The sequence below is a fragment of the Granulicella aggregans genome (assembly GCF_025685565.1).
Taxonomy (GTDB): Bacteria; Acidobacteriota; Terriglobia; order Terriglobales; family Acidobacteriaceae; genus Edaphobacter; species Edaphobacter aggregans_B.
Map to the genome: position 1 here is coordinate 576716 of NZ_JAGSYE010000003.1, position 115343 is coordinate 692058.

At 61.0% G+C, this 115343-nt stretch carries 105 protein-coding genes (2 of these 105 running past the window's edge); 54 read left to right on the forward strand and 51 right to left on the reverse strand.

The annotated features are described in order from the left end of the window. Nucleotides 1-50, forward strand: the final stretch of a protein-coding gene (locus OHL18_RS17635; RefSeq protein WP_263376188.1) for a hypothetical protein. Its footprint begins 460 nt before the window's first position; only the last 50 of its 510 coding nucleotides appear in the window; its start codon lies beyond the left edge, outside the window; it ends in the stop codon at nt 48-50. A gap of 206 nt (nt 51-256) precedes the next feature. On the opposite strand, the gene galE is transcribed toward OHL18_RS17635, so the two are convergent. From galE to galK, 3 genes are all read right to left on the reverse strand, one after another. After that, nucleotides 257-1234: a UDP-glucose 4-epimerase GalE gene (gene galE / locus OHL18_RS17640; protein ID WP_263376189.1), complete on the reverse strand. Its 978-nt coding sequence runs from the start codon at nt 1232-1234 to the stop codon at nt 257-259. A gap of 144 nt (nt 1235-1378) precedes the next feature. After that, nucleotides 1379-2437 (reverse strand): UDP-glucose--hexose-1-phosphate uridylyltransferase, encoded by a 1059-nt coding sequence (locus OHL18_RS17645; RefSeq protein WP_317890509.1) that lies wholly within the window; start codon nt 2435-2437, stop codon nt 1379-1381. Nucleotides 2438-2504: 67 nt separating this feature from the next. Next, nucleotides 2505-3659: a galactokinase gene (gene galK, locus OHL18_RS17650; protein WP_263376190.1), complete on the reverse strand. Its 1155-nt coding sequence runs from the start codon at nt 3657-3659 to the stop codon at nt 2505-2507. Nucleotides 3660-3737: 78 nt separating this feature from the next. Between galK and OHL18_RS17655 the strand changes: the two genes are divergently transcribed. Continuing rightward, nucleotides 3738-4901: a lactonase family protein gene (locus OHL18_RS17655; protein WP_263376191.1), complete on the forward strand. Its 1164-nt coding sequence runs from the start codon at nt 3738-3740 to the stop codon at nt 4899-4901. A gap of 83 nt (nt 4902-4984) precedes the next feature. Here the strand turns inward: OHL18_RS17655 and OHL18_RS17660 are convergent, their stop codons facing one another. From OHL18_RS17660 to OHL18_RS17670, 3 genes are read right to left on the reverse strand one after another with little or no spacing between them, the layout of a single operon-like run. Then, the gene (locus OHL18_RS17660) at nt 4985-6070 is read right to left on the reverse strand and encodes a radical SAM protein (RefSeq protein WP_263376192.1); all 1086 of its coding nucleotides are present in this window, start codon (nt 6068-6070) and stop codon (nt 4985-4987) included. 48 nt (nt 6071-6118) lie between these two features. Then, on the reverse strand, nt 6119-7090 hold the full coding sequence (locus OHL18_RS17665) for a 6-bladed beta-propeller (protein ID WP_263376193.1): 972 nt from the start codon (nt 7088-7090) through the stop codon (nt 6119-6121). 18 nt (nt 7091-7108) lie between these two features. Next, nucleotides 7109-8809: a uroporphyrinogen-III synthase gene (locus OHL18_RS17670; protein ID WP_263376194.1), complete on the reverse strand. Its 1701-nt coding sequence runs from the start codon at nt 8807-8809 to the stop codon at nt 7109-7111. A 532-nt stretch (nt 8810-9341) separates the two neighbouring features. Here OHL18_RS17670 and OHL18_RS17675 point away from each other — a divergent pair. The 5 genes from OHL18_RS17675 (at nt 9342) to OHL18_RS17695 (ending at nt 18339) form a co-directional block, all read left to right on the forward strand. Continuing rightward, nucleotides 9342-11126: a NirA family protein gene (locus OHL18_RS17675; RefSeq protein ID WP_263376195.1), complete on the forward strand. Its 1785-nt coding sequence runs from the start codon at nt 9342-9344 to the stop codon at nt 11124-11126. Nucleotides 11127-11129: 3 nt separating this feature from the next. After that, nucleotides 11130-12902, forward strand: coding sequence for a sulfite reductase subunit alpha (locus tag OHL18_RS17680; protein ID WP_263376196.1), 1773 nt, complete (start codon nt 11130-11132; stop codon nt 12900-12902). A 114-nt stretch (nt 12903-13016) separates the two neighbouring features. Beyond that, nucleotides 13017-14648, forward strand: a complete 1632-nt coding sequence (locus OHL18_RS17685; protein WP_263376197.1) for a DmsC/YnfH family molybdoenzyme membrane anchor subunit — start codon at nt 13017-13019, stop codon at nt 14646-14648. Next, the gene (locus tag OHL18_RS17690; RefSeq protein ID WP_263376198.1) at nt 14645-16822 is read left to right on the forward strand and encodes a molybdopterin oxidoreductase family protein; all 2178 of its coding nucleotides are present in this window, start codon (nt 14645-14647) and stop codon (nt 16820-16822) included. Before OHL18_RS17685 ends, OHL18_RS17690 begins: the two co-directional genes overlap by 4 nt. A gap of 281 nt (nt 16823-17103) precedes the next feature. Further along, entirely contained in the window at nt 17104-18339 is a 1236-nt protein-coding gene (locus OHL18_RS17695) for a nitrate/nitrite transporter (protein WP_263376199.1), read from the forward strand. Nucleotides 18340-18445: 106 nt separating this feature from the next. Here OHL18_RS17695 and OHL18_RS17700 read toward each other — a convergent pair whose 3' ends face one another. The 6 genes from OHL18_RS17700 to OHL18_RS17725 form a co-directional block, all read right to left on the reverse strand. After that, complete coding sequence (locus OHL18_RS17700) at nt 18446-18967, reverse strand: DinB family protein (RefSeq protein WP_263376200.1); 522 nt, start codon at nt 18965-18967, stop codon at nt 18446-18448. Continuing rightward, nucleotides 18967-19446, reverse strand: coding sequence for a DUF1203 domain-containing protein (locus OHL18_RS17705; protein WP_263376201.1), 480 nt, complete (start codon nt 19444-19446; stop codon nt 18967-18969). The genes OHL18_RS17700 and OHL18_RS17705 overlap by 1 nt, the downstream gene beginning before the upstream one ends. Before the next feature lie 87 nt (nt 19447-19533). Beyond that, nucleotides 19534-20493 (reverse strand): glycine betaine ABC transporter substrate-binding protein, encoded by a 960-nt coding sequence (locus OHL18_RS17710; RefSeq protein WP_263376202.1) that lies wholly within the window; start codon nt 20491-20493, stop codon nt 19534-19536. A 42-nt stretch (nt 20494-20535) separates the two neighbouring features. Beyond that, nucleotides 20536-21180: an ABC transporter permease gene (locus OHL18_RS17715; protein ID WP_396274894.1), complete on the reverse strand. Its 645-nt coding sequence runs from the start codon at nt 21178-21180 to the stop codon at nt 20536-20538. Continuing rightward, entirely contained in the window at nt 21180-21944 is a 765-nt protein-coding gene (locus OHL18_RS17720; protein ID WP_263376204.1) for an ATP-binding cassette domain-containing protein, read from the reverse strand. Before OHL18_RS17720 ends, OHL18_RS17715 begins: the two co-directional genes overlap by 1 nt. 76 nt (nt 21945-22020) lie before the next feature. Continuing rightward, nucleotides 22021-22869: an ATP-binding protein gene (locus OHL18_RS17725; RefSeq protein WP_263376205.1), complete on the reverse strand. Its 849-nt coding sequence runs from the start codon at nt 22867-22869 to the stop codon at nt 22021-22023. A gap of 199 nt (nt 22870-23068) precedes the next feature. On the opposite strand from OHL18_RS17725, the gene OHL18_RS17730 reads away from it, so the two are divergent. From OHL18_RS17730 to OHL18_RS17755, 6 genes are all read left to right on the forward strand, one after another. After that, complete coding sequence (locus tag OHL18_RS17730) at nt 23069-23305, forward strand: hypothetical protein (protein WP_263376206.1); 237 nt, start codon at nt 23069-23071, stop codon at nt 23303-23305. A gap of 162 nt (nt 23306-23467) precedes the next feature. After that, the gene (gene gap / locus OHL18_RS17735; protein WP_263376207.1) at nt 23468-24475 is read left to right on the forward strand and encodes a type I glyceraldehyde-3-phosphate dehydrogenase; all 1008 of its coding nucleotides are present in this window, start codon (nt 23468-23470) and stop codon (nt 24473-24475) included. A gap of 26 nt (nt 24476-24501) precedes the next feature. Continuing rightward, entirely contained in the window at nt 24502-24954 is a 453-nt protein-coding gene (locus tag OHL18_RS17740; RefSeq protein ID WP_263376208.1) for a hypothetical protein, read from the forward strand. 53 nt (nt 24955-25007) lie between these two features. Then, nucleotides 25008-25256: a UPF0175 family protein gene (locus tag OHL18_RS17745; RefSeq protein ID WP_263376209.1), complete on the forward strand. Its 249-nt coding sequence runs from the start codon at nt 25008-25010 to the stop codon at nt 25254-25256. Nucleotides 25257-25258: 2 nt separating this feature from the next. Further along, a complete protein-coding gene (locus OHL18_RS17750) occupies nt 25259-25732 on the forward strand; it encodes a DUF3368 domain-containing protein (protein WP_263376210.1) in 474 nt (157 codons plus the stop codon). Nucleotides 25733-25979: 247 nt separating this feature from the next. Then, entirely contained in the window at nt 25980-26603 is a 624-nt protein-coding gene (locus OHL18_RS17755; RefSeq protein WP_263376211.1) for a pyridoxamine 5'-phosphate oxidase family protein, read from the forward strand. 48 nt (nt 26604-26651) lie between these two features. Here the strand turns inward: OHL18_RS17755 and OHL18_RS17760 are convergent, their stop codons facing one another. Further along, a complete protein-coding gene (locus tag OHL18_RS17760; protein ID WP_263376212.1) occupies nt 26652-27314 on the reverse strand; it encodes a DUF6629 family protein in 663 nt (220 codons plus the stop codon). Between the two features lie 133 nt (nt 27315-27447). Between OHL18_RS17760 and OHL18_RS17765 the strand changes: the two genes are divergently transcribed. The 3 genes from OHL18_RS17765 (at nt 27448) to OHL18_RS17775 (ending at nt 30555) form a co-directional block, all read left to right on the forward strand. Continuing rightward, nucleotides 27448-28683, forward strand: a complete 1236-nt coding sequence (locus OHL18_RS17765; RefSeq protein WP_263376213.1) for a phosphoglycerate kinase — start codon at nt 27448-27450, stop codon at nt 28681-28683. A 125-nt stretch (nt 28684-28808) separates the two neighbouring features. Further along, the gene (locus OHL18_RS17770) at nt 28809-29141 is read left to right on the forward strand and encodes a hypothetical protein (RefSeq protein WP_263376214.1); all 333 of its coding nucleotides are present in this window, start codon (nt 28809-28811) and stop codon (nt 29139-29141) included. A gap of 175 nt (nt 29142-29316) precedes the next feature. Further along, nucleotides 29317-30555 (forward strand): NupC/NupG family nucleoside CNT transporter, encoded by a 1239-nt coding sequence (locus tag OHL18_RS17775; RefSeq protein WP_263376215.1) that lies wholly within the window; start codon nt 29317-29319, stop codon nt 30553-30555. A 9-nt stretch (nt 30556-30564) separates the two neighbouring features. Here the strand turns inward: OHL18_RS17775 and OHL18_RS17780 are convergent, their stop codons facing one another. Then, nucleotides 30565-31113, reverse strand: a complete 549-nt coding sequence (locus OHL18_RS17780) for a thioredoxin domain-containing protein (RefSeq protein ID WP_263376216.1) — start codon at nt 31111-31113, stop codon at nt 30565-30567. Between the two features lie 146 nt (nt 31114-31259). Here OHL18_RS17780 and OHL18_RS17785 point away from each other — a divergent pair, with 146 nt between their 5' ends. From OHL18_RS17785 to OHL18_RS17795, 3 genes are read left to right on the forward strand one after another with little or no spacing between them, the layout of a single operon-like run. Next, nucleotides 31260-32108 carry a purine-nucleoside phosphorylase gene (locus OHL18_RS17785; RefSeq protein ID WP_263376217.1) on the forward strand — a complete coding sequence of 283 codons (849 nt, stop codon included), beginning with the start codon at nt 31260-31262 and terminating at the stop codon, nt 32106-32108. A 9-nt stretch (nt 32109-32117) separates the two neighbouring features. Beyond that, nucleotides 32118-33293, forward strand: coding sequence for an FAD-dependent oxidoreductase (locus OHL18_RS17790; protein ID WP_263376218.1), 1176 nt, complete (start codon nt 32118-32120; stop codon nt 33291-33293). 5 nt (nt 33294-33298) lie between these two features. Then, complete coding sequence (locus OHL18_RS17795; RefSeq protein WP_263376219.1) at nt 33299-33946, forward strand: trimeric intracellular cation channel family protein; 648 nt, start codon at nt 33299-33301, stop codon at nt 33944-33946. 49 nt (nt 33947-33995) lie between these two features. Here the strand turns inward: OHL18_RS17795 and OHL18_RS17800 are convergent, their stop codons facing one another. The 3 genes from OHL18_RS17800 to OHL18_RS17810 all read right to left on the reverse strand — a co-directional run bounded on the left by OHL18_RS17800 (nt 33996) and on the right by OHL18_RS17810 (nt 36643). Next, nucleotides 33996-34805 (reverse strand): lysophospholipid acyltransferase family protein, encoded by an 810-nt coding sequence (locus tag OHL18_RS17800; RefSeq protein ID WP_263376220.1) that lies wholly within the window; start codon nt 34803-34805, stop codon nt 33996-33998. Between the two features lie 6 nt (nt 34806-34811). Further along, complete coding sequence (locus OHL18_RS17805) at nt 34812-35690, reverse strand: GNAT family N-acetyltransferase (RefSeq protein ID WP_263376221.1); 879 nt, start codon at nt 35688-35690, stop codon at nt 34812-34814. A gap of 152 nt (nt 35691-35842) precedes the next feature. After that, nucleotides 35843-36643, reverse strand: a complete 801-nt coding sequence (locus OHL18_RS17810; RefSeq protein WP_263376222.1) for a lysophospholipid acyltransferase family protein — start codon at nt 36641-36643, stop codon at nt 35843-35845. 117 nt (nt 36644-36760) lie between these two features. Here OHL18_RS17810 and OHL18_RS17815 point away from each other — a divergent pair, with 117 nt between their 5' ends. Then, nucleotides 36761-37291, forward strand: coding sequence for a DUF2062 domain-containing protein (locus OHL18_RS17815; protein WP_263376223.1), 531 nt, complete (start codon nt 36761-36763; stop codon nt 37289-37291). 244 nt (nt 37292-37535) lie between these two features. Next, nucleotides 37536-38381 (forward strand): hypothetical protein, encoded by an 846-nt coding sequence (locus OHL18_RS17820; protein ID WP_263376224.1) that lies wholly within the window; start codon nt 37536-37538, stop codon nt 38379-38381. 195 nt (nt 38382-38576) lie between these two features. Here OHL18_RS17820 and OHL18_RS17825 read toward each other — a convergent pair whose 3' ends face one another. Then, a complete protein-coding gene (locus OHL18_RS17825) occupies nt 38577-39494 on the reverse strand; it encodes an IS1595 family transposase (protein WP_263376225.1) in 918 nt (305 codons plus the stop codon). Further along, complete coding sequence (locus OHL18_RS17830) at nt 39491-39718, reverse strand: hypothetical protein (protein ID WP_263376226.1); 228 nt, start codon at nt 39716-39718, stop codon at nt 39491-39493. The genes OHL18_RS17825 and OHL18_RS17830 overlap by 4 nt, the downstream gene beginning before the upstream one ends. A gap of 91 nt (nt 39719-39809) precedes the next feature. Between OHL18_RS17830 and OHL18_RS17835 the strand changes: the two genes are divergently transcribed. Continuing rightward, nucleotides 39810-40235 (forward strand): hypothetical protein, encoded by a 426-nt coding sequence (locus OHL18_RS17835; protein WP_263376227.1) that lies wholly within the window; start codon nt 39810-39812, stop codon nt 40233-40235. A 2-nt stretch (nt 40236-40237) separates the two neighbouring features. Then, a complete protein-coding gene (locus OHL18_RS17840) occupies nt 40238-40438 on the forward strand; it encodes a helix-turn-helix transcriptional regulator (RefSeq protein WP_263376228.1) in 201 nt (66 codons plus the stop codon). Between the two features lie 20 nt (nt 40439-40458). Here OHL18_RS17840 and OHL18_RS17845 read toward each other — a convergent pair whose 3' ends face one another. From OHL18_RS17845 to OHL18_RS17855, 3 genes are all read right to left on the reverse strand, one after another. Beyond that, nucleotides 40459-40830: a TadE family protein gene (locus OHL18_RS17845; protein WP_263376229.1), complete on the reverse strand. Its 372-nt coding sequence runs from the start codon at nt 40828-40830 to the stop codon at nt 40459-40461. Between the two features lie 116 nt (nt 40831-40946). Beyond that, nucleotides 40947-41390: a TadE/TadG family type IV pilus assembly protein gene (locus OHL18_RS17850; protein WP_263376230.1), complete on the reverse strand. Its 444-nt coding sequence runs from the start codon at nt 41388-41390 to the stop codon at nt 40947-40949. After that, a complete protein-coding gene (locus OHL18_RS17855; RefSeq protein WP_263376231.1) occupies nt 41387-42619 on the reverse strand; it encodes a Tad domain-containing protein in 1233 nt (410 codons plus the stop codon). The genes OHL18_RS17850 and OHL18_RS17855 overlap by 4 nt, the downstream gene beginning before the upstream one ends. A 285-nt stretch (nt 42620-42904) precedes the next feature. On the opposite strand from OHL18_RS17855, the gene OHL18_RS17860 reads away from it, so the two are divergent. The 5 genes from OHL18_RS17860 (at nt 42905) to pgm (ending at nt 48559) form a co-directional block, all read left to right on the forward strand. Next, nucleotides 42905-43978 (forward strand): 1,9-bis(guanidino)-5-aza-nonane synthase, encoded by a 1074-nt coding sequence (locus OHL18_RS17860; protein WP_263376232.1) that lies wholly within the window; start codon nt 42905-42907, stop codon nt 43976-43978. Between the two features lie 157 nt (nt 43979-44135). Then, entirely contained in the window at nt 44136-45920 is a 1785-nt protein-coding gene (locus OHL18_RS17865; protein WP_263376233.1) for an ATP-binding protein, read from the forward strand. Nucleotides 45921-46027: 107 nt separating this feature from the next. Beyond that, nucleotides 46028-46402 carry a response regulator gene (locus tag OHL18_RS17870; RefSeq protein WP_263376575.1) on the forward strand — a complete coding sequence of 125 codons (375 nt, stop codon included), beginning with the start codon at nt 46028-46030 and terminating at the stop codon, nt 46400-46402. Between the two features lie 36 nt (nt 46403-46438). Further along, on the forward strand, nt 46439-46780 hold the full coding sequence (locus tag OHL18_RS17875) for an Hpt domain-containing protein (protein WP_263376234.1): 342 nt from the start codon (nt 46439-46441) through the stop codon (nt 46778-46780). A 102-nt stretch (nt 46781-46882) separates the two neighbouring features. Beyond that, entirely contained in the window at nt 46883-48559 is a 1677-nt protein-coding gene (gene pgm / locus OHL18_RS17880) for a phosphoglucomutase (alpha-D-glucose-1,6-bisphosphate-dependent) (protein ID WP_263376235.1), read from the forward strand. A 440-nt stretch (nt 48560-48999) separates the two neighbouring features. Here the strand turns inward: pgm and OHL18_RS17885 are convergent, their stop codons facing one another. Continuing rightward, nucleotides 49000-49845 (reverse strand): hypothetical protein, encoded by an 846-nt coding sequence (locus OHL18_RS17885; protein ID WP_263376236.1) that lies wholly within the window; start codon nt 49843-49845, stop codon nt 49000-49002. Between the two features lie 127 nt (nt 49846-49972). On the opposite strand from OHL18_RS17885, the gene OHL18_RS17890 reads away from it, so the two are divergent. From OHL18_RS17890 to rseP, 3 genes are all read left to right on the forward strand, one after another. Continuing rightward, complete coding sequence (locus OHL18_RS17890) at nt 49973-50815, forward strand: phosphatidate cytidylyltransferase (RefSeq protein WP_263376237.1); 843 nt, start codon at nt 49973-49975, stop codon at nt 50813-50815. Between the two features lie 283 nt (nt 50816-51098). After that, the gene (locus OHL18_RS17895; RefSeq protein ID WP_263376238.1) at nt 51099-52280 is read left to right on the forward strand and encodes a 1-deoxy-D-xylulose-5-phosphate reductoisomerase; all 1182 of its coding nucleotides are present in this window, start codon (nt 51099-51101) and stop codon (nt 52278-52280) included. A 58-nt stretch (nt 52281-52338) separates the two neighbouring features. Beyond that, a complete protein-coding gene (gene rseP / locus OHL18_RS17900) occupies nt 52339-53700 on the forward strand; it encodes an RIP metalloprotease RseP (protein WP_263376239.1) in 1362 nt (453 codons plus the stop codon). A 183-nt stretch (nt 53701-53883) separates the two neighbouring features. Here the strand turns inward: rseP and OHL18_RS17905 are convergent, their stop codons facing one another. Beyond that, nucleotides 53884-54870, reverse strand: coding sequence for a phosphoesterase (locus OHL18_RS17905; RefSeq protein ID WP_263376240.1), 987 nt, complete (start codon nt 54868-54870; stop codon nt 53884-53886). A gap of 97 nt (nt 54871-54967) precedes the next feature. On the opposite strand from OHL18_RS17905, the gene OHL18_RS17910 reads away from it, so the two are divergent. The 7 genes from OHL18_RS17910 to OHL18_RS17940 all read left to right on the forward strand — a co-directional run bounded on the left by OHL18_RS17910 (nt 54968) and on the right by OHL18_RS17940 (nt 63505). Further along, on the forward strand, nt 54968-55990 hold the full coding sequence (locus OHL18_RS17910) for a CPBP family intramembrane glutamic endopeptidase (protein ID WP_263376241.1): 1023 nt from the start codon (nt 54968-54970) through the stop codon (nt 55988-55990). Nucleotides 55991-56121: 131 nt separating this feature from the next. Continuing rightward, the gene (locus OHL18_RS17915) at nt 56122-58719 is read left to right on the forward strand and encodes a penicillin acylase family protein (protein WP_263376242.1); all 2598 of its coding nucleotides are present in this window, start codon (nt 56122-56124) and stop codon (nt 58717-58719) included. 62 nt (nt 58720-58781) lie between these two features. Next, the gene (locus tag OHL18_RS17920) at nt 58782-59321 is read left to right on the forward strand and encodes an MOSC domain-containing protein (RefSeq protein ID WP_263376243.1); all 540 of its coding nucleotides are present in this window, start codon (nt 58782-58784) and stop codon (nt 59319-59321) included. Nucleotides 59322-59694: 373 nt separating this feature from the next. Beyond that, a complete protein-coding gene (locus OHL18_RS17925; protein WP_263376244.1) occupies nt 59695-61383 on the forward strand; it encodes a hypothetical protein in 1689 nt (562 codons plus the stop codon). A gap of 24 nt (nt 61384-61407) precedes the next feature. Then, nucleotides 61408-62382: a polyprenyl synthetase family protein gene (locus OHL18_RS17930; protein WP_263376245.1), complete on the forward strand. Its 975-nt coding sequence runs from the start codon at nt 61408-61410 to the stop codon at nt 62380-62382. A gap of 6 nt (nt 62383-62388) precedes the next feature. Beyond that, on the forward strand, nt 62389-62745 hold the full coding sequence (locus tag OHL18_RS17935; RefSeq protein WP_263376246.1) for a metal-sulfur cluster assembly factor: 357 nt from the start codon (nt 62389-62391) through the stop codon (nt 62743-62745). Between the two features lie 10 nt (nt 62746-62755). After that, nucleotides 62756-63505 carry a class I SAM-dependent methyltransferase gene (locus OHL18_RS17940; RefSeq protein ID WP_263376247.1) on the forward strand — a complete coding sequence of 250 codons (750 nt, stop codon included), beginning with the start codon at nt 62756-62758 and terminating at the stop codon, nt 63503-63505. 159 nt (nt 63506-63664) lie between these two features. On the opposite strand, the gene tsaE is transcribed toward OHL18_RS17940, so the two are convergent. Then, nucleotides 63665-64114, reverse strand: a complete 450-nt coding sequence (gene tsaE, locus OHL18_RS17945; protein ID WP_263376248.1) for a tRNA (adenosine(37)-N6)-threonylcarbamoyltransferase complex ATPase subunit type 1 TsaE — start codon at nt 64112-64114, stop codon at nt 63665-63667. Next, complete coding sequence (locus OHL18_RS17950; protein ID WP_263376249.1) at nt 64111-65709, reverse strand: NAD(P)H-hydrate dehydratase; 1599 nt, start codon at nt 65707-65709, stop codon at nt 64111-64113. Before OHL18_RS17950 ends, tsaE begins: the two co-directional genes overlap by 4 nt. A 157-nt stretch (nt 65710-65866) precedes the next feature. On the opposite strand from OHL18_RS17950, the gene OHL18_RS17955 reads away from it, so the two are divergent. Beyond that, complete coding sequence (locus tag OHL18_RS17955; RefSeq protein WP_263376250.1) at nt 65867-66412, forward strand: hypothetical protein; 546 nt, start codon at nt 65867-65869, stop codon at nt 66410-66412. 62 nt (nt 66413-66474) lie between these two features. Here OHL18_RS17955 and OHL18_RS17960 read toward each other — a convergent pair whose 3' ends face one another. The 4 genes from OHL18_RS17960 to OHL18_RS17975 form a co-directional block, all read right to left on the reverse strand. Next, on the reverse strand, nt 66475-67725 hold the full coding sequence (locus OHL18_RS17960) for a penicillin-binding transpeptidase domain-containing protein (protein ID WP_263376251.1): 1251 nt from the start codon (nt 67723-67725) through the stop codon (nt 66475-66477). A 196-nt stretch (nt 67726-67921) separates the two neighbouring features. Next, nucleotides 67922-70213, reverse strand: a complete 2292-nt coding sequence (ftsZ, locus tag OHL18_RS23345) for a cell division protein FtsZ (protein WP_396274790.1) — start codon at nt 70211-70213, stop codon at nt 67922-67924. Nucleotides 70214-70386: 173 nt separating this feature from the next. Continuing rightward, nucleotides 70387-71616 carry a cell division protein FtsA gene (ftsA, locus tag OHL18_RS17970; protein ID WP_263376252.1) on the reverse strand — a complete coding sequence of 410 codons (1230 nt, stop codon included), beginning with the start codon at nt 71614-71616 and terminating at the stop codon, nt 70387-70389. After that, nucleotides 71613-72911, reverse strand: a complete 1299-nt coding sequence (locus tag OHL18_RS17975; protein ID WP_263376253.1) for a cell division protein FtsQ/DivIB — start codon at nt 72909-72911, stop codon at nt 71613-71615. Before OHL18_RS17975 ends, ftsA begins: the two co-directional genes overlap by 4 nt. A 320-nt stretch (nt 72912-73231) precedes the next feature. Between OHL18_RS17975 and OHL18_RS17980 the strand changes: the two genes are divergently transcribed. Continuing rightward, on the forward strand, nt 73232-74083 hold the full coding sequence (locus tag OHL18_RS17980; protein ID WP_263376254.1) for a hypothetical protein: 852 nt from the start codon (nt 73232-73234) through the stop codon (nt 74081-74083). 296 nt (nt 74084-74379) lie between these two features. Here OHL18_RS17980 and murC read toward each other — a convergent pair whose 3' ends face one another. Next, entirely contained in the window at nt 74380-75774 is a 1395-nt protein-coding gene (gene murC / locus OHL18_RS17985; protein ID WP_263376255.1) for a UDP-N-acetylmuramate--L-alanine ligase, read from the reverse strand. Nucleotides 75775-76085: 311 nt separating this feature from the next. On the opposite strand from murC, the gene OHL18_RS17990 reads away from it, so the two are divergent. The 3 genes from OHL18_RS17990 to OHL18_RS18000 all read left to right on the forward strand — a co-directional run bounded on the left by OHL18_RS17990 (nt 76086) and on the right by OHL18_RS18000 (nt 83603). Beyond that, the gene (locus tag OHL18_RS17990; protein ID WP_263376256.1) at nt 76086-81341 is read left to right on the forward strand and encodes an Ig-like domain repeat protein; all 5256 of its coding nucleotides are present in this window, start codon (nt 76086-76088) and stop codon (nt 81339-81341) included. A gap of 34 nt (nt 81342-81375) precedes the next feature. Beyond that, nucleotides 81376-81954, forward strand: coding sequence for a porin family protein (locus OHL18_RS17995; RefSeq protein ID WP_263376257.1), 579 nt, complete (start codon nt 81376-81378; stop codon nt 81952-81954). Nucleotides 81955-82229: 275 nt separating this feature from the next. Then, nucleotides 82230-83603, forward strand: coding sequence for an ethanolamine ammonia-lyase subunit EutB (locus tag OHL18_RS18000; protein WP_263376258.1), 1374 nt, complete (start codon nt 82230-82232; stop codon nt 83601-83603). Between the two features lie 36 nt (nt 83604-83639). Here OHL18_RS18000 and OHL18_RS18005 read toward each other — a convergent pair whose 3' ends face one another. The 3 genes from OHL18_RS18005 to OHL18_RS18015 form a co-directional block, all read right to left on the reverse strand. Further along, nucleotides 83640-85061 carry a methyl-accepting chemotaxis protein gene (locus tag OHL18_RS18005; protein WP_263376259.1) on the reverse strand — a complete coding sequence of 474 codons (1422 nt, stop codon included), beginning with the start codon at nt 85059-85061 and terminating at the stop codon, nt 83640-83642. 219 nt (nt 85062-85280) lie between these two features. Further along, entirely contained in the window at nt 85281-86117 is an 837-nt protein-coding gene (locus OHL18_RS18010; protein ID WP_317890510.1) for a proline dehydrogenase family protein, read from the reverse strand. A gap of 230 nt (nt 86118-86347) precedes the next feature. Beyond that, nucleotides 86348-87190, reverse strand: a complete 843-nt coding sequence (locus tag OHL18_RS18015) for a dolichyl-phosphate beta-glucosyltransferase (RefSeq protein WP_263376261.1) — start codon at nt 87188-87190, stop codon at nt 86348-86350. 222 nt (nt 87191-87412) lie between these two features. On the opposite strand from OHL18_RS18015, the gene sppA reads away from it, so the two are divergent. Next, nucleotides 87413-88444 carry a signal peptide peptidase SppA gene (sppA, locus tag OHL18_RS18020; RefSeq protein ID WP_263376262.1) on the forward strand — a complete coding sequence of 344 codons (1032 nt, stop codon included), beginning with the start codon at nt 87413-87415 and terminating at the stop codon, nt 88442-88444. A gap of 152 nt (nt 88445-88596) precedes the next feature. After that, nucleotides 88597-88941, forward strand: coding sequence for an HU family DNA-binding protein (locus OHL18_RS18025; RefSeq protein WP_184213499.1), 345 nt, complete (start codon nt 88597-88599; stop codon nt 88939-88941). 179 nt (nt 88942-89120) lie between these two features. Here the strand turns inward: OHL18_RS18025 and pgeF are convergent, their stop codons facing one another. Then, nucleotides 89121-89969, reverse strand: coding sequence for a peptidoglycan editing factor PgeF (pgeF, locus tag OHL18_RS18030; protein WP_263376263.1), 849 nt, complete (start codon nt 89967-89969; stop codon nt 89121-89123). A gap of 199 nt (nt 89970-90168) precedes the next feature. On the opposite strand from pgeF, the gene aroE reads away from it, so the two are divergent. Continuing rightward, on the forward strand, nt 90169-91767 hold the full coding sequence (aroE, locus tag OHL18_RS18035; RefSeq protein ID WP_263376264.1) for a shikimate dehydrogenase: 1599 nt from the start codon (nt 90169-90171) through the stop codon (nt 91765-91767). 217 nt (nt 91768-91984) lie between these two features. On the opposite strand, the gene atpC is transcribed toward aroE, so the two are convergent. From atpC to hfq, 10 genes are all read right to left on the reverse strand, one after another. After that, the gene (gene atpC, locus OHL18_RS18040) at nt 91985-92419 is read right to left on the reverse strand and encodes an ATP synthase F1 subunit epsilon (RefSeq protein ID WP_263376265.1); all 435 of its coding nucleotides are present in this window, start codon (nt 92417-92419) and stop codon (nt 91985-91987) included. 72 nt (nt 92420-92491) lie between these two features. After that, nucleotides 92492-93934, reverse strand: a complete 1443-nt coding sequence (gene atpD / locus OHL18_RS18045; RefSeq protein WP_263376266.1) for a F0F1 ATP synthase subunit beta — start codon at nt 93932-93934, stop codon at nt 92492-92494. Nucleotides 93935-93981: 47 nt separating this feature from the next. Further along, complete coding sequence (locus tag OHL18_RS18050; protein ID WP_263376267.1) at nt 93982-94218, reverse strand: type II toxin-antitoxin system HicB family antitoxin; 237 nt, start codon at nt 94216-94218, stop codon at nt 93982-93984. Then, nucleotides 94215-94400, reverse strand: a complete 186-nt coding sequence (locus OHL18_RS18055; RefSeq protein ID WP_263376268.1) for a type II toxin-antitoxin system HicA family toxin — start codon at nt 94398-94400, stop codon at nt 94215-94217. Before OHL18_RS18055 ends, OHL18_RS18050 begins: the two co-directional genes overlap by 4 nt. A gap of 12 nt (nt 94401-94412) precedes the next feature. Next, on the reverse strand, nt 94413-95504 hold the full coding sequence (locus OHL18_RS18060) for a F0F1 ATP synthase subunit gamma (protein WP_263376269.1): 1092 nt from the start codon (nt 95502-95504) through the stop codon (nt 94413-94415). A gap of 3 nt (nt 95505-95507) precedes the next feature. Continuing rightward, nucleotides 95508-97058, reverse strand: a complete 1551-nt coding sequence (atpA, locus tag OHL18_RS18065; protein WP_263376270.1) for a F0F1 ATP synthase subunit alpha — start codon at nt 97056-97058, stop codon at nt 95508-95510. Nucleotides 97059-97111: 53 nt separating this feature from the next. Then, complete coding sequence (atpH, locus tag OHL18_RS18070; RefSeq protein ID WP_263376271.1) at nt 97112-97651, reverse strand: ATP synthase F1 subunit delta; 540 nt, start codon at nt 97649-97651, stop codon at nt 97112-97114. Next, nucleotides 97651-98358 carry an ATP synthase F0 subunit B gene (locus OHL18_RS18075; protein WP_263376272.1) on the reverse strand — a complete coding sequence of 236 codons (708 nt, stop codon included), beginning with the start codon at nt 98356-98358 and terminating at the stop codon, nt 97651-97653. The genes atpH and OHL18_RS18075 overlap by 1 nt, the downstream gene beginning before the upstream one ends. Nucleotides 98359-98369: 11 nt before the next feature. Then, on the reverse strand, nt 98370-98834 hold the full coding sequence (locus OHL18_RS18080) for an ATP synthase F0 subunit B (protein WP_263376273.1): 465 nt from the start codon (nt 98832-98834) through the stop codon (nt 98370-98372). Nucleotides 98835-99478: 644 nt separating this feature from the next. Next, a complete protein-coding gene (gene hfq / locus OHL18_RS18085) occupies nt 99479-99805 on the reverse strand; it encodes an RNA chaperone Hfq (protein WP_263376274.1) in 327 nt (108 codons plus the stop codon). A 224-nt stretch (nt 99806-100029) separates the two neighbouring features. On the opposite strand from hfq, the gene OHL18_RS18090 reads away from it, so the two are divergent. After that, complete coding sequence (locus tag OHL18_RS18090; protein ID WP_317890511.1) at nt 100030-101199, forward strand: DegT/DnrJ/EryC1/StrS family aminotransferase; 1170 nt, start codon at nt 100030-100032, stop codon at nt 101197-101199. A 136-nt stretch (nt 101200-101335) separates the two neighbouring features. On the opposite strand, the gene OHL18_RS18095 is transcribed toward OHL18_RS18090, so the two are convergent. The 5 genes from OHL18_RS18095 to nadA form a co-directional block, all read right to left on the reverse strand. Next, on the reverse strand, nt 101336-102622 hold the full coding sequence (locus OHL18_RS18095) for an SH3 domain-containing protein (protein ID WP_263376275.1): 1287 nt from the start codon (nt 102620-102622) through the stop codon (nt 101336-101338). A 123-nt stretch (nt 102623-102745) separates the two neighbouring features. After that, complete coding sequence (locus OHL18_RS18100) at nt 102746-104020, reverse strand: lactonase family protein (RefSeq protein ID WP_263376276.1); 1275 nt, start codon at nt 104018-104020, stop codon at nt 102746-102748. A gap of 280 nt (nt 104021-104300) precedes the next feature. After that, nucleotides 104301-106292 carry a hypothetical protein gene (locus OHL18_RS18105; protein ID WP_263376277.1) on the reverse strand — a complete coding sequence of 664 codons (1992 nt, stop codon included), beginning with the start codon at nt 106290-106292 and terminating at the stop codon, nt 104301-104303. A gap of 163 nt (nt 106293-106455) precedes the next feature. After that, complete coding sequence (locus tag OHL18_RS18110) at nt 106456-106893, reverse strand: DUF2203 domain-containing protein (protein WP_263376278.1); 438 nt, start codon at nt 106891-106893, stop codon at nt 106456-106458. Further along, a complete protein-coding gene (nadA, locus tag OHL18_RS18115) occupies nt 106890-108035 on the reverse strand; it encodes a quinolinate synthase NadA (protein WP_263376279.1) in 1146 nt (381 codons plus the stop codon). Before nadA ends, OHL18_RS18110 begins: the two co-directional genes overlap by 4 nt. 337 nt (nt 108036-108372) lie before the next feature. Here nadA and OHL18_RS18120 point away from each other — a divergent pair, with 337 nt between their 5' ends. The 7 genes from OHL18_RS18120 (at nt 108373) to OHL18_RS18150 (ending at nt 114847) form a co-directional block, all read left to right on the forward strand. Next, nucleotides 108373-109020 carry a twin-arginine translocase TatA/TatE family subunit gene (locus tag OHL18_RS18120; protein ID WP_263376280.1) on the forward strand — a complete coding sequence of 216 codons (648 nt, stop codon included), beginning with the start codon at nt 108373-108375 and terminating at the stop codon, nt 109018-109020. Beyond that, complete coding sequence (gene tatC / locus OHL18_RS18125) at nt 109013-109795, forward strand: twin-arginine translocase subunit TatC (RefSeq protein ID WP_263376281.1); 783 nt, start codon at nt 109013-109015, stop codon at nt 109793-109795. Before OHL18_RS18120 ends, tatC begins: the two co-directional genes overlap by 8 nt. Beyond that, nucleotides 109792-110868 carry a M28 family peptidase gene (locus OHL18_RS18130; RefSeq protein WP_263376282.1) on the forward strand — a complete coding sequence of 359 codons (1077 nt, stop codon included), beginning with the start codon at nt 109792-109794 and terminating at the stop codon, nt 110866-110868. The genes tatC and OHL18_RS18130 overlap by 4 nt, the downstream gene beginning before the upstream one ends. Nucleotides 110869-110942: 74 nt before the next feature. Further along, the gene (locus tag OHL18_RS18135; protein ID WP_263376283.1) at nt 110943-111677 is read left to right on the forward strand and encodes a hypothetical protein; all 735 of its coding nucleotides are present in this window, start codon (nt 110943-110945) and stop codon (nt 111675-111677) included. 41 nt (nt 111678-111718) lie between these two features. Continuing rightward, a complete protein-coding gene (locus OHL18_RS18140) occupies nt 111719-112642 on the forward strand; it encodes a TerC/Alx family metal homeostasis membrane protein (protein ID WP_263376284.1) in 924 nt (307 codons plus the stop codon). Between the two features lie 6 nt (nt 112643-112648). After that, nucleotides 112649-113137 carry a PepSY domain-containing protein gene (locus tag OHL18_RS18145; protein WP_263376285.1) on the forward strand — a complete coding sequence of 163 codons (489 nt, stop codon included), beginning with the start codon at nt 112649-112651 and terminating at the stop codon, nt 113135-113137. A gap of 27 nt (nt 113138-113164) precedes the next feature. Continuing rightward, nucleotides 113165-114847, forward strand: coding sequence for an alpha-amylase family protein (locus OHL18_RS18150; RefSeq protein ID WP_263376286.1), 1683 nt, complete (start codon nt 113165-113167; stop codon nt 114845-114847). 255 nt (nt 114848-115102) lie between these two features. Here the strand turns inward: OHL18_RS18150 and nadB are convergent, their stop codons facing one another. Further along, a protein-coding gene (gene nadB, locus OHL18_RS18155) for an L-aspartate oxidase (RefSeq protein WP_263376287.1) crosses the window boundary here: on the reverse strand, nt 115103-115343 show its end. Its footprint extends 1316 nt past the window's final position; 241 of the gene's 1557 nt are visible here — the last part of the coding sequence; its start codon lies off the right edge, out of view; the stop codon is at nt 115103-115105.

Here is a 115343-nt window from a genome sequence, read left to right on the forward strand (position 1 = left end):
GCGGTGGGTTCCACGGCGGCGGCGGACACGGTGGGGGCGGACATCGCTAATACCTGACATACCTCCCCAGATCGAAAGAAGAAGGGCTGCCGATTCGTCGGCAGCCCTTTTGATTTGCGCGTCTCTTTGAGCTATTACCGCGCTATTACCGATTCTTCATCTCGACCGAAGCCACGCTGTATCACCGCGTGGCGCAGTGGAGAGACCCCCGCATTGCTCTTTGCTCAACCCTTTTCGGCCTACCTGCGCCGGAGCTCTAAGCCGGCTCTCCATAAAGATGCTTGTGCCACGCCCACGCGCTCTCAATGATCTGGTCCAGTTCCAAATACTTCGGGCACCATCCTAGTTCGCGCACAATCTTGGCCGAAGCCGCCACCAGCACTCCCGGATCCCCCGGCCGCCGGTCGTGCTCCTCAACCGTGATCTCCCGCCCGGTCACACGCCGTACCGAATCGATCACCTGGCGCACCGAGAACCCCTGACCGTTCCCGATGTTGTAGATCATCTTCGATTCCTTCTCGAGCGCAGCCAGCGCCAACAGGTGCGCATCGGCAAGGTCGGCCACATGGATGTAGTCGCGAATGCAGGTCCCGTCCGGAGTAGGGTAGTCGCTGCCATAGACGCGAATGCTCTTCCGTCGCCCCATCGCCACATCGAGAATCAACGGGATCAGATGCGACTCTGGCTCATGATTTTCTCCGTATCCCTCGATCGCGCCCGCCACGTTGAAGTACCGCAGGCTGGCGTAGCGAAAGCCATGAATCTGGTTAAACCAACGCAGCATGTGCTCGACCATCAGCTTTGATTCGCCGTAAACGTTGGTTGGGTTCAGCTTCGCATCTTCATAGATCGGCGATGATTCCGGCTCGCCATAGCACGCTGCCGTCGAGCTGAAGACCAGCTTGTTGTGCCCGGTCTTCAACATCGTCTCCAGCAGGTTCAATGTCGAAGCGGTGTTGTTGCGGAAGAAGATCTCCGGCTTCACCATCGACTCACCCGCCTCGATCAGCGCCGCGAAGTGCATTACGCCGTCGTACTTCTTCTCGGTAAGCACCTTGGTCAGCAACTCCGCGTCACCGATGTCGCCCTTGACCAGCGTCGCGCCTTCGGCCACAACCGAGTCCTGCTTATGCTTCATGTAGTCGTACACCGTGACCTTGTGACCGGCCTTCAACAGCAGCCGCGTTACCGTCCCACCGATGTATCCCGCCCCACCCGTCACCAGAATCTCCATGTCTCTCCTTCAGCCTCAATTTCGCCCTGCTGAGTTTTTCGTCTTGCTTAAGGGCACGGCTTCAGCCATGCCACAAACACTGGTCTAGACTTGCGGCTTTAGCCGCTGAGGTACGCTTCTTGCGACCTCATCGCTCAGCCATGGTTATGGGTGAACCTCAGGCAAAGCCCGCAACCGCTCCGCCGCACTCTCCGGCGTAATATCCCGCTGTGGCATCCCCAACAACTCAAACCCGACCATAAACTTCTTGATCTGCGCCGATCGCAGCAGCGGCGGATAGAAGTGCGCATGAAAATGCCACTCCGGGTGCTCCTTACCGTCGGTTGGAGCCTGGTGAAATCCCATCGTGTACGGAAAGCTGGTGTTGAAGAGATTGTCGTACCGCGTCGTGAGCCGGATAAGCAGATCCGCAAGGTCCGTCCGCTGCTTGTCTGACAACCCAGGCATCGCGCCAACGTGGGTCTTGCTCAGGATCAGCGTCTCGAACGGCCACACCGCCCAGAACGGCACGACCGCAGCGAAGCTGTCGTTCTGGCAGACTACGCGCTCATTCAGCTTCAACTCCTCCGCAAGGTAGTCGCACAGCAGGCAGCTCCCATGCTCCTGCAAATACTCAAGCTGCGCCTCGCCTTCGAGCGCCGGCTCATCCGGAACATGCTCGGTCGCCCAGATCTGGCAGTGCGGATGCGGCAGGCTCGATCCCATCATCGCGCCGCGGTTCTCGAAGATCTGCACGTAGTTGATCTCCGGCATCGCGCCCAGCTCCGTCGTCTCGACCGCCCACTCGTCGACAACGAGCTTCAGGTCCGGCACCGTCATGTACGAGAGCGACAGGCTATGGTTCGGATGGAAGCAGAGCACCTTCGCCGTTCCCGCCTCGGGCTCGACCTTCATCAGCCGCGACACGACCGAGTCCGTCACCGGCTCGGCAGGAATCGGGTCACCGTCAAGCCTGAGCGCAGGAAAATCGTTCGTAAATGAATAGACATTCTTGTACTCCGGATTGACCACGCCGCTGGTCCGCGTGTTTCCCGGGCAAAGATAGCAGGTCGGATCATGCACCGCTCCGGCAACTGGCTTGCTCGTATCCGTCTCGCCCTGCCACGGCCTCTGCGTCCTCTGCGGCGATACCAGCAGCCATGACTTGCGCAGCGGGTTATAACGGCGATGCGGTCTCTTGTTCAGAAGCTCATTGATTGCCACGTGCGTTCCCTTCCATCGTCATCCTTCGCGAAGCGGAGGATCTGCTTTTCTTCAGCACACAAGAGCGCTACCCAAGCTCCCCAGCGCCATCGGCGGTGGCGCAAACATACACCTCCGGGTTGATGCTGGTCTGCGCCATGTACTCCGCCTTGATCGTCGCCACAAAGGCATCGCTCGCCTCGGCTTCGACCACACTCACCACGCATCCGCCAAAGCCGCCGCCGGTCAGCCGCGAGCCGTAACAGCCCGGCTGCGTCTGCCCAATCACCTGCAGGATGTCGCACTCCGGACAGCTCGCCTCGAAGTCATCGCGATAGCTCCGGTGCGCCTCGTTCAGCATCTCTCCGAAGCCTTCGATGTCGCCCTTGCGCAGCATCTCCGCCCCGTCGAGCACGCGCTGGCTATCGGAGATCACGTGACGGCTCCGCTTATACGCTTCGAGCGACATATACGGCTTGCAGACCTCGAGATCGGCAAGCGTTGCATCGCGCAACTGCGTCGCGCCGGGCTTGTATGCGGCAATCGCCGCTGCGCCTTCCTCCACCTCGCGACGGCGCGAAGCGTAGGCTCCGCCGTCGGCGAGCGAATGCTTAACCATGGAGTTCGCGATAATCAGCCGCAGGTGCGACGGAATCGGTGCAAGATCGAACGTCAATGCGCGGGTATCGAGAATCAGCGCATTCCCCGCCTTGCCGTTGGCTGAGACGAACTGGTCCATGATGCCGACGGGAGCGCCCATGTAATCGTTTTCAGCGATCTGACAGATTCGCGCTAATTGGGCCCCAGGCATGGATTTGCCACCCAGCGCCAGCAGCGCTGTCCCCGTCGCAATCTCAAGCGAAGCCGACGAACTGAGCCCAGCGCCCAAGGGAACGTTTCCCGTAATGGTCAAAGCAGCCGCCGGCACTTCTATACCCGCCTGCCGCAAGCTCCAGACGACCCCGATCACGTATCCGCTCCAATGCTTCTGCCGATCCATCGGCAGCGTGTCCAGGTCGATCTCCACGCTGTCGCCGAAATCGACCGATTTCAGCTTGAGCATGCGGTCGGTACGTGGAGATCCAGCAATCAAAGTCTCAAAATTGATAGCAGCAGGCATGCAGAAGCCACCGCTGTAATCCGTGTGCTCCCCGACCAGGTTTACCCGGCCCGGCGCTCGAAAGACCCGCGCGGAAGTCCCCTCGGCGGATTCATGGAATGTCTTTAGCTCTGTAGCGTTCAAGGCGATCTTTCTCCCCGCTTATCCTACGGCACGAAGTGCGGACGGGCAAAACCTGTTGATTTGAGAGACAATGGCGTGATGAATTCGATTACACGGCGCGCCTTCCTCGCCACCTCCGCTGCATCGACGATCGCCTTGCGTTCAACCTTCGCCTCCGCCCAGAGCACCATCCCCGGAAAGCTGCTGTTGGTGGGCACCCAGACCGCCGCGACCAGCAAGGGCGTCTACGCCTACAGCTTCGATTCTGTCTCTGGTGAGTTGAAGAAGGTTGGTCTCGCTGCCGCCGCCGCGAACCCAACGTTCCTCTGTATGACCCCCGACCGCAAGACCGTCATTGTGGCCAACGAGACAGAAGACTTCGGCGGCCAGAAGAGCGGCGCGGTCTCAACTTTTTCACTGGATACTGCTGCCGGAACCATGACCCAGCTCAGCCAGCAAGCTTCAAGAGGCGGCAGCCCCTGCCACGTCACCACCGACCACACGGGCACCTCCGTCTTTGCGGCAAACTACAGCGGCGGCAGCGCCATCTCCTTCAAGCTCTTGGGAGGCAAGCTCAGTGACGCAGTCTCGTTCGAACAGTACACCGGCCACGGCCCCAACGCCGAGCGCCAGGAAGGCCCGCACGCCCACCGCGTCACCGTCTCGCCAGATAACAAGTATTTGCTAGTCAACGATCTCGGCCTCGACCTGATCCATGTCTACGCGCTCGATGCTGCCACCGGCAAGCTCACCCCCGCCGACACGCCCGCATGGAAGGCCCCAGCCGGAGTTGGCCCCCGCACCCTGCACTTCCATCCCAACGGCAAATACGCCTACTGCGTGTGCGAGATGAGCTGCCAGATCATCGTGCTCAAGTGGGACGCCGACGCCGGCACCCTGACCACCGGCCAGATTGCCCAGCTTCCGCTCCAACCCCACCCCGGCGAGGTCACCGGCTGTGACATCGTCCTCGACAAAACCGCCCGCTTCGGCTACTACATCAATCGCGGCGACGACTTCGTCGCTACCATCGCGATCTCCGCCGACGGCAGCCGCCTCACCTTCCAGCGGCGCAGCTCCTGCGGCGGCAAGATCCCCCGTCACCTCACGCTCGACCCCACGGAGCGCTTCCTCCTGGTCGCAAACCAGGAGTCCGACAACATCGCCGTCTTCCCCCGCGACGTCAACTCCGGCCAGCTATCGGAGATCGGCAAGAGCTACCCGCTCTCGAAGCCGCAGTGCCTGGTCTTCCCTCGCGGCTAGACCGTGCGATACATTGGGTGCCCCATCCATCGCGCCTTTGTCTTACGCGATGGGCGGGACATTTGTGCAAAGCACGAACCGACTTACGCTTTTGCGCCTGCTAAGGCAACGTGCCGATAAGTCGGCTCAAATCCTAACTCCCGCGCATAGCTAAGAATCCGCTCAAAGTCCAAACTGATCGTCGCCCCGGCCTTCTGCGTCACTTCATCCTCGATCGGCAGATCGAAGTCATCCGCCCCGTACTTCAACCCCTCCAACGCCTGCTGATTCTGGGTCAGCACCGAAGTGCGAATCCGCGGGATGTTGTCGAAGAAGATCCGGCACAGCGCGAGGTGTTTCAAGTACTCAGCCGTCGTAATCTCGATGCCACCGATCTGCGTGAAGTAAGGCTTGAAAGTCCAGCAGAGAAAGCTCGCCAGCCCGCCCGTCTCGTCCTGAAACTTACGAGTCCGTTCCAGGTGTTCAAGCCGCTCATCGAGCGTCTCGTCAAAACCGATGACCATCGTCGCAGTCGTCTTCAGCTCCGCCTCAACAATCGCCCGTTGCGCTTCAAAGTATTCCGCGACCGTGTACTTGAACTTCGAGTGCCGCGCCCGAAAGTCCTCAGTCAGAATCTCCGATCCGCCACCGGTAATCCAGCGAACGCCCGCCGCCTTCAGCCTCTGTGCAGCTTCCGCATTCGAGATCTTCGCGTGGTCCGCGAGATACATGAACTCCGCGATGGTGAGCGCATAAAACTCCACGGCATTACCGTAGCGCGCCCGTATCGCGGCAAACAAATCGCAGTAATAACTCAGCGGTAGCGCCGGGTTGAAGCCGCCATTGAACGCCGCCAGATCACCGCCCAGTGCAATCAGCTCATCGATCTTCGCGAAGACATCCTCATGGGACATCACGTATCCGCCAGCCTGCCCCGGCAGCTTGTAGAACGCGCAGTAATCGCACTGGGCCACGCATACGTTGGTGTAATTGATGATGCGCATCACCATGTACGTACACTCACCCGGGGCATGAAACCGCGCCCGCACGAGCGAAGCCAGTCGCTGCATCTCCTCAGTCGAAGCGTTCAGCCAGAGATACCGGGCCTCATCCACATCGATGCGAGTTCCGTGTTCTATCTTTGCGGATATCTCCGCCAACGTAGTTGAGGTTTGAACAGCGAGCGTCATGCTTCCAGTTTAGTCCTGAGTAAATCCGAACTTCCGTTCGATCAACACTCACTTTGTCTTGAACCACAGCAGACCGTGTCCCATCGTGGTGACCGGCTCTCCCGATGGCGTCACATCGAGAGCATGTCCGCCCAGTTCACCCACCTCAAGATGTCCCAGCATCCTGCCAGTCTTTGGATCGAGCTCAACAATCCATCCACCCGAAGTCAATGGCTGATTCGCCGCTTGTATTGCTGCCCAAAGAACGCCGTGCACCAGCTTCACCGAAAAAACTCTTCCCAACCCCGCTATCTCGCCAAGGTACTTCCCGTCGAGATCAAATCTCTCAATACGCCCATTCTCCCGATCAGCCACGTAGACCGTTCCGAATCCGTCGATCTGAATACTGTGAGGCACATGGAACTCGCCAGGCCCCATACCGGCGTTGCCCCATTCCCTCAGCTTCTCGCCAGTAGCCGAGTATTCCAGCACCCTCGCATTGGCGTAGCCATCGGTTATATACACATGCCCGTTTGGCCCGAAGGCGATATCTGTAGTCCCATCGAACACTGGAGGGCTTGATGCCTGTCCACCCACGTGAAGGCTCATCAGCTTTTCGCCCTTCGACGAGTACTTGATGACAACAGAAGACCCGGCATCTACGGTCCACACATTGCCCGCTGCATCTACGCGAATACTATGCGGAATCGCGAAATCGCCCTTGCCCCATGACCGCAGCAGCCTTCCGTCCGGGCTTAAGACAAGGACGGGATCGGCCTTGTCTCCTCGCTGTATCTCGTAGATATCTCCGGTATCGTCAACCGCGACCCCGGAGACTGTGCCCGATTCCCAGATCGCTCCTGGCGACCGCGCGACAAAGGTGGTCCCGGCAAAGGGCAGCTTCGGCGAAGCCTCGACCCTCGCTCGAAGAACGGCCGCAACTCGCGCCCCTGCATCGGTGTCTGGATCGGCAGCACGACCGATGGCCTGCGCCAGCAAAGAGTTAGCCATGCAAAAGAGAGCGATTGCCGGAATTGGCATACGAATTCGCATCATGAACTACTTCGCCAACACCTCAGGTCGCATCTTCCGCAGATCCTCACTCAGCAGGATCGCTTCCGCGATCTCGCGCATCGACTTCCGCCTCTGACGGCTCTCGCGCTGCATCATGCGGTAAGCGTCGTCCTCGCTGATCGTCATATCGCGTTGCAAAATTCCCTTCGCGCGATCGACCGCCTTGCGGGTCTCCAGCCTGCTGGCCAGCTGCAGGTTCTCGCTCTCCAGCCGCGCCCGCTCAATCTCCGCACCCACAAGAAAGCCAAGCATCGAAAGCAGACGTATCTCGTGGGTCTTATGCTGATAGGGCAACCGATGCTGAAGGTTGATGACCCCGACAACCTTGCTAGCGCTCATAATCGGTGTCGAAAGCATCGCCTCGAAGTGGTCCTCCGGCAGATTCTTGAACGCCTTGAACCGTGGGTCGATCGAGGCGTTCGCAGCAATTGCTACCGGCTCGCGATGCTCCGCCACCCATCCCGTAATTCCCTGCCCGATCGGCATACCGACACGGTCCACCTCGGAGTGCGGATTTTTCGAAGCCCGCAGCACCAGATTCTGCTCCTCAAGCACATAGATAAAGCAGGAGTCGCAGGGAATCGCCGTGCTCACAAACTCGACAATTCGCTCCAGGACGATGTGGAACGAGTCCGCCGCCGCGATCCGGCTGCTGATCTCGTGCAGAAAGTCCATCGGCCCCAGCCCGTCACGAAATCCCGCCATGGTCGGCGTCGACGGCGATACCTTCTTCACCGGCCGCGCGATCGACACTGGCTCTGTCTCGCCCGCCTCGTCGCTCTTTGACCCGTTTGAAGAAAACGTTAGCCCGGCAAGCCGCGTCGCCAGCGCCACGTCAACCCCGCTCTTCTTCTGCCGCAGCACCTTGCCCGCATACTGGGCTGCTTCATTAATCATGAAGCCCATCTTCGGTCTGGAAGGCTCAAAGTCCGGCTTGATGTCGTAGTGCAACAACTCCTCGGTCGTCGTCGGCCCAATCGAGATCACCACGATCGACTCCATCCCGCTGCGAAGCTCCTCGACGCAGCCCATCTGCTCCGCTATCTGGAAGAGGTGGATCACCTGGACCGCAGTCATAAACAGCACAACGTCGACACCGGCGTTTGCGATCGCCAGCACAGACTCGCGCAACGGTTGCAGGTCCTCAGGCAAAGCCCACTGGTAGACCGGGACCTTGGTGACCTGCCCGCTCAACTCCGAAAGCGCCGAGAGGAACTCCGGGTTCGAAGCTCCATACTCCTGCACCGCCACCCGAAACTCTCCGAGACTATCGCCAAACTCTGTCTTCATCGCGTCCAGCATCTCGCGCCAGGTCGCGGGCTCGGGCGCAATCACAGAGATGGGAACATTCAGCTCGCGCAGCGCGCCTTGAGGCTTAGGACCTCGCGCCACGACGCGCGTCTTGCGCAACGCCGTCAGAAACTCCGCGGAAGAGTACCTGGTCTCGATGATCTGCATCATCGCTCGCACCCCAACGCCAGTGAAAAAGACCACCACATCGAACTCGCCGGCGATCAGGGCTGCCGCAAACTCCAACGCTGGCTGATGGGTGTCGAGCGGCACTTCTCGCATGGCCGGGACGACGAAGGCCTCGCCCCCGTACGTCTTGATCAGCTTGGCGACCTCTTTGGATCGACGCGACTCCAGCGACAGGACGCGCAATCCGTCGAACGAGGCATGTGCCATGTGTTTCCCTCCCAAGCTCTGCCGCGACGTGGCGGACAGGCTCCTAAACGCCCGAAGAAACTGCGCTGAACTGGCTAGACCTTGCCCACGGTTGGACTAGCGTCTTTTCACAGAATTTTATTTGGTCTGACGATCACAATGTTACTCGTTTCGGATAGAGACGACTACCTCTCAGAGCCAACTCTTTCGCCCGGCGAACTCCGCCGAACCAAAAGTGCCCGGCCCGCGCAGGTTTTCTTCGGGAAACAATAATTTTCAGTTGCGGCCTGCCGCAACTGACGCTACTATCAGGTTCACCGATACAAAGTTCAGCAGCACCACGGCGTGCTGTAGTCCTCTACCAGACTTTGAATCGGCCCAGAACCCAATTTCATCTTTAGCGCGCTCCACGTAGAGCCTTGAGTCCGTCGCATGCTGCGATGTCGATTCGTCTCGTCGTTGGGCGCTTCGCCGTTTTGAGGTGAAGTCTGGCCCGGCAGTGGCGTACTCAAGGCGTGACCTTGTTGCAACAGCACTCCAGGGGAATTTCACGATGGCGACCGAAATCTCGAACCCCGCCTTTACGACGGAACAGAAGGAGTACCTGCAAGGCTTCTTCGCGGGCGTAGCCCAGCGCGGCTTCAAGCCCTTCGTCGGCGAGACCGCCAACGGACTCATCACCGCCGACCCCGCCTCCGGCGTCGCCAATCAAGCGGCAACCCCAGAAGCCTACTTCGGGACGCCGGTCGAAGACCTCTGCCGCGAAGAGCGCTGGAAGTTCGAAGAGAACGCGCTCGACATCTGGGACAAGCTGGTTGCCCACGCCAATGAGGACAAGGCCCCCGCGCCCGACGACCTCTTCCGCTTCAAGTTCCACGGCCTCTTCTACGTCGCCCCGGCGCAGGACTCCTTCATGCTCCGCCTCCGCGTCCCCGGCGCGGTGCTGAACTCCTACCAGATGCGCGGCCTCGCCCGCATCGCGCAGGAGATGGGCTCCGGCCGCACCGACATCACCACCCGCTCCAACCTGCAGATCCGCGAGTTCCAGCCGAAGGACATCGTCCGCGTGCTGAACAGCGTCCGCAACCTCGGCATGACGTCGCGCGGCTCCGGCGCGGACAACATCCGCAACATCACCGCATCACCCATCACCGGCATCGACCCGCATGAATTGATCGACGTCGCCCCGCTCGCCGACGCGATGAGCAACTACATCCTCAACTCGCGCGATATGTATGGCCTGCCGCGCAAGTTCAACATCGCCTTCGACAACGGCGGCTCCATTAGCGTCGTCGCCGACACCAACGACATCGGCTTCATCGCCGTCCGCGTGCCTGAAGGAGCAGACGTTCCCACCGGCGTCTACTTCCGCGTCCTGCTCTGCGGCATCACCGGCCACCAGCAGTTCGCCACCGACTGCGGCATCCTCCTACGCCCCGACCAGACCGTCGCCGTCGCCGCCGCGATGGTCCGCGTCTTCACCCACAACGGCGACCGCACCGACCGCAAGAAGGCACGCCTGAAGTACCTCGTCGATAAGTGGGGCGTCGCGAAGTTCCTCTCCGAGACCGAAAAACTGCTTGCCTTCCCTTTGATCCACTTCCCTGCGGATGCCTGCGAGCCTCGCCGCGAGATCAACCGCACCGCGCACATCGGCGTCCATCCGCAGACCGCTCCGGGCATGAACTACATCGGTGTGCATGTTCCGGTCGGCCGCCTGCCTGTCGCGCAGATGACCGCGGTCGCAGACATCGCCGACCTCTACGGAAATGGCGAGCTCCGCCTCACGGTCTGGCAGAATCTCATCATTCCAAACGTCCGCTCCGAGCAGATCGACGCTGCGGTCGAAGCGATCCTCGCGGCAGGCCTGAAGATCTCGGTCGGCGCGGTACTCGGAGGCACAGTCGCCTGTACCGGAAACAAAGGCTGCAAGTTCGCCGCGACCGACACCAAATCGCACGCCGTCGCACTCGCGACCTTTCTGGATGAACGCTTCCCAATACAGCAGCCCGTGAACCTGCACGTCACCGGCTGCCCGCACTCCTGTGCGCAACACTACATCGGCGACATCGGACTACTCGGAGCAAAGATCGACGGGGAAGAGGGCTACCAGGTAAGCATCGGCGGCGGCTCGGACTCCGACCAGGGCCTCGCCCGCGAACTCATCCCAGCCATCAAGTTCGAAGACCTGCCGCCGGTCATGGAACGCCTCTTCGCGGCCTACACCACGCAGCGGGAGCCCGACGAGAACTTCCTCAGCTTCAGCCGCCGCCACTCTATCGACGAGCTGAAGACCTTCTGCTCCACCGAAAACTCCGCATCTCTGGTCGAGGCATAATCAATGTCCGCAATCGTTCCCTTCATCCCCGATACCGCGCCCTTCTCGCCCGAACAGCGCGCCTGGCTCAACGGCTATCTCGCCGGTCTCTTCTCCGGCGCAGCAGCAACAGCGCCCTCGCCACAGAAGGCGTCGCTGAAGATCCCCGTCCTCTACGCGACACAGTCCGGCACCGGCGAAGGCCTCGCCCGTAAGGTCGCGAAGGAGCTCAAGGCGAAAGGCCACACCGCGGAGCTCGCCGCGCTTGAGACCTTCGAACCCGCCAAGCTCGCGCAGCAGGAGCATGTCATCCTCATCGCCAGCACCTACGGCGAGGGCGATCCGCCGGACGCCGTGCAATCGTGGGCCGCGCAGCTTCAAGCCGAAGGTGCGCCGCGCATGGACAAGCTCTCCTACACGGTCCTCGCGCTGGGCGACAGACACTACGAGCACTTCTGCAAGTTCGGCATCGACCTCGACTTCCGCCTCGAATCCCTCGGTGCCAAGCGCCTCCATGACCGCGTCGACTGCGACGTCGAGTTCGAGGCAGAGTTCCAGGCATGGAAGATGGGCGTCCTCGACAAAATCGAAGCCATCGCCACCGGAGCTACAGCCGAGCCTGCAACAGCCTCGACTCCCGCCGCGATTGAACTTCCTGCCGAACGCCCGCAGATTCATACCCGCGAAAATCCGCTCTTCGCGCCTCTAGTCGAACGGCGTCCGCTGACCACTGACATCTCCAGCAAGCAGACGCTGCACCTCGCCTTCTCCGTTGCCGACTCGCAGCTTCACTACGAGGCGGGCGATGCCTGCGGCGTAATCGCGCAGAACGATCCCGTGCTCGTCGACGAAGTCCTTGCAACCGCGAAGTTCACCGGCGACGAGCACGTCACTCTCGATAAGACCGGTACAGTCACCCTTCGCGAAGCGTTGCTCCATCACCTGCAGTTCACGCGCCTCAATCGTAAGATGGTGCAGGGCTACGCGACCAAGGGCGATTGCAAGCCGCTCGCCGGCCTTCTCATTCCTGAGCAACAGACCCACCTCGACAAGTACATGTACGACCGCGACTTCATCGACCTGCTCGAAGAATATCCTGGCGTCATCACGTCGGCCGGCGAGATCATCGAGCTGCTGCCGAAGCTCGCTCCACGTCTCTACTCCATATCATCGAGTCCCGCCGCACACGCTGGCGAGGTACACGCGACGGTCGCCGTCGTGCGCTATCGGGCTATCAACCGGCAGCGTGGCGGCGTCTGCTCGACCATGTTCGCGGATCGCATCGCGCATGGCGGGACTGTCCCCATCTACATCCAACCCAACAAGAAGTTCCGCCTGCCCCTCGACTCGAACGCGCCCATCATCATGATCGGCCCGGGCACCGGCATCGCTCCCTTCCGTGGATTCCTGCACGAGCGCCAGGCCACCGGCGCGAAGGGAAAGAACTGGCTCTTCTTCGGCGAACGCAGCGCGGCAACCGACTTCCTCTACCGCGACGAGTTAGAAAAGATGCAGGCTAACGGCCACCTAACGCAACTCCACACTGCGTTCTCCCGCGACCAGGAGAAGAAGATTTACGTGCAGGACCGCATGCTCGAGCAGGCCGCACAGGTGTGGAGCTGGCTACAGGATGGAGCCAGCGTCTACGTCTGCGGCGACGCAACTCACATGGCCCGCGATGTAGATGCGGCACTCCATACGATCATCGGCCAACAAGGCACTCTCGACGCCGAAGCCGCCAAAGATTACGTGCAGCAGATGAAGGATGATCGCCGCTATCAACGCGACGTCTACTAACCACCTTGTCCCGTTGCCGCATTTTTTTGTCATTCCCAAAGGGAATCTGCTTCTTCAACCCTTCGCCACATAGCCAAGTTCTCTAGCGTTTCATAGTTGATCCGAGGCACCGATTTGGCATTGCCGCTCCACGAACGCGCACACTCCGGCACCGACGACGCTCTCGTGCGCCTGACGCCCGAAGGCGCGCCGTTGACCTTCAACTTCGAAGATCTCGGCAAGCCCTTCGCACCCGCACAGGTCGTGAACTCGCTCATCCCGTCGCGCCCGCTCGAAGCCAGCGAGAACTATCGCTTCCACTTCAACATGACGAAGTGCGTTGGCTGCCGCTCCTGCGAGATCGCCTGCAACGAGCAGAACGGCAACCCCGCCGACATCCGCTGGCGGCGCATCGGCGAGATCGAAGGCGGCGAGTACCCCGACACCCTCCGCTACTACCTCTCGATGGGCTGCAACCACTGCCTCGACGCCGATTGCGTCCGCGGCTGCCCGGTCGAGGCCTACACGAAAGATCCCGTCACCGGCATCGTCCTCCACTCCGCCGACGCCTGCATCGGCTGCCAGTACTGCGTCTGGAACTGCCCCTACTCCGTGCCGCAGTTCAACGCTGCGCGCGGCGTCGTAGGCAAGTGCGATATGTGCCATGGCCGACTCACCGACGGCCTCGAACCAGCGTGCGTCAACGCCTGCCCCGAAGCCGCCATCGAGATCGAGATCGTCAACATCGCCGACTGGCGCGAGAACTATATTGCCGCCGAATCCCCTGGCATGCCTGACGCCAACATCACCATCTCCACCACGCGCATTACGCTGCCGAAGTCCTCGCCCACCGTGCTCGAAAAGGTCGACAACTACCATATCCGCCCGGAGCACGCCCACTTCTCGCTGGTCTTCATGACCACGCTGATACAAGCCGTTGCCGGCGCGGTCACCTACATGACTGCGATGCACCAGCTCTCGCCTGTCTCACTGATCGCGCTGGTGCTCATCACAGTCCTTGCACTCAATATCTCGGTCACCCATCTCGGCCGCCCCGCCTTCGCCTATCGCGCGGTCAAGATGTGGCGGCGTTCGTGGCTCAGCCGCGAGGTCCTCTTCTTCGGACTCTTCTTCGGTGCCTTGGCGGCTCTTACGGGAGCATCCGTCGCCGCGACGCTGCACTTGTATCCAGTCCCGCAGATCGCCTTCCAACTCTTCGAAGCAGGCACCCTCTTCTTCGGCGGCGCAGGCCTTGTCGCCAGCGCCTGCATCTATCTCGTCCCTGCGCGCCCCGCGTGGAACATGGTCCACACTCCCGTCGACTTCCTCCTGAGCGCCGCTCTGCTTGGCGTGCCGCTGCCTTTCGTTCTCGACAAGTTTTCGAACCAGCTTGCTCCACTCCTGAACCACTTCCCTGCCTTGCATCTCTCCGCACCACGCTTCCTCGCGGCGGACGCTAGTCTCCTCGGTGCGTCCGTCGCCGTCGCATGGCTGCTCAATCTCGCCATCAAAGTTGTCCGCCTCAAGCGCTCAAGCATCTTCGAAGAACAGGCCTCCTACAACCTCCTCCGAACTCGCGAGATGCTCCCGCTCTTGATCGCCACCTTTACGTCGGTCAACCTCGCCGCCGGACTCATGCTTACCAGCCACTTTGCCCTGGCACTCGCAAGCGCTACTGTGGGAGTTCTCCTGTCCCGCTATCTGTTCTTCGTCTCTGTCGTGCCATTGAACATGGCCCTCACTTATGTGCGGAGGCAGGCAGCATGAGCGCCATCGCCCAGATCCGTCGACTGCTCGGCATCGACACGCGCCAAAAGGACTACGCCTACAGCCGCGACCCCAACTTCGGCCACATCTCTACCTCCCGCGTCGCCGACAAGTGGACGAAGACCACCTGCGGCTACTGCTCAGTCGGCTGCGGCATGCTAGTCGGGACGAAGGACGGCAAAGCCGTCGCCGTGCGCGGCAATCCCGATCACCCCGTCAACCTCGGCAAGCTCTGTCCCAAGGGCCTAAGCGAGCACCACATCCTCGACTCCCCCGGCCGCGCGAGGCTCCCCATGCTGCGCAAGGATGGCGTTCTCACGCCCGTCTCGTGGGATGAAGCTCTCGACACGCTCGTCGAAAAGTTTACCGGCATCCAGAAGAAGTACGGCCACGGCTCGCTCGGCGTCGTCGGCACCGGTCAGCTCCTCACCGAGGAGTACTACACCCTCGGCAAGCTCGTTCAACTCGGCTTCCGCACACCGAACAACGACGGCAACACCACGCTCTGCATGGCCTCCGCCGTCTCCGGTTATAAGCTCTCCTTCGGCAGCGACGGCCCGCCCGGAAGCTACGAAGACATGGAGCACGCCGACGTGATCCTGCTCGTCGGCTCAAACATCGCCGACAACCATCCCATCCTCTGCCAGCGTCTCGAACGCAACCGCCAGCGAAATCCCAACCGCTCGCTCATCGTCGTCGACCCGCGCGTCACCAAGACTGCGATGATGGCCGACCTGCACCTTCCAGTCAAGCCGCGCAGCGACATCGCTCTGCTTAACGGCATCGCGCATATCCTCATCCGCGACGGCCTTGTCGACGCAACCTACATCGCGGAGCACACCACGGGCTTCGAGGAGTTCCGCAACTTCGTCGCGGAGTTCACGCCCGAACATGTCGCGAAGATCACTGGCCTGAGTGTCGACGTCATCACCGGCACCGCCATTCAATATGGTCGCGCCAAGGCAGCCTTCATCGGATGGACCATGGGCGTCAACCACTCCTCGCAGGGAGCAGTCACCGTCGCAGCCATCAACAACCTCGCTCTGCTCACCGGCAACATCGGACGCATCGGCGCTGCACCGTTCTCCATCACCGGCCAGTGCAACGCCATGGGTACGCGCGAGTTCGGGTTTTGCTCAAGCCTGCCGGGCTATCGCAAGTACGAAGACGCGGAGCACCGCGAGGAGCTTGCCGCCATCTGGGGTGTGGATGTCGACCGCATCCCCACCAAGCGCGGCATGGCCTATCCCGACATCATCGAAGCCGCCGTCGCCGGCAAGATCAAGGCGCTCTGGTTCATCGCCACCAACCCGGTCGTCTCCTTCCCCAACTACAAGCTTCTCGAACAGGCCCTGCGCAACGTCGAGTTCCTCGTTGTGCAGGACGGCTTCTTCCCCACGCCCACCAGCGACTTCGCCCATCTCGTACTTCCCGCAGCAATCTGGGGCGAGAAAGAAGGCACCTATACCAACTCCGAACGCCGCGCGAGCAAGGTCAACCGCATCGTCACGCCACCCGGCAAAGCAAGGCCCGACTTCGAAATCTTCCTGGACATCGCTTCACGACTGGGAGTGAAGGACGAGCTCTACCCCGGCTGGACCTCGACCCGCGATGCCTACCTCGAGATGCAAACCGTCTCCAAAGGCCGCATGTGCGACTACAGCCTCTTCACCTGGGAGGAGATCGAAGCCAACGGCGGCATTCAGTGGGGCGGCGACCGCCTCTACAAAGACGGCGTCTTCCCCACCAAGGACGGCAGAGCAATTCTGCACTGCGTCCCATGCGAGCCCTTCAGCGAGCAGCCGAACGCGGAGTACGACCTCGTCCTCAACACCGGCCGAACCGTCGAGCACTGGCACACCCGCACCAAGACGCAACAAGTCGCGATGCTCGACAGCATGGTGCCGAGCGCGTGGCTCGAGATGAACCCGCAGGACGCCGCCCGCATGAAACTGAAACCACACGACAAGGTCACCGTAGTCTCACGCCGTAGCCGGGTCAGTGGGCTCGAGTTGCGCATCACCGGAATCATCGCTCCGGGCCAGGTCTTCATGCCCTTCCACTTCGCCGAGACCAACTCGAACCTGGTCACACTGGGTGCCTTCGACCCCATCTCGCGCGAACCAAACTTCAAACAATGCGCCGTCCGCGTCGAGCGCTCGGCCCCAAACTGACCCCGCCCGAAGATGCCCGGGTGCCCCATCCATGCAGCTTCATCGCATGGGTGGGAAAACGAAATCTTCACCGGCCCACAGTCGGATCACCACCACCTCCGAACCGACGGCCGGTCCGAATACCAGAACCTCCACCTCCAGAGGTTCCATGTGACTTTGTAGCCTGCCCCACCCCCGGCGCCGCAGCCGGGAGCAATCGCCGTACCAAGGATGAACCCAGACGTTCCTCCTGAAGAACACCGCCGGGCCCTGCCTCACCAAAAATCTCAGGAGACTTCTCAATGGCAAGCTACAAGCTCTTTCTCAAGTCGGGCCATCCCCCGACCCTCTTCGCGGCTTTCCTCTACTTCGACTTCAGCTTCGCCGTCTGGGTGCTGAACGGCGCCATGGGCCCGTTCATCTCAGAGGCCTTCCACCTCACCCCGCAGCAGATCGGTCTGATGGTCTCGGTGCCAACCCTCGCCGGAGCCTTCATGCGCTTCCCGCTCGGCGTGCTCTCGCAATACATCGGTCGCAAAAACGCCGCGATCGTCGAGATGTCGGCCATCGTCATCGCCCTGCTCTACGGCTTCTTCTTCGTTCATACCTTCTCGAACGTACTCGCCATGGGTGTCCTTCTCGGCATCGCCGGAGCGAGCTTCGGCGTCGCGCTCTCGCTTGGCTCCGGGTGGTTCCCGCAGCAATATAAAGGCCTGGCCATGGGCATCGCAGGAGCCGGCAACTCCGGCACCGCGCTTGCCTCGCTCTTCGCTCCGCGGCTTGCCACCCACTTCGGCTGGCAGCACGTCTACGGCTTCGCCGCCGCGATGATGCTGCTTCCGCTGCTGGTCATGATCTTCTTCGCGAAAGAGCCGCCTGACCACGAACACCTGACCCTGCGTGAGCACCTCTCCTGCCTCTTCGAAAAGGACGGCTGGTACTTCAACCTCGTCTACATCATCACCTTTGGCGGTTTCATCGGCCTTGCGACCTTCCTGCCTTCGTTCTTCTACGCACAGTTCCACGTCTCGAAGATCCAGGCGGGCGAGCTGACCGTCCTGGCGACGCTGACCGGCAGCGCCACCCGCGTCGTCGGCGGCTGGTTCGCGGATCGCGTCGGCGGTGTCACCACGCTCTCCGTCGTCTTCCTCATCGCCATAGCCGGTCTCTTCGGCCTGATGACCACGCCTCCGCTCCTTGCCACCACTTTGCTCTTCATGCTCTGCTTTGCAGCGTTGGGAGCGGGCAATGGCGCAACCTTCCAGCTCGTCCCTCTGCGCTGGCCTCTGACGACGGCCGTAGCCGGAGGCATGATCGGCGAGATCGGAGCGCTCGGCGGCTCGATCCTTCCCAACCTGCTCGGCTACTCGAAGCAGCACACCGGATCGTTCAAGGGGGGATTCATCGTCTACGCCGCACTCGCCTTCTGCGTGCTCGGTCTGCTCCGCGTCGTCTCGCGCACCTGGACCAAGACCTGGGTCGGCCCCGGCGGCAGGGCCCTCATCACTGCGGATATGGAATCGATGGCTGCAGACTGACGCCTCAACGAAGCCTTGTCATCCTCCACGATCTGCCCAGCGCTACCCAAAACCCTGTGCCCCACTCATCGCAGCTTCATCGCGATGAGTGGGACAGCAACGATCGTTACTGAATAGCTACCGCGTCATTAGGACCTCGCATCCCCGCAACCACCTTCGCCGTAGTCACCGCCTGCCCGCAGTGCCGCTGCGTATGCTCCGCACAGTGCACTAGCAGTCCGCCCACGGTACTCGGCAACATCGCCCGCCCCACGCCCCGCGGTTCTTCATACGTAGCCGGAGAGATCGCCCGCACCCGCTCCGCCGCGGCCTTCAACCCGGCACGAAACTCCGCAAGCACCTCCGATGCCACCGCCCCTGGCTCCAGTTCGCTGCGCAGCTCACTTAACTGCGCCTCAGAAAGCTGCCGCCCTTCCGTGTACATCAGCAGCCGATCAAGACTCCTTGCAATATGCCGCAGATGATACGCAACCGGCGCTATCCCGAAGGGCCTCGCATTGATCTCCCCATCGGACAGCCCTTCGCACCACCGATCCGCATCCTCCCCCGCAAGGTAAAGCGCGTGCAATATCTGCCTCCGCACCGCGTCCACCTCAGTCAGAGTTCCCCGCAACCACGGCTCAACCATCAACTTTCCTCTCCCTTCCGTACCAAGCGGAGATCGAAACACCCCGCCTTCAAATCCCGCACCATTACATAGCGAACAGAGGTATTCTCGAACATCTCGACGATCACCGCCTCCTGCGTGCCATCGGACACTCTTCGCCGCTCCAGTACATCCTGCTCCGTGCCGTATCCTTCGATCACAGCGCCGTACGGTAGCAGTTCCGCAGGATATCCACTCTCCAGCCCGAACCGCTCACACCGATCGGTATGGATGAACACCGGTCCCGGAACAGGGATCATATCCTGCTCACGAAACGGGTTATAGGTGAAGAGCGTCCTCTCTTCTTCGCCGATTCGGAATGGCTTCAGGCAATGTCTGCAGGGGCCATGTCCCTTGGCAATTGCCGTAAACGCCGGATGTCCGTATCCCGGCGACTTCATCGTCTCCCACACCTGTTCCGCAACCTCTGTTGGCAAGGCAATAGCTCGAACTTCGATCATCTTCTTCTCCTGTGGCCATAACCTTCAGCCTCAGAGAGAGAATCGCCGATCCCATGCAATCCGACACTCCGCTCTGTTCACCCGAACTCACAGCCCATTCTTCCCCCGGAACTCCCTCACCACGTCGCCCACATCCCGGTGCTGCGAGTCCACCGCATCGTTCATCGCCTGCACCTCGTCCGCGCTGACCCTCCCCGCCAGCCGTGTCATCGCCGTCTGAATCTCGGGATGCTTCGCCACCGAATCCTGTCGCACCAGTGGAACCGCCTCGTAAGGCGGGAAGTAGTGTTTGTCGTCGGCCATGATCACGAACCCCAGCGCCCGTATTGGCCCGTCGGTCGAGTTCCCCGCCACCATATCCACCTGCTTTGCCGAGAGCGCCCGATACAGCAACCCCAGGTCCATCACCCGAGGCGACCCGTCAAACTTCAACCCGTAAGTCGCCTCCAGCCCCTTCAAACCGTCGGGCCGCTCCTCAAACTCATACCCAACCCCCAGCCGCTCAATCCCGCTCTCGGAATCCGGGTGCTCCACACCTTGACTCGGAGATGTGGAATTCTGCAGCCGAGCCACATCGGAGATCGTCTTCACGCCGAGCCGCCGGGCATCGTCCCCTCGAACCACCATCGCAAACGTATCCTCGAAACCCAACCCCGGCCCCACCTCGACCTTGTATCGCTCGCGGTAGATCCTCCCAATCGTCGCCGCGACCGAAGCGGAATCTCGCTGCCCCATCGGCGGCAGCGGTTGCTTCAGGATCGCCGTCAGCGCCGTCCCGGAGTACTCGACATAGCCGTCGATCCGCCCGCTCACCAGAGCCTGCTGACAGATGTAGCTCCCCGCCAGGTAGAACCGCCGTTCGACTCTATAGTCGGTTTGGCCTTCCTGTGCAAAAACGGCCTCAATCTCCTGCGCCAGCAACTCCCCCAGCACCACCTGCTCGGTAAAGTTCTTCGCCCCAATTGTGATCCGAGAAGACCGTGGAGGAGCACAACCTATGAGCGTTACGACCGCGACCCCCGCCACCGTCCAAATCCATCGCTGCAATCGATCACCCCGAGCCTTTGACTACACCCTATCCCCTGCTCCCTACACGCTGTCTTTCTTCACCGCCAGCCGCTTCTCAAGCATTCCCAACCCCGTGTCCGCCGCCAACGCCAGCAGCGCCGCCGGGATCGCCCCGGCCAGCACCAGCCCGTTATCCACGCTGGCGACTCCCCTGAAGATAAGCTCCCCCAGCCCGCCAGCTCCAATGGCGGCCGCAATCGTCGCCACGCCGATGCAAGTCACCGTCGCCGTCCGCAGTCCTGCCAGAATCACACTCGCAGCTAGTGGAAGTTCCACCTTTATAAGACGCTGCATACCATTCATTCCAAGCGCATTCGATACATCAATTAAAGCGGGGTCGACACTTGCGATTCCGGCATAGGTATTCCGAAGAATAGGCAGCAGAGCGTATCCGGTCAGCGCCAGGATCGCCAGACGGGCGGCGTTCTCTCCCAGCCACGGTACCGGCAACAGCAGCCCGAACAGCGCCAGCGAGGGAACCGTCTGCACCACATTCGCAAAGGCAATCACAGGCCCGGCGAGCCTCTGTTTCCGCGTCAGCAGGATGCCCAGCGGAAGTCCCACGGCGACCGCCAGGAGCATCGCACTTAGAGTAAGCCAGAGATGTTCGAAGGTGAGACGCGCAATCTCCCACCCATGCGCGTGCAGAAATTGATGGAATGCTATCAAGAATACACCTTGCGGTGTACAGCCGAAACATAATGCTTTACATGAACACTTGAGGACGTGAGAACCTCACTCGCTAATACATCCGCTACAACCTCGCCCTGCTCCAGGAAGACAACTCGATTCGCCAGATACAGCGCCTCGTCCAGATCGTGCGTCACTAGCAGAACGGTCTTCCTGACCCTCTCCAGCAGCTCCCGCAGCATAGTCTGCATCTCCGCCCGCGTCATGGGGTCAAGCGCCCCGAACGGTTCGTCCATTAGCAGGATCGCCGGATCGGTCGCCAACGCTCGCGCCAGCCCCACCCGCTGCCGCTGGCCGCCGGAGAGCTGCCGGGGATAGCGCCCCCGAAACTCCTCAAAGTCGAGACCCGCAAGTCCCAACACCTCAGCCGCCCGTTTGGCAATCTCTGGCTTTGGTCGTCCGGCAAGCTCCAAGGCAAGGCCTGCGTTTCTTTCCACAGTCATATGTGGAAAAAGCCCGGCCTCCTGAATCACGTACCCGATTGATCGACGCAATAACTCTAATTTTGAACGACTTACAGTATTTTCATAAACCAATACATCACCTAATGTCGGCCAGACCAGCCCGTTCACCATACGCAGCAGCGTCGTCTTGCCCGATCCGCTGCGCCCCAACAGCGCGGTAGTCGTACCGGCCTCTAGCCGCAGCGAGACATTCCGCAAAAGAGAACGCCCGGGCAGGTTCCCCTGTCCGGGCAGTGTGTAACTGACATTCGCGAACTCGACACCAGCCTCGGTCAATCGGTCACGCTCTCAATGTGGATTTCCCAGACTCCGCCATCCTGCGCTACATCATGCGGCAGAGCCAAGGGAGTATCTATTCGGAAATGGTCTCTGCTACTGGCGAGGACTCCGGCGCAACCTCGGAGGCAGCCTCCGGAACGTGCTCCTGGGGCGAGTCAGGAGCGGCTTCAATCGCCGCTCCGGGCTGCCCCTTCACCCGGACTACCGTAATCTTGTCGAAGCCTTCCTTGAACGAAGGCGGCCGCAGCCGCTCCGCCATCTTCAGCATCACCTCGTCGGTCACAACGCGCTCGCGCTGGCGATTCCGCTCCATGCACACCGCTAGCGGCACGTCGAAGAAGACCGCCTGCACCTCGTACTGGAAGCTCTTCGCCATCTTGATCCACTGCTTGCGCTCGTGCGCGGAGAGGTTCGTGGCGTCGACGTAGTTCCACGGCATCTTGGCGATCAGGCGTGCACGCAGCAGAGACCGCAGGGTTGAAAACACCAGCCCCTGGTAGCGCTGTTCCGTAATGTCGTCGAAAAGTAGATTTCGCAGCAGATCGCTCGAAAGCGGCGTCACGCCGCGGCGTTTGTACCAGGTCGTCTTGCCGGAACCTGGCAGTCCAATCGTCAGCACGACATAGCCGCGCGGCGATTTAGGAGAAGCCGCGGCCTGTTCGGCCGACGGAGCGGCCACGCCAAGGCTCTCGGGCTGCGTTTCGACCACGATCTTTTCTTCGCCCGTAGCCGGCGAAAAAGGCTCCGGAATGGGAGTCAGTGGCGCTTCAAATGCCTGCGGAACCTCAGCCGGAACCGGCCGGGGAGCGATGGGTTCCGGGTAATTCGGCCTCAAAGGAGCCTGCTGGCCCGAGGGCAGCTCCTGGCCGCTCTTGCCTGTGGACTCCGACTCATTCGGTCCACGTCTAGTCCGTCTTCTCATTTTGTCGCTTATCCATTCGCGCAACTCGCGCATGTGGTGGTTATAACAGGGCGCTCCGCGCAGCCGCAAATCCTTCGAACCCACCTGAATACCTCTTCATCGTTCCTCGCAGCCCCTCCCGCGAACATTCCGTTGCACCGTACATCTCCCGTTCACGTTGCCGGACTAGGTTCGTAACACGACAAAGGAGTCGTACACCATGTCCACACAAGATGGAGATCTCGACCGCCTCCAAGCGGAGTACAAGGCAGCCGTCGACCTCTGGGTCGGCGCCATCCGCGAAGAAGAAGCCCACGCCTCGGTCAACCACTCCATTGCGGAGGTCGACACCTGGGAGCAGGATGCCTTCCGCGAGGACGACCTTCGCAAGCAAGTCCGTGCCGCCAAGTCCGCCTACGAAGGAGCGCTGCGCGAGCGCTTTTTCAACTTCAAGTAGAGCCTTTGCCACAGAAAAGTCGTTGCGGCTCACCCTTAACGGGTGCCCCACATCTCGACTCTGAGATGTGGGTGGAGTTGCTTACCCCGTCCATGCAGGCGCGCTCTCCTCGCACTACAATTGGAAACGGTACGAACGCACCAGCACAGGAGCTTATAGAAAATGGCAGTTAAGGTTGGCATCAACGGCTTCGGCCGTATCGGACGCAACGTATTCCGCACCGCCCTCGGCAATCCAGATATCGAATTTGTAGCCGTCAACGACCTCACCACGCCGGCCACCCTTGCCCACCTGCTGAAGTACGACTCCATCCTCGGCAACCTGAAGAACGAGATCTCGGTCGAAGGCGACAGCATCGTCGTCGACGGTAAGAAGATCAAGGTCTTCGCCGAGCGCGATCCCGCCAAGCTCGACTGGGCCTCCGTCGGCGCGGAGATCATCGTCGAATCGACCGGCTTCTTCACCGACGCCGAGAAGGCCAAGGCGCACCTTGGAAGCACCGTCAAGAAGGTCATCATCTCCGCCCCGGCAACCAACGAGGACATCACCCTCGTCCTCGGCGTGAACAGCGACAAGTACGACGCGGCGAAGCACAACGTCATCTCGAACGCGAGCTGCACGACGAACTGCCTTGCTCCGGTCGTCAAGGTGCTGCACGACACCTTCGGCATCGCATCGGGCATCATGACGACGATCCACAGCTACACCAACGACCAGGTGATCCTCGACACGCCGCACAAGGACCTCCGCCGTGCCCGTGCCGCTGCCCTGTCGATGATCCCGAGCTCTACCGGTGCCGCAAAGGCGCTGAAGCTCGTTGTCCCCGAGATGGCGGGCAAGCTCGACGGCTTTGCCATCCGCGTCCCGACCCCGAACGTCTCAGTCGTCGACCTGACCTTCGTCTCCGAGAAGCCGATCACGATCGACGCCATCAACGCGGCCATCAAGACCGCCGCAGAAGGTCCGATGAAGGGCATCCTCGGCTACACCGACGAAGAGCTCGTCTCGACCGACTTCCGCGGCAACCCGCTCAGCAGCATCTTCGACTCCAAACTGACCAAGGTCGTCGGCGACAAGACCGGCAAGGTCATCAGCTGGTACGACAATGAGTGGGGCTACTCCAGCCGGGTGAAGGACTTGATCCTATTCCTGGTAGAAAAGGGACTTTAGCCTCTGACCGGTCTGAGGAGTTTCGAATGCCTTTCTCAGCTCGCATTGTTGAAGCGCGACTGGCGTTGAAACTCATCAGGCCGGAGCAGTTCCCTCCGCTCGCGATCGACGCGCTTCAGGTAGGACTCGATGGTCCCGTGATCCGTCGGCTGGCAGGACTGATCCAGCCGACAGGGTACGAAGTCGACATGTACGTTGCGCGCTTCATGACCGAAGCCGGACTCGCTCACATCTCGACAGAAACCGCCGCATTTCGACTGGCGCAAGAGATCGCCCGCGATACGCTGCGAACCAACGCCGATCCTCTTCGCGTTACCCGCGAGTTGGAAAGGCTCTGGATTGCAACAGACTATGCCCACTCTATTTCCCAACTGGGAACGCTGGATGACGACGTATATCTCCTCGGCCAGCCAGATGAAGCTCGTAAAACGGTGCGCGCGTGTTTGCAGGAGTTCGTAGACTTACCCGACTTCCCTTAGATATCCGTGCTAACTTCATCCATATGCAAGTGACCGTGGAAATCCCGGACGACATGGCCCAGCGGCTCATCCCCGAGGGGCATGATCCCGCGCGCACCACGCTTGAAGCTGTGGCCATCGAAGGCTACCGCTCCGGCGCACTGTCTTCCTACCAAACCCGTATCCTACTTGGCTTCGAAACCCGCTACGAACTCGACGGCTTCCTGAAGGCCCACAACATCTGGGAACACGCCTATAGCCTCGACGATCTCGAACAGGATCGGCTCACGCTTCAGTCCGTCGGCACCGAAGGTCAGCGGTAAACATGCTCGTCGTAGCCGATACGACGCCTTTGAACTACCTCTTGCTCATCGGTCACGTCGAGGTGCTCCCCGCTCTCTACAGCCGAGTTTTGATTCCCCAAGCCGTATACATGGAGTTGCAGCGGCCAGGAACTCCAAGCGTCGTTCGCGAGTGGGCAATCGATCCGCCATCATGGATTGAAGTCTGCCTTGTCTCTCTCGGCCAAAACCCCACCCTCGATGACCTCGATACCGGCGAGCGTCAAGCTATCCAACTCGCCTTGGATTCAGGAATCGAAACCGTCTTGATGGACGAGAGCGAAGGACGCCGGGCAGCGTTGCACCATCAGCTTAAGGTCACAGGCACCATCGCAATTCTCGAAAAGGCAGCCCAGCTCGGACTTATAGATTTTCGCTCGGCCTTGACAAGACTTGAACAGACGAACTTCCGGCTCTCCGCCGCAATCCGCGACGAGTTCCTCAAGCGGAACCCATGAGCCTCCGGAGCGAGCCGCTCCTACTCAACAGCATATCTACCCATGCAACTTGCCGTTCGCAATCAAACCAGCCTTTACCGTCGCCAGCGATACCTCACGTTCGCTTTTTCGGGAATGCGGCACGAGCACGTCTTCGATGTCTTACCAAGCCGCAGCCAGCAGAAGAAGTGTTCCTGAATCTTCCTGCTCTTTCCCGAATCTGACACCTAAGCAGCGAGTCCACCTGCCCGGAACGAGTACCGCCGCCATGAGCCGTCGATTCTCCGAACTGGCCTTCACTCCGCTCGTCAAAGCCCACCAGAAGCAGCACAACAGCCGTGCCCAGTATCAGCGCATGGAGCAATCTGGCCCTCCCGGCGACGCGCTCGGTCGCGACGAGCAATACTTCATCTCCCTCCGCGACAGCTTCTACATGGCCTCCGTCAGCGAGACGGGCTGGCCCTACGTCCAGCACCGGGGTGGTCCCAAGGGCTTCGTCCACGTTATCGATCCGAAGCTGATCGCCTTCGCCGACCTGCGCGGCAACAAGCAGTACATCTCCGTCGGCAACCTCGAACACGACGCCCGCGTCGCGCTCTTCTTCATGGACTACCCCAACCAAACGCGCCTGAAGATCCTCGGCCGCGTCGAAGTCCATGAGAACGACGCCGCAGCCCCGGCCCTCTTCGAATCTCTTCGTACGGCAGAACCCCACGCCGTCATCGAACGTGCCATCCTCATCCACGTCGAGGCCTTCGACTGGAACTGCCCGCAGCACATTACGCCGCGTTACACCCTCGAAGAGCTGGAACCTTCCCTCGCCCCACTCCGTGAACGTCTTGCGGCCCTGGAAGCCGAAAACGCCACCCTCCGCGCGAAACTGAAGCCGTAAGCCTGCGGGTGCCCCACATCTCGAATTTGAGATGTGGGGCTTTCCAACCTAGAGTGCCTCTCCATAGTGCAGCGGCCGCGCGAACCGGCTCTTCCAGAAGTACGCCAGGATGATCACGCTCGCGATCGCCGCGTAGGCGCACCACAGGGACGTAAACGCGTAACGCTTCACCGCCATCACCACCAGCAGGATCGCCATGTTCGCTGCTCCGAAGATCACCATGTCACGCACCTTCGAGAAGAAGAGCGATCCACACGTCGCGATCACGTACAGCACTGCCAACCACGTGTGATACGTACCCTGGTTGGTGTACACAATGCTGGTGCCCTGCACAGAGATACCCAGCGGATACGTCATCAGCGCCCAAAGCATATAGAGGCTCGTCCCTGCCCCAAGCACGACGAATGGCAGCATTCGCTTGCGATGCGCCGCGCTCGCCTCAAAAAGGAAAACGCTCAGCGGCATCAGGAAAGGCAGCAGCCCCTGCGCGTAGAGCATGAACGCCTCGCCCGCCCCATGCGTCACCGCCGGCGAGAGCATCCCATCCAACCCCAGCCACACGAAGCCCTCAATAAACTGGTGCACGGCAAACATCGTCGGAAGCGCTGCAAACAGCAGCTCTCGCCGGTGCTTCACCTTGGTAAAGGTCAGCACTCCCAGCACCGCAAGCCCACTGCTCCCGACAAAGTTTGCCGTCGCTGAAAAGCACATCCTTGCACCTCAAAGGTTTTCGCGATCATACGTGATCGACCCTCCTCTGACCGGGTGCCCCACATCTCGATTTTGAGATGTGGGATCACCGCACAGGATCTTACCTCCACCAATCAAGTATCCTGATCCCATCATGCCGAAGCTCTCGATTCGCGATCTCGATCTCAAAGACAAGCGCGTGCTCATCCGCGTCGACTTCAACGTTCCCCTCTCGCCCGAAGGCGCAATCCTCGACGACACACGTATCCGCGAGACGCTTCCCACCATCGAGTACGCGCTGCGCCATCACGCCAAGGTCATCCTCGCCTCGCACCTTGGCCGCCCCAAGGGCAGGCCCGTCGTGACCATGAGTCTGCGGCCGGTCGTCGACCACCTGCGCGGCTTGCTCGACCACATCCTTGATGAAGACGAGAACGTCGCCTTCGCTCCCGACTGCGTCGGCGAAGTCGCCACCGAGATCGCCATGAACCTCGAGTCCGGCCAGACGCTGCTGCTCGAAAACCTCCGCTTCCACGCCGAGGAAGAGAAGAACGATCCCGCCTTCGCGAAGCAGCTTGCCAGTCTCTGCGAGATCTACGTCAACGACGCTTTCGGCAGTGCCCACCGCGCCCACGCCTCCACTGAAGGCATCACCCACTTCGTCAAGGTGTCCGCCGCCGGCCTGTTGATGGAGAAGGAACTGACCTATATGGGCAAGGCGCTGACCGATAGCAGCTCGCCGTCCGGCTCGGGGCCCGACAAGCCCTTCGTCGCCATCATCGGCGGGGCCAAGGTCTCGGACAAGATCGGCGTCATCGACAACCTGCTCGAAAAGGCGGACGCCATCATCATCGGCGGCGGTATGGCCTACACCTTCCTCAACGCGCATGGCCAGGGCACCGGCAAGTCGCTCGTCGAATCCGACAAGCTCGATGTCGCGAAGGCCGCGCTGGCCAAAGCGAAGGAAAAAGGCGTCCGCTTTCTTCTCCCCGTCGACCACATCCTCGCCGACAAGTTTGCACCCGATGCCACAACGACCGTCTTCTCAGGCGACGGAGCGTTCCCCGCCGACCTGATGGCGCTCGACATCGGCCCCGCCTCCATTAAGCTCTTCGCCGATGAGATCGCCAACGCCCGCACCATCATCTGGAACGGCCCCATGGGCGTCTTCGAGATGCCCGCCTTCGCCCACGGCACTAACGCCATCGCAGCGGCAGTCGCGCATAACGAGGAGGCGACGACCATCGTCGGGGGCGGCGACTCGGTCTCGGCAATCCACAAATCAGGCTTCGCCGACAAGATCACGCATATCTCCACCGGCGGCGGCGCTTCGCTGGAGTTTCTCGAAGGCAAAGTGCTGCCGGGCGTGGCTGCACTCACGGATAAATAGCCCCTCCCTATCTCTAATGAAGCGTCATCTCGACCGGAGCTCCGCAGTCGTATCGCGATGCGCAGTGGAGAGACCCCCGCATTGCCGGCCCCATACCTGACGATTTCATCCGCCAGGTATGGGATTTGCTCATTCCCAGAAAAATAGATCATTCTCCTGAAATGGAAAACTTCATCGCGGTGCGCAAGGTTCAGCTGACGAACCGCCACCTAAATCCGGGACGCACTACTCATACCCTCGTGGACAGCCAGGGCCGTCGCCCATTCGCTCCGTTCAAAGAACTGGTGATCGCTCATACCCCCGGAACGGTAGGCTACTACCTCATGCACCACAGCATTGATGGAACAGGTACGGATACATGGCATGAATCTTTGGAAGATGCGATGCACCAAGGTGAATGGGAATTTGAGGTAAAACCTAGTGAATGGGTCGAAGTGAACGAGCCTTACAGTTCGTAACCGGAATTACAGTCTGAGAGTTTTCGAAGGCATGAGTAATCGCCTGCAGCAGGCGTTAGACCGTCGTCCTTGCAAGCAAAGGTCTCATACTGAAAAGCATTAGGTTCCGCGCGGTTCCACCGAGTACACTCAGTCCCATCCGCACAGTTGCCCGCATACTCTCAGGAGCCTCCATTTGGCACGTTTCACCGGACTTCTCGGTCTCATCGTCTTCCTCGGCCTCGCTTATGCCTTCTCCACCAATCGCCGAGCGATCAAGTGGCGCACGGTAGCCTGGGGTCTCGGGCTGCAGATCATCTTCGCCTTCCTGGTCATCAAGTGGGGCACTGGGCAGACGATCCTGCACAGCATCTCGACCGTGATTACGTCGCTGCTGGGCCACGCGGCGGACGGCTCATCGCTCGTCTTCGGACACATCGGCACACCGGGCGATCCGCTCGCCACACTGGCCTTCGCCGTTCTGCCGACCATTATCTTTGTTAGCGCCTTCTTCGCCGTGATGTATCACATTGGCGTGATGCAGCAGGTCATCCGAGCCGTCGCGTGGATCATGCAGCGGACCATGGGGACCTCCGGCGCTGAGTCGACAAACGTCGCCGCCAGCATCTTCATGGGGCAGACCGAAGCTCCTCTGACCATCCGCCCATTCCTCGCCGGGGCCACGCGCAGCGAGCTGATGGTCATCATGACCTCCGGCATGGCGCACGTCTCAGGCGGCATCATGGCGGCGTACATCAGCTTCGGCATCAACGCGCAAGACCTGCTCTCCGCCGTCATCATGACCGCGCCGGGAACGATTCTCGTAGCGAAGATGCTTGTGCCGGAGACGGAAGTCCCCGCTACGGCGGGCACGGTCAACATGCCGCGCGAAGAGGTCCACGAGAAGGACAACCTCATCGGCGCCATCGCCCGCGGGACCATCGATGGCGGCCAACTGGCCTTCAACGTGGCCATCATGCTGATCAGCTTCGTCGCTCTGGTGGGCCTGGCGAACGCTATCATGCTGGGCATCTCAAACTTCGCGTGGGCGCATGGACACATCCCGTTCCCACACTCTTTGAACGCGATCCTCGGCGTCGTCGGCGCTCCCGTGGCATGGCTCATCGGCATCCCATGGCACGAGGCGAAGGTCATCGGCAACCTGTTAGGCACTCGGACGATGATCAATGAGTTCGTTGCCTTCACCCAGCTTGGCGCGATCAAGTCGACCCTCGCGCCGCGCACCTTTTCCATCGCCACCTTCGCCCTCTGCGGCTTCGCCAACGTTGGCTCCATCGGTATGCAGATTGGTGGTATCGGCGCGCTCGTCCCCAATCGCCGCAACGATCTCGCTCAGCTTGGTCTTCGTGCCATGCTGGCGGGAACGATGGCGAACCTTATGTCGGCTAGCATCGTGTCCATGCTGATCAAATAACCGAAACAGCTAGCCAATCAGCTTCTTATAGGGCGGCTCATCCGAGATTTGTCGGTAGATAAACTTCCGCTCAATCTTTGCGCCCTTCAGCAGAAAGATTCCCGGCATCTGGTGGCCATCGCCCTGGATCTTCCCGATGCCGTGCTTGAAGATGTTGCCCTTCAACCATCCGAACCACACGAAGGGATTGATGAGCGTCAGCGCCGGATGGCTGCGCCCCAGCCCGAATGCCTCGTTCTGATAGATGGTCGCTTGGGGGTCGTGAATTCGCTCGACCTCGGGAATCTTGTAGAAGTCGAAGTGCGCCTTCGCGATCTCGCAGGTACCGAGATGCACGAAGACAGGCCGCACTCCGCGAGCCGCTAGTTCGGGGCCAAGGTCGGCGACATCGCTAATCGCCTTGCGGCAGAATGAGCAACCGAAGTGCCGCAAAAACACCAGCAGCACGGGCGACTCCGTCGTGAGCGTCAGAAGATCCTTCCCGGATTCTGTCTGAACTCCCGCAAGCATCTTCGCGAGATCGCTTTGATTACCCATTACAGCGTCCGCCGTCGCCACATCTCACCTCGCTCCAAACTCTATGCAGAGATAGACAAAATGAAAAGCGCGAAATTGTCAGATAGCGGCACGGGAGGCTATACCGGCATCTTCTGGTAGGCTTGCGCCGATCTCTGCGGGCACCAAGTACACTTTATTTGACCCTTATGCCTGACCAATACGCCCGCGCCACCGCCGCCGTTGAAGCCATCCGCAGCCTCAGCCCCACCACGCCAGCCATCGGCATCATCCTTGGCTCCGGTCTTGGGGCCTTCGCCTCGCAGGTCGAAAACGCGATCGCCATCCCCTACGCCGACATCCCCCACTTCCCTCAGTCCACCGTCGTCGGGCACTCCGGAAAGCTGGTGCTCGGCACCATCGGCGGAGTCCAGGTCGCGGTCATGCAGGGCCGGGTACACGCCTATGAGGGCTACGCGGTCGAAGAGGTCGTCTTTCCTGCCCGCGTCCTCGGGCTGCTTGGCTGCAAGACGCTCATCGTCACCAACGCCGCCGGCGGCATCCGCAGCTCCCTCCGCCCCGGTGAGCTCGTCGTCCTCTCCGACCACATCAACCTCACCGGCATGAACGCCGCCGGCGGCCCCAACGAGCCCCGTTTCGCCATGACTCCCGGCGCCGGCCAGCGCTTCTTCGACATGAGCACCGTCTACACCCCGAAGCTGCGGGCGCTGGCCGTGATGGAGGCCGACAAGCAGGGCTTCGACCTGACCGAAGGCATCTACCTCGCCGTGCTTGGGCCAAGCTTCGAGACGCCTGCCGAGATCCGCGCCTTCCGCACACTCGGCGCGGACCTGGTCGGCATGTCCACCGTGCATGAGGTCATCGTGGCGCGGCACATGGGCCTCGATGTGCTGGGCATCTCGCTGGTCACCAACATGGCTGCAGGCGTGGTCGATCAGGCCATCGACCACGAGGATGTGCTGGAGATCGGCCGCAACGTGGAGAAGAGATTTACCAACCTGCTTACCGCCATCGTCCCAAAGATAGAAGCAAGCTAAGCGAGTTTTATGAGTGCCGTTGAAGGAAAGAAGATTGCTATCGTCGGCGGAGGGCCAGGCGGGCTTACGCTGGCCCGGCTGCTACAGCAAGGCAATGCGCAGGTCACCGTGTATGAGCGCGACCAGAGCCGCACTGCGCGCGTCCAGGGTAGCGCACTGGACCTCCACGAAGACTCCGGGCTGGCTGCGCTGGAAGCTGCTGGCCTGATCGATGACTTCTGGCTCAATCACCGGCCGGAGCTCGATCGTCTTCGCCTTACCGATGCTTCCGGAAGGATTCTTCACGATCATCCTCGCCAGATGTCCGGTGCCGGGAAGAGGCCGGAGATCGAGCGCGGACCGTTGCGCGATCTTCTACTCAACTCGCTCCAGCCCGGCACGGTGGAATGGGCCTGCAAGCTCCAGTCAGCAGAGACGCAAGGCGAGCAGGTGCTGTTACGTTTCGCTGGCGGAAAGACGGCGCTGGCCGACATCGTCATCGGAAGCGACGGCGCAAACTCGCGCTTGCGTGAATTCGTCACTCCCATCCAGCCGCAGTATGTCGGTGTGACGCTCGTAGAGTGTCTCGTTCCTGCGGCGAAGCAGGCTATACCGGAGTTGTGGGAGCTGCTTGGCGGGGCAGCGTTGATCGCTCTCGGAGGTGAACGAACGATCGGCATGGGAACCAAGCCCGACGGCAGTGTTCTGATCTATGCGGGATTGAAGACGCATGACGGTATTGCGAAACAAAGCCTTGAAGAGGCGAACTCCCCAGACCAGCGCGTCGCATGGTTCCACGCCAACTTTGCGGGATGGAGTGAACTGTGGGTCCCGCTCTTCAGAGAAGCCGTGTCGATGGTCTGGCGACCTCTGCTCGTTTGCCCGTCCAATCAACATTGGGAGCCAAAGCCCAAGGTCACGTTGATCGGCGACGCAGCGCATGTGATGCCACCGTACGCAGGCGAAGGTGTGAATATGGCGATGCTCGACGCTCTGGTGCTGTCTAAGCTTCTGCTCAGCGATCAGACGTCCTCCGCAGCGATTGCGGCGTATGAAGCGGAGATGTTTGCCCGGATGCAGCACATGACGGCGGACACCATGGCAAACACAGAGATGTTCTATGCGCCGGATGCAGCCGACCGTGTCGTGGCCTTGTTTCGCAGCTTCGGTGGAGCAGAGGCAGTGCCACCCGCCTTGCAGGCTTAGTGCCGATGCTTATCCCACACCCATTGAACCTCCCGATCACGACCGCGTTCTTCGTCATCGACTTCGGCGGCGTCTTCGCTGGAGCTCTGGGCGGTGCATTCGCCGCCAGAGAAAACCAGCGCTATCAATTCGACTTCGTCGGAGTGCTGGGCCTTGCGCTCATCTCCGCGCTTGGCGGAGGGATTGCCCGCGACGTGTTGCTCGGACACGGGCCGCCGCTCGCTCTGGTCGATACACGGTACCTGCTGGTTGCCTTGGCTGGCGGAGCGCTTGGGCTCGCCGTCTCGCATAAGAGCGCTTGGCTGCGACGCGTGCTGGTGGGTGTCGATGTGGTCGCTTTGGGACTCTTCGCTGTGGCAGGGTCGGCGCGAGCACGGGCCGCCGGTATGAGCTTTCTTCCCGCAATGCTTCTGGGCGTTACGACCGCCGTCGGAGGCGGTTCGCTGCGAGACGTCTTCAGTGGGCGAACGCCAAAAGTCTTCGAGCGCGGCGAACCCTATGCCATCGTGGCAGCCGTGGCGAGCGCGGTGTTTCTGGTCGCTGAGCGCTCGCTAGGCACGGGCGTAGCCGCCACGACGTTGGCAGTCGCATGCAGCTTCATCCTGCGCCTTGCAGCCATGCGGTTTCACTGGAAGACCCGCGCGGCGCGATGACGCTGCCAAGTATGGGGTGGTACGCAACCAAGCACAGCACCCGGAGCCACTATCCCTCTGCAAGCACCGCAGCCTCATCTCGAAACCGATGATGTGGGACTCCAATCTCCCAGCCCAGCTCCTCATACCCCCGCGCCACCCGCGCCTGCGCATTCTCCGAGAGCGAGAACCTGTCGCTCCCCTCAACCGGCTCATCCTTGAATTCAATCTGAGCCGCGAGCCCTTCAAGTCCCAGGCACTTGAAGATATGCGGCCCAAAGTAAGCGTCGCCCCACCAGCAGACATCGTCCGCTACGGTCGCGGCGCCGTTGTCGCCGTGAATGGAAAGCCGCAAGGCTGACGTTCGCAGAGCGATGCCATTGTTCAGGATGGAGTGAAACAACCCACGCCGGAACGGGAGAACTCCCTCGCCATTCGTGGTCGTTCCCTCAGGAAAGAACAGCACCGGCAATCCGCGTTGATACGCCTCGGCCATCGCACGATTGACCGCAGGGTACGTCCGTGGGCCGCCGCCGCGGTCGACATAGACCGTTCCGGCTTGAGCCGTCAGACGGCCAAGCAGCGGCCAGCTTTTGATCTCGGTCTTGGCCACCATGATGAACGGCCGTGTCGCGCTGTAGAGAAGAATATCGAGATAGCTAAGGTGATTCGAGACGACGGCACCAGACTCAGGCAGCTTTCCCGTAACAGTGACCTTGATGCCCATGACCGAGACGATCCGGCGGCACCATCCGTGAATCCAGACAGCACCACCCGCGCCATACTTTGGCCGCTTGATCCACAGGTCCACCGTGGCCGCCAGCAGCATCGCCAAAAGCAGCACACTCCGTACGACACTGCGGACGAATCGCACGACCATAAAACTTTAGCGCGCCTCGAGGAACCGTGCCGCCACCCGCGGATGCAGCGTCTGCAGGTCGAGCAGCGTCAGGAAGTCAATCGTCTTGAACTCGCGATCGATCGCCGGCCCGCTGCAGATCTTCGCGCCGATCGTCAGATAGGCCCGCAGGAGCTTGGGAGCGCGCTCTTCGGATGCGCCACAGGTGCGTTCCGGCATGACGAACTCGCCCTTTGCCTTGGTCTGCAGCGCGTCCTCAGCCATCCAGTTTTTCAGCGAGTCATGCACCCCATAGCCCTCATCAGGATTCTGCGAGGTCAGCGAGCAGCAGCCCATCATGTATCGTCCGCCGTTCATCAGCGAGTAGCGCGCTATTCCTCGCCACAACAGATTGAGTACCTCTGGCGAGCGGTGGTCGCGGCGAATGCAGGCGCGTCCCAGCTCCACGATCTGCGAGCGCATGTGCTCGTAGGGGGCGAAGTCGAACTCCTGCTCGCTGTAGTAACCGAAGTTGCGTCCCGCCACATCGCCCATCTGGATGCGGTAGGTCCCGACGATCTCCCCCGTCGTCTTCTCTTCGACGATCAGGTGGTCGCAAACATCGTCAAACTTGTCCTTGTCGTAGCCGTCGACGTAAGCGGACTGCAAGCCCTCATTCAGTTCCAGGTTGAAGACCATGAATCGCAGGCGGTAGGTAGCGTTCCGCTCCTGCTCGGTCAGCGCCAGGCGAGCGACATAAGCGCCTGCCTCCAGCCGCAGGTCTTCCCGGCGCGGGGCGCGGACTTCAGTGGCAATTTGAGGATGAGAGACTTCGGGAATAGAGACGTGAGGCTTGGAGTCGACCGCCGTATCAAGCACTACCGGCGGCAGCAGGAGAACGGAAGGGGACGCGGTCACTGTAAGCATCGACTCTCCGAAGACTTCAGATTCATTACTTCCACTCTGAGTCTGCGGTGCGATTTGTTACAGCACGTCTACGTCACGTAAACATTTGTTGAATCGAAAATGGTGCACTCTTTTCGATACAACCCTTGTGTCATCCTCTGAACACTGCGCTTTTATTCGCGCACCAGGTCGGCACCGGCGATGACCGGATTGTCCAACTCCACGGGGACGTTGCCCCCCAGCGCGGCCACCGCCGCCTGCGCCTCCACCGACGCCGCCTTGCGATGCAGCCGGTCTTGAGAAAACTCTATGGGAGACGCCCCAAAGCGGACCTCGGCGTGAACGCCCCGCAGGCCTAAAAACCCGAAGACGTGCTGCCACAACGACTTGTCGCCCCAGCAGACATCCTGCCCCACAGTGACTCCCGGATCGTTCTTCTCCGTCAGGCTGTAGCGGATGAACGCCGCCGTCATCGGAGCCTTCGCGGCCAGCGCCTGGCCCAGCAGGCCGGAGTGAAACTTCAGCAGCTTGCTCCCGTTAGAGGTCGTTCCTTCCGGGAAAAAGACCACCGGCAGCCCATCGTCCATCGCCGCTTTCATCGCCTTGCTCGCCCGCAACGCGGAGCCGCCCCGGCCACGCTCGACATAGACAGTCCCTGCGCGCGTGGTCATCCAACCTAGGACGGGTACATCCGCAATCTCGATCTTCGAGACGAAGACGCACGGATGCAACGAAGCCAGCGTAACGATATCCAGGTAGCTCAGGTGGTTCGAGATGACAGCGCCATGGCTGGGAAATGTGCCCACCACGTCGACCTTGATCCCCATTCCCTTCATCGCACGCGAGCAGAAGAGGTGCAGCCACTCCGCGCGGCGCTGGCGCGACTCCGGCTGATCGACGATCAGCTCCCCCGCCGCCTGCATGAAGTAACCCATCAGCTTGATGCCGCGCACTACCGCTCGCAACTTCCCCATCCCGCGCCCTGCTCCTGCAAAATCAGACTCTCAGTCCCCGGTTCGTAATTGGTACCTTAACCAGTTCCTGCACAGCTTTAATCGTTTACCGCTGTTTTGCAGTCTATCCTGTCTGCTGTGAGCCTCCCCGCCCATCCCGAACGCCGCCATCCGTTTTTGTATCGCAGCATTGTGCTGCCCGTGCTGGCCTTGCTGCGCATGGGCGCGAGCCCGGAAAAGCTGGCGTGGAGCATCTCGCTCGGCCTCGTCGTCGGCGTCAACCCGTTGCTCGGCTCGACGACGCTGCTGTGCCTGGGCCTCGCTCTGCTCTTCCGGCTGAACCTGCCCGCATCGCAGCTCGCCAACCACCTTATGTATCCGGTTGAGATTGTGCTGCTCTTTCCGTTTCTGAAGTTTGGAGCCTTCGTCTTCCAGACCGGCCCTATTCCTCTTGCGCCATCGGTCCTCTTCGCCGAAGTCCGCTCGCATCCTCTTGCCCTGGTAAAGAGCGTCTGGCTCTGGGAGTGGCATGCGCTCGCAACCTGGGCCATCGCCGCGGCGGTTCTTCTCCCCCTGATCGCTGCGCTTCTGACTCCCGTGCTTCGGAGGATGCTCGTCCGCGCGGAGGCACATCACGCTGCTCTGGCCTCCCCCGTGTCAACTTTCTGAACAAAAAGATTCTGAACAAAAAGATGTCAATGATCCTTGACATCATGTTGTAGCGAAAGTAAAGTCTACTAACAATAATCCCTTTCACTCAGGCTAGGGGTCGGCGGCGATCTAAGTGTACAGATAAAGGACTGAAAGCAAAGGTCTTTGTGCTTTGTCCTCGCGTTCTTTCCTCGGCTACTACACTCCGGGCCTTTATCCCGTCTGCTATACGGTTAGGCCACCTGCGGTAGACTTGCGGCCAATGACCGCAATCGCATCTTCTTTTTCTCCCGAAGGCTTTGTTATCGGATCGGATGGACTTAGAACCGACGAAAACGGCAATGTAGTAACACTCTCAGCCCAGAAGATATGGCCGGGAGAGCATCGGGACTTTCGTTTTGCGGTTGGTTGGGCGGGGACATCTTCGTTCACCTTCCCCAGTGGGCGGCGATTCAGTTTCGCGGATGAGTTGAACGCGGCTGTGTCTCGGATCAAAGATGTGACTTTCTCAGGCGCGATGATGTACGTTGACGCGCTGGCCAAGATGGTTGCGGAATCTCTTTTATCAAGCCTAGAACCCGTTTCTAGTGAGTCGTCTGGCATGCTGGCCCGCGCTGTGTTTGTTGGTTATTACAAAGGAAACCCCGCACGGCTGGAGGTGTGGTTCAACCACGATAACGGGTGGTTGGTTGAACCAGAAATCCGCATCATGGACTCAGACTTGTCCGCTTTTGCGATTTTTAGCGGATCGGCGGGCGTATTCGAGAGCATGGGGCTGAAAAGAGCACCTAAGTCCCTGTTCGAAGCCGCGCTGTACGTGTCGACCTACCTGCAAATGTGCGTTGATGGGCGCGAGTCGTCGGAGGACTGCAAGTCATTTGGCGGACGGGTGCAATTAGCGCAAGTGTCCGAAGACGGCTTTGTTTGGCTTGATTCATCCGAAGAGCCAGACACCCAGCAAAGCGCTATCCTACGCCGCCTGATTCAATCGCCACCCATCTCGAAAGCAGAGATTAGCGCCAAGATCAAGGCGGAACGCGCGGCCAAGAAAGCCGCAAGCGCAAAGAAGTCTGTCCAGAAAATGGACGATGCCGCGCCCTCGGCGTGAACCGAGGGCGACGGGTTTATTACCTAACCTTGATCGTCACTGTTACTTTGCAATGCTTCAGAAACAGATGGAGCAAGGTGTAGGCCGTAAGTAGAGCCATAACAACCCCTAACTGCTGGAATCGTAAGCCAGTATTTCCGGGGTCCCTTACGCGGACTCCGCATCGACTCTACCATCGTCCGTTTCTCGGGCAGACTAGAATCCATCATCCGTGAGCAGTTTGTAAGGCAAAGGCTTTCGGCTCAACAGGTTTACCAGCGTCATCTCGAATATCCAAGGCTGCATCCGCCGTCTGTTGTACCGCCAGCAAAACTCTCCCAGATAGCGATTGATGTGCTGCTTGCCTAGCTTGTGATAGCTCCCGATGATGCCCCGCTTGAAGAGCGAGAATGCACCTTCGATGGTTCTGTTAGTGATCGGTACTCCCGCTTTGCGCTCCCGAAAATGGTTCCCGGCAACATGCTTATCGCGGGGGATGATGGACTTGTAAACGGGCGCTCCATCCGTGATGATCTGCGGCGCGTTCGGGCTGACAACAGCGTCTATCACTTTCTTTAGCGTCTCGCCTTTGATGTTCTCAACCTGCTGGAGATGGACGCGGCCATTACGTTCCGCGATCCCAAACACCTTGATCTTTGATTTCTTGCCATCTGCATTGCCGCCCCGGACACTTCCGCCAATGAACGATTCGTCCATTTCTAGGACTTGGCCTTGTTCGCCCAGCGGGGCAATACTCACATCGGACATGGCGTTGCGGATACGGTGACACACGTACCACGCGGTTTTGTAGGTCATGCCAACATGCCGCCGAACCTGATTCGCTGAGATGCCTTTCTTCGCCTCAGCCATTAGAGCGATGACCGCGAACCACTTCGTTAGAGGCAAGTGCGAATCGTGAAACAGCGTGTTGGACGTGGCCGAAAACATCAGGCCGCACGATGCACATTCAAACAACTTGCGGGGCTTGCCAGTCTTGCCCTTGCTTTCAATCAACCAGCATTTGTCATGGTCACAGGCTACGCAGCGAACACCGTGCGGCCACCGGACACGGATCAAGTGCAACAAGGCCGCATCTTCAGTTTGGAACTTGCGGGCTAGAGAGAAGAGATTCATGCCTGACCTGCTTTCTCCGTGGGCCCAAGAACTGAGCGAGCAACTGTCTGCAATTTGCTCACAGAGTCGAGCACGGCTTGCGATCTTGAAACAGCTACGCCCTGAAACTCAGCGGCCAAACGCGGACGATGAAACAAATCGACCAGTTCCGCCACCTCATCAGACATCGCTGTAACCGTCTCGACCAGTTGCGCTAGAAGTTGCTTCATGTCTGCTTCGTTCATCGTCCACCTCGAAAACATAATGCACTTGCGCTCAACCTGAGTCAAGGGGATTACTGTTAGTCTACTTGTCACTTATTCAAGGAGACCAGACATGTTCTTCACAACTTGTTCCGCCACGATGACTCGCAAGGAGCGCATTCGCGCGATGCGTCCTTTCTACTTCCTATTCTCCCTCTACATGCCCTTTTGCCTTATGCTGTCCATCTTCAAACCGGTGAAGAACAGCACAGCGGCATGGATGCTCGATCTGGGCACGGGCGTCACCATGGTTGCGATGTTGGTCGCTGCGGCGATCGGCTTTGCCCGTCAACGCGACGAGTATCAGCGCAAGCTCCTCACCGAAGCCATGATCTGGGGCATCAGTGGAATGCTCGCCATCACCACCGTATGGGGTCTGCTCGAGACGCATACCAGCATCCCGCGCATGGACATCCTGCTGAACTTCCCCATCTTCATCACGATCACCGCGATCGCCAAGGTTGTCCTCTTCCGCCGCAGCCCCGCAGGCAACGAGTAGGCATGGAAAACCGTCTCCGTGTCCTTCGCGCCGAGCGCCGCTGGTCGCAAGCCGATCTTGCCAAGGAACTTCGCATCTCGCGCCAGTCCGTCAACGCGATCGAGACGGGCAAGTACGATCCCAGTCTTCCGCTGGCCTTCAAACTTGCCCGGCTCTTCGAGACCACGATTGAGGCCATCTTCAGCGACGCCATTGAAGGCTGAGCACGCGCGCTCCAAGTCGATCACCGCGTGATCGTCCGTTGTGCGGAGCCGGAGACGGTGATGCTGCTGTTCTTATAAAATGGGAGAAACGTCAAATAAGTCATGGAAACCGTGACCGTGACAGTTCCTCCGACGGTATTTCCCGCGCTGTAGGCGGCAGTGATCACGGTCCCGGACGCCGGCGCGGTAAAGAGAAATCCGCTGGCATAGCTCTTCACCGAGTCCGTTGTACTGGGAGCGAGCGCCGTGGAGCTATGCAGCGCCGCATATCGCGCCGCCATGTTCGCTGCGCAGATCGCATTGCCCCGGCCAAGGAGCACTAGCGAAAAGTTGAAGATGCCGAAGACCAGAAGGAAGAACGTCGGCAGCACGAGGGCCAACTCAATCAGCATCACCCCGCATTCCTGTCGCCGGGTGGCTCGAAGGCGGTGTGAAGCAGTCACACCGATCTGCCCGGAGAAGCGTCGAGACGCCCCGCGGAGCCGCCTGTTGCGAGCCGGCGGCGAGGCTACTGCGACCACGGCACCTGAAAGATCGCTGCCCCACTCAGGGTGCGGCTGGGAGAGACTCCCGGAAAGGAAAGTGGCGACGGCACGCTCGCGCTGGTCTTGACGACAACATATTTATACGGTGTAACGCCACCGCTGCATGTGGACGTACTCGCTACCGACGATCCTCCGGCTGAACAGGTCCAGAGATTCGTCGCCGTGACGGAAAATCCGCTGACGCCGGTCGCCGCGTTGGTCGCCGCTGTCTGCATGCCGCTCAGGTTTCCTTCGTTGCCGGGAATCGCACCCCACGCGGCACCGGCCGTTGCCGCTACCTGCAACTGCATTGCTTCCTGAATGGCTACTGCATAGTCGACCATCCCGACCAGGATCATCATGAGCACCGAAAGAAAGACGGCGAACTCCACCATCGCACTGCCGTCGCTGTCTCGCAGGAAGTTCATTGCACCAGCACCGCCTGCGTGCGGAATGGATTACCCGTGCTGATCGTGGAAAAGTCGCTGAAGAGATTCAGCGTACTGCTGTCCAGGTAGATGCTGTCGGTCACGACGCCAATGTAGCCGGGAGACCAGGTCGAGCTTCCGTTCGTCATCTGCACCCCCGTCCCGCTGACGTACCAGATGCCGTTCCCGTAGTACTGCGCGTCGTTGAACTGGAGGTCCTGCGCTGCGGTGTGGACCCAGTTGCGATCGGTGAAGAACAGGATGTTGACCAGCGACCCTCCGGAACTGGCCGTGGGGGCGTTCAGGTCGACGTTGCCGTCGCCGTCGAAGATGATCTGCCCATAAGGGATACTTCCGCTCCCTTTGGTGAAGTAAAGCGTCACCCCCGAGCCGGAGAGGTTCGAGGCGGTCGCGTGTAGCCCGCCGGTGATCACATAAAGCCCGGGATTGAAGTAGACGTTCGTTCCGGTAAAGGTCATGCCCGGTTTGCTGGCGCTGCCGCAGTACGTTCCAGGGCTGATGCTGTTGTAGCCGCTGGTCGTGACGCTGAAGGTGGTGTGATTGCACGAACCCAGCGTGGGCTGGGCGAGACTCGCGAGCGGGTCAGCCGCGGTCGCTGCGTTGTACGTCGGCGTGGGATAGTAGGAGCCCAGCAGAGACGACTGCCCCAATGCGCCCGTGGCGTTGATGGCGTACTCGTCCAGCGACTCCGAAGAGGTCAGATAGAGGTTGTTCTTGATGTAAACGGGACAGCGAGAAAACATGCCCTGGCTTGGGATACCTTTGCTGTTCGTCAGGTTCAGCGTGTAGCTGTTCGAGATTCCGGCGGTGTTCGTCAGATAGCCGCAGGGCGGCATCATGGCGGCGGCACTGACGCTGACCGTTGCCTTGCCCCCATTCAGCGCGCCCATAAAGATCGTATTGACGGTTTGGGTGATCGTCACGTATTGCACGTCGTAGCGGGCGGGAAAATCGCCCGTCGTGGGCGGACTGGTCACCGTGATGGTGACGTTGTTGGAGCCATTGGTGAACCCGTTAGCGGCCGCGTTGGCCATCGCCTGCGCGGCCTGCTTACCGGAACAGCGCTCCCACTCCAGCTCCGCGCCCAGGGCGGCGGAGTCGGCAGCACTCTGCATCTGCAGCTTCTTCAACTCGAGCAGGCCCACGTCGATCGACAGGCCGCAGAACAGGAGGATGACCGGCAGCATAACGGCGAATAACGGTAACAAGACTTAGATCCCCTCTCGACTGACTGCAAGGCGTAAGCCCGGGGCCGTCCATCCAGCAGCTTCTCCGTGGCCCCGAGAAGATCATCGGCAGTTGACCAGGGCTACATGATTCGGCCTCGGGATGTCGCTCAAAGAGTCAATGCGAGCGCCCGAAAGGGGACCGGCGGCGGCCCGAAGCAAGAGCTGGTCGATTTTCACCTGGCATCGCCAGCCCTCTTTGGCGTTCACGAGAAATTCTCGAAAAACCCCGCCAATCAAGGCGATTATTGATATTCTGGAAGTGATATGACAACGAAAAAAGAACTCCTTAGCCGCCCCATCGTTCACCTTGACATCAAGCAGCACAACGTCGTCTCGCTGGTCGACGCGATGGCCGATATGGCCTTCAGCTCCCGCGACGTACACCGTGCTTCCTCTATCTACGACATGATGCTTCGCGACACAGAATGCGGCGTCATCCTCTGTATCGCGGGCTCCATGGTGTCGGCGGGCATGAAGCAGATCTTCATCGACCTGATCCGCAACAACATGGTGGACGCGATCGTCTCGACCGGCGCGAACATCGTCGACCAGGACTTCTTCGAAGCGCTCGGCTTCAAGCACTACATCGCCGAAGACCAGTACAAGTACGGCAACGAAGACGCCACCCTGCGCGAACTCGCCATCGACCGCATCTACGACACCTTCATCGATGAAGACGAACTCCGCATCTGCGACGACACCATCGAGCAGATCACCAACTCGCTTGAGACGCGCCCCTACAGTTCGCGCGAGTTCCTCCGCGAGATGGGCGCATGGCTCGAGAAGAAGGGGCACACTCTGGCCGCCGGCGGCGTCGACTCCATCGTTCACGCAGCCTACGAGAAGAACGTGCCCATCTTCATCCCCGCGTTCTCGGACTGCTCGGCCGGCTTCGGCCTCGTCGCTCACCAGCACGCCCGCCAGGGCCAGCCGGTGGTCTCGATCGACTCTGCCAAGGACTTCTACGAGCTGACCAAGCTGAAGATTGAGAATCCCTCCACCGGTCTGCTCATGGTCTGCGGCGGTGTTCCCAAGAACTTCGCCCAGGACATCGTCGTCGCCGCCGAGATCCTCGGCTCCGACGCCCCGATGCACAAGTACGCGATCCAGATCACCGTCGCCGACTCCCGCGACGGCGCTCTGTCGGGTTCCACCCTCAAGGAAGCCAGCAGCTGGGGCAAGGTCGACCTCACTTACGAGCAGATGGTCTACTCCGAGGCCACCCTCGCGCTTCCTCTGATCACCGGCTACGCGTACCACAAACAGGCGCACGCAGCCCGCACCGGCAAGAACTGGGCCGCCATCCTGGACAAGGTCGCTGAACCCGTAACCGCGTAGGCTATCGCCGGACAGACAGGAAAAATGGAGCCAGCTAGACAGCTGGCTCCATTTTTTTTGTTCGCGTGATGACTTTCTCTCACCAAATTTGTATAGTCAGGTTACTAAAGCGTCTCCCGACGTTCTAAATTACCCGCTCGGGCAGTATTAATGAGGGATGGTGATTTCGATACCGGCACCCACCGCAGTTGTACTTCTGATACTGCTCCTGATCATCGGTATCCTTGTTGGCGTGATCGTCCAGACGCGACGCAAGTCGTCTGAACTGCGCGTCCAGCTTGATGCTGCGCGTCAGCGGCAACAGGAAGACGAGCGCGAACTGACCCAGCGTTCCGCGCTTGACACGCTCAAAGACGAGTTCGTCTCGACCGTCTCCCATGAACTGCGCACCCCACTGACCAGTATCCGGGGAGCTCTCGGACTGTTGTCGTCTGGTGTCTTTGGTAACCTGGACGTCAAATCGCAAAATCTTCTTCGCATCGCGCTCACCAACACCGATCGCCTGATCCGGCTGATAAATGACCTGCTCGACCTTGAACGGATGGACTCCGGCGCAGCAGTCTTACAGATGCGCCGCTGTTCCCTGCCGGAGCTGGTCAACCAGGCGATGGAGACGATGTCCGCGCTCGCCGACGCCGGTCAGGTCAAGCTGCTCGTGGCTCCCGGCGCGAAGGTCCTGATGCCGAACGTCTTCTTCGACGCGGACCCCGACCGCATCCTTCAGGTGCTGACCAACCTCTTCTCCAACGCGATCAAGTTCGCTCCCGCTTTCTCCAGTGTCACCCTGGAGGTAGAAACTCCTCCTGATGAACTGGTCTTCCGCGTGGTCGACCAGGGCCGGGGCATCCCCGAGGACCAACTCGAATCCATCTTCGAACGCTTCAAGCAGGTCGACCATCCCGACGCCCGCGCGATCGGTGGCACCGGACTCGGCCTCGCCATCTGCCGCAGCATCATTCAACAACACGGGGGAAGCATCTGGGCACAACGGAATGTCGTGAAGGGCGCGTCCATCTGCATCCGCCTCCCACGCCACCAGAGGACCTACGATGCATCGCTCGTCGGCGGCTACACGCCGGCGGCGAAAGAGGCCTCGGCAGTCCCGGTCACCCCACGTCCGGAGTCCACGCTCGACACACCCATCCTGATCTGCGACGACAACAAAGCCAAGCGCACGAAGATCGTCACCCAACTCCGCGCACGCGGCCACTGCGTGCTGGAGGCAGGGTCGTCCGAGGAAGCCATCGAGATCGCCAAGAACCGGCCCGCGCAAAGTCCTGTCCGGGCCATCCTGCTCGATCTGCAGATGTCCGACATGAAGCGCTGGGAGATCCTGAAGCTGCTGACGAGGAATGGAACGACCGCCAACATCCCGGTCGTCTGCCTCAGCATGGGAGTTGAAACGGATGATGCCACCCCATCGCGGCCTGGCCCCTCGGCTTCTCCGCTATCGGAAGACTATCTCTTCGCCGAACTCAGCAACGCGTTACTCTCAGATCGCGGCCCAGGCCGTGTCCTCCTCGTCGAAGACGACTTGGATCTGGCAAACGTAGTCCTGGGCGGCTTCGCAAAGACGAACGTGCTGGTCGAACACGCTGCGACGCTCTACCGCGCCAAGGTGCTGTGCCGCGAACGCAGGCCCGACCTCCTGATCCTCGACCTGACCTTGCCCGACGGCGACGGCTTTTCGCTGGTGGAATGGCTTCGCAGCCTTCCCGAACTCGCCTCACTCCCTTTGATCGTCTACTCGGGCCGCGAGCTTGAGGAGGGCGATCAGTCCAAGCTCCGCCTGGGACCGACGAAGTTCCTCACCAAGGCAAGAGTACAGTCGCGAGATCTCGAGCAGCTCGTTCTCACCATGGTCCCGCAGGGTCGTGGCACGAACAAATCCGATCCGGATCGCGAAGGCCAGCAACGATCCGCGGGACTTCCTATCACTTGAACCCGCACGCTAAGCTCACAAACCGTCATCCGGAGATGGATCGCAACCACGCCGGAGGCGAAACCCGGTAACGTCGGCGAGCCGACTGACATGAGATGCTAGTGACTGTGCGACACATTCTGATCATTGACGATGAAGACGATATACGCGAAGTAGCTTCTCTCTCGCTGGAGGCAGTCGCCGGGTGGAAGGTCTCGACAGCGAACTCAGCCTCACAGGGTATCGCCGTAGCTCCGGGGCTTCAACCGGACGCCATCCTGATGGATGTGATGATGCCCGGCATGGACGGCCCTACCGCCTTTCGCGCCATGCAGGCGGTTGCCAGCATAGCCCACATTCCCGTCATTCTCCTGACCGCAAAGGTTCAGGCCCAGGATCAGAGGCGCTTCGCCGATCTCGGTGTCGCCGCCGTCTTATTCAAGCCCTTCGACCCGCTTCAGCTCGCCACGCAAATATCCAAAGCTCTCGGATGGCCCGACTAGGACATTCAGGCATACTGGAGAGCATGAGACGGACAGATGGCGGATAGTGGGGCGTCAAGTCAACTTCCTGAGAAGACGCGGGCCCTGCTGCAGAGTCTCTGGGAGCGCAACCTCCCCATCATCCATGCGCGTCTGAACCTGCTGGACGAAGCAGCCAATGCTGAGCCGCTTCCCGATAAGCTCCGCATCGACGCCATGAATGTGGCCCACAAGCTTGCCGGCTCGCTGGGCATGTTTGGCTTTGCCGACGGCACGCGCCTGGCTCGCCAGCTTGAACTCGCTCTCGATGTCCCTGCACCGGACTCAGCCTACGTCGCTCTGCTCAGCCGCCAGCTCCGGGAAGAACTCTTCCCCTCGTCCTCACCCACAGCTCCCTGAAGATCGGCATCAAACGAATCTCCGCCACCTTTGGCCTCCCTGACTCCAGGGCGGTATAGTTCAAGTGCATCGTCGTACACCCCATAAGGATCGAGACTTATCATGCCGACATCGAACGAATCCGCCCAGCCGGGCCAGCTTCCTCTCGCCTCCCAGCTCGTCAACGTTCCCCGGCTGGTGACCGCGTTCTATGCGCTGCATCCGGATGCCTCGAACCCCGCCGAGCGCGTCAGCTTCGGCACCTCCGGCCATCGCGGAAGCTCCTTCAAGACGGCGTTCAACGAAGATCACATCGCGGCGATCACGCAGGCGATCTGCGACTATCGCAACGGCGGAATCAAAGAGACGGGGGAGACTGAACAATCGGTCACCGGCCCGCTCTTCCTCGCGCAGGACACCCACGCGCTCTCCGAGCCAGCCTTCGCCGCTGCGCTTGAGGTACTCGCAGGCAACGGCATCGAGACCATGGTGGACGACCAGCTCGCCTACACGCCCACGCCCGCTCTCTCGCACGCCATTCTGACCTACAACCGCGGCCGCCGGTTCAATCTGGCGGACGGCGTCGTCATTACGCCGTCGCACAATCCTCCAGAGGATGGTGGCTTCAAGTACAACCCGCCCAGCGGCGGCCCCGCCGACACCAACGCGACCAAATGGATCGAGAACCGCGCTAACGACTTGATCGCGGGCGGATTGAAAGACGTGAAGCGCATCCCCTACGCGCAGGCGCTCAAGGCGTCGACGACCAAGCGCCACGACTACATCACGGCCTACGTGAACGACCTCGCCAGCGTCATCGACTTCGATGTCCTTGCTGGTACTACGCTCAAGCTGGCCGTCGATCCCCTCGGCGGCGCGGGCGTCTTCTACTGGCCGCGCATCGCGGAGAAGTACAACCTGCCCTTTGAGGTGTTGAACAAGACGGTCGACCCGACCTTCCGCTTCATGACGCTCGACTGGGACAGCCGCATCCGCATGGACTGCTCCAGCCCCTACGCGATGGCCTCGATGATCGCCAACAAAGACAAGTTCGACGTAGCCTGGGCCTGCGACACCGACCACGACCGCCACGGCATCGTCACGAAGTCGACCGGCCTGCTGAACCCGAACCACTACCTCGCCGTCTGCATTCAGTACCTCTTCACCAACCGTCCCGGCTGGGGTGCGGAGACGGCCATCGGCAAGACTCTCGTCTCATCGAGCATCATCGATCGCGTTGCCAAGGGCATCGACCGCAAGATCCTCGAAGTCCCGGTCGGCTTCAAATGGTTCGTCGACGGTCTCATCGACGGGTCTCTGGGCTTCGTCGGCGAAGAGTCCGCCGGCGCGACCTTCCTGCGCAAGAACGGCGAAGTCTGGACGACGGACAAGGACGGCCTCATCCCCGGCCTGCTCGCCGCCGAGATGACCGCGAAGCTCGGCAAAGATCCCGGCCAGCTCTACGCGGAGCTCACCGCCAAGTACGGCGCTCCCGTCTACCAGCGCATCGACGCCGCCGCGACCAAGGAGCAGAAGGCGAAGCTTTCGAAGCTCTCGCCGGCGCAGGTCACCGCGAAGGAGCTAGCTGGCGAGCCGATCACCGCGATCCTCACTGAAGCTCCGGGTAATCACGCAGCCATCGGCGGCCTCAAGGTCACCACGGAGAACGGCTGGTTCGCCGCTCGTCCCTCAGGCACTGAGGATGTCTACAAGATCTACGCCGAGAGCTTCCACGGCGAGGACCACCTGAAGCGGATTCAGACTGAGGCGCAGGCGCTGGTGACCGCCGCCATCGCATAGCCTATCGACAATCCCTTTGTCGTCCTTCGCGAAGCGGAGGATCTGCTTTCAGCTCGCAGCTCCAAGAAAATCACGCTTGGAACCATCACCGTGACTGACACTGAGAACCATCATCCTGCGAGGAGCCGGCATTGTTTGTCGGACGGATTCAAAGAACCGCGAGGGGTGATGGGAGTGCCGGTGCTATTCGCAACTCTCCTCCGGTGCGGTTCAGACTTTTGGCAGAAAGGTTCAAGCAGTATAGGTACCGGAATCGGCATCGGGGTCCTTCGACTGCGCGCCTCGCGAAAGACTGCGAAGCGCTTCGCTCAGGATGACGGTTTTGAGTGGCGTGCGGAACGAAAACGATTCGTGCTTCGAACGAACGTCCCACTCGTTACGGTATAGCTGCGATGAGCGCCACCCGGCAAACGCTGACGCCCCGAAGAAGTCACAGAACGCTAGGGCCGCAACTCGACTAGCGAATAACCTTTTGGAAGCACGGCATTTTGCGGCATGATTACATCGTTGATAACAGGAATGCGAAGCTCGGCGGCCCGCTGGTCATCAGCTTCACTGAATCGAAGTACGACTGTAAAACTGAGCACACCAGCGATATCAGTCACCTTTTGCCCGCGATCATCCACCAACGACATGTCTGGGACGTCGAAGTTGTCGCCGTAGTCATGACCCCGAAGCTCAATACGCTGCTTGATCGCGGTATCCGTGCCGTACTGTAGCGTAGGAGTTTCGTGACCTCTCACGTAGCTTGCCCCGAAAGCAATAAAGCGCGAGTTCTGGCGAAGGTTGCCATTAATCGATAGCAATCCAACGTCTTCCGAAACGTCATTTGATGAAGCTGTGCCATTGGTGGTGTAAAGGTGATCCCCGTTTGTCAGGCTGAAGTATTCATGTACCCACATTGCGGAACAACAGGGCCAGCTAGTGGCTCGGTAGAGACCCATTGACGCAAGCGCTAAGCCCTCATTGCCTGCAGAAGTAAGTGACCATAGCGGCTCACCAAGCTTGCGCCCACGCATACGCCAGGCGCGAACTTTTAGCGATCCGCGAACACCCTCGGCCTCGAAGTTAATCTCGTTACGTTGCCTGATCTGTAGAAGCAGATCATCATAGCTCTGCGTGATCGGGTTAAATAGGTGCACATATTCGAAACTGCTGTTCGAAGTGATATGGACGATGCCGCCGTCGCGATGCTCAACAGTAGCCTGCGAAGGAGCAGTAGCAATAGGCTGTTGCGCTAGCACGGTACTCCCGACCAAAAATACGAATGTAAGAATGAGCCTCATCAGGTTCGCATTCTACGCAACTTCGGCAGCTAGGAGGTAGTAACCCAGATAAAACGCGCTTATCGCCACCTGTAGATTCGAGCCAGCTCCAGCAATCGCCCCTTCTGCTTTATCCTGAACCAGCACAATGAAACGAATCCTGACCGCCGTAGTCCTTATCGCCGTTGTCTTCGCCATCATCTTCTTTGGCCAGCTTTGGTTGATCACCCTCTTCGCCGCGCTCGTGGCTGAACTCGCCGCCTTCGAGTACCTCCAGCTTGCGAAACACTCCGGAGCGAAGATCCCGCTGTGGTGGATGACCGGGGCGACGGCGATGGTCTTCGTCGCCGGGTATGCGTGGCCCACCGACGCGCAACTCCCGCTCCTAAGCGCTCTCGCCCTGATCCTCTTTGCCGTGGTCGGCTTCCGGGCGCGGCTGGAGCGCGTTCTGTCTGACGCCGCCATCGGCCTATTCGGTCTCATCTACATCGCCTACTCGCTCGCGCTGATTCCGCCCATCTGGAACCGCGACGACGGCAAGCCGCTGCTGCTCTTCCTGATGATCTGCGTCTGGGCCGGTGACATTGCGGCGCTCTACATCGGCAAGAACTTCGGCAAGCGCAAGCTCGCTCCCCGGCTGAGCCCAGGCAAGACCTGGGAAGGTTCGATCGCTAGCCTCGCCGGTTCGATGATCGTTGCCGGCCTGCTCTTTTGGCTCGGCAGCGCGCTCTCCGACCGCGGCAATATGGTGCTCCACATCCAGGAGCCGTTCTGGCAGTTGATGCTGCTGGCCATTGTGATCAACGCCGCCGCCCAGCTTGGCGATCTGCTCGAATCCGCCATCAAGCGTGGAGCCGGGGTGAAAGATTCCGGGACGATGCTTCCCGGGCACGGCGGCATCCTCGACCGTATCGATGCGCTGCTGCTGGCCGCGCCCGTTCTCTGGTACGCGCTCCTTATCAAGGACTGGCTACATCTTGGGCGCTTCTAGTGTGCACGACCTGATGATTTGCGGAGATCGCACGACGCTTCATTCTGAACGAAGTGAAGAATCCCCGCATTCCTGTACGGGCCACTCAAGTTTCCGCGGCACTGCGGGCGAAATGCGGGGATTCTTCGGCTTCGCCTTCAGAATGACGGCACTGGACTATGTCGGGATAATATGACGGGCGAATCTGAGGCGAGCCTCTGGCTCTGGACCCCGGTTTTGATCCGATGCCACAAAAGAGTGAGATTTGAGCACTGATTTGCGCGAATCTGAGAAGATAGAGACTGTGAAGAAGAAGAAACTAGCCATTTTGGGGTCGACGGGTTCCATTGGGACCAGCACCCTATCCATCGTCGAAAGCTTCCCAAATCGCTACGAGGTGGAGGCTCTGGTCGCGGGTAGAAACCACGCGGCGATCCTGTCACAGTGTCTTCGCTGGCGTCCGAAGGTCGTCGCCGTGGCGACCGAAGAGTTGGCCGCAGAACTCTCCATCCAGCTTCGCGCCGCAGGCCTCGCCGAGACGCAGGTTCTCTGGGGAACGTCCGGCGCCACCTTCGCCGCCACGCTTCCCGATGTGGATTTCGTCGTCTCGGCGATCGTCGGTGTCGCTGGACTGGAGGCTACCTACGCGGCGGTCTGCGCCGGAAAGACCATCGGCCTGGCGAACAAAGAGTGCCTCGTCGCCGCCGGCGAACTCATCATCGCCGCCGCCCGCACCCACGGTGCCGCACTCATTCCCATCGACTCTGAACACAACGCCGTGCATCAGTGCATGCGCGGAGGCACGCACGCTGAAGTCCGGCAGATCTGGCTCACAGCCTCCGGCGGCCCGTTCCGCAGCACGCCCGCCGTCGACTTCGAGACGATTACACCCGCGCAGGCGCTCAAGCACCCGACGTGGGTGATGGGCCAGCGCATCACCATCGACTCCGCTACGATGATGAATAAGGGCTTCGAGGTCATCGAGGCCTGCCGCCTCTTCCAGCTTCCGCCGGAAAAAGTCCGCGTCACCGTTCATCCGCAGTCCACCATCCACTCGCTCGTGGAGTTCGTCGACGGCAGCATCCTCGCGCAGCTCTCCGTGACCGACATGCGCCTCCCCATCCTTTACGCCCTGGCGTATCCGGAGCGCGTGCCCTCCGACCTCACCTTCGACCTCGCCAGCCTGAGCTATCTCAACTTTTCGCCCCCGGATCTTGACCGCTTCCCCTGCCTGCGCCTAGCCTACGAGGCCGCTGCGGTTGGTGGATCCTCCTGCGTCGCCCTCAACGCTGCTGACGAAGTTGCAGTCGCCGCCTTCCTTAAGGGGGAGATCCCCTTCATGGGCATCCCGCGTACAATCGAGAAGGTGCTTACGGAGACTCCAGCAACCCATCCCGCGTCGATTGCCGAGGTGCTCGCGGTCGACGAATGGGCCCGGATATACGCCACGGGAGTCGTCCAAAGCTACAGGGCTGTTCGCGTTTGAGTCGCATCACGGATAGCTGGCAAGGGCTTCCCTTCTGGAAGCCAGAGGTTGAGATTTTATGATCGCTACGATCGTTGAGTTGTTAGTCGTTCTCGGAATCATGGTGCTGGTGCATGAGTTTGGCCACTTTGCCGTCGCCAAGCTCTGCGGTGTTCGCGTCGAAACCTTCGCCATCGGCTTCGGCAAGAAGCTCGTCGGCATCCGTCGCGGCGGCACCGATTACCAGATCAACGTCCTTCCGCTCGGCGGCTATGTCAAGATGTCGGGCGACACGCCCGGCGAAGCTCCCAGCGGCGATCCCGGCGACTTCAACGCGCATCCTCGCTGGCAGCGGATGCTGATCGCCCTGGCCGGCCCGGTCGCGAACTTCATCCTCGCGGTCTTCATCCTGACCATCGTCGCGATGTTTCACCACGAGATCGACGACTACCTCTCCGGCCCCGCCATCAACGACTACACCGTGCGCGACACCCCCGCCGCGAAGGCCGGTATCGGACCCGGCGACAGGATCGTCCACTACGTCGACGTCGACAATCCGGACTGGGAAGCGATCGCCATGCGGTCGCTGCTGAACATGAACCGCAACGTCCCCTTCTCGTACATCCACGATGGGAGACGGGTCGACACCACCATCCAGGTAGCCGCCACCGAAGCCGACGCCTCCTCGGGCGACATCATCGGCCTGCTCCAGCACCTCGGCGTCGTGCCGCGTGCGCAGAACATGCCCGTCACCGTCGTCGAAGTCGTGCCGAACATGCCCGCCGCCAAGGCTGGTCTGAAGCCAGGTGACCAGATCGTCTCGATCGATGGTGTCGAGGTCCACAGCGTCGCCATGCTGCTCGCCTACATGCAGGACGAGAAGGGCAAGCCTTCCCAGTTGGCGATCCTGCGCAACGGCGCGCCCCAGATCCTTCCCGTGACTCCGGAGCAGACCACCTCCGATGGAACCAAGGGCTACCGCCTCGGATTCACCTTCGTTCGCCCCCCGGTGCATGTTGATCGTCTGCCACTCGGCGCTGCCGTCGCCGAGTCCTCGCAGGAGAACCTGAAGTCCGCGATGATGATTCGCGATGTTCTGAAGGGTATGGCCGAGCGCCGTGTCTCGCCGAAGTCTCTGCAAGGCCCGATCGGTATCGGCCAGCAGGTCGGCATGGCCGCCCGCGACAGCATCTGGACGCTGCTCCGCCTGATGGCGATGATCTCGATCAACCTCGGCATCTTCAACCTGCTGCCCATACCGATCCTCGACGGCGGCATGATCCTTTTCCTGCTCATCGAGTCGGCCATGCGCCGCGATATCAATCAGCAGTTGAAGGAACGCGTCTACCAGGTCGCGTTCGTCTGCCTGGTCGTCTTCGCGGTGATGGTGATCTTCAACGACGTCACCAAGCTGCCCCTCTTCAGCAAGCTCAAGCCTTAAGGCCTCCATAAAAAACACGTCATCTCGACCGAAGCGACGGACAGCATCATCGTCCGTCGCGCAGTGGAGAGACCCCCGTATTTCGCTCTTGCTCTTGCCCCGGCACGACAACAACCAATGCGGGGGTCTCTCCACTCCGCTTCGCTCCGGTCGAGATGACGTTTTTTTGAGGGATGATGGGAACTACTTCACTTCAGCCGCCTTCAACTCCGCCGCAACCTCCGCCGCAGCCGCCCTCGCCTCATTCTCCTGCTCCGGCTTGAAGCTGATCGCTCCCACACGTGCGTGACCGCCGCCGCCATACCGCTCGCAGATCGCAGCGAGATTCACCAGGTGGCTCGGACCCAGCTTCGTCCAGGGGTTCGTCCCCACCGAGATCTTCGTCCGGAACGACGACTTGCTCAACCCCACCACATACGTCGCCTCAGGATGCAGGTAGTACGGGATGAACTTGCTATACCCTTCCGTCGGCTGATCGGTGATATCGAACGTCAACACACCCTTCTCGACCGTCGCGCGGCTCTTGATCAGCTCAATCGCACCAAGATGCTGCTGCATCAACGGCCCAAGAGCCTCCTGAATAAATGCCAACTCGACAATATCCCCCAGCGGCATCGAAGTTAGCAAAGGAATCAGCTTCGGGATAACCGTCGCATCCGGCGAGCTCTCGATGATCAGGGTCAATTTCATCGCCGGCTCGGCCATCTCCACCGCCGACTCCGCGCTCTCATACTTCGCCCCGTCGACGATGTTTGCCCAGTAGATCAGTTCCTTCAATGGCGCGATATCGAACCCAAAGTTGGTTGATGCGATATGCGCGATAAACCCAGTGCAGGAGATGTAGTTGGGATCGAAGAACTGTCGCAGCTTCTGCGATCCATCCGCCTGCCCGGCCTCGAAGTGGGCCTTGTACTCCGGCGTCAGAAACGCGCTTTGGTGATGGTCGAACCACCACGTCAGCTTCGGCGAAGGATCGTACTTGAAGTCGACGATCGCGTTCTCATCGCCCGTGAAATCCTCCTCATTCATCACACCGTTCGCCTTGTGGACCAACCCCTGGTAAGAGTAGGTGTCCACCGTGCGAATGCACTCGCGATGAAACCGCGTGAACAGCGAGGCGGAGCAGGCTCCGTCGAAACAATGATCGTGATAGAAAACCTGGCAGTTCACAGTGTTTTGATGTCCCTTCTCTCGCAGACGCACCCAGATCGACGGAACGAGGGTGCGAGCACCTGCGTATAGACTCCATCATAAGGAATAGAAGACTTTGAACGAAGAATCATCGCATCAGCCTCCCCAATCGACTCTCCAGACTGGTGGAGATTCTGCAGCAAGGGGTTTTTCGAGTTCCTCGCCCGACCCATTCGGCCTCTTCCTCGGCCCCGACGGTCTCCGGCCCGCATGGTGCCTGCTTCTCTTCCTCGCGATTGCCTACTGCGTCTATCTCTTCTCCGGCTCGATGCTCATCTCCGCGCCTGCAGTCTATCGGGCACTTCGCGCCACTGCCGGAAGGCCTTCGACGCTGCTCACGCTCCTGGTGAACGATGGCCCTCTGCTGCTGGCAGTCGTCGTCGCATCTTGGACCATGTCCGCCATTGAAGACCGTCCGATCGGCAGCTACGGCCTTGGAGGAGCGCGTCGAATCACTCTTCTCCTGGCCGGCTTCGCCTGGGGAGCAACCTCGCTCTCTCTGTTCCTCGCGTTCCTCTGGAAGGCAGGATGGCTGGTCTTCGACGGGCGCCTCCTCACTGGCGGTGAGATACCGAAACAGGCGGCGATCTGGATCGTAGGCTTCGCGCTCGTCAGCCTCACGGAGGAGTACACCATGCGCGGCTATCTCCAGTTCACCCTCGCCCACACCATCAGCGCCTTCTTCGACTCCAGTCTTGGAGCCAATCGCAGCCGCGCACTCGGGTTCTGGACGACCGCTCTGTTCCTCTCATTTCTCTTCGGCGCGGGCCATAGCAACAATCCAGGCGAATCGCCCATCGGCCTGCTCTCCGCAGGACTCATCGGTCTCGTCTTCTGTCTCTCACTTTGGCGGACGGGTTCGCTCTGGTGGGCGCTCGGATTCCACGCCTCGTGGGACTGGGCACAGTCATTCCTCTTCGGCGTAGCCGATAGCGGAACAATGGTCCAAGGGCACCTGCTCGCAACACATCCAGCAGGAAAAGTGCTGATGAGCGGTGGCGCGACCGGCCCGGAGGGGAGCATCTTCGTCCTGCCGGTTCTGGCAGCCGTGACCCTCATCGTGTTGCTCACCCTCCCGCAAAGGCAGTCCAGCGCATAACAAACTGCCAAACGACCCGTCATCTCGACCGAAGCATCGCGGTAGTATCGCGATGCGCAGTGGAGAGCCCCCCGCATTTCGCCCTTGCTTATCCAATTCTCACGACCGCCATATAGACTTTGGCTAAGCCCATGGACTCCAACTCACGCGCTCAAGAACTTCCAGCCTCCAACAGAATCTCGCCACGCAAGCCCCGCCGCGCAAAGCTCTGGCTCGCGGGCTTTGCCTTCCTTCTCTTCCTCCTCGTGATCGCGTCCATCTGCGGCTTCTTCTACGCGCGCCACTGGATGCGGGCCTCGCTGCACGACAGCCTCCCGCAGCTCGACGGCACGCTCACGGTCACGGGCCTCTCCGCGCCCGTCACCGTCGCACGCGACGCCCACGGTGTCCCCCACATCACCGCAGCCTCGATGGAAGACCTCGTCTTCGCCCAGGCCTACATCACCGCCAGCGACCGCCTCTGGCAGATGGACGCGCTGCGCCGCCACGCCGCCGGAACCCTCGCCGAGATCCTCGGCAGCGGTCTCGTCGAGCACGACACCATGCAGCGCACCCTGCAACTGCGAGCCGCCGCCGACCGCGCCCTCGCCATCCTTCCCGCCGACCAGAAACACTGGCTCGACGTCTACGCCGCTGGCGTCAATGCCTCCATCGCCGCACAGAACGATCACCTCCCAATCGAATTCAAGATCCTCCGCTATACGCCTGAACCCTGGACGCCGCGCGACTCCCTGCTCGTCGGTATCGCGATGTTCCAGGACCTAACCACCACCTTCCCTGACGAACTCGACCGCGAAGCGCTATCCGCAAAGCTCTCGCCCGACCTCCTCGCCGACCTCTATCCCGTGGGCTCCTGGCGCGACCATCCCGTCGGCCAGCCCGCCGTTGATCTCACCGCCCCGCAGCCCGAGATCGAACAGGTTCCGCTCGACGAGTCGCAAAGCCGTCTGAACTTCGAAGACCGCCTCCGGGAACTTCAACACGCTAAGGCCACGCTCGCCCAGGTCTCTGCCCGCTACGCCTGCGAAGGCTGCGTCTCAGGCTCGAACGGGTGGGCCGTCTCCGGCGCGAAGACCGCATCCGGCAAGCCGCTGCTCTCCAGCGACATGCACCTCTCGCATAATGTTCCCGGCATCTGGTACATGGCCAGTCTGGAGTCCGGCAGCTTTCACGTCTCCGGCGTGACGCTGCCCGGAACGCCGTTCGTCATCGTCGGCCACAACCAGCACGTCGCCTGGGGATTCACCAACCTCGGCGCGAAGGTGCAGGACCTCTATGTCGAACAGACTCGCGGTAGAGGTTCGAACGCGGAGTTCCAGACCACCGACGGAAGCTGGCATCCTCTGCTGCACCAGTCCGAAGTCATCAAGGTGAAGGGTGGCAAGGACATCGATCTCGACGTGACCTTGACCCTGCACGGCAACATGGCCACGCCGATCCTATCGCTCATCTATCCGCACGAGAAGCGCAAAGTCGCCCTGCGCTGGACGCTCTATGACCCTGCTAACGTCTCGTCGCCCTTCTTCGCCATCAACTCGGCCAGCGACTGGAAGAGCCTCTGCGCCGCCGCCTCGCTCTTCGGCGGCCCCGCGCAGAATCTGCAGTATGCCGACGATCAGGGCCATATCGGCTACCACGCCATCGGCCGCGTCCCAGTGCGCGGTTCCATGACCACGCCAACGCAATTGAGTCCCGTTCCCACCGATGGACGCGATCCCCTCGGCGAATGGGTCGGCTACATCCCCTTCGAGTCCATGCCGCAGTCCTACGATCCACCCGGTGGCATTGTCGCCACGGCAAACTCGCGCGTCACGCCCGACGGGTATCCATTCCCCATTACCCTCGACTGGGCCGAACCGTATCGCAACGAGCGCATCTGGAAGGTCCTCCAAGCAAAGTCGGGCCTCAAGCCAGCCGACATGCTCGCCCTGCAGACCGACGTCTACTCCGACTTCGACAAGGTCGTCGCCCAACGCCTCGCATACGCCATTGACCACGCAAACGTAGACTCAACCCATGACGCCGCCAAAGCGAAGCGCCTGCACAAGGCTGCCGATATCCTTCGCATCTGGGACGGCACCGTCGCCATCGATAGCTCAGCCGCCGCCATCACCGATGCCGCTCGCCGCGCCTTCTGGCCGCTCGTGCTTGGACCAAAGCTCGGTGTATCGGAAGCTCAAGCCTCAAGCACGGAGAAAGACAACCCGGTCAATCTCTACGGCTGGGGCGAGAAGCTCTACGCCGAGGAGCAGATCATCGTCCACCAACCCGCACGATGGCTCCCGGCAAAGGACGCGGACTGGAACGCGCTGCTCACCGCCGCCGTTGAGAAAGGGCTGGCCGACGAAAAGGCACCCTCCGACCTAGAGAAGTGGCACTACGGCAACGTCCGCCCAGTCGATATCGAACACCCCATCCTCTCGCAGTCTCCCGCGCTTCGCCTGATCCTGGGCATGCCCGTCGGCACTGGAGTTCAACCCCAAAGCGGCGACGGCTCCACGGTCAAGCAGGTAGGCCGCAAGTTCGGCCCGTCAGAACGACTCACCGTCGACTTTGGCGACCTCGATCAATCCACCCTGAACGTCGTGCTCGGCGAATCTCCCAACCCCGAGAGCCCATGGTTCATGGACCAATGGCCCTTCTGGTACCACGGCACTACCTTGCCCATGCCGTTCTCGCAAGCGGCCACAACCTCAGCGACGGCGCACACCCTCACTCTAACTCCGTAAGACCGGGTGCCCCATCCATACCGACAGCCTTATCGTCGGGATGGGTGGGAATGGAGCCAGCGATGTCCAAGGTAGTCTCAGTCAGCCTCAACGGCAAACACACCTTCAGCAAGAAGACTGCGGACCGGATCACCCTCCTGGCTGGACTTGGTGTTGAAGGGGACGCGCACTGCGGCGTTCTGGTAAAGCATCGCTACCACGTAAGGAAAGACCCGACACGACCCAACCTCTGCCAGGTCCACCTCCTGCACGCAGAGCTCTTCACCGAACTCGCCGCGAAGGGAATCGCCATCGCCCCCGGCGATATGGGTGAAAATGTCACCACCTCTGGCCTAGACCTGCTCAGCCTTCCCACCAGCACTTTGCTCAAGATCGGCGCAAGCGCGGTCGTCGAAATCACCGGTCTTCGCAATCCCTGCATACAGATGAACGATCTCCGCCCTGGCCTGATGCATGCGGTGATCGAGCACAACCGCGGCAGCAAGCCCCGCATGAAGGCCGGCATCATGGGCATTGTGATCGCGGGCGGTGTTGTCCAACCCGGCGACACCATCCAAGTCGAACTGCCACCGCAACCTTGGCGTCCGATGGTCTGCATCTGAAAAGCCACCACTCCAAATGAAACGTCATCTCGACCAAAGCCCGCGCTCTTGCAGGCGCAGTGGAGAGAACCCATCCCCATTGAATCGTCATCTCGACCGGAGCCGTGCAGCCTTACCGCACGGCGCAGTGGAGAGACCCCCGCATTGGCATTTGCTGTTGTCTTTTTCGTCCTTACTTTTGTTGTCATTCCTGTAGGCATCTGCGGTAATCCCGTGGCCTCAACGAGGCGAAACAGGCAACCACAACAGCCAATGCGGGGGTCTCTCCACTCCGCTGCGCTCCGGTCGAGATGACGTGTTTCTTGGGCGGTCGTAAAGAGTAGATGGAGAATGGTTTCTTACATCCCACCCCGCATACGATACCCTGTGACTCATGCGCCGCGGCCCGATTCCACTCGCCTTCTACCTGGTCCCCACCGCAGCGTTCCTCGCCGTCCTTCCTCTCATCCTTCACGGCTGCTCCTGCGGCCACGACTTCGACTTCCATCTCGTCAGTTGGATGGAAGCCGCAGCGCAGTTCAAGGCTGGCAACCTGCACCCCTCATGGGCCTTCTCTCCCGCATGGAACGCTGGTGAACCGCGCTTCGTCTTCTACCCTCCCATCTCCTGGACGCTCGGCGCGATGCTCGGCCTGGTGCGCTGGTCGACAGCGCCCATCGCATATACCTGGATCGCCCTCGCTGCATCCGGCTTCGCCATGTACTCCCTCGCGCGAACACTCAAAGTCAGCGAGCACGCAGCCCTCATCGCCTCGCTGGTCTATCTTGCGAATCCCTACATGCTCTTCACCGCGTACGAGCGCACGGCTTACGCCGAACTGCTCGCCGCCGCATGGATACCTTTACTGCTTGCCGCCATCCTGCGCGATCGCATCACGCCGCTTCGCATCGCTATCCCCGTCGCGCTGCTGTGGCTGACAAACGCTCCCGCCGCAGTGATGGGCTGCTACTCGCTCGCCGTCCTTGCGGCCCTGCGCCTTCTCGGGCAATGGATCGACGGCCGCAGCGAATCGCGACTCAAAGCTACCATCGCTCTCGCGCTGCGAATCTTCACTGGACTCGCTCTGGGCCTCGGCCTCGCGGCCTTCTACATCCTTCCCGCAGCCTACGAACGCCGCTGGGTGCAGATCGCCATGGCGACCATCGAAGGCATGAGGATCGAAGACAACTTCCTCTTCCACCACACCGCGGACCCTCTGCACGATGAAGTCCTGCACACCGCCTCGCTCATCGCCGTAGCCATCCTCGCCGCAGCGTTTGTCATCCTTGCCCCACTGCTCGTTCGCCCCAAAGGATCGAATGTTTCCGAGCAAACACGCCGCTATGCGATCTCTCTCGGCATCCTCGGCATCCTCATCGGAATTCTGCTGACGCCAGCCAGCGCGATCATCTGGCACATCGCACCTGAGATGACCTTCCTCCAATTTCCCTGGCGGCTTACGGCAGTCCTCGCCGCAATCCTCTGCTCCAGCCTCTCACTGCTACTAAGACGGATCAACGTTCGAAGCTTGTGGCTCAGCGTCATCGCCGTCATCGTGCTTCCGTGCATCATCTGGCCTGCTGCGAGAACCTTCAATCAATTCTGCGATGACGAAGATAACGTCGCCGCTCGCCTCGCGGTCTTTCGCACCCACATGGGCACCGACCCCACCGATGAGTACACGCCAACCAACGCCGACAACGAAGCCCTCGGCCAAGTTGACCCTCCCTTCTGGCTCACCGCCGACGGCAATGGTGCCGCGTCACCCAGAGGAGAGCGACCGGGCACATCGCCGATGAACTTCGCCGTCACATCGCCCCAGGACACCGTAGTCGTCTTGAACCTGCGCGCGTTTCCCGCATGGCTCATCCGCATCAATGGGATCGCCACCACAGCACGAGTCGACCGCGCCGACGGCCTCATCGCTGTCCCACTCAAAGCGGGCAGATCCGATATTTCAATCTCCTATGCAATGACCCTCGACCGAAAACTCGGTGACGGCATCACGCTTCTAGCACTCTGCGCTGCGATATTGATTGCCGTGCGCGGTGGACGCGATTCCACCTCCGAGCCGAGTCTCTAGCCCCTCGCGTATCATCGAAGATTGATGAATTCGATTGTTCAATCTCTTTTACGTTCCGGTGCCGCCTCCACCGACGCCGCCCTGGAACATCTTCTGCCTGGTACGGACGTCCTTCCCCACTCCATCCATCGCGCGATGCGCCACAGCGTCTTCGCCGGTGGCAAGCGTCTACGCCCCATCCTCTGCATGGAAGCCGCCCGCATGGTCGCGACCCACGCAAGTCCCGCGCCTGCAGGCACCATGCCCGAAGGCGTCGCCGAACTCGGCGCTGCGCTGGAGATGCTGCACACCTACTCGCTCATCCACGATGACCTGCCCGCGCTCGACGACGATGTTCTTCGCCGCGGCCAGCCCACCTGCCACGTAGCCTTCGGTGAAGCCACGGCCATCCTCGCAGGCGACGCTCTGCAGACGCTCGCCTTCCAGACCATCGGCAACCTCCGCACGCCCCCCGCAACCACGGTCGCAATCCTGCGCGAGATCGCTGCCGCCGTCTCCACCGGCGTGGGCACGGTCGGCGACATCCAGACCGTCCTTCCCCCCGGCATGATTGGCGGCCAGGTCATGGACATCGAAGGCGAAGGACACACCCCGACGGCAGAACTCGTCGAAGCCATCCACCGCGCCAAGACCGGGGCCTTGATCGCGGTCAGCATCGTCGCTGGAGGTCTCTACGGCGCGGGTTCTGCTTCAACCGAATCGACCGCCTCTTCAGACACCATCGCCCGCCTTCGCTCCTTCGGCGAGAAGGCCGGCCTCGCCTTCCAGATCGTCGATGACGTCCTCGACATGACCCAGGACTCGGCCCAACTGGGCAAGACCGCCGGAAAGGATACGGCGACCGTCAAAGCCACATGGCCCGCCGTCTACGGCATCGAGCGATCGAACGAAGACGCAAAGACTCTCATCGCCGATGCCTTCGCCGAGCTCGAACCCTTCGGCGCAGCCGCCGACGGCCTCAAGGCAATCGCGCAGTATCTTGTCGAAAGAACCAACTAAGCAACGATGACTCCGCAGATCACAGAAGACTCTATCCGCGACGCTCTCCGCGACTGCTACGATCCCGAGGTTCCCTGCAACATCGTCGATCTTGGCCTCGTCTACAGCGTCGTTGTCGCGCCTGATCCCGACGCGCCCGGCGCGGGCATCCCCGGCGTTCCGCAGCGCAACAAGGTTCACATCGGCCTGACTCTTACTTCCAAGGGCTGCCCCGCACACACCCAGATCATCGCCCAGATCGAAGGCCGCCTCAGCGCCTTCGAGACGGTCAGCCAGACCTCGGTAGACCTCGTCTGGGACCCCGCATGGAGTCCCGCCCGCATCTCCCCTGAAGGTCGCAAGCTGCTGGGAATTGAATCTTGAGGGCTGTCTAGTGGCGAAGCGAAAGAACGCGCCTGAGCCTATCCACCCCTTCGACGCCATACACGGCGTCGAGACCAGCGGCCTCATCCCCGCGGGCGATCTCGTCACCGGCCACAGCAGCGACAAGCACGTGACCGCCTACTACGGCGTCGCGCCGTCGATCCTGCGTAGCCTCGTCGACCTCTGGCTCGACACAGCTCCCGCTCACCCTATCGAGCGCTACAGCTTCATCGACATCGGAGCAGGCAAGGGCCGCGCCATCCTCGTCGCCAGCGAGCTTCCCTTCCGCCAGGTCATCGGCATCGAGCTCAACCCCTCCATGGCCGACATCGCGCAGCGCAACGTCGACCACTGGATCGCCACCCACGCCGCCGATCCAACCGCATCACCGCACGCGCCCGTCCGCCTGGTCGAGCAGGACGCGCTCGAGTTCGACTTCCCGCGCACACCCTGCATCGCCTTCATGTTCCATCCCTTTGAAGCGCCGCTGATGAAGAAACTGCTGGCGCGCATCGAGAGCCAGTTCGCGCATCGTCCCGGCGAACTCGACATCCTCTACGTCAACGCCGAGTGTGCCTCCGTCTTCGATCGCAACCCAGCATTCACACGCCTCTGGTTCGGGAAGGTCGCAATGTCAGCGGAAGACCACGCCGCCGATCTCGAAGCCATCGCGCAGCAGCGCGACTACGGCTCGACGGGCGATGAGGAGTGCGCGATCTATCGATACGTTGGGCGGGGAACTACGGCAAAAGCTGCCTAAAGCGCCCTGCGCGGGCGGCGGTCACTTCGTGACGCGTATACCGCTTCGCGTGCTGCTCCCGCTGGTCGCAAGATGAGATTTGATCCCGACCAACGGGAGGGCCATGCGAAGCCCAATACAAGTCACGAAGTGACCGCCCCGCGCGTAGCGAGTCTTTAGTTACTTGACGCCGATCACCATCAGCCGCTCGTCCCCACCCAAATTCTCCATTGCCACCTCGCCATTCGCCATCGCCACCACGCTGGGAAACTTCTCACCCCATTCCACCAACACCAGAGCATCTGGTTCGGCGATCATCTCTTCAATGCCCAACGTCGCCAACTCTCTCTCCGTCTCCAGACGGTAGAGATCGAGGTGATAGATCTTCACCTTCGCGCCCTTGTATTCATGCACCAGCGTGAACGTGGGGCTGGTGACCTCCGCAGGATCGGCCGCTCCCAGCGCCGCGGCAATCCCCTTCACCAGCGTCGTCTTCCCCGCGCCCATCTCTCCACGCAGAATCACCAGCCGAGGCGTCGGCATCAGGATCTCCGCCACCCGCTCGGCAATGGCCATGGTCCCATTCACGGACCGCGTCTTGAACCGTCTCTCGTGCTTTGCGTCAATCATCTCTTGTTCAGTCCCGTAATCCAGGTAAATCCGTCCGTATCGCGCGTCCGGTAGCGGAATGCGTCGGAAAGGTGCGCGACCGTGTCCGTCGCCAACACCGTGTGCTCATCCATCGCATGGGCGGCGAAGTCGCCAGCAAGCCCATGCAAATACACCGCTGCTTCGACAGCCTCGGCAACACTGCCCGGAAACTGCGCCAGCATCGCGGCGACGATGCCTGTAAGAATGTCGCCGCTGCCACCCTTCGCCATCGATGGATTCCCCGTCGTGTTCACCGCGATGCTGCCATCCGGATGCGCGATCAGCGTCCGCCATCCCTTCAGCACCAGCGTGACATGATGCTTCGTGGCAAAGTTACGGGCGAGGTTGATCCGATCAGCCTCGACCTCTTTCACCGTCAGCCCGGTCAGGCGAGAGAACTCGCCCGGATGCGGCGTCAGCACGATGGTGCGGCCAACGCCATCAAGGAGATGAGTGCGCGACACATCGAAGGCGTTCAAAGCATCTGCGTCAATCACAATCGGCACCGTCGTCTTCGCCACAAGCTGCCGCGCAAACTCCGAAGCGTCGCCCTTGGTCGATAACCCCGGCCCAACAGCCACTACCGAGATCTTCTTCATCAGCGAGTCCAGCCGGTCCAGATTCCTGAGATCCACCGCGCCTTCGGTGCCTTGGGTCAGCGGCGCGATCATCAGCTCCGGAGCAATCTGTGCGACAAGATTCACAATGCTCTCCGGCACCGCTGCCGTCACCAAGCCCGCTCCCGTCCGCATCGCAGCCAGGGAAGACATCGAAGGCGCGCCCGCCGTCCCATACGACCCTCCGATGAGAAGGACATGCCCGAACTTGCCCTTGTTCGAGTTGACGTCTCTGGGCGTCTGCGCAACCGTCTTGGAAGCTCCGCCCCAGTGCAGATCGCCCGAGCTGGAAATCACCGCATCCGGCGATCCAATCTCCGCAACGACGACCGGCCCGAAGACGTTCCCTCGCGTTAGCGCACCGAAGACATGCGCGAGCTTCGGCGCGGTAAACGTCACCACCGCATCCGCCCGAAACGCATTAGGTGACTGCTGCTCCGCCGAGTCCGCGTCCCAGCCGGAAGGAAGATCCACCGCCACGACCGGCGTCCGCAGCGAAGCAACGCGATCGCGGACTAAGGCCCCCAATCCACTCAAAGGCGGCTTGAATCCCGTCCCGACGATCGCGTCCACGATCAGGTCGAAGCTCTCGAACTCCGGGAGCGAGCCTTCTTTCATTCCGATAACCGTCACTTGCGGAGCCGCCCTCTGCAGCGCTCGTAACTCCGTCGCGGGCGTCTCTTTCAAGTCGGAGACCTCGCCCAGAATCGCAACCGTGATCTCACGATCACCCGTCGCCGCAAGAACCTTTGCCGCAACAATTCCGTCGCCGCCGTTGTTGCCCTTACCGCAGAGGAAGAGCAGACGCTTCGCCCCGGGATATCTTCGTTCAATGAACTGGGCAACGGCTGCGCCCGCGTTCCCCATCAGAGCGCTCATAGGAATGGCGTAATAGGCCATCGTTCGCCGGTCGGTCTCAGCCATGTTGGCGGCGGTAAGAATCTTCACTTTTGCCATACTCTCTTGGATGTAAGAGTACGGGAAAGGATCGTCTTCACGCATCCACGCTTAAACACCAGCGAAATCGAAGATTTCCACGCCACGCTGGAACTCCAAACTGCAGTGAGCCGTCTACAACTCCGGCACACATCTTTGACTTCCGTCAGGAGACTCGATGCGACGCTCTATCTTGTTTGCGATCTGCGCCTTAATTGGATCGATTACACCCGCACTTCAGGCGGAGAGCCACAATCCCGCGGACTATCCCCTGCGCATCCACATCTATCGCAGAAACGAGACCACCTTCTACCACAACCGCCAGGCCGAAGAGGCCAAGGGCGAAGGCCGTGCCAATCTCTTTGAGGGTGGAGAGCCGAAAGGACTGGACTTCCAGTTTGAATGCGACAAGAAATTACAGACATCTTCCGGCTACGAGACCTTCCCTGCAAAGTGGAAGAAGCCTGGGCAGGAGCTCGTCATCCTGCAGCCGGATTTTGGCAAGACCAGCTATAACACTTGCAGGCTGAAGGTACTGGTAAAGGACTTTGTCTATGTAAGCCACGACGGCAATCTATCGACGGAACCCGCGGAAACCTTCCGGGAATGGATGACCAAACACGAGTACGATCCGGAACACGGTAAAGACACGCCGACCAGAACCATTGCACCAGCCACAGCACCTGCCGGCACTCCAGCTCCCCCAGCCGCACCGCCGCAATAGGTGGCTCATTCCCGCGAATCGCGACCTGCGGCTCCGAAGTGAGGGCGCGAAGCGGTAAGACTCTACCGGGTGCCGGTCGTCGTGTCCGTGGCCGGCTGTACCTTGGGCTGGAAGTACGCCCGTTCCCATAGCCCACGGTAGAACTGACCCGTTAGCTCAGCCGCCTTCGGGCCGAAGGTTGGGCGTCCACCTTCTAAGAAGATCACCGTCACAATACGTCCGGTCGGGGTGTCCGCGAACGAACCGAACCAGCCGTACCGAACGCCGTTGTTCGAGCACGTCCCAGTCTTCCCCATCACTGGAAACGCCGTAAAGTTCGCCTTCAGCGACCGCGCCGTCCCATACTGCACCGCCGCCGCCATTCCAACGTGCATGTCCGGGAGCAGAGGAGCGATATCGAGAATCCGTTTCACCTTGGGATTGAAGTTCGCAATGTCGTCCGGCGTCTGCGGATGCTGCAGGTAGTAGAGCGTGCCACCGTTCGCAATGGCCGCCACCATCGCCCCAAGTTGAAGCGGGGTCATTGAGACGCTCTCGCCAAAGCTGCACATCCGCCCCACGCCGCCCGCCGAGGCAGGGAGTTCGTGGTCAGGATAGGTACCGAGCTGCTCGCCCTGAATGTTGTACCCGGCAAGCTCGCCCAGGCCGAACTGATTCGCGTAGTGCTTTACGCGCTCAAATCCGAGCGAGCGGCCAAGTGTTTCAAAATAAAGATTGTTCGAGTGCGCCAGCGCCTCGGTGAGGGTCAGGTGGTAGTGGCCGCCCAGATTCACCGGCGTGTCCCGGGTCACAATTCCCTCTTCAAGAGCCGCGAGGGCGACAGAAAGCTTGATCGTCGAACAGGGTTCCGCACCCGGCGAGAGCGCCAGCTTCTGGTTCACCATCGCCAGAATCCGCCCGCTCGAGGGATCGATCGCCAAAGCCGTTCCGTTCATGTTGCCCAGCGCTTCAATCGCCGCCGCCCGGACCACGGGATCTTCACCCTGGGTCACGTCGCCCAGCGTCAGGTTGTCGATGTCGGCAAAGGAGTTACCCGTGAACCGCTCGGTGTACCGCGTGCGCCCCACGGCGAGTTTGGCCTTCGCTACGCCGCGACGCCCCGAACGTGCCACCGCGACCTTGGCCGTTGCAGCCTTCGTAGTAGTTGAGGAGTGAGCCACCCGATGGGAGGTCTTCGTGACCACATGGCTCGATGCCTTCGCCTTCACAGCCTTATGGGCGTGGTGAACCACCTTCGCGAAGGCGGTTTCACTTCCGATTGCCAGGGCAAGTACAAAAAGACCAAAGAAAACAAGCCGGGAAGACTTAACCAAGATGGACTCCTCTTTTGACATCAGACGCCATGTCTGCACGGTGGATGCCACCCGGACCTTGCAGGGAGTGATCACACTTTAATCTTACGTTCTCCCAGTCCCAGAAGGACATTCATCTTCCGGGGGATATCGTTTCAGGTACCGCCCGCCTTGCAACACACACTCTCTCTCGTTCGACTCACAGACACCTCGCGGGTCAACGTCCGCGCCGCAGAAACGCCGGGATATCAAGCTCATCCGCGTCAACCGTCTCCACCGCCTCTACCGGGGCAGCCTTCCTTCCAAAGAAGAAGGAACTGCGTGCCGGGGCCTCTTGTCTTGGCCGTTCGGTCGCAACTGGAGCCTCAATCTCAGGCTCAATATGGCGTTCGATCAGCCGCTCAGCCGGCCGTGGAGCAGGGGGAGGAGCTGGCCGTTCATAGCCTGCGCCAGCTTCATAGCCGCCAGGAGCCTCACTCTGACGTGGAGATGGCGGAGTAGAGGTTCGAAACGCCGGAGTGTTCAGAAAGAAGGAGCTGGACTTCGACGGCTCCGGCCGCTCCTCCTGACGAGTTGGAGCCGGGGCTGGAACCGGCACGCGAAAGAACTCGTCGTCGAAGATGGAAGCCGGAACGGCCCGAAGCTCGGGCTCCGGCGCAACCGGGGCCGTCACGACTCGTGGCTGGGGCGCCACCTCGGCGGCCGAGGTGGTCAACGAGGAAGCGGCTACCGGCTCTCTTGGCACCTGCGCCACGGGAGTCTGGGCCACAGGAGCTTGGGCCGCGATGGGCTGAACCGGGGGCACTGGCTCGGGCGGCGGGGCCAGTCCCAACTGGGGAGCTGAGGCAAAGACCTGCGGTGCCGAGCGATGCGTCTCGGCCATCGCCGCCGAAACTACGGAGACGCGAAAGTCGGGCTCCTCGGCCTCCGAGGTGACGGTTTCCGGAGCGAAAACAGGCGGAGCGGCGACCACCGGCTCTACTGCTTCGGGGATTGGCGCGGGAATCGGTTCCGGAGCTGGAGTCTGCACGGCGAAGGACTTCACGGAGAAAGTCGGTATCGGGGGCGCAACTGGAGCAGCCATAGCAGGTGCGGGAGGCGTGGCCGGGGCTGCGGACACAGCAGGTGCCGCTGGCGGAGCAGGAGTCGCAATCGCAGGAGCAGGAACAGCTGCCGGGGCAGCCAAGGCCGCATGCTCCGCGGCAAAACGGTCAGCCGCCGCGCGCACGCTCGAGATTCCGGAACCGCCAGCCCGTGGCTGTACCGGAACGTCCTCATGCCGAATCGTCGGCAGCGAAGCGTCCGCCAGCATGCGCTCGCGGCGCTCCGGCCGGAAGAACCGCTGTTCCTCAACTACGGGCGCTGGCTCTGCAACCGGTGCAATCGCAACCGGGGGAGCCACCGGAATCACAGGCGCGGGAACCTCCGCCACCGGAACCGGCTGCGGAACGACAGGGACTCTGGGAGCCACGGCCGCGGCAATCACTGGCTCTGCAGCGGCTACCGGCGCAGCCGGTCTCGCATGCGGCATCTCGCGGAAGCCAGTCGCGATCACGGTAATCTTCACCTCGTCGCCCAGCCGCTCGTCGAGCACCGCGCCAAAGATGATGTTCGCGTCCTCGTGCGCCGCACTCTGGATGATCGTGGAGGCCTCATTGACCTCGCTCAGCTTCAGCGAGCTCGATCCAGTCACATTGATCAGGATGCCCCGCGCCCCATCGATCGCTCCCGCTTCAAGCAGCGGAGAAGCCATCGCGGCCGCAGCAGCGTCCTTCGCCCGAGTCTCGCCCGAACGCGCCGCCGTTCCCATCACCGCGTAGCCCATGCCCGCCATCGTCGTCTTCACGTCGGCAAAGTCGCGGTTGATCACACCGGGGATCGTAATGATGTCCGAGATCCCCTGCACCGCCTGGCGCAGCACATCGTCCGCGATCTGAAAGCTCTCAAAGAATCCCGCGTCCTTCGCCACGGCCAGCAGCTTCTCGTTCGGGATTACGATCAGCGTGTCGACCGCCTCGAGCAGCTCCTGCAGGCCTCGCTCCGCCTGCATCATGCGGCGCTTGCCCTCAAATCCAAACGGGCGCGTTACGACTGCAACGGTCAGCGCTCCCATCTCGCTCGCCAGCGACGCGATCACCGGCGCCGCTCCCGTACCCGTGCCTCCACCAAGTCCGGCCGTCACGAAGACCATGTCGGCACCCTCAAGCGCCTCGATGATCTTTTCGGAGTCCTCAAGCGCGGCCCGCCGACCCACATCCGGGTTCGCACCCGCGCCCAGTCCACTCGTCAGCTTCACCCCAAGCTGCAGCTTGATAGGCGCGTTCGACGCCTTCAGCGCCTGCACATCGGTATTGGCAGTGATGAACTCAACGCCCTCCACCCCGGCTGCGATCATGCGATTGACCGCGTTGTTGCCGCCGCCGCCGACACCAATCACCTTAATGCGTGCGCCATGCGGCGGATCTTCGTGATACTGGATGCGGAGAGGATCTTCGGCTTGAATGGTCATCGGAAACTCCTTGCTGCCTTGAACTGCCTGAATACTGGTTGCTTTAAATCGTCAAATTCATTCTCCCACCGGGGGAAGAAAAAAGCCGGTATTTGCGCGTACTTGAACCAAAGGATGTTCGAAATTGGAACACTCGCCGGGGAACGACTTCGGGCCCTAAGAATTGGCCTCTGCTAAAAACTCCCGCCAAAGATAGACTTCAACTTCGACTTCAAGCCCTGCTCTTCGTTCGCGCGCCGCACCTGCGTCCGGTGCGTGTAGAGCAGCATCCCGATAGCAACAGAAAACTCTGGCCGCACCAGCTCCTCCGGCATCCTTGAAAGCGGCACCGGCCTCCCGATGCGCGAGGAGACCCTTAGCAGGCTCTCGGCGTTGTCCTGCAATCCCTGCAGGTTCGCTCCGCCGCCCGTCAGCACCAGCCCCGCGCCCAGCGCCTCCAGCACGCCGCCCTGCCGCAGGTTATCGCGCAGCATGGTGAAGAGCTCCCGCGCCCTTGGCTCCAGAATCTCCGCCAGAAACCGCTGTCGGACAAGTCTCGCAGGCTGCCCGTTGGGGTCTGCGACGTTGCCGCCAATCTCAATCTCGTTCAACTGCGGAACAGCCGTGACCACGCAGTTGCCGAAGGTCTTCTTCAGATACTCGGCCTCTTCCACCGAGACGTGCAACCCAACCGCGAGGTCGTTGGTGAAGTGATCGCCACCGATGGGAAGCACCGCCGTATGCGCGATCGATCCCTCAAAGAAGACCGCCAGCTCCGTCGTACTCGCGCCGATGTCTGCAATGCACACGCCAAGCTCTCGCTCGTCTGCCGAAAGCACCGCCTCAGCCGCCGCGATGCCTTCATAGACCGTGTCGATCACCTCAAGCCCGGCGCGATTCGCGCACGTCACTACCGACTGCGCGATCCCTCCTGAGCACGTCGAAAGATGAAGATTCACCTCAAGCTTGTTGCCCACCATGCCGATCGGGTCGTGAATTCCTTCCTGGTCGTCCAGGATGAACTCCTGCGGCAGCAGATGCAGCACCTCGCGGTCAGGCGGCAGCGCGATCGATCGCGCACGATCGACGCAGGCGCGAACCTCCTCGCGCGTAATCTCTTTCATCCGGCTACCCATGCTGATGCCGCCGCGGCTGTTGATCCCCTTGACGTGGGTTCCGCCGATGCCCACCACGCAGCTCTCGATGGCCGCCTTGGTCAACCGCTCCGCTGTCAGCGCGGCCTTATTGATCGCCTCCGCCGCTGGCTCCAGCTTTGAGATCAGCCCCTTCCGCATGCCGCGCGAGACTTCAATCCCATGTCCGCGATACCGCAGCACGCCGTCATGCAGCTCCGCCACCAGCACGACCGACTTCGAGCTTCCCGCGTCGAGTACCGTGATGAGACTGTCAGGCTTCTGGGTCACTGCGGACTCGCTTGAGGGGAGTGCGACGGCTTCGCCTTCGCTACCAGCGCCGCCGCAGCCTTAGTATGCGGCTTCACCACGACCATGTGCCACTCTTCGGTGGCCGGTTTCGCTGGCTGCTTGCCCTTGGCCGCTGGCTTTGCAGGTGCCTTTGCAACCGCCTTTACCACCGGTTTCGGAGGATGCTGCGCCACAGTCTTCGCAGCAGGTCTAGCTACCTGCTGACTCGCTAACTTGCTAACCGGCTTTGCATCTGTCTTTCCGCCCTGCTCAACCACCTGCGTACTCGATGCTTTGACCGGCACCTCGCTGCCTGGCTGCATGTCTAGCACGACCTGACGGTCGTACCGCATGTCCACCGACGTCAGCTTCGGATACTGCGTCCGCCACTCCACCAGATGCTGCTCGAACTTGCGATAGCGGTCCAGAAAATCCTTGTCGCCAAAGTGCACCAGGACGGAGCTTTGCCCATCGGGAATCAACGCCTTTACGTCCTCGGGATTCGACAGGTAGACCTCGCTGATCTTCTGCGAGATGTGCTCGCCAGTGCTGTCCAGGTCGCCGAGAAAGCTGGTGAAGATCCTCATGCGGGCGGCGCGCGTCGACAGCGGATCCTCAGCGCCGATTCCCGACATAATCACTGGGAACGAGTAATGGGAGTCTCCGGAACCGTCCACCGGCATATCGAGCAGAACGCCGTTCGCGTCGACCATGCTCGACCGCGTTCCCTGCTGCACAAACGCCACCGGCGTCCGTTCAGTGATAAGTATCCGAATGTGGTTGGGCAGCAGACGCATCACCGTCGCATGCTCCACCCAGGGCATCCGCTCCAGTTGAACCCGGCGCTCTGCAAGAGGAACGTTGAAGATATTCCGCTCCACATCCTCACCGAAGACGCTTAGCAACTGCGCCCGGGTCACATGCTCATTGCCGACGCTTTCAATCGCAGAAGAAGACTCGATCACGAACCGGGGATCGTGCAGAAAGAAGCTGCGAACGGCGATCACCCCGGCGGTCACGAAGCCCAGAAACAGCAACACCCCCGCGGCGCTGGCGACCCGCCCCCAAAGCGTCTTCGGCAGCCGCACCGGTCGCCCGTTGAAGCGGAACCGCATCCCTCCGCGCTGTCGGCGCGAACTCGCCGCAGCCTCTTCCACCCGTTCGGGCAGGCCGTCGGCAAAGTCGTCGTCGAAGTCACGGCCCGAGTCCACACGCGGCTCTGGTTCCGTCAGCCGAGGCCGGCGGCGAGCAGCGGCTGGCGAAGGAGCGTACATCTCCTCCGGCGCATCAAGCACCGCACTTCCGCGCTTCGAAAATGGATCGTTTTGTCGCAAACCTGAGCAGGGTCGCGAAGAATCGCTCTCGTGACTATAAACCGCCACAACTGGCTTGCGGCGAAGAGATAGCGCAAGGGGTATCGGTTCAGCAACTCACCCGTTTGGGGACGGTCTCGCGTTCGCAATCTCTCAAAACGTCGTTTGTCGCGGGCCCTAATCCCATTCGGAGTTTTTTCGAAGCTGTCAGAAGGGTAGGCTCCGTCAGCCCCATCGCTTACTCGTTGCGCGATTTTCAATCGCCGGTCTATCCTTGGTCATCCGTGCTCAGGTGACTCCTTATGCCCCGGAACACAGTCTTCAAGTATCTACCGCTGTTCCTCCTCTCGCTCGCTCAGCCGCGTTTGCAGGCGCAGAACCCTGAGTACCACATGGAGCTTCGGCCCTGGGGGGCGACCATGATAACGAACGTCCTCGTGGAGGACGGGCCAAAGGCAATAGAGGCTTTCTCGATTGTTTTGCGTCAAGGAAATGGCACGCAATCGGAGACGCCGGATTATCTGAGCTTCGGCGCTGGCTCGATTTCGTTAGAACTGCGTTTGCCGGAGCATCCCCGTGGACAGCACAATCTGCTCGCTCAAGGAGATGGCTATCAGACGTTCGTACATTCGGCAGCAGAGATGCCCGGTAATCCGGAGGTAAAGGCGATCATCTTCAGCGATGGCAGCACGGAGGGTGATCCCATGCGGATCACGGCAATTCAGGCCGCGCGCGATGGCTACTCGGACGAGGTGAACTTTTGGGTGGAGCGGCTCAATGCCGAAGACCCCGCAGCTCCAAAATGGGACGCGCTGGTGGCCGAGGGTGCGGCTCGCGAGAAGATCGCCAAGGCTCAAAGTCAGGCCCACAAAATGGTTGTAGAGCACGACGTGGAAGTCATTTCGGATCCAGGGAGGGCATACTGGTTGGCACGAATGGAAGTTGCCATGGGCGTTTCCGAAAGCACAGTATCTACCTATCAAAAGCGTCTGGGGTTTCCCGTGATGCGTAGCCACTTCCTCGCCTGGAAGGAAAAGATCGACAGCGATCAGGCAAAAGCCCTGCTGGAAGCGACCTATCCACTGCCGGACGCGATCAAGTTAGAGGCCACAAAGGCTTACACGCCTGCCGGCTCAAAGCAAACAGAGCCTTAGCCAAATAGAGCGTTCACCGTTTGGCGAAGTAAAAGCGCCTGGTCTGAAAGTTTCCCCGCCCCATGACCGTTACTTATCTCCTTACTTATCGCCGCGAACGGACTCGCGAGCAACCATCAAAATCAACCAAATGGTTGAGTGAAAACGCGACTGCAGGCCGGGTATACCTTTCTTCATGAAACCCGCACTCGTAAATCTGTGGTCAAGGCTCATGGTGATCAGGTCCCGCTGCCCCATCGCAAGGTACTACGGCGTAGCCCCCAGAAGCCTATAAAACCTCGACGGGCAGGCAAACCTTACGAGGCCAGCGCCTCCAGCAGCAACGGTGCCGCCTGCGACACACTCCCCGCCCCCAGCGTCACGATCACCTCACCAGCCTTGGCCTCCGCCACCAGCGCCGTCACCGCCTCCGGAATGCTCGCCGCATAGCTCACCTTGCCCGGATGCTGCTGCTGAATCGTCTTCGCCAGCGCCTCGCCTGTAACTCCAGGAATCGGTTCCTCGCTCGCGGCATAGATATCCAGTACCTGCACCGTATCGGCATCGCCAAACGCCCCGGCAAACTCCGCCAGCAGATCCCGCGTCCGCGTGTACCTGTGTGGCTGGAACAGTAGATGCACCCGCCCATAGCCGCAATCCCGAGCCGCCCGTAGCGTCGCCAGAATCTCCGTCGGATGGTGGCCGTAATCGTCCACCACGGTAATCCCATTCACAACGCCTTTGATCTGGAACCGGCGATCGACCCCACGAAACGTATCCAGCCCCGCCATAATCTGCTCCGGCGCGACCCCTAGCTGCACACCAATCGCAATCGCCGCCGTCGCGTTCAACACGTTATGCCGCCCCGGAACATGCAGGCTGAACGGCCCCATCGTCACGCCGCCATAGGTCACTTGAAAGAACGAGTGACAGTGCGGCTGCTTCGCCAGAATCTTCAACCGGAAGTCCGCAGCCTCCGCCTCGCCATAGGTATAGACCTTGCGCCGGACACGAGGCAGCAGCGACGCAAGCTGTGCGTTGTCGAGACAAGCCGTCGTCGCTCCATAGAACGGCACGCCATCCATGAACTGCAGGAACGCCGACTCCACGTCCTCCATGTCCTTGTAGCAGTCCATGTGCTCGCGGTCGAGGTTTGTCACCACGCCCAGAATCGGCGACAGCTTCAGGAACGACCGGTCGCTCTCATCGGCCTCAGCCACGAGATACTGCGAGTTCCCAAGCCGCGCATTCGATCCCATCGAATCCACGCGCCCGCCAACCACCACCGTCGGGTCAAGCCCCCCCCCGCCCAGCACTGCCGCGATCATCGACGTAGTCGTCGTCTTGCCGTGCATGCCCGCGACAGCGATGCCATACTTCAACCGCATCAGCTCCGCCAGCATCTCCGCTCGCTGAATCACCGGCACCTTGCGGGCGCGCGCTTCGATCACTTCAGGATTCTTCGGAGACACGGCCGAACTCGTCACCACCACATCGCAGGCCGAGGCATTCGACGCCACGTGGCCCTCGAAGATCCGCGCCCCCAGCCCGCACAGACGGTCGGTCACGGCAGAACGCCGGAGGTCCGAGCCCGAGACCGGGTATCCCATCGTCAGCAGGATCTCGGCGATCCCGCTCATGCCGATCCCGCCAATTCCGATGAAGTGGATACGTTGGGTCGGCCCGAAGTGGAAGTGTCCCGGCAAAAACATGAATTGATCTGTGCTCCTCAAAATGGGCTGCTGTAGAGGCCCAAACCTCCACTCTAGCAGCGAGTGCGGGCTGACGCCTCCGTCCTCCGCCAATCCCACGGATGGGGGCTAAGTCACCCCTTTGTGCAGTTCTAATACGTTACCTCCGTTGCTACCTTCAGGCTTGTAGTCACCATGTCGCCAATAGCGGATTCGATGCAGGGATGCTATCCGGCGCTCTCTTCATGCTCGAGAGCGATGAAGCCAGCGTCCGCGCGGACTCCATCTCTCTTTGCTGACGGCGATACGGGCCCGAAGGAGTGTCACCGCACATGTGCAGAGAGCGTTCGCAACCTATCTTCCCGGCCATCAAGCCGTCAGCCGCCGGACGAACGACTCCACGCCGGAACACCCTGTCCCAAGCTCTTCTATCCCTCTTTGCCCTTCTTGCAGCCGCAGCCCCTGCCTTCGCGCAATCGGGCTACTCCTTCCCTGCTTCGATAAGCGTTGGAACCACCTCCGCCGCGCAGTCGATGACGGTCAACATCCAGGCCGCAGGCACCGTGGGTTCGATCAGCGTCCTCACCCAGGGCACGCCCAATCTCGACTACTCCGCCGCCTCAGGCGGCACCTGCGCGGCTGGCGCGACCTACTCCGCAGGCGCAACCTGCACCGTGAACGTCTCCATGACGCCACGCTATCCCGGCATTCGCGATGGCGCGGTCGTCCTGCTCGATGGCTCCGGAGATCCGATGGGCGTGCAGTTCATTCACGGCGTCGGCGTCGGTCCGCTCAGCGTCCTCACCGCTGGAGAGATCACCACCGTCGCCGGCAACGGACATCTCTCCACCGGCACCACCCTCAGCACCCAGGCCGTCGATGCCGTCATCCGCGAACCCCTTGGCGAGGCCGTCGACGGTGCCGGCAATCTCTACTTCACCGACTCCGGCGACAACAAGATCGGCAAGGTCGATTCCACCGGCGCCCTGACCTACGTGGCCGGAACCGGCACGCCGGGCTTCAGCCCCAGCGGCACCCTGGCCGTCAACGCGCAGATCAGTGAACCCGCCGCCATCCTCATCGACGGAGCAGGCAACCTCTACTTCACCGAGACAGGCAACAGCACCGTCCGCGAGATCGTAAAGTCCACCGGTCTTCTCGTCACGATCGCCGGGACCGGCACCCAGGGTTATAGCGGAGACGGCGGCCTCGCCACCGCAGCTCAGCTCAACACGCCCCAGGGTATCGCCCTCGACGCCTCGATGAACCTCTTCATCGCCGACACCGGCAACAACGTCATCCGCAAGGTCAGCGCCGCCGACGGGACCATATCCACCTTTGCCGGAAGCATCAACCCGGGCTTCGCTGGGGATGGCCAGAGCGCGGCCAACGCACTCTTCAACCAGCCCTACGGAATCTCCTTCGGCAGCGATGGCACCCTCTACATCGCGGACTTCCTGAACAACCGCATCCGCACTATCAGCCCCGCCGGCCTCGTCGCTACCGTCGCCGGCAACGGCACCACCGGCTACTCCGGCGACACCCGCGAGGCCCTCGGCGCGACCATGAACCACCCCTCCGCCGTCGTCGTCGACGCGGGCAACAACTTCTACATCTCGGACTCCGAGAACAACGTCGTCCGCAAGGTCAACGTTCTAAGCGGCAACATCACTACTCTGGCCGGAAACTCAGCAGCGGGCTCGACCGGCGACGGAGTCAACGCGGACAGCGGCCAGCCCGCAATGAACAAGACCTACGGCCTCGTTCTCGACTCGGCGGGCGATCTCTTCATCGCCGACCGCCTTGGCCTGCGCGTCCGCGAGGTCTACGGCAACGTCGGCCGCATCGTCTACAAGGACATCAAGGTCACCAACACCTCGCCGCCCGTAAGCCAGACCCTCGACAACGACGGCAACGCACCGCTGCAGTTGACCAGCATCGCTCCCGTCTCGAACGCCGCCATCGATACCGCTTCGACCACCTGCAACACCACGGCAGCTATGGCCCCCGGTGCCGAATGCGTCATCGGCGTGGAGTTCAAGCCCATGGTCGTCGGATCGCCCATCACCGGCTCCATCTCCATCGCCTCGAACGCCGCGAACTCCGCCGACACCGTCTACGTCAGCGGCAACTCGCTCAGCATCGAGCCCACCACCACCACGCTCATCTCCAGCGCCAATCCCTCGGCGGTCGGCCAGGCCGTCAAGTTCACCGCGACGGTCAGCAGCCAGGCAAGCACGGTCTCCGGCACCGTCCAATTCTTCGACGGCACGACTCTGATCGGCGGCGCGGCGCAGATTCTCAACTCGACGACACGCTCGGCGACAGTGACCACTAGCAGCCTGAGCCTCGGCTCGCACTCCATCACCGCCGTCTACTCCGGCGACAACTCCAGCGCCACCAGCACCAGCGATCCCCTCACCCAGATCGTCAAGCAAACCGCCTCGCTCGCACTCTCGTCGAACGACAACCCGGCCCACGTCTACGACGCCATCACCTTCACGGTAGCGGCCACCGAGACGCCCGCAGGCGGTACGCAGCCCGCAGGCAACATCGTCTTCTCCGCTGACGGCTCCCTGCTGCCCAACGGCACCATCTCGCTCACCAACGGCTCAGCGACCTACACCACATCACTGCTCGCCGCCGGATCGCACACCATCACCGCCAGCTACGCGGGCGACATCAACAACCTCGCCGCAAATTCGAATGCGCTCGTCCAGGTCGTCAACGTTGCTACTACGACAACAACGGTCGCGACTTCGAACGCGAGCGTCCTGCTCACCGCTCCCGTAACCTTCACCGCGCAGGTCACCGGAGGCAGCACTTCCATCCCGACCGGCAACATCGTCTTCAAGGACGGCACCACCACCATCGGCACCATCGGGGTAAACGGCTCGGGCGTCGCAACGCTCACCACCTCAACTCTCAGCGCGGGCACGCACACCATCACCGCGACCTACCAGGGCGACACCGACTACAACTCCAGCACCTCAGCGCCACTCACGCAGACCATCCAAAAGGTCGCGACGACCTCCGCCCTCATCTCCAGCGCGAATCCTGCGAACGCCGGCGCTACCGTCCGCTTCACGGTGACCGTCACCGCCGCCAACAGCACCTCGCCGAACATCTCCATCACCGGCCCAGTCACGCTGATGGATGGAACGACCGTACTCGGCACCGGCGCACTTGCGGCTGCCGGCACCGGCCCCGCGACCGCAACCGTCATCGTTCCCGTCTCCACGCTCGGCACCGGATCGCACAACGTCACCGCGGTCTACGGCGGCGACACGAACTACATCGGCAGCACCTCCAGCGCCGTCTCGCAGAGCATCGTCCTCGCCACCTCGAGCATGGTTCTCAGCTCCAGCGCGTCCACCGCCATCGCGACCAAGCCGCTGACCTTCACCGCCACGTTGACCAGCACGGGCGGCACGCCCACCGGCTCCGTCACCTTCATGGACGGTGCCTCCGCGATTGGGACCGGCAACGTCAACAACGGCATCGCCACGATCACCACGACGGCGCTCACTGTAGGCACGCACACCATCACCTCCGTCTACCAGGGCGACACCAACGACTCTGCCGCGACCTCGAACGCGCTCACCATCACCATCAAGGCAGCGACCACAGCCGTCGCCCTAACACCCTCGCAGAACCCCACCAACTTTGGCCAGTCGCTGACGCTCACAGCAGCGGTCACCGGCAATGGCGGCACGCCCACCGGCAGCGTTACCTTCGCTGACGGCGGGAATAACGTCCAGACCGTCCCGGTCAACGCCAGCGGCGTCGCCACCTACACCACTTCGACCCTAACCGACGGCACCCATCCCTTCACGGCAAGCTACGCCGGCGACGCGAACGACCTTCCCGCAACGTCCTCTGTACTGAATATTCAGGTTCTTCAAACCGCGAGCCTCACCCTGACCAGCACCAGCCCGAACCCGTCCATCGCCCGCTCGAACGTCCACTTCGTCGCCACCATCACGGCGCTGCAAAACATACAGCCCACCGGTGCGATCACCTTCAAGGACGGCGCAACCGTGCTCGGCACCGGCCTCATCAGCGGCGGCACGGCGACGTTTGACACCACTTCACTCTCGGTCGGCACGCACTCCATTATTGCCGCCTACGCTGGCGACAGCAGCACGCAGCCCATCACCTCCGCCGCCTACTCGCAGACCATCAACGCAGCGGGCGCATCCGTCACACTCACCTCCAGCGCGAACCCCGCAACCTTCGGGACCTTAGTCACCTTAACTGCCTCCGCGACCAGCACCGCTGGTGCTCTGACCGGCACGGTCAACTTTGAAGACAACGGCACGACCATCGGGTCTGCAGCCCTGAGTTCTACCGGCGTGGCCACCTTCTCCACCTCGACGCTAGCCGCAGGCAACCACAACATCGTCGCAGCCTACCAGGGCGACAGCAACGACCAGCCCGCAAGCTCCTCGACGCTGGTTCAGGTGGTCGAGCGCGCCTCCACCGTCACCCTCACCTCCAGCCAGAATCCGCTGCTCACGCTCGCGCCAGTCACCATCACGGCAACGGTCGCCAACGGCGGCGGCACGACGCCGACCGGCACGGTCACCTTCCTGCAGGACTCGGTCGCCGTCTCGACCGTCCCGGTCACAGCAGCCGGAACGGCAACGCTCGCAGTGACCTCGCTGACCGCCGGCACGCACAGCTTCACCGCGACCTACTCCGGCGACGCGATCAATCTCGCCAGCACCTCGACGGCCCTCAGCGAAGTCGTGCAACTCCGCTCGACCACGAACGCCCTAACCACCTCAGCGTCCTCGCTCACCGGTGGCCAGCAGCTCACGCTGATCTCGGTCGTACGCTGGACTGGTTCGGCCACGCCGACCGGCACCGTCAGCTTCCTCAACGGGACCCAGACCATCGCAACCGCTCCGGTCGATGCTACCGGCGTAGCCACGGTGACGGTTCTGCTCACGGGTACCTCTGCCAATCTCTCCTCGATCTATAGCGGCGACGCTTCCTACGCGACATCGACCTCTTCGCCTGACCTCGTCACCATCGGCCCGGCCTCGAACTTCGACTTCACCGCGAACCCGCCCGTCTTCTCGGTAGCCACCACCCAGCACCAGATGATGACCGTCACCATCTCTTCGCTGAAGGGCTTTACCGACACCATCTCGCTCGGATGCCTCGGCCTTCCCCTCGCCGCCACCTGCACCTTCTCGACCGACCAGTTCGTCCTCGCGCCCGGTGGGATGCAGAGCGTCCAACTCACCGTCGATACCGGCAACCCGCTGCTCGCCGGAGCCCAGGCAAAGAACGAAGCACCCAAGCCCCTCGGCAACTCCGCTGCGAAACTCGTCGTCGCCTGCTTCCTTCCCGGCAGCCTTCTGCTCGGCCTCGTCGGTATGCGCTTCCGCCGACTCCGCAGCTTCGGGGGCCTGTTTATGCTGATGCTTCTACTGGCGGGCATGTCGACGGCCCTGACCGGCTGCGGCGCAATCAAACTCACCAGCACCCCGCCCGGCGTCTACAACTTCGCCATCACGGCAACGGGCAAGACCGGCGTCAGCCAATCCATCCCCGTCACCATGACCGTGACGCAGTAACGTTGCTGCCGATGCGCAATGAGATGATATCCAGATGACCCAGTTCCGTATCCCGGCCATGCTGAAGCTCGTTCTTGCGATGCTCGCGCTCGCAGCTTCAGCCGCAGCCCAGAAGCTGCCCACGGCCACCGCTCCAGGAGCCTCCATCACCGTTGGCGGCACGTACTCCGCGGTCGAAGCAAAGTACCCGCAGGGCGTCCAGTACGGCGCAGGTGCCTACGTCGACCTTAATTTCCGCCGCTCCATCGGTCTCGAAGGCGAGGTCCACTTCCTTCGCGAGAACACCATCGCCGGCTCCCACCAGACCACCTTCCTCGTAGGCCCACGCGTAGAGCTGCACTACGGTCGCTTCTCACCCTTTGCCAAGGCCCTCGTCGGGGACGGCAAGCTCACATTCCCCTATAACCTCGGCTACGGCAACTATCTCGTGGTCGGCGGCGGCGGCGGAATCGACTACCAGCTCACCGAAAACCTCAAGCTCCGCGCCGTCGACTTCGAGTTCCAGTACTGGCCCAGCTTCACCCTCGGCTCTATCTCGCCCTACGGCGTCAGTGTCGGCCTCAGCTACCGCTTCCTCCACACCGGCGGTTGGCGTCACCATCACTACCGGTAGGCATCACCCTCGTCGCAGCGAAACTCCCCCTTCAAAAGAGCCAGCCAAAGAGAACCCGTCATCTCGACCGAAGTCTCTCGCAGCCTCATCGCGAGAGGCGCAGTGGAGAGACCCCCGCATTTCGCATGTAGCTGAACCCGCCACAAACGTTGTGCCCCATTCATTCGCAGTCGTATCGCGAATGAGTGGGTACCGCCTTCTCCCTTCTCCCTGCCCCCTGTTCCCTGTTCCCTGTTCCCTGTTCCCTGTTCCCTCAAGTGCTACCCTCAACCCAGATGGCCTTCACCTCCACAATCGGCAGCCAGCGTTACACCTTCCCGACCCTCACACGCCTTCTCGCCAAAGCGACACCAGCCCGTTCCGGCGACGAACTAGCAGGCATCGCCGCGACCAGCGCCCAGGAGCGCATCGCTGCCCAGCTGGCCGTCGCCGATCTCCCCCTCAAACACTTCCTCACCGAGCCCATCATCCCCTACGAGACCGACGAGGTAACCCGCCTTATCATCGACTCGCATGACGCAACCGCCTTCGCCCAGATCAGCCACCTGACCGTCGGCGACCTCCGCGACTTCCTGCTCTCAAACGAAGTCACCGGCGAAGTCCTCGCCTCGCTCAAGTGGGCCTTGACACCAGAGATGGTCGCCGCCGTCTCGAAGATCATGCGCGTCCAGGACCTCATCGCCGTCGCTCGCAAGATCCGCGTCGTCACCCGCTTCCGCACGACAGTAGGACTACCAGGACGCCTCTCGACGCGCCTCCAGCCCAACCACCCCACCGACGATCCACGCGGCATCGCCGCATCCATGCTTGACGGCTTGATGCTCGGCTCCGGCGACGCCGTCATCGGCATCAATCCTGTCTCGGACAGCGCCCAGCGCGTCACGCAACTGCTTGAACTCATCGACCGCGCCCGCCTGCGCTACAGCATCCCCACGCAGTCCTGCGTCCTCGCCCACATCACCACGCAGATGGAGGCGATGCGCCAGGGAGCTCCGCTCGACCTGCTCTTCCAGTCTGTAGGAGGAACAGAGGCGACCAACACCAGCTTTGGCGTCTCTTTATCTCTGCTCGAAGAAGCCAACCAACAAGCCCGCTCGCTGAATCGCGGCGGCATCAGAGAAGAGACAGGCGGCGAGAACCTCTTCTACTTTGAGACTGGTCAAGGCTCAGCCCTCTCAGCCAACGCGCACCTCGGTGCAGACGGCCTCGGCGTCGACCAGCAGACCATTGAGGCTCGCGCCTACGCCATCGCCCGCCACTTCAGCCCCATGCTGGTGAACACGGTCGTCGGCTTCATCGGGCCCGAATATCTCTACGACGGCAAACAGATCGCCCGCGCCGGCCTCGAAGACCACTTCTGCGGCAAACTTCTTGGTCTGCCCATGGGCTGCGACATCTGCTACACCAACCACGCCGAAGCCGACCAAGACGACATGGACTCGCTCCTCACGCTGCTAGGCACAGCGGGCGTGAACTTCATCATGGGCGTGCCTGGAGCGGACGACATCATGCTCAACTACCAGTCAACCAGCTTCCACGATGCGCTGTATATCCGCGAAGTATTGGGTCTGAAGCCCGCGCCGGAGTTTGAGTCATGGCTTGAGTCAGCGAGCTTTCCTCAATTGCGGGCACAGGGACTCTTGTCCTAAGAAGCCGAAACGCATGACCCCTTCATCGCAGGAAGCTTACGCCCCGACCATTGCTCCGAGGCTACTCATATCGTGCCTCAGCGCCTCGGATTGCGAGTTCAACGACCTTGCCGTTGCAGCGCTTTGTTCCGCATTGGCCGCAGTCGATTGCGCAATCTGCTCCATCTGAGACAGCGCCCGATCGACTTGCTCCAGGCCCCGAGACTGTTCTCCGGTTCCCTGGGTCATCTCATCGATCAGGTTCTTGATCTTTCGAGAATCTTCCGTGATCCCGCGCACGGCAACAACGACGCGGTCCACCTTTGACTTGCCTGTGCTCGATTTTTCAATGGACTCATCGATCAAAGCAGCCGTGTTCTTTGCGGCTTCAGCAGACCTCTGCGCCAAACTGCGCACCTCGTCGGCTACCACCGCGAATCCCGCTCCGGCCACTCCTGCGCGCGCCGCTTCCACAGCAGCGTTCAGTGCAAGAATGTTGGTCTGGAAGGCAATGGAGTCGATCACCTTGATTATCTTTGAGATCTTGTCGCTGGATTGACCGATCTCCTCCATCGAAACGACCATCTCCTCGAGATAACCGTTTGTGGTCTCGACCATCTGCTCCGAATGGCCGACAAGATCAGAGACCGAGCGAGTGTGGTCCGAGTTCCTCTTGGCCATGGCGCTGATCTCGTGACTGGCCGCGGAGGTCTCCTCAATCGAAGCCGCCTGCCGAGAAGAGCCCTGTGCCAGCGCCTGGCTCGCGGCAAGTATCTCGGTCGCAGCGGAGCTGACTAGCTCCGTCCCGCTGCCAAGGTTCCCCGCGATCACCACCAGTTCACCGCTCGCCCGCCGCACGATCACAATGGAGATGCTTCCCAGCACAAGCGCCAAGGCCAGCAACACGCTGATCGCGATGCGGCTCGTGACGGCGACGTCTCGGGCACGCTGTGCAGCCCCATCGTAGAAGGCCTGCTGCTTCCCTTCCAGCTCATCGGCAGCCTTGATGGCTTCGCTTCCCGGGCCGAACAGGCGGGTCGCGTCCATCTGGATCGCCTCCGGCAAATGATCGTCCTGCACCTTCCGATAGATCTCCTGCTGGTCAGCGACATACTGTTTCATCGAGCGATCGATGGTATCCAGTAGTTCAGCTTCCCGCTGGTCCTGGATCAGGGGACGAAAGGCGGCGATGTCGTCAGCCAGGCGGTCCTTCGCCTTGGTCAATTGCTCCTCGTTCAGGGCAACTTTCTCCTGTGCGTGAATACTTCCGAATACAAGAGTGCCGCGCTCGGAGAATCGAATCGTAAGAATGGCGTACCGAAGGTCTGAACCCAGCGCGAGCTTCTTCGCCGTAATCTGGACGGACGTTTCCAGCTCTTGAAGAGTTTTGGTCACCCCGAACCATCCAAACAGGCCCAGAGCGGCGCAGAGAAGACTGCTCCCCCCAAAACACCAAGACAGCTTCTTGCCCAACGTCATTTCGATCTAGCTCCAATTAAGAGTCGTCGCCTTCATCGTGCTACTCTGCGGAGCCCAGCGTTCCCCCGCTATCGGCATTTTCGTCAGGCATTTTCAATCGATTTGGCATATTTTCGCCGTCGGCAGACGATTTTCTTACCTCAGAGGGTTATGGAACCCGTCGAGACCAGGCACTCCTGCAGAGCCACTCAAACTCAATGGCTCAAGACAGACAAAACCTCAGCTTTTGAAGAAGTTCTTCACCAGAAAGATCACATTCGCCGGCCGCTCCGCCAGCCTCCGCATGAAGTACGGATACCACTCCGCTCCAAACGGCACGTACACCCGCACCCCGAACCCTTCCTTCACCAGCTTCCGCTGCAGGTCCCGCCGAATCCCATACAGCATCTGGAACTCAAACGAGCTCTTCAGAATCCCCTGCTGCTGCACATAGCGCACCATCGTGTCGATGATCCGTTCATCGTGTGTTGCGAGTCCGCAGAAGACAGGCCGCTTCAATTCCGGATGAATAAACGTCGTCATCCGAGCCATCAGCTTAACGTAGTTTGCGTCGACCTCGGCCTTCAATGGAAACGCATGCTCCGGGCCTTCCTTGTACGCTCCCTTGCACAGCCGGATGCGAATGCCCTGAGCCAGCAGCCTTTCCGTGTCCTTCTCCGTGCGATAGAGATACGCCTGCAGCACTGCACCGACGCGTCCAAACAATCCCGGCTTAGCATGAATGCGCTCGACCAATTGCAGCGTCGCTTCGGTGAGCGGAGTTCCCTCCATGTCCACGCGCACAAACGAGTCCGCATGGGCCGCGTGCTCCACCATCTCCTGCACAATCGCCTCCGCCAGCGCCGGGTCGAAGTCCATTCCCATCTGCGTCAGCTTCACGCTCACATTGGCGTTCAGTTGGCGCTGCTCAATCGCGTCCAGCAGATCGTGGTAGATCGCCGCGGACTCGCGCGCCTCGGCCTCGGTCATCACGCTCTCGCCCAACGAGTCGAGCGAGACGGCGATCCCTTCACGGTTCAGAGCGACAGCCGCTCGCAGCGCGTCGTCAACCGACATTCCTGCCACAAAGCGGCTTGAAAGTTTCCGGCCGAGCGAGGACTTCTCAGAGAACGAACGCAGGGCCTTATTCTGCGACAAAGCTATAAAAAACGAACGCAACACAGCACACTACCTCATGACACGGCCAAAACAAGCGCCGCACCCATCTCAATTGAGCTTGATTGGAATTAGAAAGCGAGAGACTTCGGGGTCCATATCGCAGGAACCATGATACCTGTCCGCAGCCTCTATCGGCTCGGCTGACCGGCCTTCCGAATCGAGATCGGAACGGGCGTCGCGCCAGGGCCCTGCTGCACCTGCGGAGTCACCATGCCGCTGGTGTCTTTCATCGCGGCGATCCCCTCGTCGTAACGCCCAAACAGCGAGTTCCACCGTATCAGCGCCAGCTCTTCAAGCATCTTCACGCCGTCCTTCAGATACGAGATGCGGCTCCTCTCATCATGCCCCCACGTCACCGGCACCTCAAAGATTCGATACCGTAACTTGCGCGCGATGAAAAGAATCTCCGGATCGAAGCCCCAGCGCTCGATCCTTTGCAGCCGAAAGATGACCTGCGCGGCAGGCCGCCGAAATGCCTTGAACCCGCACTGCGTGTCCTTGAATGGCAGTCCCATCACGGTCCGTGTCAGCCGGTTGAAGCATCGTCCGAAGAACCGCCGGTACATCGGCTGGTGGATCGTCTGCCGCGTCCGGTCCATCCACCGCGAACCGATCGCCACATCCGCTCCCTGCTCGATCGCATCCATCAGCCGCTCCGCCTCTTCCATCGGAGCCGACAGATCCGCGTCGGTAAACATCACCACATCACCCGCCGCCTGCAGCAGACCGTTACGAACCGAGTACCCCTTGCCACGATTCCCAGGATTCTTCACCAGGTTCAGCCGCGAGTACCGCCGCATCCACCGCTGCACGATCTCCGCTGTGTCATCGCTCGACCCATCATCGACGACCAGCACCTCCGCGTTCCATCCTCTCGTATTGACGCACTCCATCACGCGCGCCAGCGTCTCTTCAATGCGAGCGCTCTCATTGAATGCGGGAATCACGATACTCAGGTAGGGATGTGGCATGACGTACAAGGACCCCTGGGAAGAGTCGCCTTTCGGAAGAATCGAAACCGTATCAGGCCCGGGGAATGATCGCCGCCCATAATACTTCAGTCGTTGGACTATCGAACAGAGCATTAAGTCGCAATTGCTTTCGGTCAACCGAACTGGAACGACGAACTCAGTGCAACCGAGCGAAGCATTCCCGCACATCGCCTTCCGCCGCAGCCTGATAGACTCGTTGCCATGACGGAAGATCAGAGCAACCAGGCGCCTCCACCTCCCCTGCCTCCCCAGCAACGACCGGCTCCCTATCCGCCGCAGTATCCGTATCCGCCGGCATACGCCGCTCCTTATGCCATTCCGCCGCGCCCGCGCCGCTCGGCCTGGTTCTATATCTCGATCATCGCCGCATCGATCTGCATCTTCGGCATCATGCTCTGGGCGGTCGGACGCAGCGTCGGCAAGAGCCTCAACGGCGACGTGACCGTCACCGGCTCCGGCACCGACCAGATCGGCGTCATCGACGTCTCCGGCGTCATCGTCGACGCCGACAAGCTCGACACCCAGATCCGCAAGATGGCCGACAACGACTCCGTCAAGGCCATCATCCTCCATATCAACTCCCCCGGCGGCGGTGCCGCGGCCTCGCAGGAGATCTACAACGAGGTCCTCCGCATCCGCAAGGAGAAGCACAAGAAGATCGTCGCCTCCATCGAGAGCGTTGGAGCCTCCGGCGCCTACTACATCGCCAGCGCCTGCGATGGCATCTACGCCAACGACGCCTCCGTCGTCGGTTCCATCGGTGTCATCATGGAGTGGACCAACTACGGCGAACTCTACCGCTGGGCCAAGCTCAAGAGCGTCGTCATCCACGCAGGCGAGCTGAAAGATGCCGGCGACCCGACCCACGACGTCACCCCACAGGAGCAGGTCTACTTCCAGGGCCTGGTCGACAACATGTACGGCCAGTTCATCCACGACGTCGCGACCGGTCGCCATCTCCCTGAAGAAAAGATCAAGCCGCTCGCTACCGGACAGGTTTGGACCGGCCAGCAATCGCTCCCGCTCGGCCTCATCGACCACGTCGGCGGCTTCCGCAGCGCCCTGATGGACACCGCGAAGAGCGTCGGCATCTCCGGCGAGCCTTCCATAGCCCGCCCGGCCAGCCAGAAGAAGGGCCTGATCGCCATGCTCACCTCCGACGGCGAAGACATCTTCCCCAACCCCAGCCAGCTTCTGAACCACTCTCCCGGCTTCTACTTCTTATGGAAGTAGGCTCGCGATTTTTCCGCACCCGGTTCTCGCTTAGACACTGACGGATTCCCGTATCCCGTCTACAATCAGCCTGTGGGCCCCGCGACCTTCCAGCCGTCTGACCCGACTAGCATCACGTAAGCTGCACCCAACACACTCAGGAGCAGTCTCCGATGACCAAAGCCGACCTCGTCGACAAAGTGACCGCACTTGGCGACCTCACCCGCCGCGACGGTGAGATCATCGTCGATACCCTCTTTGAGTCTGTGATCGGCGCTTTGAAGTCTGGCGACAAGATCGAGATCCGGGGCTTCGGCAGCTTTCGCACCCGCCAGAGAAACTCCCGCATCGGCCGCAACCCCAAGACCGGCGAAAAGGTCGACGTTCCAGCCAAGAAGGTACCCTTCTTCAAGCCATCAAAGGAACTTCGCGACCTGGTAAACGCCAAGCCCGGCACCCACACCGAGCCGGCGGTCGATCCCGACCACATCGACCCCCACCACCCGCCAGCCATGTAGACATGACGAAAAGCCGTTTCGAGCCGTTGTAATAGAAACGCCTTTTTCTGACCCTTGTAAGAAGAAACGTCATCTCGACCGAAGCGACAGACAGCTCTATCGTCTGTCGCGCAGTGGAGAGCCCCCCGCATTTCATCCTTGCCTCATTCCGGGGAACCAGGACCTGATAGCCATCGCAATCAATCCCCGACAACTCCAATCAGACTCATCATCCGCCCCGTAAATCCATTCTCACAACGGTGCGAAAAATACCGCCTCCGCCCCGGCACGCCCGCACACCCCGAGCACTCACCCACCACAGAAATCCCCGCCTCTGGCAATCCCGCCGCAAGCAGTTGCCGCCGGTTCGCCTCCCACAAATCAAGAAATAATCCGTCACCGCGCGCTTCAAACAACTCCGCCGCGTAGTCGAACCGACTGCCGAAAGCTTCCTGCACCTCATCCCCCACGCTGTAGCAGCAAGCCCCAATGGACGGTCCCACCGCCGCCAACATATCCTCTGGCAGGCTTCCATACTCGGCCCGCATCTGTGCAATCCCCCGCTCGACGATCCCAGCAACCGTTCCCCGCCACCCAGCATGAAACCCTGCCACCACCCGCAGCCGCCGGTCCGCCACCAGCACGGGGACGCAATCCGCCGTCTGAATCCCCAGCAAAACGCCCGGAACCTTTGTCATCAACCCATCCGCTTCGAGCGCCGCTCTACCTTCACGATTGAAGAACCCGGACACATCCTCCGGCACGACCAAGGACCTCGCCGAGTGCACCTGCCGCACTGTCACAAGTCGCAAGCCTTTAGACGAAACTTCCGCAGTCAGCCTGCGCCGGTTCTCCGCAACGTTCGCCGGATCATCGGCCGACGTCCAGCCAGTATTTAGGTCGCCTTCCAGTCCCTGTGTCTCGCCCTGCCGGTAAACCGTTGACACACCACCACTTCGCGTGCTGAAGCCATGCCGTAGCCATACCATCTCCTTCCACCCAGGTATCTGCACAACGAGGCCTTCCACCGGCAGCTTCATCACGTCCATTGCTCCATTTCATAAACAATCATCCCGACGATTGTACGAAATCGCCGATCTCTACTTTCCGTCCGCCAACTTCAGCGTATGATCGTCGAGATTCCGCAACGGCTCTCGAATCACCCATCAAATCAGTCAAAGCTCAGGCTGTGCCTCTCGAGATAGTTGCAATGCGACCGGCACAGCGTTACTATCACGCGATTGCCTTATGAAAACAAATGTACTCAGCACGACTCCACAGATGATCCGCTCCCGGATCGGTAAAATCTGCGTCTCCATCACCGGCTCAACCGTGGCCGAGATGCTCGAACGCGCCGCACTGGCAACAAAAGAAACCACCTTCCTCGAGTTCCGTCTCGACTACCTTGACAAGCCGTTGGCGGCATTGCCAAAGCTGAAGCAGTTCCTGGCAGAGCAGACGGCGGTGACTGCCATTGCTACATGCCGCCGCGCACCCAATGGTGGCAAATTCGAAGGAACTCTCGCAGCCGAGCTTGAGATCCTCTCAAAGGCTTCTGCCTCCGGCTTTTATTTAGCGGACATCGAACTAGAGTCCGCCGAAGCACTCAAGAAGGCCGAGTTCCTGCACCTCCGCGAGACCGGCATCGCGCTGATCGTCAGCTATCACGACTTCAAGCAGACGAAAGATCTCGACGCGATCTTCAAGCGCATGGAACCCTTCGAGCCGGACTTCGTCAAGATCGTCCCCACTGCGAAGTCCCTCACCGATAACGTCACCCTCATGCGCTTCCTCGAGCGTATGAACGACCACAGCAACATCGTCGGCGTCTGTATGGGCGACGCGGGCATCATCTCCCGCGTCCTCGGCGTCCGCGCCGGCAGCGCCTTCACCTTCGCCGCCGCGACCCCAGGCGAAGAGACCGCCCCGGGCCAGATCGCCGCCCGCACGCTCATTGAGACCTACCGCATCGACCAGGTTGACGCCGCCACGAAGGTCTACGGCGTCGCCGGCAACCCCATCCGCAACTCCCTGTCTCCGCTGATGATGAACGCCGCCTTCCGCCGCGAGACCGTCAACGCCGTCTACCTCGGCCTGCAGGCCGACAAGCTCTCCGACCTGCTCACTCTGGTCAACGAGATCCCCATCCAGGGCCTCAGCGTGACCATGCCCCACAAGCAGGAGATCATGGCGCACCTGGAGAAGACCGACCCACTCTCGGCGAAGATCGGTGCCTGCAACACCGTCCTGCGGGCACAGGATGGCAAGCTCTACGGCTTCAACACCGACGTCGCCGGAATCATCTCCCCGCTTGAGCGCCGCATGTCGCTTCGCGGAGCCAAGGTGCTCGTCCTGGGAGCAGGCGGAGCAGCGCGCGCCGCCGTCTTCGGCCTCCGCGACAAGGGTGCCGAGGTCCACATCCTCAACCGCACCCCGGAGACCGCCGCCAAACTCGCAAAACAGGCTGGAGCGAAGGTCGTCAAGAAGGAAGCCGTCGCCAAGACCGCCTTCGACGTGATCCTCAACGCCACGCCCATCGGCATGGCCGGCAACAAGGCACCGCAGATGCTCGAAGCCAAGGACCTGAACACCAAGCTCGTCTTCGACCTCGTCTACAACCCTATCGAGACGCCGCTGATCGCCATGGCCCGCCAGGCCGGCATCCCGGTCGTTGCTGGAGTAGAGATGTTCGTCCAGCAAGGCGCCCGCCAGTTCGAGATATGGACAGGCAAGCCCGCGCCCGAAGAAGAGATGCTCCGCGTAGTCCTCCACGCCTTGAAGCAGAAATCCGAAGAGCCCGAGGCTCCAGCAGAAAAGCCCAAGGCAAAGACCAAGGCAGCAAAGTAAACTAGCACACTATTTGTATAAGAATCATCGGCAGCTATAACAAACGGCACCAGGTATAAGAAACGTCGGCAGCTATAAGAAAGGTCACCTCGACCGAAGTCCGCGCTTTTGCGGACGCAGTGGAGAGACCCCCGCATTTCGCTCCTGCGCCCACGCTCCATCAGCCACAAGAAAAGCCCGACTCTAAGAGCCGGGCTTTTCTACATTCAAACCGTTACTAGACTGCCTTACCTTCCGCACTGGCAATCAGCGCCTCGGCCTCACGCGTCACCGCGTTCGCCTCATCGTATTTATGCGCGTCGTCACCAGCCTCAGCCCACATCTTCTGCCCCTGCTGTAGCTCTTGCTGCGCTGCGGCAACGTCGATGTCCTGTGGTGGAAGCGCCGTCTCAGCGAGAATCGTCACCCGCTCTGGCAACACTTCAACGAAGCCCCAGGCCACAAAGAACTTCTTGTCGCCCGAAGTCCCGCCGTGCAGCCGCACCTCGCCCGCACCCAGCTCCGCCAGCAGCGGAGCGTGGCCGTATAGCGCCTCAAGATATCCCGAAGCCGAAGGCAGTTCGACCGCATCCGCAGTCGCGTCGAGCAGCACCCGATCCGGCGTCACCAGCCGAACCTGCAACTGCCCCGAATTATTCGTAGTCTCCGCCATTACCGTCCCATCAGTACTGCTGGGGTAGTTGTAGTTTCCTACACCCTACCCCCTATTTCCGACACCCTGCTCTTACGCAGTTTGCTTCATCTTCTCAGCAGCCGCGATTACGTCTTCGATACCGCCCTTGAGGTAGAACGCCTGCTCCGGGATGTCATCGTGCTTGCCTTCGATGATCTCCTTGAAGCTGCGGACCGTGTCTTCGACCTTGACGTACGCTCCGGGGATACCGGTGAAGATCTCGGCCACATGGAACGGCTGCGAGAGGAAGCGCTGTACCTTACGCGCACGCGCAACGGTGGTCTTGTCCTCTTCCGACAGTTCGTCGATACCGAGGATGGCGATGATGTCCTGCAGGTCCTTGTAGCGCTGCAGAATCCTCTTCACACCCTGCGCGACGTCGTAGTGCTCCTGCCCAACGACACGCGGCGAAAGAATGCGCGAAGTGGACGCGAGCGGATCGACGGCCGGATAGATACCAAGCTCCGACAGCGGACGCGAGAGCACGGTCGTTGCATCGAGGTGAGCGAAGGTCGTCGCCGGAGCCGGGTCGGTCAAGTCGTCAGCAGGAACGTAAACGGCCTGCACCGACGTGATCGAGCCTTTCTTGGTCGACGTGATGCGCTCCTGCAACTCGCCCATCTCGGTCGCAAGGTTCGGCTGGTAGCCGACGGCTGAAGGCATACGGCCAAGCAGCGTTGATACCTCGGAACCCGCCTGCGTGAAGCGGAAGATGTTGTCGATGAAGAGCAGCGTGTCCGCACCTTCCTCGTCGCGGAAGTACTCAGCGACGGTAAGGCCGGTGAGCGCCACGCGCAGACGTGCCCCTGGGGGCTCGGTCATCTGGCCATAAATCAGCGCCGCTTTGCTCTTGGTGAAGTCGTTGATGTCGATAACGCCCGACTCCTGGAACTCGTGCCAGAGGTCGTTGCCCTCACGGGTGCGCTCGCCGACTCCGGCAAACACCGAGAAGCCACCGTGCTGCTGCGCAACGTTGTTGATCAGCTCCTGAATGACGACGGTCTTGCCGACGCCAGCGCCGCCGAACAGGCCGATCTTTCCGCCCTTCAAGAACGGCTGGATCAGGTCGATGACCTTGATGCCGGTCTCGAACATCTCTTCGGAGGTCGACTGCTCGTCGAACGCCGGGGCCTGGCGATGAATCGGCCGATGCTCCTTCGCGTTGACCGGGCCAAGCTCGTCCACCGGCTCGCCGAGCACGTTGAGCACACGGCCCAGAGTCTCGCGACCCACGGGAACGGTGATGCCAGCGCCGGTGTCGATCGCCTTCATGCCGCGAACCATGCCCTCGGTCGCAACCATCGCGATGCAGCGCACGCGGCCTTCGCCAAGGTGCTGCTGCACCTCTACGACGACGTCAAGCGGCGCAGGAACCACAAATCCATCGCTGATAATACGCAGCGCCTGGAAGATGGGCGGCATGTGCCCCTCTTCGAACTGAACGTCAACGGCCGGGCCGCTGATCGAGATTACTTTTCCAATGTTCTCAGCCATAATGTCTTCGCTTACCGCAGTTGCCTCTTGTGTAAAGTCGCTTTCGTTTACTGCCCCACTGCCATGGGAATTTCGATGTACTCGGCCAACGTCGTTGGCCGTGGAATCACTTCGCCGTGGTCCTTCATTGCGGCGATGTGCCCAGCGATCGCTTCGCGGATATTGCTCTCCGTCTCGGCCAACGTGTCACCTACCGTGACACACCCCGGAAGATCGGGAACGAAAGCTCCGTACCCATCCTCCGACCGTTCGAAGACTACCGCGTATTTGATCGCTTCGGTCATTTCAACCCTGCCTGCTTCAAAACGCTGTTCTTTGTTCCTTCCGGAATGTCTTTCCCTGGATGACCAGGGATGGTGACTGTACCGGGTTTCGTTGGATGGTAGTAGTGACGATGACTTCCTGTCGTCCTTACGTGGTACCAGCCGTCCTGCTCAATCAACTTGATTACATCACGAACCTTCATAAGAAGGTCCGGTTACAGCGCTGCCGCGCCGCTTACAATTTCAATAATTTCCTTCGTAATCGCCGCCTGACGAACCCGGTTCATGGTCAAGCTGAGCGAGTCAATCAAATCTCCGGCGTTCTTCGTCGCCGCGTCCGTCGCCGTCATACGTGCCGCATGTTCCGCAGCCACGCTCTCGAGCAGTGCATGAAAGATCTGCGTCGTCACATACCGTGGCATCAGGTTCCTGAAGATCTCCTCCGGCGACTGATCGAAGATGTAGTCGACATCCGCAGTGCCAAACTTCTTGGCCTCCGCTTCGGCTTCCTTATCTTCGGACTCGTGTACAGAGATTCCCTCAGCGGCTGCAGCCTTGACGGCGGCCTCGCGCTGCTCGTCTGTCATCTCTTCGGAAGCGGTAATCTCGTGCGTTCCCAGCTTACGAATCGGAAGCAGCTTCTCAACCACGATGCGCTGTTGGATGACCGACTTGAACTCGTTGTAGACGATGTAGACCGCATCGATCTCAGAGCGCTCGTAACGGGCGATGATATCGCGGGCAATCTCTGCAACAGCACCGAAGTCCGCCTTGAGCAGAAGGTCGAGATGTTCGGCGGCAACTTCAATCTGCTGCGCGCGATGGCGGACCGTCTCGTAGTGAGTCGAAAGATCGTTGTCGTAGTGCTCTTCCGTCTTCTCGTAGTTCGCAGCGGGAAAGCGCTTCTTGTAGAAGCCGATGGCCTTTTTGCCGACTGGCTCGAGGTCGACGTTCTGCCCCTTGCCGGTGCGCTCCGTGATGAACTTCTGAGCCGCCTTACCAATGTTCGAGTTGAAGCCGCCCGCAAATCCCTTGTCGCCCGCGATGACGATGAGCAGGACGTTCTTCTCTTCACGTTCGACGAGCAGCGGGTGGATGATCTCACCCGTCTCGTTGTTATAAAGATCAGTCCGGCGGACCAGCGATTCAAGGACGTTCGAGAGCATCTCCGCGTACGGGCGCGCACGCATCGTGCGGTCCTGCGCACGGCGCAGCTTCGACGCCGAGACCATCTTCATGGCCTTGGTGATCTGCCGCGTGTTCTTCACACTGCGGATGCGTCTGCGTAGATCGAGTACGTTTGCCATGGTTTACTTTGCGGCCACCGCAACTGGCTGCTTCGACTTCAGCCCGTCCAGAAAGTCCTTCTTATAAGCCTTGATGGCATCGCCGAGACGCTTCTTGATGTCGTCATCAAGCGCCTTCTTCGTCGCGATGTCGGTCAGGATGGCCGGTGCCGCTGATTCGAGATACGGATAGTAGCCGTCCTCAAACGCCCGCAGGTCGCGGACTTCCACATCGTCCAGCAGACCGTTCACACCGGCGTACAGAATCGCAACCTGCTTCTCAAACGGAAGCGGCTGGAACTGCGGCTGCTTCAGAAGTTCGGTAAGGCGCTGTCCACGGTTCAACTGGTTCAGCGTGACCTTATCCAGGTCCGACCCGAACTGCGAGAACGCAGCCAGTTCACGGTACTGTGCGAGGTCAAGCTTCAGCGTCGATCCAACCTGCTTGGTCGCCTTGGTCGCAGCCGAGAAGCCGACGCGCGATACCGAAAGCCCGACGTTCACAGCGGGACGAACACCCGAGTTGAACAGGTCCGTCTCGAGGAAGATCTGTCCATCGGTGATCGAGATGACGTTGGTCGGGATGTACGCCGAGACGTCGCCCGCCTGGGTCTCGATGATCGGCAGAGCGGTCAACGATCCGCCGCCGAGTTTGTCGGATACCTTCGAGCTACGCTCGAGAAGGCGCGAGTGGAGATAGAAGACATCGCCGGGGTACGCTTCACGTCCTGGCGGACGGCGCAGCAGCAGCGAGATCTCGCGGTAGCTGGCAGCGTGCTTCGAGAGGTCGTCGTAGATGATCAGCGCGTGCTTGCCATTGTCACGGAAGAACTCACCCATCGCCGTCGCGGCAAACGGAGCAAGGTACTGCATCGGAGCCGGCTCTGAGGCAGTCGCGGCCACCACGATCGTGTACGCCATCGCGCCGTGCTCTTCGAGCGTCTGCACAACCTGCGCAACGGACGAACGCTTCTGTCCAATCGCGCAATAGATGCAGATCAGGTTGTTCTTCGCGGAGTTGATGATCGTATCGAGGGCGATGGCGGTCTTACCCGTCTGACGGTCACCGATCAGCAGTTCGCGCTGGCCACGGCCAATCGGGATCATGGTGTCGATGGCCTTGATGCCGGTCGCCATCGGCTCCTTGACGCCCTGGCGATCGATCACGCCGGGAGCGAGACGCTCCACCGGCAGGGACTCGGTCGTGTTGATCGGCCCCTTGTCGTCGATCGGCGCTCCAAGCGCGTTCACGACGCGGCCAATCATCGCCTCGCCCACAGGCACGGACATGATCTTGCCGGTGCGCTTGACCTGGTCGCCTTCCGAGAGCTCAGTGTAATCACCCAGCAGCACCGCGCCCACCTGGTCTTCGTCCAGGTTCATGGCGAGTCCGGCCACGCCGTGGGGAAACTCGATGAGTTCTCCGGCCATGACCTTGTCCAATCCGTGGATGCGGGCGATGCCGTCGCCGAGCGAGATGATGGTGCCGACTTCGTCGACGGTGATGCGCTGGTCGTAGTTCTCAATCTGCTGGCGAAGCAGTTCAGTTATCTCATCAGCCTTGATCTGTGCCATGTCTTCTCTTTACCTGGTCTTTTCTCTGTGCCCTAATACTTCCGGCACGATTTCTACGCGTTGATAAGTCTCTGCTTCATCTGTTCCAACTGGCCGCGAACGCTGCCGTCATAAACCGTTGAGCCAAGCTTGACGATCACACCACCCAGCAGCGTGGAGTCCTGCAAATAAACGGCCCGAATCCGGCCACCGGCAAGCTTGCCAACTTCCGCTTCCAACTGGTTGCGGTCATCGTCATTCAGCGGAAGCGCCGTCGTAATCTCCGCATCGGAGACGCCGGCATCCGCGTCCGCCGCCTCGGCGTACTCATTGATAATCTCATCGAGTTCGTGCAGCCGCTCGTGCTCTGTAATGACGGCGACAAAGTTTCTGACCTGCGGATACATGCCGATCTTGCCACCGATCGCATCGAGCACCTTCAGCTTCTGCTCTTTCGGCACCGAAGGATCCATCAGGATCTCGCGAAGATCTGCGCTCCCAGCGTATGTCGCCGAGAAATCCCGCAACTGCGAGAGAGCGGCAGCCGGATCCAGCTTGCTCGAAACCACAACCTGCTCAAACGCGTGCGCGTAGCGAAGGGTAATGACAGCCATTAGTTCTGCCCTTCCTTCGAGTCGTCCGCGCCAACCCGGCGCGCGAAGTTCTGAATCAGCAGCCGATCGGTCTCGGCCGTAATCACCAGCTTCTTCGCCGCCTGCTCGATCGCCAGTTCCGCTGCGTACTTCTGAATCTGCCGCTGCGCGTGGGCCGTCGCCGTTGCAATCTCCTGCTCAGCCGAGGCGAGAATCTTCTTCTTCTCTTCCTCGACGTTGGCCTTGATCCGCTGCTCATCCGCCGCGGAGTCCTTATCCGCCTGCGCGCGCATCGCAGCAATCTCGCCGTCCAGCTTCGCAAGCCGGGCCTCGACACCACTCAAGCGGCTGTTCGCCTCTTCAGTCGCTGTACGCGCGTCGACCAGGTCCTTCTGAATCTTCGCATTGCGCCCACGGAAGGTCTTCGGGAGCGCCTTCGCCAGGAACAAACCAATCAGAATCGCCAGCACCGCGAAGTTCGCCACTTCGAACGCCGTGGCGGCCTGGTCCGTACTCATGCCGAGCATCGAGCCAATCTTCTTCACCGAAGCCGAGTGCTTGAACGCCGCCGTCTCGTCTTCTTCCTCTTCAACGCCTTTGCTCTCGCGGGCCGCTTCAGACTCCGGCTTCGCCGACGCCTTCGCGGCCGCAGGCTCCTGCGCCCTGATCGAACGCAAAGGGCTCGCCAGCAAAGCGGCAAACATGACTGCGAAAAATAGCTTCTTCAAACCGAATTGCCTCACTGTACTGCCTCCGGAGGCACGCCGGCCGGGAGGATCGCGCGCAGGATCTGCGTGCTCAGCGCCGCGCTCGCGCCTTCAATCTGCTGCCGCGCCGTCGCTGCGGACTGCTCAATCTCGTTCTTCGCGACCTTCAGGCGCTCTTGAGTCGCCGCACGTGCCTGCTCCAGAATGGAATCTCGCTCGCTGTTCAGCGCCTTCAGCTTCTGCTCGCGGGCCGCAAAGATCTCAGCCTTGGCCGCGCGTAGCTTGTCTTCATACACGGACGTCTCTGCTTCAGCCGCGGAGATCGCTCCACGCGCCTGCTCGACCGCACCGGAAGTACGCGCGCGCCGCTCGGCAAGCACCTTGTTCAGCGGCCCTTGCACCAGCAGACTGTAAGCCGCAATCAGCAATAGAAACAGCAGAATGGTCGGCACAGAGCCGAGCACAAGTCCACCAAGTTGAGTCAGTATTTGTTCCATAGTGAGGTCGGCCAGTGGGTGAAACGATGCCGTTGTGAGTCCTGATTTTGGTCTGGCCAGGACGGGATAGGCGCCAGCGTTGAGTGGAAGAGCTTTATCTACAGTCGTGTCCTTACATTTTTAGCAAAGCATTCGCTGGAGTGTCAATGAACGAGTGATCGATAATCGGTCAATCTTCACGATATCCGCACGCATAAAAATCCCGTGCGGATATGGCAATAACCGTTGACTTTCCCCGCCAGCGGCATAAACTAGTAGTCATCTGAAGGCCCTATGATCTGGGTCGCGCAGGCCGCGTGAAAGGGGACACCACCTCCGCTCCCCCTCAGGCGGCCTGTTCTAATTTCAGGCTACTTTCCTCTTATTCTTTCGCACGAATAGTACACGGAATCCTCTTAACCTGTCAGATAACACCGGGCGCTTTTGCGCGGAAGGCACTACCTCTCCGCAGGAATTGCTGGCTTCCACCATTCAAGACCAAATCTCAGCCTTCTCGGACAAAAATTACAGAAAGCCGTGTGGAACGTCCCGAAAAGGAAGACGGACGCCTCGCATGCAACTAATACCGAGCAGCCTATTCATCTGCAATCAGCGAAGAAGCCAGACCCGAAGCGGTTTCTATGGTTCCCAGCATGCCTGGAGGTCTAGCGATCGAGCGACCCGGCAGCATCAGCGTGCATCGCGCTCGCCGCACCGACGTGGCCGCCTGACGGCACCACCCGGCCATCGGCCTTTTCCGGACGCAGATCAAGATGCATCCCCGCGCGACCGCTCACCACCGTCGAAATGGCGTGCTTGAAGATGAGCTGTTCCTGGCTGTTGTTCTCGAGCAGCACCGAGTACTTGTCGAAGGAACGGATCTTCCCCGTCAGCTTCACGCCGCTCACAAGGTAGATGGTGATGGGGCTCTTATCCTTACGGACCGTGTTGAGAAACGTGTCCTGGATGTTCTGTGCCGGCTTGGAATCCATAGTGCCGATCTCCTTGATTGAAAAAAACTAGGTTTGTATGCGAATCTTGCCAGACCGTAAAAAGTCCGTCTACCTGGCAGTCATTGGCAAGCGCGTTTGCAGTTAATGCAACTGAACGTCATAACAATACGGGGATATACAAGAACTTTCAACTGGAGAGACGGAAACTCTTCAGCAAGGTATGCGATCCGGCAATGCCACTTTCGTGGTTGTACCATTGTACTGTGACCATCGCGACCTCCCTTCCTGTCCCAATGCTCGACTTCAGCCGCCAGTTTTCCGCCATTCGCGAGGAGGTCATGGCCGCCGTCGAAGCGGTCTGTGTCAGCCAGAAGTTCATCCTCGGCCCGGCCGTTTCGAGCTTCGAGCACGCCGCAGCCCAGGCCTGCAATACCCCGTTCGGAGTAGGCTGTGCCAGCGGAACCGATGCCCTCTGGCTGGCCATGGCCGCCGCAGGCGTAGGCCCCGGCGATCTGGTCGTCACCACGCCTTTCAGCTTCTTCGCCACTGCCAGCGCCATCCTGCGCTGTGGGGCGACTCCGGTCTTCGCGGACATCGAACCCATCACCTTCAACCTCTCGCCATCCGCCGCGACGGACGCAATCCGCTTCATCCAGGCAAATCTCCCCGGCAGCCGAGTCGCCGCGATTCTCCCCGTACACCTCTACGGCCAGTGCGCTGACTGGGACGCATTCAGCGCCATAAAACAGGAGTTTTCGCTGCATCTGATCGAAGACGCAGCCCAGGCCTTCGGGGCGACATGGAACGGATCACCCGCCGGATCGCTGGGCGACGCCGCCGCGTTCAGTTTTTATCCCACGAAAAATCTCAGCGCCTTTGGTGATGCCGGCCTGGTCACCACCGTCGACGCCGGCATCGCCGACCGCGCAACCTTGCTCCGCGCCCATGGCATGCGCCAGCGCTACATCCACGAGGAAGTGGGCTGGAACTCCCGCCTCGACAGCATCCAGGCCGCCGTCCTCGAGGTAAAGCTGCGTTACCTTCCCGCCTGGAACGCCGCCCGCCGCGCCTGCGCCGCGCTCTACGATGGACTCTTCACCGCCGCAGGCCTCGCTGCATCGAGCACGCAAGACGGCATCGTCCTTCCCATCACCGACCCTCGCGCCGGACACGTCTTCCACCAGTACGTCATCCGCGCTCCCCGCCGCGACGCCCTGCGCCAGCACCTGACCGACCGCAAGATTGGCACGGAGATCTACTACCCTATCCCTCTGCACCTGCAGACCAGCCTGGCATCCCTCGGCTACAAACCCGGCGACTTCCCCGTCACCGAAACAGCCGCGGCCGAAGTCCTCGCACTCCCCATCTACCCCGAGCTCCGAGAAGACGAACAGCGCGCCGTAGTCGACGCCATAGCCGCCTTCTACAGCTAGGTTCAGAAGAGCCAAAGCTGAAATGAGAAGCGTGATCTCGACCGGACTGCCCTCAAACGAAGTAAAAGCGTCATCTCGACCGAAGCATTGCGGCCTCACCGCGATGCGCAGTGGAGAGCCCCCCCGCATTTCGCAGTTACCGCCGCTTCGCCTTCTTCTTATCCTTCTTATTCTCCGCCGGCTCCGGGTGTGCCAGCTCCGGCAACGCCTCGCCCTGCGGCGGAACCATGCGCCGCGTGATATTCCCCTCCAGGCGATAAGCCTTCGTCACCGTCGCCCCCGGAATGATCGCTCCGGTCATCGGATCAGGCACCACCTGCCCAGCGTCCGCCCGCAGCACCCTGTAGCTGAACCCCGGCAGCGGCGTAGCGGAGTTCGCCGCCTTCCCGCCCACCTCCTGCATCATCTTCAGCTCCACCGGCAGATAGCCCTCGACGTTCTTCTCGCGAAACGCCGTCTCGTACCGGTGCTTCTTCACGTTCCAGATGAACACCCGGATCTGATCAAAGTCATACGGCAGCCCCGCCTTGTACGGACTCAACACCGTCAGATACTCCGGAATGTTCTTGTCATCCTGCGGAGCGTCCGGGTCATAGACCTTCGCCAGCAGATAAGCTCCCACAATCCTCTGCCCCTCCGCATACCGGAGCAGCGAGTCCGGAGCATCCACATCCATCAACCGGCTCAGCATCCACCCAGCATGACCATGAGAGTCCCGCACCAGCCACCAGTCCTCCATCGGAGGCGGCGGTTCTTCTGCAGCCTTTTCGTCAGTAGCATTGGCGGCCTTACCGGCCTTGGCGTCAGGCGCAGCCGCCTCGGCTCCCTTGACCGCAGGCGTGGATCCGACCGCCGGCTTCGGTGTTCCGGTCGGAATTCCCGTCGCCGCTCCCGGAATCGCCGCCTGCTTCGGATTGCGGGCAGGGGCAGCCTTCACATTTGGATTAGGCCCTCCGCCCTTGACCAGTGTCGCCCTCGCGATAAGGCTCAGCCGCTCGCCCTCCGCCAGCCTGTAAAACTTCTCCGTCGCTCGCCCCGGAGCGATATGCAGATACACCTCATCCCGCACCACCGCCGACGCTACCGTCGGGTCCTTCGCATGGTCCTGGTCCAGCTTGGCGAACTCGTCATAAGTCTGCTGCGTCGCGACCGCCTTCTCGTCGATCCACCCGGTCTCGTTCTTGTCCGTCTGAACCCTCAGGAATCTCCGCCCGCGCTCCAGCACCGCCAGCCGTTGCCCATTCTCCACCGTACCCGTCCGGTTCGACACCGCTGCGACCCGGTCTCGCAGAAACGTCTGCTTGGCCGTGACGTAGACGTACACCGCCTCCGGCTTACTCTTGAAACGGGAGCAACCCGACACCAGCAGCACCGAGCAACCCAGAAACAGTCCCCGCTCCACCATCCATCCGAAACGCTTCAATAGGCCTCCGGGCGACGCTCTCGATCGGTCCCGCCCTGAGACTCATTATCTCGCGGCACACAGCCGTCGCGCGTTACTCCACTGGATCATCCACAGAATTCACGCAGCCCGCGCGAAGCCGCATCAGTGCGTCAGCGCCATCGCGACCGCTCCCGCTGGCTCCGTCCCATTGCCCGTCAAGGCTGTCGTCGAGGTGTCCAGATTGCCTACCGTCGTCGCATCGAAGCTGAACATCTCCAGGTCCGGATTCGATCCCGACGTCGTCGAAAGCAGGTAGTCGCCGCTATTGTCATACCCCAGCGCCGTGACCGTCGTTCCAGCCGTAAACGGAGATCCCGCCAGCTTCGTCAACACTCCGCCCGTCCCAATCGTGTATCCCGAGATCGAACCCGCGGTCCGGTTCCCCACGTAGAGGTACTTCCCGGTCTTGTCGATCAGGATCGACGCCGGTCCCGCCGTCGAACTCGTCCCAAGCGAGAAGGGCGCTCCGCTCACCTGCGTCAACACGCCTCCGCTGCCGATCGTGTAAGGATAGACGCCGGCGTTTGTCCCGCTTACCGCAACGTAAAGCGTCGAGCTCGTCGAATCGAAGACCGCAGCCTGATCCGCGCTCGAAGCCGTAGAGGCAGTAAGCTCACCCACCGCTGTCACCACACCCGTGCTCGTATCGAAGCTGAAGTCTACCAAGCCACCCGTCCCAACCGACGCCGCAAGGTAGTCGCCCTTCGGAGATATGGCGAGATTCGACGCCACAATCGAAGCTCCGCCCGTCAGAGCTTGTGTCGCTCCTGCCTCCAGGCTTAGCAGACCCGTCGTCGAATTGATCGCGAACTCGTCGATCACCACTGCGCTCGGGCTGCTATCCAGCCCCAGCAGCCAGTTGCCGTCCGGCGACACCACCATCGAGATCATGTCCGCGTTCGCCAGCGCCTTTCCGCTCGACGCAGTCAGCACCTGCGTCAGCGCCCCCGTAGTCGAGTTGATCGAATAGCCGTAGATCACTCCCGACCCCGCGACATAGAGATAGCTGTTCGAAGGGGTCACCGCCAGCGTCTGCGGCGCAAACTGCAACGTCTCCGTCGCTCCCGAGATCGCAGTCAGGGCGTTTGCGCCAATCGAAAATCCCGTAATCGAGTACGCCGAACTTGTCCCGCTCGAGGTGCTGGTGAAAGAGTTCGCCACATAAACGTAGTCGCCCGTTGTCGATCCCGATCCGCTTCCACTGCCGCTGGTCAGCGGCGGAAAGAAGCCGGCACATCCCGTCATGCAGACTAGACCGGCTACCACCGTGGCGGCGCTGAAAATCCTGCCAAATCTCAACCTTGAACTCAATTGAGCAATCAATTCCTTCACCACCGGCCCACGCTCCTGATCCTGCCTCTCCATCTTCTCAGCCACGGCCACTTCCGGGAAGTCTCCAGACGATGACGCAGTAAAGTAGCGGACGCCCTGTTCGACTCCGGCCGTTCAAAAACGGCACATGAGGACTCATGTGAAAAAGCGGAAAATCGGCTCCTCTTCTTCCCGAAAGAACCGTCATCTCGACCGGAGCCACGCGGCCTCATCGCGTGGCGTAGTGGAGAGACCCCCGCATTTCGCTTCTCTGCCACAACTCCGTGTCGATTTCTGTGCCCCATTCATCGCAGTTACATCGCGATGAGTGGGTCGGCCACAAACTTCACGCCACCCGTTTAGCCGCTCCCCAATACGTCAACTGGGCCTGGGTCTGCACCCGTCCTTCAAGCGAAGCCGACAACAGACTGGCAATATGCTGAATATCGCTGGCCGACCGGTCCGCCGTCTCATAAAGCTGGATGACCGGCTCCGCAATCGCCCGGTTCGGCGACTCTGCTCGCATCTTCCCCCACCGCTCGAGAATCAGCTTCTGCAACAAATCACGCGGTGTCGAAGCATCCACCAGGAACAGCAGGCGGTCCACCGGATAGTAGTCAACCAGCTCCCCTAGCTCATACGCGCACCCCTGCCGCTCGGCCGAAAACCCGCGAAGGTCCATCAGCACCACATCCGCGACCGACAGCATCTTGCGCACCGCAGGCTGCCATACATCGTCGTAGCAGAAGAACGGCGACCCGTGAAAGTCCGTCTCCACGCTCAGCGTCGCCCCTGCAACTCGCTCCACCCCAGCAATCGCCTGCGCGGGCGACTTCAAAAAATGCCGCCAGATGTACGCCAGCATCGGAACCAGAGCGATCACCGACAGGATCCCGTAGAACACCGAGCGAACGCGCATCAGCAATTGATCGGGCGGCAGCGAAGCCCACGCCGCCGGAATCACCTGCGGAAACATATCCGGAGCGAACCGCGCACCCTGATCCAGCAGCGCCGCCAGAGTTCCCACCGTCAGCGTCATACCCAGCGACCGGCCCGCGTTCCCTTTCGCCAACACCGAGAACCGGTGCCGTATATAAGCCGGGTCCACGATCGTGAGAAACGACCCGATAAACCGCCACCGTTCCATCAGCTTGCCAAACGTAAACGCCGTATTCTTGTCCGATCCGAAGACGCGCAGGATCACCAGCTTCCGATTCCCGTCCTGAAGTGCATCGCGGCGCAGCGTGCGCAACTCCTGCACCAGGTAAGCAATCTGCACCACCGCTGGAATCACGATGAATGCCGGAATCTTGTCGCGAAGGCCAAACACGGTGATCGCAACCGTCGCCACCACGGAGAGCACGCCCAGCAACTCCACCGTCCGCGCGCCCTGCAGCCACGTCGTCCACGCATAAAACGCCAGCAAAGCATCGACGGCCAGCAGCGCCGCCGCTCCAATCCCAATCTCCAACTTGTTCGCAGCGAACGCATTCGGCATCAGCCACGCGATCAATGCCACCGAGGACGCCAGCCCGCACACCTGCACCAGTAGCGACAACTCAAGAATCTTCAGCTTGCGCCCGCTCGTCCCCTCAGCGCGTAGAACCCTCGTCTCCGCCGGACCGCTCAGCAGAATGCCGTTTAGCGTATTCATCTCCAGAAAGCCCGGCATCACAGCGGGCTCCGGCCTGGACGCAGATTCGGGCTCCTCAACCGGCGAAGCAGCCGGCTTCGGCGCGCCTCTGCGCATCATGAAGAGATGGACCGTCCGCACCGCGACCTCGCGCAGTAGAAGGAACCCCGCCGCCGGAAGCACCGCGAAGAACACTCCCACCAGGAAGGTGTGAATCTGGGCCTTGAGATCAGGAGGCGGTGGCGCTACAGGACCGTTGTCGATGCCTGAGGCCTCCTGAGTCTGCTGAGACGGCGGAAGGTACGGGCTGCGCGGAGCGTTCGGATTGGCGTGCAGCCCAATCTCCAGCGAAGATCCCGCAGCGCTCCAGTTCTCCGTCAGATCGTCATACCCAGCCGCGTGAACGGTGATGGAGTAAGTGAGCTTGGGGTTCAGCGACGCGGAGATCTTCCCCGCCTCATCCGTCGAGCCGGGAATGGACGCTGTCGCTCCATCCTTGTCCGTGGCCTCGATATCGACCTGGGTATTCGCAAGCGGCTGGTGCGTCGCGCCGTCTTCCAGGATGAACTCGAAGTCCCGATTGTTTCGCAGGCTGGCGAACGGATCGTTCGCCTCGCTCTGGGCAGCACCCGGAGTTTGCTGCTGGCTCCAAGCCGGTATTGAGGAGATACAAAGCAGGCAAAGAAACGCCACGAACAGCTTCATCAAGCGAAACCTCGGCAGATTCAGGTATGGGGCCCAGCCGAAGGCTATCACGCTCGATTTAGTACCCGAGGCGTTAGCCTCGGAGTAGCAGCAGACTTCTAGCCCGCGGCAAGCCGGCGCTTCGCAAGAAAGGGGCTTCAGCCCCGGAACTGTGTCACCAAACCTAGTTCAACCGCTCCCGCTCACTCTTATCGAACCGCGCGTCCAGCGGCTTCCGCTCGCTGAAGTCTTCTTCCAACCCATGCCAGTGCGAGATTCCCGGCTCACCCATCTTCCAGCAGAGCATCACAATATCTCCGCTCACCATGCAGGGAAAGTCCAACAGCCCATCTTCGAGCGACTGTACCTGCACGCCGATCGAATCGATCTCCGCCAACGTCTCCTTCGTCGATTCAATCGACTTCTCGCGCTCACCACGCCGCTTGGCAGCCGCAACGACATCCACATGCATCCCGCCCGACAGAAAGATGCGCTGGTTCAGGTCCTGCATCTCGCGCTCGAGTTCGCCCACCCTCGCCGCCGTCTTCTGCGCGCCGCGCAGAAGCGACTCCAGCACCGGCAGGAGGGTCTGCGCCTCGGACAACGTGAACGTCTTACTCATTTGACCTCCAGCATCCGATCGAGAGCCACCTTGGCCCACTCCTTAACATCGTCATCGACTTTGATGCGGTTCACCACTCTGCCTTCAACCAGATTCTCGAGCGTCCACGCCAGGTGCTGCGGCGAGATCCGGTACATCGTCGTGCACAGGCATCCCGCATCATCCAGCGTAATGACCTTCTTGCCTAAAGGAGCAAACCGCTTCGCCAACCGGTTCACCAGGTGAATCTCGGTTCCCACAGCAAAGCTCGAACCCTCCGGAGCCTTCTCGATCTCCGCGATGATCCGCTCCGTCGATCCGATTGCATCGGCCTTCTGGCAGACCTCCCAGCGGCACTCCGGATGCACGATCACCTGCATCCCCGGCTCTTCGCGACGCACACGGTCGACATGTTCCGGCAGAAACCTCTGATGCACCGAGCAGTGCCCCTTCCAAAGGATCACCTTCGCAGCCTTCAGCCGCTCCGGCAGCACGCCGCCGTTGATCTGGTACGGATCCCAAACCACCATCTCGCTCATCGGAATTCCCATCGCAAAAGCGGTGTTCCGACCAAGATGCTGGTCCGGCAGAAACAGAATCTTCTCGCCGCGAGCAAACGCCCACTCAAACGCTCCCCGAGCATTCGACGAAGTACACACCAACCCACCGCGCTCGCCGCAAAACGCCTTGATGTTCGCGGCAGAGTTCATGTAAGTCAGCGGAATCAATCCACCGTCGTGGGTCAGTCCCGCCCGTTCCAGCGAGTCCCAGCAGTCCTCAACCTGGCCAATCTCCGCCATGTCGGCCATCGAACATCCAGCATTCAGGTCCGGCAGGATCACCTGCTGCCATGGCTTGCCCAGCACATCCGCCGTCTCCGCCATAAAGTGCACGCCGCAGAACAGCATGTACTTCGCCTGCGTCTCCGCAGCAATCTTCGATAGCTTATAGCTGTCGCCGGTATAGTCCGCGAACCGGATCACCTCGTCGCGCTGATAATGGTGCCCCAGCAGAACGACATCGGTTCCAAGCTTCGCTCGCGCCGCGGCAATCCGCGCGTCCATCGTGTGGTCGGGTTGGGAAAGATAGTGGTCGAGGGAACAGTTCTCCCCTGTAGCTGCGCCTTCGGCTATTGCCGGGGCTTCTTCCAGTAGATCGATCAAAGTACTCCGCCTTCAGTCCAGCGAGCCCTGCATAGCTGCAGCCGCTCGAGAACGGGGATGTTGAAAGCATTCACTGCGCGGTTGCAGTGGATTCGCTGTGCCCAAGCTCAAACCACGAACGTGAAACACCCAACCCACGGGGATGTTGCAACCCTTAAAACTCGGCCGGAGAAGTCCAGTGACCTCTGCCGTCCGTACACTTTAGACGAGGTCGCCATCGAAACGATGCACGAATCTGGCACTGCCAGCCTGCCCACTTTCATCATCGCATAATCTTCCGGCAACACTCCTGCCACATTTGTTGAGTCCCTTTCGAACCCGTATCATAGGAAGAATTATGCCGAGTCTCGGCGACAGCGCCGTCATCATCCTTTTAGGTCTTCTGCTCTTCGGTCCCAAGGGCCTCGCCCAGATCGCGCGCCAGCTTGGCAAGCTCATGGGCGAGTTCCGCCGCGCCTCGAACGAATTCCGCATGCAGATGGAAGAGGAGCTCCGCCTCGCCGAGCAGGCCGACCGCCAGAAGGAGATCGCAAAGATCGAGGCCGCCGCGCCGCCGCCAGCGCCGGTACTCGGAACCGATCCTGCAACGCCAGCCCCCGGCACCACGGCGTACGACTGTCCGGAGGACAACCCGCAGCTGCGCTCCATCCCGTCCGACAGCCCCGAAGCGGCATCGATAGAAGCCACCCCGGAAGTCCCTATCGGCGAAGTTGAGCCGCTGCCCATCGCCGTCTCCGGGGACCTGAAGATCATGCCGCCCGCCACGGGCCTGCCGCAGCCGCGCACCACCACGCTCGCCTCATCCTCCATCGCTCCGCTGGTCGACTCCATCCCCCACGAAGAACCCGCTGAAACCGCCGAGCCAGCCGCAGCCGCCGAGCATGAGCATTCTGACCAACGCCCGAACCGCTACACCAACGGCCACACCGACACCGCCGGGCTCACCACGACCGACGCCGCAGCCGAGGAGTCCCTCCATGGCTGATCTCATCGACAAGGCCCGCACCGCCGTCACCGACCGCGCCGAGCTCCCCGGCATGACTCTGATGGAGCACCTCGACGAGCTCCGCAAGCGCATCATCCACTCCGTCATCTATCTGCTCATCGGCTTCTGCGTCGCCTACGCATTCCACGAGCGCCTCTACGGCATCGTCCAGGCCCCGCTCGACCAACTCCACATCCAGCTCAACTTCACCCACCCCACCGACGGCCTCAACCTTTACCTGAAGACGTCGATGTACGGCGGCGCCATCCTCGCCAGCCCCTTCATCCTCTTTCAGCTCTGGCTCTTCATCTCTCCCGGCCTCTATCGCCACGAGCAGAAGTACATCGTCCCCTTCATGGCCACCACTGTCACCCTCTTCCTTGGCGGAGCGTGGTTCGGCTACCACTTCGTCCTTCCCGGAATGCTCCGCGTCCTCATCAACGACTTCGGCCGGAAATTCCACCCCATCATCACCATCGAGGACTACACCGGTTTCTTCCTCGCCATCGTTCTAGCGCTTGGCGTGACGTTTGAGCTGCCCGTGCTGATGTTCTTCCTCGCCCTCTTCGGCATCGTGGACGGCAAGTTCCTGCTCCGGCACATCCGCTACGCCATCCTGCTGATCTTCCTCGTCGCGGCGATCATCTGCCCGTCGCCCGACCCCATCTACATGTGCCTCTTCGCGCTGCCGATGCTGGTCCTCTACATGGTCGGCGTGGTCGCCGCCTTCATCGTCAATCCGACCAAGAAGAAAGACGCCCCCAAGCCCGCATGACCTTCGCCAGTCTTCAAACCTTGTCATCCTTCGCGAAGCGGAGGATCTGCTTTTGCTCCCTCCCCCACGAGACACGTCATCTCGACCGGAGCGCAGCGAAGTGGAGAGACCCCCGCATTTCGCTTTTCCGCTTCACCTCGCCACGTCTAAGCACACTTCGCCAGCTAGCCATCTCCCTCTGCGTCCTCTCGACGCTAGCCTGCTCGGCGCAGAAGCATCCGTCCCCAATCAGCGGCCAGGCCATCTACAACCTCACCCAGCAGTACGTGAACACCGCTCCTCACCGCTACGTCGGCTCGCCCGACCACGCCGCCGCCGAGGCCTTCATCAAATCCCAGTTCGCCCCGGAGATCGCCAAGGGCACCTTCGAGACCGACAGCTTCGTCGCGTCCACGCCCATCGGCATGGTGCCCATGCGCAACTACATCGTGCGCTACCCGGGTAAGAAGGACGGCATCATCGTCCTCGCATCACACTACGAGACCAACTACCCCCTCAAGGACATCAACTTCGTCGGCGCAAACGACGGCGCCTGCACCACCGCCCTGCTCATCGAGATCGCCCACTACCTCCGCACGCATCCACCAGAGGGCTACAGCGTCTGGATCGTCTTCGACGACGGCGAAGAGGCCATCAAAGAATGGTCCGACTCCGACTCCCTCTACGGCACACGTCACCTTGCCGCCAAGTGGTCGAAGGACAGCACCATCACGAAGATCAAGGCCTTCCTGCTGGCCGACATGATCGGCGACAAGGACCTCAACATCCCGCGCGAGGGCAACTCCACGCAATGGCTCAGCGACCTCCTGGCCACCGCCGCAAAGAACACCGGCCACAGCGCAAACGTCTTCAAGAGCTCCACCACCGAGCTCGACGATCACCTTCCTTTCAAGCAGCGCAACGTCCCCGTCCTCGACATCGGCGACTTCGACTACGGCCCCCACACCGCGCAAATGCCCGACGGCTACCACCATACCGCCCAGGACACCATGGACAAGATCAGCGCCAAGTCCCTGCAAACCTCCGCCGATCTGTTCCTCGAGATGATCCATCTCATCAACGAACGCAAGTAAGACTTCTAGCCATGGAACGAAACGGCGTCCCCTTCAGATGGTTTCTAGGCGCAACTCCATCCGAGGTTCCAATCTTGGACTGGATTAGAGAACGTGCGACACCTGGGATGCTGCAGCAAATAGCAGAGGCAGATGCTGGCGAAGACAGTGAAGATCATCTGACCGCCATCAAACTTCAGCTCTCCACGAAGCCGCAAAAAGGATTGCTCCATTGGACTCCTCGTGAGGTTCTCGAACTCACACGCTGGAGTCAGCCCGAAACAGATGCGCCCGCTGGTGATCTCGAAGCAGCTCATACAAAGCGTCTCCTTGCATGCGCTCTGCTGCTGATTTCTGCGGCAACATGCAGCGAAGGCGACACCTACGACTACGCGTACTACAACGAGTGCACTTTCCTCGACAGTTCAGCGGCAACGCTGCGTCAATTCACAGGCAGCGCACTAGCCCTTGGCCCGAAGGTCGCTTGGTATGCTCTTGAGCTGTTGCTTTGGTTTTATGAACGGGTCGAACATGACTCTCTGACCCCGTTCGCTGCCTTTTGCATTCTTCTTCTCGGGCTTGACCCTCTGTCACGGAACGCTCAACCGCAGACTCTTGACGAACTCATCGCGTGGGTCGACAAGCAGGAATCAGATGCGCGCCAATCGCTGGGTGATGAGGTGGAAACATCTCGCTGGCTTTTAGGATTGAATCCCTACGAAAGCTCCGGTTGGGTTCCGCTCACTACGCAAGCAATTGAGAAGGTGACGTTGCCCGTAGAACATCTTGAGAAGATCAAGAACTTCATACATCGAATGCAAACTCTCTAGGAAAGCGGGATGCAATCTCCACGCGATACCATCAAATAACGATGGACACCCCGCTCAGCCACTGGATCGGCTTTCACATCCTCGTCCTCGCGCTCCTCGCGCTCGAGCTCGTCTACTCGCGCTGGCGAGGCCCATCCAAGGTCCAGTCCACCTCCGTAGCGGCGACGATCCTATGGGTCACCGCCGCCCTCGCCTTCGCCGCCTTCATCTTCCACGCAATCGACTCCGCCAGCGGCGTCGAGTACCTCGCCAGCTACGCCATCGAAGAAGCCCTGTCCATCGACAACCTCTTCGTCTTCCTCCTCCTCTTTCGCGTCTTCCAGATCGAGCCTTATCGACAGCCAAAGGTCCTCTTCTGGGGAGTCCTCGGCGCCATCGTCATGCGCGGAGCCTTCATCTCCGCCGGCGTCGGTCTGCTCGATCACTTCCAGTGGATCGGCTATATCTTCGGCGCAATCCTGCTCATCGCCGCCGTCCGTCTTGTCCTACCGCACGAAAAGGAAGAGGCCACCACGCCCGTCTGGATCAAGTGGGTCGCGAAGCTCCACCCTGTCAGCCTGCGTCAGGATCACTTCTTCGTACGCGAAAATGGCCAGCGCATGATGACCATGCTCTTCCTCGCCCTCATCGCCATCGAGTTCACCGACGTCGTCTTCGCCCTCGACTCCATCCCCGCCGTGCTCTCCATCACGCGCCACCCCTTCATCGCGTACACGTCGAACATCATGGCCGTGATGGGCCTGCGCTCGCTCTACTTCCTGCTCGCAAACATGCTGGAGAAACTCCGCTTCCTCCATTACGGTCTGGCCGCCGTCCTCGCCTTCGCCGCCATCAAGATGCTCGGGGCCGCATGGTTCGAGATCGGCCCCATGATCTCCCTCGCGGTCATCGTCGGCCTGCTCGGCGTCTGCATCGCTCTATCACTGCTGATGCCCGCAAAACCTCACGCCGACGCTAAAATCTAGTCAGACATGACCTCCAAAGCCTCCACGCTGAAACTCCTCCGCCAGATCCATCTCTACTTTGGCGTGTTCATCTCACCGGCCATTCTCTTCTTCGCGATCACCGGCGCGCTCCAGACCTTCAGCCTGCACGAGACCACCAAAGGCAGCGACTACAAGCCGCCAGCGTGGATCGTGAAGCTCGGCCAGTTACATAAGAAGCAGACCCTCGTCGTCCCCGTCCGCAAGCCGCAACCACCCGCTCCCGGAGCAGCCCCAACGAAGGCCGCCGACGCATCGGCACCCGCCGCTTCAAAGCCGCTCTTGCCCGACGCTATTGCTCCCAAGCCGAAGAACCTTCTCCCCATGAAGCTCTTCTTCCTGCTCGTCTCCATCGGCCTCGTCATCTCCACCTTCACCGGCATCTACATGGCCTACAAGTACAACCGCAATAAGTCTTGGGTCACCGGTCTTCTCGTTGCTGGAATCGCAGTGCCCCTGCTGCTCCTGCTCTTCTAACGACCCCCAGCAGAAACGAGGCTGCCGTTGAACCCCATCTCGCGACGCACCTTCTTCGGAGCAGCTGCCGCTGCCGCCGCAACTCCCCTCGCATCGGCGACCACAACGCCGCTCCCTTCGCGGGAGTCCTTCCTCTCTATCCTGCGCTTGCCGGACTACGTCGCCATCTACACCGAGTCAAGCTCCGCTGCCACCCCGCTCACCAAGTCCTCGTTTCGCTGGCAGGCCCCAGGCATCGAGATCCGCACCGAGATCGACTCACCCAAAGAATCGGCCATCTTCGTCTACGCACCAAAGCTTCCTCTCACCCGCATCCACTTCAGGTGGAATGCCGCACTACGTCCCGGCCTGCTCTTCCTCGGCGACGCGTGGGAGCGCAGCTACGGCGATCTTGCCTTCCGCCCCATGGTTCCGGAACGCGTCATGCCCTGGTACTTTGCCACCCATGATCCCTCCACCACTCAGACTCACGGTTATGGCATCCGCACAGGCGCCGCGGCCTTCTGCTTCTGGCAGGTCGATCCCGCCGGCGTCTCGCTCTGGATGGACGTAGGCAACGGCGGCAACGGCGTCCTGCTTGGCGACCGCGAGCTCCACGTCGCCACCATCGTCTCCTGTCCGCGCACGTTCTATGGCTCCATTCACGGTCTGCTCACTTGTCTCTGCAAAGCAATGTGCCCCAGGCCACGCCTGCCCTCCGGCACCATCTACGGCACCAACGACTGGTATTACGCCTACGGGAAGAACTCCGAGGCAGGCATCCTCCGCGACACCGCCCTCGTTGCCGACCTTGCGCCGAAGTCCGGCCCGCGTCCCTTCTCGGTCATCGACGACGGCTGGCGCAACAATCCCGCCTTCCCCGACATGGCGAAGCTAGCCAAGAAGATCCGCGCCCACAACGTCCGTCCCGGCATCTGGATCAGGCCTACGATCGCCACCGCCGGCACCAACCCTAAGCTTCTGCTGCCGCAGAAACATTTTCGCTCTCCCGGCGACGAACTCGCTTACGACATCACCATCCCCGAAGCCCGCGCCGCCGCCATCGCCAAGATGACCCAAGTCGTCGGCTGGAAGTACGAACTCGTCAAGCACGACTTCTCCACCTACGATCTGCTCGGTCAGTGGGGCTTCGAGATGGGAGCCTCACCCACCATCCCCGGCTGGCACTTCAACGACCGCAGCCGCACCAACGCCGAGATCCTCCTGGACTACTACAAAGCCCTCCGCGCCGCCGCCGGGGACCAGACCATTCTGCTCGGCTGCAACACCGTCGGTCACCTCTCCGCGGGCATCTTCGAGATGCAGCGCACCGGCGACGACACCAGCGGCAGACTCTGGGAGCGCACTCGCCGCATGGGCATCAACACCCTCGCCTACCGCGTAGCCCAGGACCGCACCTTTTTCTCCGTCGACGCAGATTGCGTCGGCATCACCAACGACATCCCCTGGCCGCTCAACCGCCAATGGATGGACCTCCTCGCCCGCAGCGGCACTGGCCTATTCGTCTCGCCCAGCCCTGACGCCATCGGCAACGAGCAACGCAACGCCATCGCGGAGGCCTTCGCCATCGCCGCCGCCGGAACCTTTCGAGCCCAGCCCGTCGACATCCTCGACTCCACTACACCCCAACAGTGGAAGTCCACCCAGGATGGCGCCACGCACTCCTACAAGTGGTTCCCCAACGATGGCACCGACCCCTATCCGGTATAAAGAACTAACCCGTAGCCGTCGTCATCTCGCTACAGAAATCGTCATCTCATTTCTTAGAACACGTCATCTCGACCGAAGCCACGTGGCCGTATCGCGTGGCGCAGTGGAGAGACCCCCGCACCTCTTCCCTCACCACCAAAAAACCGTCATCCTGAGCGAAGGCGCTTGCAGCTTCACCGCAAGCGCCGCAGTCGAAAGACCCGCCATGCTGATCGCACCACCACTACCGAGCGAACCTTTCAGCCTCGGAAAGGCCTAAGCCACAAACGACAGCTTCCCCTTCTCCATCACCGAATGCTTCGCCACCGCATCCCTCTGCGGAAAGTCATTCCGATAATGCGCCCCCCGGCTCTCCTCACGCGCCAGCGCCGAAGCCACAATCACAAACGCCACGGTAAACAAACTCCGAGCCTCCACCGCCCTTCGCGAGTACCCCCGCGGAATCCCCCGCACCAGAGCATCCAGCCGGGTCTGCGCCCGCTTCAGCCCTTCAGCA

Bases quoted from the DNA above. Each gene is read 5' to 3' on its own strand.
- galE (WP_263376189.1), bottom strand. From the start codon at position 1,234: ATGGAGATTCTGGTGACGGGTGGGGCGGGATACATCGGTGGGACGGTA.
- OHL18_RS17655 (WP_263376191.1), top strand. From the start codon at position 3,738: ATGAATTCGATTACACGGCGCGCCTTCCTCGCCACCTCCGCTGCATCG.
- OHL18_RS17660 (WP_263376192.1), bottom strand. From the start codon at position 6,070: ATGACGCTCGCTGTTCAAACCTCAACTACGTTGGCGGAGATATCCGCA.
- OHL18_RS17665 (WP_263376193.1), bottom strand. From the start codon at position 7,090: ATGCCAATTCCGGCAATCGCTCTCTTTTGCATGGCTAACTCTTTGCTG.
- OHL18_RS17670 (WP_263376194.1), bottom strand. From the start codon at position 8,809: ATGGCACATGCCTCGTTCGACGGATTGCGCGTCCTGTCGCTGGAGTCG.
- OHL18_RS17675 (WP_263376195.1), top strand. From the start codon at position 9,342: ATGGCGACCGAAATCTCGAACCCCGCCTTTACGACGGAACAGAAGGAG.
- OHL18_RS17680 (WP_263376196.1), top strand. From the start codon at position 11,130: ATGTCCGCAATCGTTCCCTTCATCCCCGATACCGCGCCCTTCTCGCCC.
- OHL18_RS17690 (WP_263376198.1), top strand. From the start codon at position 14,645: ATGAGCGCCATCGCCCAGATCCGTCGACTGCTCGGCATCGACACGCGC.
- OHL18_RS17695 (WP_263376199.1), top strand. From the start codon at position 17,104: ATGGCAAGCTACAAGCTCTTTCTCAAGTCGGGCCATCCCCCGACCCTC.
- OHL18_RS17700 (WP_263376200.1), bottom strand. From the start codon at position 18,967: ATGGTTGAGCCGTGGTTGCGGGGAACTCTGACTGAGGTGGACGCGGTG.
- OHL18_RS17705 (WP_263376201.1), bottom strand. From the start codon at position 19,446: ATGATCGAAGTTCGAGCTATTGCCTTGCCAACAGAGGTTGCGGAACAG.
- OHL18_RS17725 (WP_263376205.1), bottom strand. From the start codon at position 22,869: ATGAGAAGACGGACTAGACGTGGACCGAATGAGTCGGAGTCCACAGGC.
- OHL18_RS17730 (WP_263376206.1), top strand. From the start codon at position 23,069: ATGTCCACACAAGATGGAGATCTCGACCGCCTCCAAGCGGAGTACAAG.
- gap (WP_263376207.1), top strand. From the start codon at position 23,468: ATGGCAGTTAAGGTTGGCATCAACGGCTTCGGCCGTATCGGACGCAAC.
- OHL18_RS17740 (WP_263376208.1), top strand. From the start codon at position 24,502: ATGCCTTTCTCAGCTCGCATTGTTGAAGCGCGACTGGCGTTGAAACTC.
- OHL18_RS17745 (WP_263376209.1), top strand. From the start codon at position 25,008: ATGGCCCAGCGGCTCATCCCCGAGGGGCATGATCCCGCGCGCACCACG.
- OHL18_RS17750 (WP_263376210.1), top strand. From the start codon at position 25,259: ATGCTCGTCGTAGCCGATACGACGCCTTTGAACTACCTCTTGCTCATC.
- OHL18_RS17755 (WP_263376211.1), top strand. From the start codon at position 25,980: ATGAGCCGTCGATTCTCCGAACTGGCCTTCACTCCGCTCGTCAAAGCC.
- OHL18_RS17760 (WP_263376212.1), bottom strand. From the start codon at position 27,314: ATGTGCTTTTCAGCGACGGCAAACTTTGTCGGGAGCAGTGGGCTTGCG.
- OHL18_RS17765 (WP_263376213.1), top strand. From the start codon at position 27,448: ATGCCGAAGCTCTCGATTCGCGATCTCGATCTCAAAGACAAGCGCGTG.
- OHL18_RS17785 (WP_263376217.1), top strand. From the start codon at position 31,260: ATGCCTGACCAATACGCCCGCGCCACCGCCGCCGTTGAAGCCATCCGC.
- OHL18_RS17790 (WP_263376218.1), top strand. From the start codon at position 32,118: ATGAGTGCCGTTGAAGGAAAGAAGATTGCTATCGTCGGCGGAGGGCCA.
- OHL18_RS17795 (WP_263376219.1), top strand. From the start codon at position 33,299: ATGCTTATCCCACACCCATTGAACCTCCCGATCACGACCGCGTTCTTC.
- OHL18_RS17800 (WP_263376220.1), bottom strand. From the start codon at position 34,805: ATGGTCGTGCGATTCGTCCGCAGTGTCGTACGGAGTGTGCTGCTTTTG.
- OHL18_RS17805 (WP_263376221.1), bottom strand. From the start codon at position 35,690: ATGCTTACAGTGACCGCGTCCCCTTCCGTTCTCCTGCTGCCGCCGGTA.
- OHL18_RS17810 (WP_263376222.1), bottom strand. From the start codon at position 36,643: ATGGGGAAGTTGCGAGCGGTAGTGCGCGGCATCAAGCTGATGGGTTAC.
- OHL18_RS17820 (WP_263376224.1), top strand. From the start codon at position 37,536: ATGACCGCAATCGCATCTTCTTTTTCTCCCGAAGGCTTTGTTATCGGA.
- OHL18_RS17825 (WP_263376225.1), bottom strand. From the start codon at position 39,494: ATGAATCTCTTCTCTCTAGCCCGCAAGTTCCAAACTGAAGATGCGGCC.
- OHL18_RS17830 (WP_263376226.1), bottom strand. From the start codon at position 39,718: ATGAACGAAGCAGACATGAAGCAACTTCTAGCGCAACTGGTCGAGACG.
- OHL18_RS17835 (WP_263376227.1), top strand. From the start codon at position 39,810: ATGTTCTTCACAACTTGTTCCGCCACGATGACTCGCAAGGAGCGCATT.
- OHL18_RS17840 (WP_263376228.1), top strand. From the start codon at position 40,238: ATGGAAAACCGTCTCCGTGTCCTTCGCGCCGAGCGCCGCTGGTCGCAA.
- OHL18_RS17845 (WP_263376229.1), bottom strand. From the start codon at position 40,830: ATGCTGATTGAGTTGGCCCTCGTGCTGCCGACGTTCTTCCTTCTGGTC.
- OHL18_RS17850 (WP_263376230.1), bottom strand. From the start codon at position 41,390: ATGAACTTCCTGCGAGACAGCGACGGCAGTGCGATGGTGGAGTTCGCC.
- OHL18_RS17860 (WP_263376232.1), top strand. From the start codon at position 42,905: ATGACAACGAAAAAAGAACTCCTTAGCCGCCCCATCGTTCACCTTGAC.
- OHL18_RS17865 (WP_263376233.1), top strand. From the start codon at position 44,136: ATGGTGATTTCGATACCGGCACCCACCGCAGTTGTACTTCTGATACTG.
- OHL18_RS17875 (WP_263376234.1), top strand. From the start codon at position 46,439: ATGGCGGATAGTGGGGCGTCAAGTCAACTTCCTGAGAAGACGCGGGCC.
- pgm (WP_263376235.1), top strand. From the start codon at position 46,883: ATGCCGACATCGAACGAATCCGCCCAGCCGGGCCAGCTTCCTCTCGCC.
- OHL18_RS17885 (WP_263376236.1), bottom strand. From the start codon at position 49,845: ATGAGGCTCATTCTTACATTCGTATTTTTGGTCGGGAGTACCGTGCTA.
- OHL18_RS17890 (WP_263376237.1), top strand. From the start codon at position 49,973: ATGAAACGAATCCTGACCGCCGTAGTCCTTATCGCCGTTGTCTTCGCC.
- rseP (WP_263376239.1), top strand. From the start codon at position 52,339: ATGATCGCTACGATCGTTGAGTTGTTAGTCGTTCTCGGAATCATGGTG.
- OHL18_RS17915 (WP_263376242.1), top strand. From the start codon at position 56,122: ATGGACTCCAACTCACGCGCTCAAGAACTTCCAGCCTCCAACAGAATC.
- OHL18_RS17920 (WP_263376243.1), top strand. From the start codon at position 58,782: ATGTCCAAGGTAGTCTCAGTCAGCCTCAACGGCAAACACACCTTCAGC.
- OHL18_RS17925 (WP_263376244.1), top strand. From the start codon at position 59,695: ATGCGCCGCGGCCCGATTCCACTCGCCTTCTACCTGGTCCCCACCGCA.
- OHL18_RS17930 (WP_263376245.1), top strand. From the start codon at position 61,408: ATGAATTCGATTGTTCAATCTCTTTTACGTTCCGGTGCCGCCTCCACC.
- OHL18_RS17935 (WP_263376246.1), top strand. From the start codon at position 62,389: ATGACTCCGCAGATCACAGAAGACTCTATCCGCGACGCTCTCCGCGAC.
- tsaE (WP_263376248.1), bottom strand. From the start codon at position 64,114: ATGATTGACGCAAAGCACGAGAGACGGTTCAAGACGCGGTCCGTGAAT.
- OHL18_RS17950 (WP_263376249.1), bottom strand. From the start codon at position 65,709: ATGGCAAAAGTGAAGATTCTTACCGCCGCCAACATGGCTGAGACCGAC.
- OHL18_RS17955 (WP_263376250.1), top strand. From the start codon at position 65,867: ATGCGACGCTCTATCTTGTTTGCGATCTGCGCCTTAATTGGATCGATT.
- ftsZ (WP_396274790.1), bottom strand. From the start codon at position 70,213: ATGACCATTCAAGCCGAAGATCCTCTCCGCATCCAGTATCACGAAGAT.
- OHL18_RS17980 (WP_263376254.1), top strand. From the start codon at position 73,232: ATGCCCCGGAACACAGTCTTCAAGTATCTACCGCTGTTCCTCCTCTCG.
- murC (WP_263376255.1), bottom strand. From the start codon at position 75,774: ATGTTTTTGCCGGGACACTTCCACTTCGGGCCGACCCAACGTATCCAC.
- OHL18_RS17990 (WP_263376256.1), top strand. From the start codon at position 76,086: ATGTGCAGAGAGCGTTCGCAACCTATCTTCCCGGCCATCAAGCCGTCA.
- OHL18_RS17995 (WP_263376257.1), top strand. From the start codon at position 81,376: ATGACCCAGTTCCGTATCCCGGCCATGCTGAAGCTCGTTCTTGCGATG.
- OHL18_RS18000 (WP_263376258.1), top strand. From the start codon at position 82,230: ATGGCCTTCACCTCCACAATCGGCAGCCAGCGTTACACCTTCCCGACC.
- OHL18_RS18005 (WP_263376259.1), bottom strand. From the start codon at position 85,061: ATGACGTTGGGCAAGAAGCTGTCTTGGTGTTTTGGGGGGAGCAGTCTT.
- OHL18_RS18010 (WP_317890510.1), bottom strand. From the start codon at position 86,117: ATGTCGGTTGACGACGCGCTGCGAGCGGCTGTCGCTCTGAACCGTGAA.
- OHL18_RS18015 (WP_263376261.1), bottom strand. From the start codon at position 87,190: ATGCCACATCCCTACCTGAGTATCGTGATTCCCGCATTCAATGAGAGC.
- sppA (WP_263376262.1), top strand. From the start codon at position 87,413: ATGACGGAAGATCAGAGCAACCAGGCGCCTCCACCTCCCCTGCCTCCC.
- OHL18_RS18025 (WP_184213499.1), top strand. From the start codon at position 88,597: ATGACCAAAGCCGACCTCGTCGACAAAGTGACCGCACTTGGCGACCTC.
- pgeF (WP_263376263.1), bottom strand. From the start codon at position 89,969: ATGGACGTGATGAAGCTGCCGGTGGAAGGCCTCGTTGTGCAGATACCT.
- aroE (WP_263376264.1), top strand. From the start codon at position 90,169: ATGAAAACAAATGTACTCAGCACGACTCCACAGATGATCCGCTCCCGG.
- atpC (WP_263376265.1), bottom strand. From the start codon at position 92,419: ATGGCGGAGACTACGAATAATTCGGGGCAGTTGCAGGTTCGGCTGGTG.
- atpD (WP_263376266.1), bottom strand. From the start codon at position 93,934: ATGGCTGAGAACATTGGAAAAGTAATCTCGATCAGCGGCCCGGCCGTT.
- OHL18_RS18050 (WP_263376267.1), bottom strand. From the start codon at position 94,218: ATGACCGAAGCGATCAAATACGCGGTAGTCTTCGAACGGTCGGAGGAT.
- OHL18_RS18055 (WP_263376268.1), bottom strand. From the start codon at position 94,400: ATGAAGGTTCGTGATGTAATCAAGTTGATTGAGCAGGACGGCTGGTAC.
- OHL18_RS18060 (WP_263376269.1), bottom strand. From the start codon at position 95,504: ATGGCAAACGTACTCGATCTACGCAGACGCATCCGCAGTGTGAAGAAC.
- atpA (WP_263376270.1), bottom strand. From the start codon at position 97,058: ATGGCACAGATCAAGGCTGATGAGATAACTGAACTGCTTCGCCAGCAG.
- atpH (WP_263376271.1), bottom strand. From the start codon at position 97,651: ATGGCTGTCATTACCCTTCGCTACGCGCACGCGTTTGAGCAGGTTGTG.
- OHL18_RS18080 (WP_263376273.1), bottom strand. From the start codon at position 98,834: ATGGAACAAATACTGACTCAACTTGGTGGACTTGTGCTCGGCTCTGTG.
- hfq (WP_263376274.1), bottom strand. From the start codon at position 99,805: ATGGATTCCAAGCCGGCACAGAACATCCAGGACACGTTTCTCAACACG.
- OHL18_RS18105 (WP_263376277.1), bottom strand. From the start codon at position 106,292: ATGAAGCTGTTCGTGGCGTTTCTTTGCCTGCTTTGTATCTCCTCAATA.
- OHL18_RS18110 (WP_263376278.1), bottom strand. From the start codon at position 106,893: ATGAGTAAGACGTTCACGTTGTCCGAGGCGCAGACCCTCCTGCCGGTG.
- OHL18_RS18120 (WP_263376280.1), top strand. From the start codon at position 108,373: ATGCCGAGTCTCGGCGACAGCGCCGTCATCATCCTTTTAGGTCTTCTG.
- tatC (WP_263376281.1), top strand. From the start codon at position 109,013: ATGGCTGATCTCATCGACAAGGCCCGCACCGCCGTCACCGACCGCGCC.
- OHL18_RS18130 (WP_263376282.1), top strand. From the start codon at position 109,792: ATGACCTTCGCCAGTCTTCAAACCTTGTCATCCTTCGCGAAGCGGAGG.
- OHL18_RS18140 (WP_263376284.1), top strand. From the start codon at position 111,719: ATGGACACCCCGCTCAGCCACTGGATCGGCTTTCACATCCTCGTCCTC.
- OHL18_RS18145 (WP_263376285.1), top strand. From the start codon at position 112,649: ATGACCTCCAAAGCCTCCACGCTGAAACTCCTCCGCCAGATCCATCTC.